We start from the raw sequence: 112,421 nt of genomic DNA, 5'->3' as shown, positions 1-112,421 counted from the left end.
AACAATGGGCGCATCGATGTCTTTTCCCCGCTCGCTGAGTGCTATCTCCAAGCGAGCATGACCGTGGCGGCACATCGCCAGCCGTCCACTTCTGCGCGGGAGCTAATCCACCCTCCTGATGCTTCCGCCCGTTCTTGTTGTCGGTTTTCGGCAAGACCTGTTCAGGTCCCACCCGCCGCGTGAAGCAAGGCACATTTACCGCCAGCAAATTCCGGGTCAACAACAAAAATAGACAATCTGCCGCGCTAACGTCTAAGACCAAGTCGCTGTGATCGAGCACCTGTTCTGAGACCTGCGTGCGCGCTCGAACGCCTATCCCTCGACGTCGTACTGCTTGCAGAGGTGATCGCCGATCTGGACGAGCATGGCAACGCACTCGGGGTAGCCCGGCCGATCCGAGGTGGCCCGATCTGCGCTGGCTCGAAACTCCCAGGAATTGCCGTCGCGGAGGATGGAAATTATCATTCCCTCGGGACAGTCGGCGTGGACCTTCAACTCGGCCTTCGCCATGGCGATGAGTTCGCTTTCAGTCTTCACGGGTCTGCTCATGAAGGTCATCCTCCATCTCGGTGTAGAACTTTAGTTGTAACGACCAAGCCCATCAAACAAGTCTTTCCGACAAAACCGTTCCCGGCATTGGGCTAGCGCAATCGGGCCCGATCCGCTCGAATTCCAAGGGAGGATTTTTCCCTTACGAGGCGTCGGGCAAAACACCCTGGTCAAGGCCTCGGCCCAAAAATATTCCACTTTCCCGAATTTCGGATTTGTGGCATACACCGCTCATCCCGGCCCTTGCCAAAGGGGCGCTTCGCGATCGTCACGAGATGCGGGCCGGGTGGCGGTGGACGCGGTAGCGCCGGCGCGACATGCCTGATGACAGGGCGGGCAACCGTGAGTCGTCAGGCGGCGCGATACGACCCGGCGCGGTCACAGCGGTCTCGTTGATGCCTGCGGGCGAGCACACGCGAGCCTTCAGGTCTTTCGGCGGAGCCGTCCGCGGACGGAGAAGTCGTGTGGTCCTGACGCCCGGGGTCTGTGCGTCAAGTCGTGCGGTGATGCGGCGGCCCGACCGGGTGCGCGCATCGATCATCCGCAAGGCGACGGGGGCAATAGTGCATCGCTCCCCGGGGAGAGCACGAAGGACACCGTTAAAACCAGCCGCGCAGGGAAGGCCGGGCGACCGGCATCACCTGTGGTCCACCCCGTGTGCATTTTCACAGCGCACGGACTTGCGGGTGCCGCCGGCGCCCGGCCTTCCCTGCGCCCTTTGGCCTCCAGAGAGCGCAAACGACCTGCAAAGCTCGGGCGAAAAATGCGCCGCGAGACCGTGAAGGCGTGTCTGCAATTACAAAAGCCGATTGAGTGCGATCTACTTGCCCCAGCCCGTCATTGCGAGCACAGCGAAGCAATCCAGAATCCCACCGCAGCGATACGGCAAGAGCGCGCCACGTCTCCATGACCTGGTCAGCCAAATTTCCCGGCGGCTACCGGTGGGAATCATTGACAAGCTCCAGCCCGCAGTGATGTGGTTCCATCGCTGAAAGGGGACGCAACCGGGTCACTAGCCGCCCGCATTGCTCGCATCCGTGGAAGGCTGGTTGAGATGTCGTTTGCGACGCTCGGTGCCCGGCCAAGAGGGCACTGGGAATGTCGCAGGGAGCGAGGTCTCCAAGCCAGGGCGTCAAACGCGGTCGGACCGCCATGGCGTCGTTGGCCGCACTAAGACTGTCCCTGGCGACACTGGCATGGACTGTAACGACACAAGCGCAGGCTCAAAGCTGGAACGGCGCCACCCCGGATTGGTTCACGGCCGGCAATTGGACGCCCGGTGGCGTCCCGACCAACGCCACCAACGCAACCATCGACACCAGTTCGCCCAACGCCGCCGTCATCTCGTCCGGCAACGCGCAGGCGCAGACCGTTATCATCGGCTTGTCCGCGACCGGAGGCCTGACCATCCAGAACGGGGCGACGCTGTCTGATTCGGTCGGGGCCCTCGGCCGCTTTCTCGGCGCGACCGGTACGGCTACGGTTGATGGCGCAGGCTCGTCCTGGAGCAACTCCGCCGATCTCTCCGTCGGCTATTCCGGCGCCGGCACGCTGACGATCCGGAACGGGGGCGCGGTGGGCAACCAGTCCGGGCATGTCGGCCGCGGTGCCGGCGCGACCGGCACCGCGACGGTCGACGGCGCGGGCTCAACCTGGACCAATCAGATCGCGCTCTATGTCGGCAATTCAGGCACGGGCACGCTGACGATCCAGAACGGCGGCACGGTGAGCAACGGCGCCGACGCGTTCATCGGTGTCAATTCCGGCGCAACCGGCAGCGTGACGGTCGACGGCGCGGGCTCAACCTGGACCGATACCGGCAATCTCTATGTCGGCCAAACCGGCACCGGCGTGCTGACGATCCGGAACGGCGGCGCGGTCAGCAACGGCGCCGACGGACATATCGGCGCCAATTCCGGAGCGACCGGCACGGTGACCGTCACAGGCGCCGGCTCATCCTGGACCAATTTCGGCACAGTCTCGATCGGGGAAGCCGGCAACGGTACGCTGACGATCGCCAGTGGCGGTGCGGTGAGCAACACGACCGCCACGATCGGCGCCAATGCCGGCGCGACCGGCACGGCGACGGTCACCGGCACGGGCTCGTCCTGGACCAATTCCGGCAGTCTCTCGGTCGGTCAGGACGGCACAGGTACGCTGACGATCGCAGGCGGCGGCGCGGTCAGCAACACGGTCGGCGCGATCGCCGCCAATGCCGGTTCGACCGGCAGCGTGACGGTCACCGGTGCCGGTTCGTCCTGGACCAATTCCAGCAATTTCTATGTCGGGCAAAACGGCACCGGCACGCTGACGATCGCGGACGGCGGCGCGGTGAGCAGCTTGATCGGGATCATCGGCGGCGCTTTGGGAACGACGGGCACCGTGACGGTCACCGGCGCCGGATCGTCCTGGACCACCTCATCGTACATTGATGTCGGACTGAACGGCACCGGCGCGCTGACGGTGGCCAATGGCGCCGTCGTCTCGGCGTCTTCCGTGACGCTTGGCAATTTGGCCTTTTCGGTGGGAACACTGAACATCGGTGCCGCGTCCGGCCAGACCGCAGTTGCGCCCGGCACGCTGAACACGCCGTTGGTCAGGTTCAGGACCGGCACCGGCTACATCGTGTTCAATCACACGACATCGAACTACACCTTCGCACCCGTCATCTCCGGCAGCTCCGGCACGGTGGCGGTCGAGGCTGGCACCACCATTTTCACCGCCGCCAGCAACTACACCGGCGCAACCACCGTCAATGGCGGCACGCTTGCGGTCAACGGCTCGATCGTGTCGAGCTCGACGGTGAACAGCGGCGGCACGCTGTCCGGCAGCGGCACGGTCGGATCGGTAACCGTGAACAGTGGCGGCTCGCTGGCGCCCGGCTTCAGCGGGGCCGGCTCGGTGCTGACCATTTCCGGCAGCCTCGCGATGCAGTCGGGCGCGCTTTATCTCGTACAGCTCGGATCGGTGACGGCCTCGCGCGCCGACGTCTCGGGCACCGCGACGCTCACCGGCGCGGGCGTGCAGGTGAGACTTGCTCCGGGAAGCACGGTTGCAAAACAGTCCACGATCCTGCACGCGGCCGGCGGCCTCGGCGGCACAACCTTCGCAGGCGCCAGCGCGACGAACTTCGTCGCCAGCCTGAGCTACACGCCGACGGATGTGCTGCTCAATCTCTCGGCCGCCCTCGGCGCCGGCACCGGCCTGAACGTGAACCAGCAGAACGTTGCCGATGTGCTCAACAACGCCTTCAACGGCGGCGGCGCGCTGCCGGCGAATTTCGCCGACGTATTCGGCCTCACTGGCAGCAATCTTCGCACCGCGCTGTCGCAGCTGTCCGGAGAGCCTGCTACCGGCGCGCAGCAGGGTGCATTCCAGTTCACGGGCCAGTTCCTGGACCTGATGCTCGACCCGTCCGCCGGCGGGCGTAACGGCGCCATTGGTGCCGGAAGCCAGGCAATCGGCTTCGCACCTGAGCGCGCGGCCTTGCCGGACGACATCGCCCTCGCCTATGCGAGAGCGACGAAAACGCCGCCAGACAAAGCTCAGCCGGCGTATGGGCCGCGCTGGAGCGTGTGGGGCAGCGGCTTCGGCGGCACCGGCAAGACCAATGGCGACGCGGTCATCGGCAGCCACGACGTCACCGCGCAAGTCGCGGGCGGCGCTGCAGGGCTCGATTATCACCTGACCCGCAACGCAATGGTGGGCTTCGCACTCGCCGGTGGCGGCACCCGATGGGATCTCATGCAAGGGCTCGGCGGCGGCAGGAGCGATGCCTTCCAGAGCGGCGTCTATGCGGCCGTCCGCTCCGGGCCGGCCTATGTCGCGGCCTCACTGGCGGCGGCCAACCACTGGATGTCGACCGACCGCTTCGCCGCCTTCGGCGACCATCTCACTGCCAGCTTCAATGCGCAGAGCTATGGCGGGCGCATCGAAGGCGGCTATCGCTTCGTGACGCCGCTCGTCGCGATCACGCCTTACGCGGCGCTGCAGGCGCAGGGCTTCCGCACACGGGCCTATAGCGAGACCGATCTCACCGGCGGCGGCTTTGGTCTCGCCTACAACGCCCGCAGCGCGACTGACACGCGCGGCGAAGTCGGCGCCCGCTTCGACCGCGCCATGCTGGTTGCACCCGGCACGGCATTGACGCTGCGCGGCCGCCTCGCCTTCGCGCATGACTGGGTCAGCGATCCCGCGCTGTCAGCGGTGTTCCAGACGCTGCCGACGGCGAGCTTCGTTGTCAACGGCGCGGCGCCCGCGAAAGACACCGCGCTCGTCTCCACCGGCGCCGATCTGCACCTGGCCCGCGGCATCACCCTGTCGGCCAAATTCGACGGCGCCTTCGCCGATCGCACGCAGACCTACACGGGCACCGGCACGCTGCGTTACCGCTGGTAGCCTGGCGGCTCGTGGGGTGCTGGGGATTCACACCCATGTCCCGTAAGATGGGTTGAGCCCTTGCGAAACCCATCAGTCTGCGCAGCAGCGGAAGAACGCCGCAGCGCGTCCGGGACACGAGGGTGAGCTGCGCCCTCCTCCGTTCGCACCGCTTTCCGCCCGCGCACCCAGCTGCTAGACTGGCGCCATTATTTTGGGGAATTTTGATGCGCGCGAGGATTTTCAATCGCGTTCTGGGTCTGGCCGCGCTGGCGCTGCTTGCTGTCGCTGCGGAGCCGGCATCGGCCGAGAAGCGCATCGCGCTGGTGGTCGGCAACTCCGCCTACAGGAACATCACACCGCTCGATAACCCGTCCAAGGATGCGAGCCTGATGGCGGAGACGCTCGGTGCGCTCGGCTTCACGCTGGTCGGCGGACGCGCCCAGCTCGATCTCGACAAGGGCGCGATGGACATCGCGGTGCAGAATTTTGGCCGGCAGGTCCAGGGCGCCGACGTCGCGCTGTTCTATTATGCCGGCCATGGCGTGCAGGTGGCCGGCTCCAACTATCTCGTGCCGGTCGGCGCCAATCCGACGCGCGAGGCCGACGTCGATTTCCAGATGACCGACGTCAATCTCGTGCTGCGCCAGATGCAGGGCTCCGGCACCCGCCTCAACCTCGTGATCCTGGACGCCTGCCGCAACAATCCGTTCGGCTCACGCGGCCTGCGATCATCGGATGGCGGACTTGCGCAGATGCGTGCGCCCGAGGGCACGCTGATCTCCTATGCGACCCAGCCCGGCAACGTCGCGCAGGACGGCAGCGACGGTCACAGCCCCTATACGAAGGCGCTGGCGACCACGATCCGCGTCGCGGGCCTCGACGTATTCCAGACCTTCAACCAGGTCGGCCTCGCCGTGAAGCGCGCCACCGCGGGCGCGCAGCAGCCCTGGGTGTCGTCCTCGCCGATCGACGGCACGTTCTACTTCGTGCCGCCCACGCAAGCTGCGCCGCCGCCGGTCGCGGCGATGCAACCCGATCCCTCGCCTGCCGGACGTTTGCGCGCCGATCCCGACCGCGTCCCCTTGCGCGATGCGGCGCTGCTCAGTGAGCTCAGCGAACGGCTCTACGAGCTCAATTTCGATCCTGACACGTCCGACGGCCTGACGCGCGCCATCACGAAGCTGCAACAGCGCATCGCCGTGGCGCCGACAGGCGAAGCCACCGAGGGCCTGCTGCTGCGGCTGCGCAAGATGGAGGATCTCAGGCCCTGGGGCTCAATCGTCTACGGGCCCGACAGCAGCAAATGGGGCATCTCGTGGAACCACGCCTCGCGGCGCGCGGCGGTAGCGGACGCCCGCGGCAATTGCGCAGGTGCCAAATGCCCGATCGAGCTTTCGTTCTACGGCAGAAGCTGCGGCGCGTTCGCGATCTCCGACAAGTCCTGGTCGCTGGTCCAGCGCGAGGGCGTGCAGCGCGCCCGGGACGCCGCGCTTGACGAATGCGGCAAGGCTGGCAGAGCTTGCCGCATTATCGGATCCGTCTGCGCGGACGGCTCCGGCCGTTGATCCCTTTTTCATTTTGGATTTTTTGATCATGCTCCATGCCGTCTCCCATCCAACCACCCTCATCGTCCTCCTCACCGCGGCCCTCGCCTCGCCTGCCGCCTTCGCGCAATCCGGCAGCGCCGGGGGATCGATCGGCAATGACGAGAAGTCGCTGTCCGGCTCGCGTTCGGACCGCTCGACGGAGCCCGCGCCCTCGGCGCGGCGAAGCAAGCCGGCCGCCGAGGAGCCGCGCTCGTCGTCGCGGCGCAGCGGCGGCGGAGGTGGCGGCGGCGGTGGCTTTGACGGCGCCTGGGTGGTGACCAGCGTCGGCTGCGGCGGCACCACGTCCGGCGCGGTCGTGGTCTCCTCGGGCAAGGTCATCGGCCAGGGCGTTACGGGCACCGTCAGCCCGAGCGGCGCGGTCAGCACGGTCGGTCAAGGCGACGGCGTGACCTTCACCAGCTCCGGACGCCTCGGCGCGCGCGGCGGTTCCGGAACCTGGCGCCGATCCGACGGCTGCGGCGGAACCTGGAGTTCGGCGAAACAATAACGGCGGCAAGACGCCCGATTTTCCGGCGGAACGAACGCCCCGCAGGCCCGATTCAAGCCACATCCTCTCCGGATTTGCGGCTCATTGCCACCCAAGTCTTTGATGACAAAGGGCTGGTTAAGAGTTGCGTCATGCGTAACCGGGAGACCAGGATGGGCAACCGCACCGCAAAATTCGTATCCGCGCTGGTCGGCAGCATTATTGCCGGCCTGCCACTGGCCGCCGTGTCGCAGAACGCGCCGAACGCATCGAGCACCGCCAATGCGGCCGCCGACTGCCTCGCCTCGCCGAAGGGCACCGCGCCACAGGGACAGCACTGGTACTATCGCCTCGACCGCACGACCAAGCGGCAATGCTGGTATTTGCGCGCCGCCGGCGACAAGGACAGCGCGAAGGCCGTGCAGACCGCGCAGGCCACCACGCAAGCCACCGCGGACACGCCACCGGATTCAACAGCGCCGCAACAGACCGTGCAGAACGCGCGTGCCGAATATGTAGGCTCGCGGAGTGGTGCGGCCGCCAAGGCGCCGAACGCAATCACGCCGGCCGCAACAACGCCGGCACAACAACCTGCGGACCAGGTTGACAACAGCGCGCAGCAAGCTCCCGCCGCCACGGCGTGGCCCGATGTCCCAGCGGCGGCCACCGCTCCAGCGCCGCAGCCCGCGCCGACCGCGGTCGCAGCAGCCGCGCAGCCGAGCGCAAAGCCGTCAAAATCCCCGGCTCCGGTCCCGGCCGCCGCAACGGACGGCACGACCGACAAGCCGGCCGGCTCGGTGCAGATGCTGCTGCTGGTGATCGGCGGCGCGCTAGCGCTCGCAGGGATCCTCGCCAGCCTCGTCTACCGCTTCGCCGGCGGAGGCGTCCGCGTCCGGGCCGCCAACCGCCGCAGGCATTGGGACGATACGCCGCAGAACCATGACGGAAGCCGCGCGCCATGGCTCGGTGCGACGCCGGCCGTCGCGCCGCGCACGCAGCCGAGCCCGGTCGACTTCGACGAAGCACGACCGCAGACCGCGCAGCTCGCAGCATTCACCAGGGAGATCTCCGTGATCGCCGCCCAATCCGCCTCCGTCCGCAGCAAGGCCGCAGAGCTCGACAAGGCCGACATCTTCCACGGAGCGTTCGCGATCGAAGCCGCGCCCCGGCTCGCGGCCAAGAAGACCGAGGACAAGAAGCCCGCTGCGCGCGACGAGGTCGATCGCAATGAAGATGTGCAGACCGAGGATGCCGTCGACGTCGACGTGATCACCGCGATGCTGGAACGGCTGGCGAAGCAAGGGCCGCGGTTGCGGGAGCCTAGCCCTGAAGCTGCCCTTGCAAACCTCGCACGAAACCAACGAGGCCAATCCGCCGCTCGCGCTTGAGGCGCTCGGCCTTCAGGATCGACTGCACCTCGGCGAAGGCCTCATCGACATCGTGGTTGATGACGATGTAGTCGTACTCGGCCCAGTGGCTCATCTCGTGGCTGGCGCGGCTCATGCGCTTGCGGATCACCTCGTCGGAATCCTGCGCGCGCGAATGCAGGCGCTTTTCGAGATCGGCCGCTGAGGGCGGCAGGATGAAGACGCGGACGACGTCGGAGCTGGCTTTCTGATGCAGTTGCTGTGTGCCCTGCCAGTCGATGTCGAACAGCACATCCTTTCCGGCAGACAGTGCCGCCTCCACCGGAGCACGCGGCGTGCCGTAGAGATTGTCGAACACGGTGGCCCATTCGAGCAACTCGTCGCCCTTTACCATCGCTTCGAAGCGCGACTTGTCCACGAAAAAGTAATCACGACCCTCGATCTCCCCGGGTCGCTTCGCGCGCGTGGTCGCCGACACCGACATCTTCAGGCCGGGCTCTCGGTCGAGCAACATCCGCGACAGCGTGGTCTTGCCCGCGCCCGAGGGTGAGGACAGCACGAACATCAAGCCGCGCCGCTCGACACCGTCAGTTCCGTGATCGCCCGTCGTCATCGATCACTCCAGATTCTGGACCTGCTCGCGGAACTGCTCGACCACGTTCTTCATGGCCAGTCCCGTATTGGTCAGCTCGATGTCGTTCGACTTCGAGCAGCAGGTGTTGACCTCGCGGTGAAACTCCTGCGCCAGGAAGTCGAGCTTGCGGCCGATCGGGCCGCCCTTGCCGATCAGCTCGCGCGCCTGGGCGATGTGGGATGCGATGCGGTCGAGCTCCTCGCGAATGTCGGCCTTGGTGGCGATCAGGATCGCCTCCTGCATCAGACGGTCGGAATCGAACCGGTCGGAGGTGTCGAGCAGCGCAGCGATCTGCTCGGCGAGCCTCGCCTTGATCGCCTCCGGCTTGCGACCGGGCGAAGCTTCGGCCTTCTTCGCCAGTTGCTCGATCTCGTCCACGCGCTGCGCCAGGATCTGCCCGAGCGACGTGCCCTCGCGCTTGCGCATCGCGACGAGCTCGTCGAGCGCCTTGTCGAAGGCCTCGGCGGCAGCGGCACGCGCGGCCTTGTCCTCCTCCTCGTCACCCTCGGGCTCGGCGACCTCGACGACGCCCTTGATGGCGAGCAGGCCATCGATGCTCGGCGCGACCGCGTCGACCTTGCCGGCGATCATGGCGGCCGCCTTCAGGACGGCGTTGAGCACGTCCTCGTTGACGCGGACCGAGGCGGCGGCGTTGGCGCGCTTGACGTTGAGATTGGCGTAGACGGTGCCGCGCGACAAAAGCTCGCCGGCGCGCTTCTTGGCGTGGGCCTCGAGCTCGTCGAAGCCCTGCGGCAGCCGCACCCTGAGGTCAAAGCCCTTGGCGTTGACGGACTTCAATTCCCACTCGAACGTGTACGGCCCGCTTGCGCCGTGGCATCTCGCAAAGCCGGTCATGGACGACAGCGCCATCAGGTCAGATTCTCCAGAAACACGGGATTCGCGCGGCATCAGGCCACGCGAATCTTAAGACTATCTTGCAGGAATGTGGAATCCGCAAAGTCCGCAGCAGCTGTGCGACGGACCTAGCGCTGGACCACCGGCGGCGACGGCTGCACCGCGCCCTGCCGCGCCGGTGCCGGAGCTGCCGGGCGTGCCGCCGGCGGCTTTTTCTGCTGATTGGGCCGCGCCGGCGTGGTCGCCGTCGGCGTATCGCCGGCCCCGGGCGCAGCGGCGGCGGGCGGCGATGCATCCTCGGCCGGCTCGACCGTGTCGTTCTGGATCTGCTTTTCCATCGCGCGCAGCTTGGCCACGTTCTTCTGGTGCGCGTCGTAGGTCTCGGTAAAGGCGTGCCCGCCGGTGCCGTCGGCGACGAAATAGAGGTCGCGGGTGCGGGCCGGATTGGCGGCGGCCTCCAGCGAGGCGCGGCCGGGGTTGGAGATCGGCCCCGGCGGCAGGCCCTCGATCACATAGGTGTTGTAGGGCGAGGGCTGCGTGATCTCGCTGCGCTTGATCGGGCGGCCCAGCGTGCCCTTGCCGCCGACCAGGCCGTAGATGATGGTCGGATCGGACTGCAGCTTGATCCGCTGCTTCAGGCGATTGACGAACACAGCGGCGACGCGGCTGCGCTCGTCGGGCTTACCGGTCTCCTTCTCCACGATCGAAGCCAGCGTCACCAGCTGCTCCGGCGTCTTGACCGGAATGTCCTGATTGCGACGCTCCCAGATCTCGGCGAGCACGCGCTTGTGCGCCTGCTGCATGCGCTGGACCACCTGCTCGCGCGGCGTGCCGCGCGGGAACTTGTAGGTCTCCGGCAGCAGCGTGCCTTCGCGCGGCAGCTCGCGCACGCTGCCGGTGAAGATGTCGTTGTCGGACAGTCGCGCCACGATCTGCTCGGAGGTCAGGCCCTCCGGAATCGTCACGGCATGCTGCACCACCTTGCCCTCGACGATGGTGGCAATGACGTCGCGGAGCGAAGCGTTCTTCTGGAACGAATATTCACCCGGCTTGAGGTCCGAACTCGCCTTCAACGCGGCAACGCTGGCGATGAACACCCAGGGATTGATGTCGGTCACGCCTTCCCGGTTCAGCGTCTCGGCGATATCGCGCTTGCCGGCGCGCTGCGGGATGTTGACGATCTTGTCGTCCTTCAGCGGCCCGGGCGCCTCGAGCACCTGCCGGCCGTAATAATAGACGCCGCCGGCGCCGAGCATGGCGATCAGCAGAAGGGTGATGATGGCGTTGCCGACCACCACGAAGGGATTGCGGGCGCGTTCCGATCGCTTCGGCGGCGGCGGGAGCTGCTCGGGCTCGAGTGCGGCCCGCGGACTCCGCGGCGAAATGGGCGGCCTTTCACTCATAGAAACAACCTGAATCCTACCGGTTCAATAGCGGCCCGACAATCGCTTGCCGGGCCAAATGCACGCCCACTTCCATGACTATCGCCGATTACGGCAAAACGGTGGATTCGTATCAAACGCAAACTAATCGGCCAAACGTCGGACGATCACCGACGCATTGGTACCGCCAAAACCAAACGAGTTCGACAAGGCGACATTGACCTCCCGCTTCTTCGCAATGTGCGGCACGAGGTCGATCGCGGTCTCCACCGACGGATTGTCGAGGTTGATCGTCGGCGGCACGACATTATCGCGAATCGCGAGGATGGCGAAGATCGCTTCGATCGCGCCGGCCGCGCCGAGCAGATGACCGGTCGACGATTTGGTCGAGGACATCGCGACCTTGGAGGCGGCATTGCCGAGCAGACGCTCGACGGCACCGAGCTCGATCTCGTCGCCGAGCGGCGTCGAGGTGCCGTGCGCGTTGATGTAGTCGAGATCGGATGCGGTCAGGCCGGCGCGCTTGAGCGCCGCCGCCATGCTGCGGAAACCGCCATCGCCGTCGGGCGACGGCGAGGTAATGTGATAGGCATCCCCCGACAGACCGTAGCCGATCACCTCGGCATAGATCTTCGCGCCGCGGCGCCTCGCATGCTCGAGCTCTTCCAGCACCAGGACGCCGGCGCCCTCGCCCATCACGAAGCCGTCGCGGTCCTTGTCGTAGGGACGCGAGGCCCTCGCGGGTGTCTCATTGAAGCCGGTCGAAAGCGCGCGCGCGGCGTTGAAGCCGGCGATACCGATGCGGCTGATCGGCGACTCGGCGCCGCCTGCGACCATCACATCGGCATCACCCAGCGCGATCAGGCGGGCGGCATCGCCGACCGCGTGCGCGCCGGTCGAGCAGGCCGTCACCACCGAATGGTTCGGCCCCTTCAGCCCGTGTGCGATCGAGACGTAGCCGGAGGCGAGATTGATCAGGCGGCCCGGAATGAAGAACGGCGACACCCGGCGCGGTCCGCGCTCCTTCAGGAGAATCGCAGTGTCGGCGATGCCGCTGAGGCCGCCGATGCCGGATCCGATCATGGTTCCGGTCGCGCACTTGTCCTCTTCCGACTCGGGGTGCCAGTTGGCGTCGTCGAGCGCTTGGCCGGCCGCGGCCATGCCGAAGATGATGAAGTCGTCGACCTTGCGCTGGTCCTTCGGCTCCATCCACTTGTCGGGATTGAAGGTGCCGTTGGTGCCGTCGCCGCGTACGACGGTGCAGGCGTATTTTGTCTGAAGATCGGAGACGTCGAAGCTCTCGATCAGGCGCGCGCCGCTTTCGCCGTTGAGGATGCGTTTCCAGGTCGGTTCGACGCCGCAGCCGAGCGGCGACACCATGCCGAGACCAGTAACGACAACCCGCCTCATGTCCGAAAACTCCGCATCGAAAGATTCACGGCCAATAACAAGAAACCGGCTGACCGCTGCGAAGCGGCCCGTCCGGTTTCAATGTTGTCCCCGCGAAAATGAAGAGCGTTAGCTCTTCGCGTTCTTCTCGAGAAACTTCGTGGCATCGCCGACGGTGAGAATCGTTTCCGCGGCGTCGTCCGGAATCTCGCAACCGAATTCCTCTTCGAACGCCATCACCAGCTCGACGGTGTCCAGACTGTCGGCGCCGAGGTCGTCGATGAAGCTCGCGTTGTCGACAACCTTCTCGGGTTCAACACCAAGGTGTTCGACCACGATCTTCTTAACCCGCTCGCCAATGTCACTCATTGCTTAACCTCGTGTTGTTCCCTGTAGACCCGACCCCCCGGGACGATACGAGCCGTCGTGGTCGTGTTACTTGCCTTCGCTTACGAACTTTGATTTGGCCCCATCCTAACCGATACAGGGCCCGGCGAACGACGGCCAAGGCTCCGCATCGCCAATATACAGGGTTTCAAAAACCTGCAATGGCGTTCTTTGCCCATCCGTTGAAGGTCCGGTTATCACACTTCAATTGCCTTGACTACAAGCCTCATTTCGCTCCGGAAACGGCCGTATGCCGCATCCCGCGCCGCCGATGCGGGCAGTGCGGAATGAAGGCCTCAGATCATGGCCATGCCGCCGTTGACGTGGATGGTCTGGCCGGTGACGTAGGCTGCTTCGTTCGAGCTCAGGTACACGGCGGCCGCCGCGATGTCCTCGGGCGTCCCCAGACGGGCAGCCGGAACCTTGGTCAGAATCGTTTCGCGCTGCTTGTCGTTGAGCGCGTCGGTCATCGGCGTCTTGATGAAGCCCGGCGCGATGCAGTTCGCGGTCACGCCGCGCTTGGCGTATTCGGCGCCCAGCGTCTTGATCATGCCGATCAGGCCCGCCTTCGAGGCGGTGTAGTTACCCTGTCCGGGATTGCCGGTGACGCCGACCACCGAGGTGATGGCGATGATGCGACCGAAGCGCTTGCGCATCATCAGCTTGGTGGCGGCACGCGCGAGGCGGAAGGTCGCGGTCAGATTGACGTTGATGACCTCCTCCCAATCCTCGTCACGGAGCTGCACGAAGAGATTGTCACGGGTGATGCCGGCATTGGCGATGAGGATGTCGACCTGGCCCATCGCGGCTTCCGCAGCGGGCACCAGCGCCTCGACCTCGTCGGCCTTGGAGAGATTGCAGGGCAATACAAAGACGCGCTCGCCGAGCTTGCCAGCAAGCTCATCCAGCACTTCCTTGCGCGTCCCTGAGATCGCGACGGTCGCGCCCTGCGCATGCAGGGCCTGCGCGATCGCGCCGCCGATGCCGCCGGTGGCGCCGGTGACGAGCGCCTTTTTGCCAGTCAGATCGAACATCGATAACTCCTCAACCCTGCTTGGCGGCGGCCAAGGCGTCCTTTAAGGCGTCCTTGGCGGCGGCAATGTCATTGGGACCGCCGACAGCAACGCCGACGGCACCGTCCGCGATGCGCTTGACGAGACCGGTCAGCACCTTGCCGGCGCCGATCTCGAAGAATCGGGTGACGCCCTGCCCTGCCATATAGGCGACCGACTCGCGCCAGCGCACCGTTCCGGTGACCTGCTCGACCAGGCGGCGGCGGATCTCGTCGGGATCGGTGATGGCGCTTGCCAGCACGTTCGACACCAGCGGCGCGGCCGGCGCCTTGATCGTGACTTTCGACAGCGCCTCCGCCATGGCATCGGCGGCGGGCTGCATCAGCTTGCAATGGAACGGGGCGGACACCGGCAGCAGCATCGCGCGCTTGGCACCCTTGGTCTTGGCGATCTCGACGGCGCGATCGACCGCGGCCTTGTCGCCTGAGACGACCACCTGCCCGCCGCCATTGTCGTTGGCAGCCTGGCAGACCTGCCCCTGCGCCGCCTCATTGGCCACCGCCATGGCGGCCTCGTAGTCGAGCCCGAGCAGCGCGGCCATTGCGCCGGCACCGACCGGGACGGCCTTTTGCATTGCGAGACCGCGGGTGCGCAGCAGGCGGGCGGTATCCGACACCGTCAGGCTGCCGGCCGCAGCGAGCGCCGAATATTCTCCCAGAGAGTGGCCGGCGACGAAGGCCGCGTCTCGTCCCACGGAAAATCCGGCCTCGGCCTCCAGCACGCGCAGGGTGGCGATGGACACCGCCATCAGCGCCGGCTGGGCGTTTTCGGTGAGCTGGAGGGTCTCGGCCGGACCATCCCAGATGATGGCCGTCAGCTTCTCGGAAAGCGCAGCATCGACCTCGTCGAACACGGCGCGCGCCGCCGGAAAGGCGTCGGCCAGGGCCTTGCCCATGCCGACCGCCTGGGACCCCTGCCCCGGAAATGTGAATGCTGCCGTCATCGGCGCTCCCTGCTTGTCGGACACGATCCCGCTTGAGAACCGGCAGCCGATTACGCGCGGCCTTGGGCCATGGTTCCGGATCTCGCTCCAAAGGGGGCCGTAGACACTGTCCGGGGCCGGACTGTCAAGCCGCGATGGGAACCCCGGCGGGCATTCAACTGGGGATACGCAGGCTCAGAACCCGCCGGCGGTCTGATTGGCATCGACCTTCGCGCCCGCCCGCGCACGGCGCGCGCTGTTCACCAGTTCGCCCCGGCGGTCATCCCGATCGGGCTTCGCCGTCGCCAGCCGCAGCACCGCGGCATAGCCCGGCTGCACCTCCATGCGGCCGGCATAACGGCTCGCGCTCAGCAGCCGATGCACCTTCGGCAGATTGTAGCAGGGCACGTAGAACAGCAGATGATGCTCGAGGTGATAGTTCACGTAGTACGGCGCGATGAACAGCCGCTCGAGAAAATTGGCATGCGTGGTGCGGGTGTTGCGCAAGGGATCGCTGCTGTCGGGGACGACGGCGTGCTCGGCGATGTTGCGGATTCGGGTGATGACCATCATCCAGGTCAGCAGCGGCACCAGCCATAACAGCGGATAGGCCCACCATACGCCGACCGCCGCGCACGCGGCAAACATCACTGCATTGACGATGCATTGCGGACCGAGCTTGTCCCAGAAATGCGCCAGGCGCTGACGCCACGGCCAGTCCTTCGCGCCGAGCGCGTTGAGCAACTGCGCCTTGCGCTGCTGGTAGCCAGTCTGTCCGGTGATGTCGCGCATGAACTTGCGGCGATAGCTAAGCTTCGTGATCGGAAACGGCGCCGACAGCACGAGATCGGGATCGTCCTCCTGCTGCGTGCGCGCATGGTGCTGGAGGTGGTAACGCCGGTAGCTGCGCGTCTCCGCAAACAGCGGATAAGCACACAACCACTGGCTCAGGGTCAGATTGGTCTTCTCGTCGGCGGACAGGCAGCCATGCGCGCCGTCGTGCATCAGGATCGCGAGGCCCAGCTGCCGCGAGCCGATGATCGCGACGGCGAGGACATAGGTGACCGGATTGGGCCACCATGCGACCAAGGCAATCGCGCCAACGATCAGCGCCCAGGCGTGCGCGATCAGCGCAACGCCTTTCCAGGTTACTCGCCGGCGCACGTCGGCAAGTTGGTCGTCGGTCAGGAAATCGCGGGCACGCATGCGAAGCGCGGTCATGGCCTAACCCTCCTCGTCCGGCGTGGTCGTTGCGTCACGCGCCTCGACAAGGCGCAGGCGCGCCGTGTCGGTGGATTTCGCCTGCTCGCCGAGCACCCGCAGCATCTCGGCGCAGAGCTCCTCGGGCGAGCGGCCCATCGCATAGCCTTCGAGAATGACGCCGATGGCGACGGCCCAGAAACGCCGCGAGCTTTCGTCGGGCGCCCGCAGCGAGCGCCAGCCGTGCCGTGCCACCTGGCTCGCATAGGCGCGCGCGCCTTCGCCGTGCAGGCGCTCGATGGTGCGCTCCACGAGCGGCGCGAGATCCTGGCGGCGCCGCGTCAATGTCAGCGCCTCGGCGAAGAAAGCGACGGAATCGCTCGCCGTCACGGTCTGCGCCAGCGCATGCGTGTAGTCTCGCGGCGTCCGCGCCTTCAGCGCCGCCTGCTCGGTCGCACGCGCCAGATACAGCAGCTCGCGGCAGGCGCATTCGACGAACAGCGCCTCCTTGGTGCGGAAGTAATAGGTGATCTGGCTCGGGAATGCGTCCGCCGCGGCCGCGATGTCGGTGATCGCCGTGCCCGACAGCCCGCGCTCCCGGAACAGCGGACTGGCCGCATCCAGCAGCAGCGAGCGCATCTTGCGGCCGGCCGATCGTGTGGCGCGCGCGGCGTGCTTCGGATCGCCCGCCGACGCTTCGAACGGAGCCTGAATCGATTCACCCGCCATCAATTCCTCCCGACCCGTTCTTTGTATGACATACAAACAAATACGTCAAGCCGGTACGGGAGGGTGGATGGGCCGCCCTGCCCACCGTCGCTTCGGCCGAAAGAGAGACGCTCAAACCTTGCCAAGTCGGCCAAAATCCGTATAAGGCGCGCATCCGCAGACCCCGGCCGGGAGCTGAACGGACGGTCTCAGCAAATCATTCGTGATTTTGGTGTGGCAGGGCCAGTCGGCCCGTCGTCCCGTGTTTCCGCCTTCTGAGCTTAATCCCAGAGTCCTTTCCGAAGGCCTCTTAAGGGCTTGACGCCGGGCGATGCGCCAACATGAGGAAAGGACCACCATGGCTCTTTATGAGCATGTTTTTCTCGCGCGTCAGGACGCGAGCACGCAGCAGGTCGAAGAGCTGACTGCGCAGATGACCGGGATCGTCGAGGGTCTCGGCGGCAAGGTCACCAAGACCGAGAATTGGGGCGTGCGCTCCCTCACCTACCGCATGAACAAGAACCGCAAGGCGCACTTCGTGCTGCTCAACATCGACGCGCCGTCCGCGGCGATCGCCGAGATCGAGCGCCAGGAGCGCATCAGCGAAGACGTGATCCGCTATCTCAGCGTCCGCGTCGAGGAGCTCGAGGAAGGCCCGTCCGCGATGATGCGCAAGGCCGACCGCGACCGCGAGCGTGACGACCGTGGCGGCGGCTTCCGCGGCGAGCGCGAAGGCGGCTTCCGTGGCGACCGCGAGGGCGGTTTCCGTGGCGGCGATCGCGACGGTGGTGGCTTCCGCGGCGACCGCGGCCCGCGCCGTCCGCGCGAAGAAGCTGAAACCACGACGGATGGGGAGTAAGAACAATGGCTGAAGCTGGTGCACGCCGTCCGTTTTTCCGTCGTCGCAAGAGCTGCCCGTTCACGGGCGCCAATGCTCCGAAGATCGACTACAAGGACTCCAAGCTCCTGATGCGTTACGTCTCCGAGCGCGGCAAGATCGTGCCGAGCCGCATCACGGCGGTGTCCGCGAAGAAGCAGCGTGAGCTCGCCCGCGCCATCAAGCGCGCGCGGTTCCTGGGCCTGCTGCCCTACGTCATTCGCTAAGACGACCAATTCGGCCGGCGGCCTGAGCCGCCGGTCGCAACTTTTCGATCTCATAAGGCTTCCGGGTCGTCCGGTCGCCGATGGTTGGGGCGAACTGCCTCTAACCGCTCGAAGGGAGCGGGACAGCTGATGATTGCATTTGTGCTGATAGCCCTGATCGCCGGCGCTGCGTCGGCCCTGATGTTCGCCTCGATCATTTCGGGCGCGCTGATCTCGCTCGTCCTGTTCTATCTCGCACCGCTCCCTTTGATGGTCGCCGCGATCGGCTGGGGACCGCTTTGCGCCAGTCTCGGCGGTATCGCTGCTGCGATCGGCCTCGGTGCCCTGTTCGGCCTGCCCTATTGCATTGCATTCGCCCTCACCGTCGCACTGCCGGCCTGGTGGCTCGGCCATCTCGCCCTGCTCAGCCGTCCCGTGGGAGCTGTCGCGCCGAACGCTGCCGCCGAACCAGCCGCCGCACCTGAGCTCGAATGGTATCCGGTCGGCCGCATCCTGCTGTGGCTCGCCGGCTTCGCCGCCCTGACCACGATGGCTGCCCTGCTCACGCTCGGGACCGATGCCGACACCATCCTCGGCACGCTGCGGCGCGGCCTGATGCGCCTCCTCCGCGCCACCGACCCGCAAAGCTCCGGCGAAGTCGGTCAGTTCGTCGACGCGCTGGTGCGCATCGCACCGGCCGGCGCCACCATCATCGCGATGATGACGCTGACCCTCAACCTCTGGCTCAGCGCCAAGATCACCGCGACGTCGGGCCGGCTGCGGCGCCCGTGGCCGGACATCAAGACGGCAGAGCTGCCGCCGATGACTCTGGTGGCGCTCTGCGTCGCACTCGCCTTCTGCTTCACCGGCGGGCTGCTCGCGATCGTCGCCCAGATCACCGCGGCGGCGCTGATGATGGGCTATGCGCTGACCGGCTTCGCCGTGCTGCACACCCTCACGCTGGCGCTGAAGAGCCGCACGTTCTGGCTCGGCTCGACCTACGCCGTCGTGGTCGTGTTCGGATGGCCCGTGATCGCGATGGTGATCCTCGGCCTTGCGGATGCCATGTTCGGCTTCCGCGAACGCTTCCTGCGCAGCCGGCAGCCGCCGCCGCTGCCGACCCCTTGAGTTCAACCCCGAAAATCGAAACCCAAGAGAGCACTTCAAAAGGAGAACGAATATGGAAGTCATTTTGCTGGAACGCGTCAACAAGCTCGGCCAGATGGGCGAAGTCGTGAAGGTTCGCGACGGCTACGCCCGCAATTTCCTGCTCAAGCGCGGCAAGGCGCTGCGTGCCACCGCCGACAACCGTGCCAAGTATGACGGCATGAAGGCCGAGCTCGAGGCCCGCAACCTCCAGGCCAAGGGCGAAGCCTCCAAGGTCGCCGAGAAGATCAAGGACAAGAACATCATCGTGATCCGCCAGGCTTCCGAAGCCGGCCAGCTGTTCGGCTCGGTCACGGTGCGCGACATCGTCATGGCGTTCGAGGCCGACGGCGTCCACCTCGACCGTCCGCAAGTGCAGCTCGACGCGCCGATCAAGACCATCGGCAAGCACACGGTCATCGTTGCCGTTCACCCCGAGGTCGAGGTCGAGATCACCGTCACGGTTGCGCGCAGCCAGGACGAGGCCGAGCGCATCAACCGCGGCGAGGACATCTCGACCCGCAACGAAGACCGCGACGCGGCCGCCGAGGCGATCGCCGCCGCCGGCGAATTCTTCGATCCGGAAGCCGAGCACGACGAGGTCGAGCCGGCACCGGCCGCGGAAGAGAAGTAAGCGAAGCATGTCGTTCCGGGGCGGTCCGCAGGACCGAACCCGGAACCTCGAGATTCCGGGCCTGGCGCTTGCGCGCCATCCCGGAATGACGAACAAGAAAGCCCGGCTGCCTCAGGCGGCCGGGCTTTTCGTTTTGGCGGCAACGTCCTCGCTCAACATCGCGATCGAGGCCAGCGCCGTTGCCGTGTGCTTCTCGACGCCGTCGCTGACGCAGAACACGTCGGCGGCAACAACCGACACCTGACGGCCCGGCTTGATCACCCGGGCACGGCAGATCAGCTTCTCGCCGACCGCGGGCGACAACAGGTTGAGCTTGTATTCCGCGGTCAGCGCCGGCTGGCCACGCGAGGTGGCGGCTGCAATCGTCGTGGCGTTGTCGACCAGGAAAGCGGTGACGCCGCCATGGAAGAAGCCGTGCTGCTGCAGCAGCTCCGGCCGGCGATCCACGGCAATCGTGCAGGTGCCGCGCGTCAATTCCGACAGCTCGGCGCCGACCAGGTTCATGAAGCCCTGCCGGCCGACATTGGCATGGATGTGCTCGGCAATTGGAGCGAATTCCGGATCTGCTTCGGCGCGCATGCAGTCTCTCCTTATTGCTTGGTGACGCGATCGAGCGGCCGTAGCGCACGGATGGCGCAGGCGATCAGCGTGTCGGCCTCGACGCGCGGATCGGCGCGGTCGCGTCCCGACAGGAAGGCGCGGCAGAAAATCTGCGCCGGACCGATGAGCTGGCTGACGAACATCGCCGGCGTCATCGGCAGGAGCTCGCCGTTGGCAACCAGCGGCGCGCGCCAGCGCTCGATGCCGTCGCCAAGGCGCGCATTCTGCGCGCGCTGAGCGTCGCGGACGTCCTCGCCCCACTCGCTGCGCGAAATCTCAAACAGGTAGCGCGCCTCGCGCCGGCTGGTCACGACCCAGTCAAGATGTGCACGGATCAGCCGATCGATGCCCTGCTCCGCATCGGGCACAGGATCGAGCGCGGCCAGCACCGCGGCGTGATAGTGCCGCAAGACCTCCAGGAACAGCGCACCGGCAAGCTCCTTCTTCGAGCCGAAGGCGTGAAAGAAGCTGCCGTTGGAGGCGCGCGCGCGGGCGCGGATCGCGGCCACGGTCGCAGCTTCGAAGCCGACGCGGTCGAACACGGCCAGCCCGGCTGCCAACAGGTCGTCTCGCACGCTCGCCGTCATCGACGCCTCCTGGAGTATAACTCTAGAGTAGTGCTCTAAACAGGTCAATACAAGGCAAAGGCCGCGACGAACGCGGCCTCGGCATGTGGAGCGAAGCGGGCTGGCTTAGCGCGAGATCGGTGGCGCTGGTGGGCCGGACGACTCGGCCGGCGCGGCAGGCGGGGCTGCGGCGGTCGCGGGCGGGGCCGGCTCCTGCGGCTTGGCCGCCGGTTCAGAGCTCGCAGCCGGCGCGGCAGGCTTGGGAGCTGCCTCTTCCGCCGCCGGTTTGGGCTCGGCAGGCTTCGCGGCCGCCGGTGCTGCGGGCGTTATCGGCGGGACCGGATCGGGCCGCAGCGCCGGGGTCTCGCTGCCGCGGGGTTCGACCTTGGCGCTGTCAGGCTTGGCCGCGTCGAGCTTGGTCTCCGGCTTGGTCTCCGGCTTGGGCTCGCTCTTCTCTTCAGTGGCTGGCGCGCCGGCGTCGACCTTCGGCGTCGCCTCGGGACCGGGCTTGCCGCGGCGCTTGCCCTTGCGTCCCTCGGGCGCAGCCTGTTCCTCCGGCTTCGAGCCGTCCTCGGCCGGCCGCGCCGCACGCTTCTGGCGGGCGCCCTCGGCCGCTGGCGCAGCCTCGCCGTCCGGCCGGGCGGCGTCCTGGGCGCGCGGGCGACGCCCCTGAGGCTCCGGATTGGTGCTCGCGTCCTTCTCCTTGGCGCCGTCCTTCTTGCCGTCCTTGGCCTGGTAGCGCGTGTCGGTGGCGCCGTTGGAGACGAGATAGGAGGCGAGAATGCCCGCCATGTCCGAGCTCGTGGTGTAGTGCTGGCGCAGGAAGCCCGGCAGCGAACCCGGCGCGACGGACTTCAGAAGCCCGCGTGGGCTCTTGTGGCACGCATTGCAGGTCTGGGCGAAAAGCTGGGACGGGGTTTTGCCGGCCTCGAGGTTCGTCGCCTGCGCAAAGACGGCATCGGTCGCGCCGAAGCCGATCAGAAGCAGTACCGTCGCGAGGCTGAGCGCTCGGCTCGACATTCCCATCATCTCCATTGAATTTCCGAGAGGTGCAGCCGGCCTCCGGCGCGGCGGCGGGGTCACCTTTTATCCGATTGAGCCGCGAATGGAAGCAGGCTCGGCGCGCAAGGACGTGATTAAGCCCTTTTGGAATATCGGCTGTGAATACAGCGCAATAGCGCAGCCGGCCCGCCCTCCCTAGATTTGGATGCAAACGCATAGGAACCAGAGCGGGACCTGAGCGTCCGATATGAAGCCGGGTTAGTCGCGTCTCTTGGGGTTCGCTCGAGAGGAAGGTGGCGATGGACCGATTGTTGCGTAGTTTCCTGTCTCAATTCATCCGCCGCGGGTCGATGACGGTGACCGGCTCCAGTGGATCGAAATTCACCGTCGGCGACGGCACCGGCGAGCCGGTGGCGGTGCGCTTCGTCACTGCCGAGGCGGAGCGGAAGATCCTCATCAATCCCGAGCTCGGGCTTGGCGAGGCCTATATGGACGGCGAGTTCGTCGTCGAACGCGGCACCATAGCTGACGCCCTCGCGATCCTGCTCGATCAACCCGACCTATTGCCACGCTGGGCAAGACCCTGGTGGCATCTACGCTACCTGACGCGGCACCTGAAGCAGTTCAATCCGCCCTCGCGCGCCCGCCGGAACGTCGCGCATCACTACGATCTCGACGCCCGACTGTATTCGCTCTTTCTGGACGCCGACAAGCAATACAGCTGTGCCTATTTCGAGACGCCGGAGGCGACGCTCGACGACGCGCAGCTCGCCAAGAAGCGGCACATCGCCGCCAAGCTGCTCGTCAGGCCCGGCCAGCGCGTGCTCGACATCGGCTCCGGCTGGGGCGGGCTCGGGCTTTATCTCGCCGAGACCACCGGCGCCGATGTCACCGGCGTGACGCTGTCGACCGAGCAATTGCAGATCGCCAATACGCGCGCGGCCGAAAAGGGGCTGTCCGGCTCGGCCAGATTTCTGCTCCAGGACTATCGCGACGCCGAAGGCCCGTTCGACCGCATCGTCTCGGTCGGCATGTTCGAGCATGTCGGCGCCGGCTTCTACGACACCTATTTCCAGCGCTGCTCCGAGCTGCTCAGCGAGAACGGCATCATGCTGCTGCATTCGATCGGCCGCTCGCAGGGCCCGGACTCGACCAACCCCTGGATCGCCAAATACATCTTCCCCGGCGGCTACATCCCGGCCTTGTCGGAAGTGCTGCCGGCGATCGAGCGCGCCGGCCTGCTGGTCTGCGATATCGAGATCCTGCGTCTGCACTACGCGGAAACGCTGAAAGCCTGGCGGGAACGTTTCATGGCGCGGCGGGAGGAAGCCGTGCAGCTCTACGACGAGCGCTTCGCGCTGATGTGGGAATTCTATCTGGCGGCCTGCGAGATGACGTTCCGCAAGCAAGCCATGATGAATTTCCAGATCCAGCTCACGCGCCGCCAGGGCGTGGTGCCGATGACCCGCGACTACTTGCCGCGCGAAGAAGCCCGGCTGCGGGCGCGCGAAGGTGTGGCCGGGCCGAGGCTCAAATTGGCTGGTGAATAGATCCTAGTGACGCAGGGTCGAAATTGGGGCGAACCGGACCAGGGCCGTTAACGCCAATTGTGCCCGCAGGTCGAGCAGGATTTCGGGGGCGACCGGCTGGCGACGCACGTCGGGCCGCTCAGCGTGCTCCATGGCCGCAATCAGCCCCGACAGCCAAAGCCGGCTGCCCGCCTCGCTCCGCCAAGTCTGGGACTGCCAAGTGTTGGGCTGCCGTTCTGGCCGCATCGCTTGCCTCGTTCCCTGTTGACGGACCGCGGGAGACAATTCCCGTCCCGTCCGCCTGTTCCGGTCCTACCCCCGAAAGAATCCGGGGAGATGTGATCCACTTCACATAAGTCTGGTCGGGCCTGGCCTAGACCGTCGCCATGAGCAAAGAGACTCAAACCTCGCTTGACGTGCAGGACGACCTCCGCACCGATTACGCCCTGATCGCGACCGGCGTCGGGGCGGCTCTGGTTGCGCTGGTCTACCTCCTGCTGGTCTGAAGCCGAGCCGACAGCGCGTCGGCATGCGCCTTTTCGCGCATCTCTTGGTTACGTCTGCGCGCCAATCCATAAAGTTCATGGTTTCAGGATTTTTCCGTGGCGCGGTCGCAGCCGCGTCAGGCGGAGCCGGTTCCGCAAAAATCCGTCAAGCGCGGCGCGTGCCGCGACTGCTAATCATCCACCACTTTCACTGAGCGGTTGATAGCGGCCAGCTTTCGCTTCCGCTTTGCACCGAGGCGGCGCTTTATCCCGGCCCCGCATCCGCCCAAGAAAATTGCTAAGCACGTCCGACCATGGCCCTGACTGATTCGAACGTTCTCAAACTCGCGCCCGATGCCGGAACTCCCGCCTATCGGAGCGCGCCGCATAATATCGAGGCGGAACAGAGCCTTCTGGGCGCGATCCTGGTCAACAACGATGCCTTCTACCGCGTCTCCGACTTCCTGGAGGCGAAGCATTTCTTCGAGCCGCTGCACCAGACCATCTTCGAGACCGCCGGCAGCCTGATCCGGATGGGCAAGATCGCGACGCCCGTCACGCTGAAGACGTTCCTGCCCGCCGACACCGATGTCGGCGGCATGACCATCGGGCAATATCTTGCGCGGCTTGCCGCCGAAGCGACCACCATCATCAACGCCCAGGATTACGGCCGCACCGTCTACGACCTGTCGCTCCGGCGCGACCTGATCGGCATCGGCGAAGACATGGTCAACGTCGCCTATGACGCGCCGGTCGACTTCCAGCCGCGGGCGCAGATCGAGGACGCCGAGCGCAAGCTTTACGAACTCGCCGAATCCGGCCGCTATGACGGCGGCTTTCAGAAATTCTCGCAGGCGCTGACGGTCGCGGTCGATCTCGCGGCCAAGGCATTCCAGCGCGACGGCAAGCTGTCGGGCATCTCCACGGGCCTGCGCGACCTCGACACCAAGATGGGCGGCCTGCAGCACTCCGACCTCATCATCGTGGCGGGGCGTCCCGGCATGGGCAAGACGTCGCTGGCCACCAACATCGCCTACAACGTCGCCAAGGCCTATGTGCCGGAGCTTCAGGCCGACGGCACCATGAAGGCCGCCAACGGCGGCGTGATCGGCTTCTTCTCCTGCGAAATGTCGGCCGACCAGCTCGCCACGCGTATCGTCGCCGAGCGCACCGGCATCCCCTCTTCCCACATCCGCCGCGGCGGCATCACGGAAGCCGATTTCGAGAAGATCCGCCAGGTCTCGATCGAGCTGCAGTCGCTGCCCTTCTATGTCGACGCCACCGGCGGCCTGTCGATCGCGCAGCTGATGGCGCGCGCGCGCCGGCTGAAGCGCCAGAAGGGCCTCGATCTGCTCGTGATCGACTACATCCAGCTGCTCTCGGGTTCAGGCAAGCGAAGCGATAATCGCGTGCAGGAAATCACGGAGATCACGACCAGCCTGAAGGCGCTGGCCAAGGAGCTCAACGTCCCCGTCATCGCGCTGTCGCAGCTCTCGCGTCAGGTCGAATCGCGCGACGACAAGCGGCCGCAGCTGTCGGACCTGCGTGAATCCGGTTCGATCGAGCAGGACGCCGACGTCGTGCTGTTCGTGTTCCGCGAGGAATATTACCTTGCCATGAAGGAGCCCCGCCCCGGCACCGAGGAACACGCCAAATGGCAGGCCGACATGGAGCGCACGGTCGGCCGCGCCGAAGTCATCATCGGCAAGCAGCGTCACGGTCCGACCGGCACGGTCGAGCTGCACTTCGACGCCTCGGTCACCCGCTTCGGCGACCTCGCGCATGACGGTCAATTGCCCGACCGCAGCAGCGACTACTAGGTTCCTTGGGTTGAACCGCGCGGGTCTCTTGCGTAAAACGGCACCATGACAATGGCGTCCGACCCGAAAACCCATCCGCAATCCGGCCTTCTCTCTGCCGAGGCCAACCAGGCTGCCGCGCTCGCCGCCTATGGCGGCGTCTTGACCGTCGATCTCGACGCCGTCATTGCCAACTGGCGCAAGCTCGAGAAGACGGCGGTGCCGGCCGAATGCTCGGCGGTGATCAAGGCCGACGCCTATGGCTGCGGCGCCGAGCAGGTCGCGCGTGCCCTGAACAAGGCCGGCTGCAAGACCTTCTTCGTCGCCACCATCGAGGAAGCGCGCAAGGTGCGCGCGGCCGTTCCCGAGCCCACCATCTACGTGCTCGGCGGCTATTTCCAGAACACCGGCGAGCACTACGCCAAGATCAATTGCCGCCCGGTGATCGGTGATCTCAACGAGCTCGCCGAATGGGACGTGTTCTGCCGCCGCACCGGCTGGAACGGAGGGGCTGCAATCCACATCGACACCGGCATGAACCGGCTCGGCCTGACGCTGTCCGAAGCGCAGGCCATCATCCCCCGCATCAACGCCGGCGATCACGGCATCACGCTGGTGATGAGCCATCTGGTCTCGGCCGAGCAGCTCAACAGCCCGGTGAATGCCAGGCAGCTCGCCGCCTTCCGCAGCATCGCCAGCGAATTCGCCGGCGTGCCGGCCGCGCTCGCCAATTCCTCCGGTATCTTCCTGGGCGCGCCCTTCCAGTTCGACCTGGTGCGGCCGGGGGCTGCCCTCTACGGCGTCAACCCGACGCCGGAGGCCGACAATCCGATGCAGCAGGTGGTCGACCTCAAGGCGCGCATCGTGCAGACCCGCACCATCGAGCGCGGCGAGAGCGTCGGCTATGGCGGCACCTGGACCGCGCGGCGGCCGACCAAGCTCGCGATCATCGCAGTCGGTTATGCCGACGGCTATTTCCGCGCCGCCAGCTCCAATGACGGCACCCGCGGCGCTGAGGTCATCGTCGCCGGCAAGCGCTGCCCGGTCGCGGGACGCATCTCCATGGATCTCATCGCGATCGACATCACCGATCTGCCGCCGAACGCGGCGCGGCGGGGCCATATGGTGACGCTGCTCGGCGAGGGCATCACCGTCGACGAGCTCGCGCATCATTTCGGCACCATCGGCTATGAGGTGCTGACCAGCCTCGGCCACCGCTATGCCCGCATCTACAAGGGCGGCAATGTCGAGGAGCCGCTGGTGAAGCCGGAGCCCGCGTCGAACGCCGGGCAGCCGCCTACCCCGCCGCCGATCGAGCAGCCGCCGGCGTTGCCGCCGCTGCCGAGTTAGGCGACGCTCTCGTGCCCCGGACGCAGTGCAGCGCTCCTTCAGCGATGCGCTGCAGAGCCGGGGCCCATCTCTCAACAGTGTACCGTATCGCCCTCAGGGTCCCGGCTCGCGCTCCGCGCGTCCGGGACACGAGGATTATTTCTTCTTTCTGCTGTCCAGCGCCGTCTTGCAGGTGGCGCTGAGCTGGTCGCGCTTGGCGTTGAGACAGGCGACGATGCCGCTGCCCGGCGCGATGCCGGCGCAGAATTTGTCGTAGTCCGCCTTGCACGCGCCGCGCGTTTCGGCTGACTGTGCCGCGACCCCGGAGAACGCGACGACGAAGGCGATGGCGGCAAAGCTCAACTTGGACATTGTGTCTCCGGGTACGGAAGGCAGGAGCCGGTAGCTCTACATGAAGATCGCGACATTCAACATCAACAACGTCAACCGCCGCCTGCCCAACCTGTTGGCATGGCTGCGCGCGGCAAAGCCCGATGTCGTCGCGCTTCAGGAATTGAAGGCAAGTGATGGCGAATTTCCGGCGGCCGCGATCGAAAAAGCCGGGTACGGCGCGGTGTGGCGCGGACAAAAAACCTGGAACGGGGTCGCCATCCTCGCCCGCGGCACTGGTCCCATTCTCACCCGCGACCGCCTGCCGGGAAAGCCCGGGGATCACGAAGCCCGCTACATCGAAGCCGCCGTGCGCGGCATCATCGTCACCAGCATCTATCTGCCCAACGGCAATCCGCAGCCGGGACCGAAATTCGACTACAAGCTCGACTGGTTCGCGCGGCTGAGGCGTCACGCCAACACTTTCATCAAGCAGGATCTGCCCGTCGTGCTCGCCGGCGACTACAACGTCGCGCCGACCGAGATCGACATCTATCCGACGCGCTCATGGGACAAGGATGCGCTGGTCCAGCCCAAGAGCCGCGCGGCCTTTGCGTCGCTGGTCGAACAAGGCTGGTGCGACGCGGTGCGCGAGCTGCACCCGGGCCAGCGCATCTACACGTTCTGGGACTACAAGCGGAACCGCTGGCCGCGCGATGCGGGCCTGCGGCTCGATCATCTCCTGCTCAGCCCTGCCCTGGCTTCACGGTTGGCGAAGGCTGGTGTCGACAAGAAGATCCGCGGCGAGGAAGGTGCCAGCGATCACGCACCGGCATGGGTGGTGCTGCGGTGACCTTCACCGCAAGTTCCTTCCGTCGATGACGTCTACAGGCACCGCATCCCGATCGAAAGCGTCGAGCAAGCGCGCATTGGCGGCGTCGCCAGCAGCGAGAGCTGTTCAGACTGCCCCTTCATCCGGAATGTTGAGAAGAGTTCCACAGGCCTTGCAATGCACCGCATCGGCGTCATGCCTCTGGAGCCCGCAAGCCGGACACGGAAATCGCACCTTGTTGGGACTGAGGAGCGCGCGGGCGAGATTGAAGAACAGCGTTACGCCGAAAATCATGATCACGACGGTTATCAAACGACCGACCGTGCCCGACAGGGTAATGTCGCCAAAGCCGGTCGTCGTCAGTGCCGTGACGGTGAAATACAGGGCGTCGGCATAGTTCCGGATCTCGTCGTTGCGAAATTTCTGAGTCTCGTAAACGATCCCGGTCATGACGAATATGAAGACTGCCAGGTTCGTAACGGCGAAGATGACGTCTTCGTTGCGACGAAAGAACGGAGAATCGATGCGCAACCTCACCAGCATCTGGTAGTCACGAAGCAGCCCCAAGGTTCGCAGGATCCGGAGAAAACCGCCCGCCTCGCCGGCAAGCGGCGCCAGGAAGGATACGATCGCAACCATGTCGGCCCACGTTGCGATTTCAGCGAATTTTCGAAACGGATGCCGATCGACGAGGAGCCGAGCCGAGAAGTCGGCAAGTAGCATGACGCCGAACAGGACATCGAGCGTTTCAATGATCTCACTGGGCTGCAGGAATGAGGTTGCGATGATGAACAGCACCGTCACGATGTCGAAGACGAGCAGGGCATAGCGGAAGCGAACGCCGCTCGACGTTGCACCCTCGTAAAGGCGGCGGACGTTGCATCTGAGAGACGTGAGGGTCACGGCATCATGATCGCGGTTTGCATGGATGATGGCAACTCGCACAGCGCGCCGCAAGATCAGACCGAAATTCAGCCACTCCATCGCCGAAGAGACCCAAATTGATCTCGGGCACCTTCGTCTGGAATCTCGCGCCCTTTCCGGAGAGGATGACCCGTGAATGGCGACGGAGCTCATCAGCCTCACCGGCAACACCTTTGTCGGCGGCGTTTGCGGCCATGCTCCGTGACGGCGTGTCGCCGCAACGCGCAATTGTCGCTGCGGAGCCGCTTGCATCGAACGCCTCGGAGCCGGAGCTCACACCGGCATGCGCAGCACAGGTTCCCTCGCCCGGCGCGGATCGCCGGTATCGCTGCCAGGGGCTAAACTCTCCCGATTCGTGGAGACCGTGTTGGCCTTTCTCTTCGTCCTCAGCGTCGGGCTCGTCGCCGGCACCATCTCAGGCATCGTCGGCACCGGCTCGTCGATCATGCTGATGCCGGTGCTGGTCTATGCCTATGGGCCGAAGGAGGCGGTGCCGATCATGGCGGTGGCGTCCGTGATGGCGAACTTCTCGCGCATCCTGGCCTGGTGGCGCGAAGTCGATTGGCGGGCTTGCGCGGCCTATTCGGCCACGGGCATTCCGGCCGCCGTGCTCGGCGCGCGGACCTTGTTGGCGCTGCCCGCACATGCCGTGGACCTGGCCATCGGCGTCTTCCTGATCGCGATGGTGCCGGTCCGGCACTTCCTGGCGCGGCACGATTTGAAGGCCAATCTCTGGCATCTGGCGATCGGCGGCGCGGTCATCGGCTATCTCACCGGCATCGTGGTCTCGACCGGCCCGCTCAGCGTGCCGCTGTTCCTGTTCTACGGCCTGTCCAAAGGCGCCTTCCTCGCCACCGAAGCCGCCTCCTCGCTCGGTCTCTATTTCGCGAAGTCGGTGACCTTCGAACGTTTCGGCGCGCTGACCGGCGAGGTCTTCATGAAGGGCCTGATCGCGGGCGCCTCGCTGATGTCGGGCGCCTTCATCGCCAAGCGCTTCGTGCTGCACCTGAGGCCGGACATGTTCCGCCTGCTGATGGACGCGATCATGATCGCGGCCGGGCTCTCCATGCTGTGGAACGCGACGCAGACGTAGCGACCCGCGCTCAGGCGAATTCGGGCGCGATCGAGGGGCTGTCGGCGAGGATTCGGCTCTCGGCCGCCGGCTGCGTCTTTAGCCATCGCAGCACGGCGTCGAGCGGTTGCGGCCGCTGATACAAATAGCCCTGCCCGAACCTCACCCCCATCTCGCGCATGGCCTCGGCCTGTTCGGCGCGCTCGATGCCCTCGGCGACCAGCGTGAGTCCCAGGGTGCCGGCGAGCGATGCGATCACGCCGACGATGGCCTTGTCTTCGGCGCTATCGGGAATCTCGCTGATGAACGCCTTGTCGATCTTGACCTTGTCGAGCGGGAAGCGCCTGAGATGCGCGAGCGAGCTGTAGCCGGTGCCGAAATCGTCGAGCGCGATCGTGGCACCCAAGCGGCGCAGCCGATGCAGCGTCTCGGCGGCGCTGGCGATGTTGTTGATCAGCGAGCCCTCGGTGATCTCGAGCTCCAGCAGCGAGGCGGCAACATCGAAGCGTGCACATGTCGCGCGCAGCGCGGCGGCGAGCGAATGGTCGGCGAGCTCGGACGGCGGCAGATTGATCGCGATCCGGATCTGCGGCCGGCCGGCGGCGGCCAGGCGTTGCAGCGCCCAGCAGGCGTCGGTCAGCACGTAGCGGGTCAGCCGCCCATTGTTGCCGCTGCGCTCGATCAGCGGCAGGAATTCGGCCGGACCGATCACGCCATGGTCGGGATGACGCCAGCGGATCAGGGCTTCCAGGCCGACGACCTCGTGGCTTTCGAGGTCGACCTGGCTCTGGTACCAGACCTCGAACTGTCCCTCGGCAAAGCCGGCGGGAATGGCGAGCTCGAGATCCCTGCGGCGGCGGTAGTCGCGCTGAAGCGCTTCATCCAGCACGGCGACCGTGCCCGGCGCCTTGCTCTTGGCATGATAGAGCGCGATGTCGGCCAGCGTCGGCAGATGCGACAGCTCCGGATCGTCGGCGTGGCGCACGGCAAGGCCGATGCTGGCGCGCGGCACCACCTGCTTGTCGTGGAGCCGGATCGGCTCGGAAATGGCGGCCAGCACCTGCTGTGCGAATGCGTGCGCCGAGGCCTCGTTGCTCACCTCGGGGCGGATGACGACGAATTCGTCGCCGCCGAGCCGGGCGACCCAATCCTGCGCTTCGACCGCGCTCCGAAGACGCTGGGAAATCTGAACCAGGAGCTTGTCACCGGCCTCATGGCCGAAGGTGTCGTTGATGCCCTTGAAGTCGTCGAGATCGATGAAGCAGAACGCGACCAGCGCGTCCGCTCTGCCGCGATGGCGGCTCGCGACGGCCAGACGCTCGGTCAGGGAGCGCCGGTTGGGCAGCCCGGTGAGCGGATCGTGCGCGGCCATGTGTCCGAGCCGGTCGAGCGCGCCTGACGTGGTATGCTGCATGGCGTTGAAGGCGCGCGCGAGCTGACCGAATTCGTTCGAGGATGTGACGTCCGCCGGATAGGCCCGGCCATCCTGCTTGCTGCGCTGGATCGCCGACATCATGGCGGCCAGCGGCCTGCCGATGAAGATGTTGGCGGAGATCCGCATGGCGATCAGCGTCGCAAAGGTCGCGAGCAAGCCGACGACCAGCAGCAGCACCAGCCGGCTGCCTGCGTCCGCGTAGAGCGCCGCATTGGAATAGGCGATCGCGATGCGACCGGCCTCAACGGCCATGTTGCCGTTGCTGTAGTGGATCGGACGCGAGACCTCCGCGACCGCCCGGCCCTCGGGGCGCGCCGCCACGCGGGCAATCGCCGCGCCCGTATCGTCATAGACGGCCGCCGCCGCGATGGTCTCGTCGTGCATGATCTCGTTGAGCACGCCAGTGACCTGATCGTAGCGCATCTTCCAGAGCGGCTCGGCGATCAGCTCGGCCCGGCTCTCGGCGACGCGGGCCATGCGGGCGTCGAGCTGCCTGATCTGCGACCAGAAGCTCGAAGCCTCGACGCCGGCGGAAGCGAGCAATTGCACCAGCAGCAGAACGGGCACGGTGGCCCAGATCATGGCGCGAACGACCGACCGCAAGCGCGGCGGCGCGGCCGGCTCGTTGCTTTCAACGTCGCCCATCACTTCATCCTTGCGCATCAGTCGGCGGCGCCTTCGGGAAGCGGCAGGGACGAAATCAGCGCATCGAGGGAGAAGTCGTAATGACCGCAGCGTCCCGCCTTCGCCCGGAACCGCGCGAAGTCGATCCGGTCGAACGCACGCGTCTTGATGAGGTCACCGACCGAGCCGAGATTCTGCCGGGTGATCGCGGAGGTCTTGACCTCGACCCGGGGCGAGACCGACGCGAAATCGCAGCCATCGGCATAATCGCGCAGCAGGACGATCGACCAGCCGCCGAGCAGGAAATGCCCGCCGTCGGTCAGCAGCAGGCGGCCTGCCCTGATCTCGCGCAGCGCATCCTCCGACCAGTTGAGGCCGACCAGCTGGATGTCGCGGCCGGGCACGAGGCCGGCGGCGACCACCGCGCGCAGCGCGCCGAGCGCCATCGGATCGTTTCCGGCCCAGATGCCGGCGGGGCGGATCTCCTTGCGCGAGGCCCAGCCCAGATAGTTCGTGGTGACCCGCTCGGCCTCCGACTGCGTCCAGTTGGCGAACAGCAGCCGGTCCACCACGACGTCAGGGGCGGCATCCACCGCCAGCTTGAGACCGGCGTTGCGCGCGATCGAAGCGGGCGTGATCTCGTCGCCGCCGATGCCGAGAATATGGATCCTGCCGTCCGCGCTCTGCCATTTCTCGGCACGCGCCGCCGCGATCAGGGCGTTGGCCATCCGCGCGCCCGCGGTCTGAAGATCGGTCGTGATGTCGCCGAGCCAGGTCTTGAGCTTCTGCCGCGGCGGTCCAAGACGCGCCGCATCCTCGCCGATCAGCGTGTTCGAGAGCAGCAGGGTCTTGACGCCCGCAGCCTCGGCCGCCTCCAGGATCGGAACGGCGGCGGATTCCTCGTTCGACAGGATGAGGAAATCGGGCTTGTCCTGACGTGCCAGCACGCCGAGGCCGAGCTCCTGCATAGTGCGATAATTGCGTTCGCTGGTCAGCACCTCGACCTGCGCGTCGAGCTTGCGGCCGGCGGCCTGCATGCTCTGCGCCACCATGTCCCAGAAGACCTCGCCGGTCTTGCCGGGATTGACGAAGACGATCTCGAGGGGTTTGGCAAAGCTGGGGCCGGCGGACGCGAAAACGCCGCAGGCCATGCCCGCAGCGAGCAATATTCGCAGGAATCTCGTCATGTCTCGTCGCCGCCCCCCGATGGTTCCGAGCGTGGACCCGCGTCCGCTAACACTTCGCAAAATCCACCCGGCCACGGCGGTACAGGGCTAATGAAAGGTATATCTGGCGTGCGCGCTGAGATCATCGAAGCGCGGCGATTGCCCCGCCATTCCGTGCTATCAGCAAGCCGAAACCTCGACTCACCCGACCCATGGCCAAGAACACGCTTTCCTTCGTCTGCCAGAACTGCGGCGCGGCCTATAACCGCTGGCAGGGCAAGTGCGAGTCCTGCGGCGAATGGAATACGCTCGCCGAGGAGGACACCAGCGGCAGCGTGCCGGTCTCGATCCGCTCCAGGCGCAAGGGCCGGACGTTCGCGCTGGAGAGCCTTTCCGGCAAGAGCCCGGACGCGCCGCGCCTGTCCTCAGGGATGACCGAGCTCGACCGCGTCACCGGCGGCGGCTTCGTCCGCGGCTCGGTGCTGCTGGTCGGCGGCGATCCCGGCATCGGCAAATCGACGCTGCTGACGCAGGCGACCAGCCTGCTGGCACGCGCCGGCCACCGCGTCGTCTACATCTCCGGCGAAGAGGCGGTCGCGCAGGTGCGCCTGCGCGCGGAACGGCTCGGGCTGTCGGACGCTCCGGTGCAGCTCGCCGCCGAGACCTCGGTCGAGGATATCGTCTCGACGCTGTCGGAGGGCGCGGTGCCCCGCCTGATCGTGATCGACTCGATCCAGACCATGTGGACCGACACGGTGGAATCGGCGCCCGGCACCGTGACCCAGGTGCGGGCCTCGGCGCAGGCGCTGATCCGTTTTGCCAAGAAAACCGGCGCCGCCATCATCCTGGTCGGCCATGTCACCAAGGATGGCCAGATCGCCGGTCCCCGCGTGGTCGAGCACATGGTCGATGCCGTGATGTCGTTCGAGGGCGAAGGCTCGCAGCAATTCCGCATCCTGCGCGCGGTGAAGAACCGCTTCGGCCCGACCGACGAGATCGGGGTGTTCGAAATGACGGGCCTCGGCCTGCGCGAGGTCACCAACCCCTCTGAGTTGTTCCTGTCCGAGCGCGATCTCGGCACGCCCGGCACCGCAGTCTTCGCGGGTATCGAGGGCACGCGGCCCGTTCTGGTCGAATTGCAGGCGCTGGTGGCGCCGACCTCGCTCGGCACGCCGCGGCGCGCGGTGGTCGGCTGGGATCCGAGCCGGCTCTCGATGGTGCTGGCGGTGCTGGAGGCGCATTGCGGGGTCAAGCTGTCCGGTCACGACGTCTATCTGAACGTCGCCGGCGGCCTGCGCATCCACGAGCCCGCAGCCGACCTCGCCGCCGCCGCGGCGCTGGTATCGTCCCTGGTTAATGCACAATTGCCCACCGATGCCGTTTATTTCGGCGAGATCTCGCTGTCCGGCGTGGTGCGTCCCGTGGCGCAGACCCCGGCCCGGCTGAAGGAGGCGGCAAAACTCGGCTTCCAGCGCGCCGTGCTGCCCGAATCGGCACGCGGCGAGAGCGGCGGCGATGCCGGATTGTCGCTGAACGCGGTCAACAGCCTGACGACATTGGTGGCCGAGATCGCCGCCCGCGGCTCTCGCCGGGGCGAATCGAACGCGCCGGCCGAGAAAAATGCCACACCGGCAAGATTCCGCCGTGGAGAGGGTTAGGTGGAGGTGACGCCGGAGGCGCCCGCCGCTATACAGCCGTCACAAAAGCAGCATGGGATTGCGTGGTTGCGGCCTTGCCGGGAACGCCGTCTGCCCCTCTTTTAAGGCAGCGGCCAAACACCGATTCGCTAGAGCACCTTTGAAGTACGAGCGGACCAGACCAGCCGATGCCAGTTACCATCCTCGACCTGATCCTGCTCGGTGTGATGCTGATCTCGGGCCTGCTCGCCATGGTCCGCGGCTTCATGCGCGAAATCCTGTCGATCGCGGCCTGGGGCGCGGCGGCGATCGTGACGCTCTATTCGTTCTCGAAGCTGCTGCCGACCGCCAAGACCTATTTCAACAACGACACGGTGGCGAGCGTCGTCGTGGTCGCGGGCGTGTTCATCGGCACCCTGGTCGTGGTCTCCGTGATTACGGTCCGGATCTCCGATATGATCCTGGATTCGCGCATCGGCGCGCTGGACCGCACCCTCGGCTTCCTGTTCGGGCTGGCTCGCGGGCTTTTGATCGTCGTGGTCGCCTTCCTGTTCTTCACCTGGCTGGTGCCGGACAAGCAGCGCCCGGACTGGGTCACGGGGGCGAAATCCCGCGTGGTGCTGCAGGGAACCGGGGATTGGCTGATGGCCCTCTTGCCCGACGACCCCGAGAACACCATCTTGAAGAGATTCAAGAAAAACAAACCAGATGATGATCAAGCTGATGCCGAGCAGCCGCCTTCGGGCAGTGGCGACGGATACAGTAAACCTGCTCGTGACAGTTTGAAGAAACTGATCGAGAAACCTGCGGCGCGTTGATTGCCCTTAAAGAGAGGCGCGGACGAGATGCGACACCCTGACCAGGACGCCCAATTCGATCTCGATCCAAACGCCGGCCCGGGCCCGGCCGCGCTAGAGGTTCAGGACGATCTGGAGGGAGATACGCTGCGCGAGGAATGCGGCGTCTTCGGCATCTACGGCCACCCCGACGCCGCCGCCATCACCGCGCTCGGCCTGCATGCGCTTCAACACCGCGGCCAGGAGGCCGCCGGCATCGTCTCCTACGATGGCGGGCGTTTTCACAGTGAGCGCCGGCTTGGCCTCGTCGGCGACACCTTCTCCCGCCGCGAGGTGATCGACCGCCTGCCCGGCAACATGGCGGTCGGCCATGTCCGCTATTCCACCACCGGCGCCACCATCCTGCGCAACGTGCAGCCGCTGTTCGCCGAGCTCAATGCCGGCGGCCTTGCGGTCGCCCACAACGGCAACCTCACCAACGGCCTGACGCTGCGCCGCGAGCTCGTCAAGAGCGGCGCGATGATGCAGTCGACCACCGACACCGAGGTGATCCTGCACCTGGTCGCGCGCTCCCGGCGCAGCCGCTTCATCGAGCGCTATATCGACGCGCTGCGCGAGATCGAGGGCGCCTATGCGCTGGTCTCGCTCACCAACAAGAAGCTGGTCGGCGCGCGCGATCCGCGCGGCATCCGCCCGCTGGTGCTCGGCGAGCTCGACGGCTGCCCGATCCTGACCTCGGAGACCTGCGCGCTCGACATCATCGGCGCGCGCTTCATTCGCGACATCGAGCCGGGCGAGGTCATCGTGTTCGACGAGAACGGCCAGGACATCCACAAGCCGTTCCCGCCGATGGCGCCGCGCCCCTGCATCTTCGAGTACATCTACTTCTCCCGTCCGGATTCCATCGTCCACGGCCGCTCGGTCTACGAGGTCCGCAAGGCCTTCGGTGCCCAGCTCGCGCGCGAGAGCCACGTGCCGATCGATGTCGTCGTGCCGGTGCCGGATTCCGGCGTGCCCGCCGCGGTCGGTTACAGCCAGCATTCCGGCGTGCCGTTCGAGCTCGGCATCATCCGCAACCATTATGTCGGCCGCACCTTCATCCAGCCGACCCAGGCGATCCGCGAATCCGGCGTGCGCATGAAGCATTCGGCCAACCGCGCCGCGATCGAAGGCAAGCGCATCATCCTGATCGACGACTCGCTGGTGCGCGGCACCACCTCGAAGAAGATCGTGCGCATGATGCGCGATGCCGGCGCCAAGGAAGTGCACTTCCGCCTCGCCTCGCCCCCGATCCTGTATCCCGATTATTACGGCATCGACCTGCCCGACCGCGGCGGTCTTCTGGCGGCGACGCATTCGCTGGAGGAGATGCGCGAGATCATCGGCGCGGACTCGCTCGCGTTCCTGTCGATCGACGGCATGTACCGTGCCATGGGCGAGCCCGGCCGCGACCCCGCCAATCCGAAATTCTCGGATCATTGCTTTACCGGCGCCTATCCGACCCACCTCACCGACCAGACCCAGACCGAGCAGCAGCCGCGGCAATTGTCGCTGCTGGCGGAGGCGAGCTGACGAAGGGGGCGTCCCGGGGAGCTCGTCAGAGGCTGCCTTTTTCGTCATGGCCGGGCTTGTCCCGGCCATCCTCGTCTGTAATACCCGCCGCAAAGAACGTGGATGCCCGGGACGAGCCCGGGCATGACGGAAGTATTCGACGATGACACAACCCCTCGCCAACCGCATCGCTCTCGTCACCGGCGCCTCGCGCGGCATCGGCTATGCCACGGCCATCGCTCTGGCCAAGGCCGGCGCGCATATCGTTGCCGCCGCACGCACGCAGGGCGGGCTGGAAGAGCTCGACGACGAGATCCGTAAACTCGGCGGCAGCGCCACCCTGGTGCCGCTCAACCTCACCGATTCCGACGGGATCGCGCGCCTCGGCGCCGGCTTGCACGAGCGCTACGGCAAGCTAGACATCCTCGTCGGCAATGCCGGCGTGCTCGGCCCCTCCTCGCCGATCGGCCATATCGAGCTGAAGACCTTCAACGACGTGATGGCCGTCAACGTCTCCGCCAATTTCCAGCTGATCCGCTGCATGGAGCCGCTGCTGAGGCAGTCCGATGCCGGCCGCGCCGTGTTCATCACCTCGGGCGCCGCCAACAAGGCGACCGCCTATGTCAGCCCCTATGCCGCCTCCAAGGCCGCGCTGGAAACATTGGCGCGCGCCTGGGCGCAGGAGACCGCGAACACCAAGCTGCGCGTCAACCTGTTCAACCCCGGCCCGGTCCGCACCCGCATGCGCGCCACCCTGATGCCGGGCGAGGATCCGGCGACGCTCGACACGCCTGAGCAGGTCGCCGAATTCATCGTGCCGATGTGCGCGCCTGACTGGACCGAGACCGGCAAGTTTTACGACTACAAGACCCGCACGCTGATGAGCTTCCGCGCGCCCGCCTGAATCAATTCGATTGCTCCCCGCAAAGCGCTGATCGAGACGAGGGGTAATGCCTATACCGCCGGAGCCGATGCCGGAAAGCGCGTCCAGGAATTCAAGCCGACATCGAACGCGCTGGAATAGCGTCTCAACGCATTTTGATCAAAAGTTAACCGCCGGATGACGCTACGACGCAGCAGCATCAGGCTTTAGATGCATTGCCGCGGGACGTGGGACAGGCTACAGCCATCAGCCGGAACGAAGGCTCCGTCCAAGAGAGCCGTCCGCATATTTGACAATGGAGGAAACCTTTTATGACGACAACGTTCGCCCGCCGCTCCGCGGCCCTTCTGGCCTGTGCCGCCTTCGGTTTTGCAACATCCGCTTTCGCGCAGGACAAGACCGTCAAGATCGGCGTGCTCAACGACATGTCGAGCCTCTATGCCGACATCGGCGGCCCGAACTCGGTCGCGGCGGTGAAGATGGCGGTCGAGGATTCCGGCCTGAAGGCCAAGGGCTGGACCATTGAGGTCCTCTCCGGCGATCACCAGAACAAGCCCGACATCGGCGTCAACATCGCCCGGCAGTGGATCGATGCCGACAAGGTCGATGCCATCGCCGACACGCCGAGCTCGGGCGTTGCGCTCGCGGTGAGCAACCTCGTCAAGGAAAAGAACTCGGTGCTGCTCAACTCGGGTGCGGCCACCGCCGATCTTACCGGCAAGGCCTGCACGCCCAACACCGTTTCCTTCACCTACGACACCTACATGCTCGCCAACGGCACCGGCAAGGCGCTGACCAAGGCGGGCGGCGACAGCTGGTTCTTCCTCACCGCCGATTATGCCTTCGGCCATGCGCTGGAGCGCGACACCGGCGCGGTCGTCACCGCCACCGGCGGCAAGGTGCTCGGCGGCGTCAAGCACCCGCTGAACACGGCGGACTTCTCCTCGTTCCTGCTCCAGGCGCAGTCCTCCAAGGCCAAGATCATCGGCCTCGCCAACGCGGGTGGCGACACCACCAACGCGATCAAGCAGGCCGCCGAGTTCGGCATCGTCCAGGGCGGTCAGAAGCTCGCCGCGCTGCTGCTGTTCATCAACGACGTGCACTCGCTCGGCCTGAAGACCGCGCAGGGCCTGACCTTCACCGAGTCCTTCTATTGGGATCTCAACGACCAGACCCGCGAATGGTCGAAGCGGTTCCAGAAGGTCTCGCCCAAGGGCTCGATGCCCTCGATGACGGTCGCGGGCCTCTACGCCGAGATCCTGCATTATTTGAAGGCGATGGAAGCGCTCGGCAGCAATCCGCATGACGGCGCCAAGGTCGTCGCCAAGATGAAGGAGCTGCCGACCGACGATCCGCTGTTCGGCAAGGGCCCGCTGCGCCAGGACGGACGCCGCCTCATCCCGGCCTATCTGTTCGAGGTGAAGAAGCCCGAGGAGTCGAAGGGAGCGTGGGACTATTACAAGCTGGTTGCCACCATCGCGCCCGAAGACGCGGCCAAGCCGCTCAAGGACAGCGATTGTCCGCTGGTGAAGAAGTAACCGTGTAGCTGCCGTGCAAGGTCTTGACGGCGTCATGCCCGGGCTTGTCCCGGGCATCCACGTTTCAGACCAGAGAGAAAGCACGTGGATGGCCGGGACAAGCCCGGCCATGACGGACAATCAGGCTGTCTTCGTTCCCGCCAGCGTCCGCACGGCGATCGCCACGCACAGCACCATCAGCATTGCCGCAAGCAGGAACGGCGCGCCGGGTAGATGCAGGGGCGCGCTCGCACCGATGAAATAGGAAAAGGTCAGCGTGAACAGGAACGGGCCGACGAGCTGCGAGACGCTCTGCACGCTCGCGGTCGCACCCTGAAGCTGGCCCTGCTGATCGGACGCCACGAGCCGCGTCATCAGGGATTGCGAGGCGGCACCCGAGATGCCCCACAGCGCCAGAATGGGAATCCCGAGCCAGGACAGCGGCCCGGTCGGCGCCGCGCCCAGGACCGCGAAGCCGAGCGCGCCACAGCACAGGCCGAGCAGCAGCGCGTTCCGCTCGCCCAGCACACGCACGATCGGGCCGATCGCGAGCCCCTGCACCACCATGGCGCAGATGCCGACCATCGCCAGCGTCAATCCCACGGTCTTGGAATCCCAGCCGTAGCGATAGGTCGCATAGAGCACGAAGGTCGAGGGCAGCACGACATGCGCGACCTGCGCGATGAAATTCACGACCGACAAGGCGGCCAACACCGCATTGGATCGCAACAGATGCAGTGCCCCGACCGGACTGGCACTCCTCCAGCGGAACGGCGCGCGCTTGTCGGGCGCCAGCGATTCCGGCAGGACGAACAGCCCATAGAGCGCATTGGCGAAGCTCAGGGCCGCCGAGGCCCAGAACGGCAGGCGCGGATCGATGTCGCCGAGCAGGCCGCCGAGCGCCGGCCCCAAGATGAAGCCGGCCCCGAAGGCAGCGCCGATCCGGCCGAACACCGCCGCGCGCCGCTCCGGCGGCGTGATGTCCGCGATATAGGCGAAGGCCGTCGAGATGCTGGCCGACGTGATGCCGGAGACGACGCGGCCGATGAACAGCCAGAGCAGAGACGGGGCCAGTGCCATCAACACGTAGTCGGCGGCGAGGCCGAAATTCGACAGCAGCACCACCGGCCGCCGCCCGAAACGATCCGACAGCGCGCCGAGCAGCGGCGAGAACACGAATTGCATCAAGGCCCAGGCGGTGCCGAACAGGCCGAAGATGCGGGCCGCGTGCGCGGTGTCGTTGTCGACGAAGCTCTCGATCAGCTTCGGCAGGATCGGCATGATCACGCCGAGCGCGAGCATGTCGAGCAGGATGGTGACGAAGATGAAAGCGACCGCGCCGCCCCTCGCCGGCACGGCGCCTTGCGCCGTCGCCTCTCCGGCACCGTCGCTCACGACGGGCGCTTGCGCTTGTGCGCGAACGGATTGGCCTTTTCGCGCAGGGTGATGCGCACCGGCGTGCCCGGCAGATCGAAGGTCTCGCGCATGGAATTGGTGAGGTAGCGCAAATAGGATTGCGGCACCGCGTCGGCGCGCGAGCAGAACAGCACGAAGCTCGGCGGGCGCGCCTTGTTCTGCGTGATGTAGTTCAGCTTCAGCCTGCGGCCCGACACGGCCGGCGGCGGATTGGCCTGGACCGCCTGCTCGAACCAGCGATTGAGCGCCGAGGTCGGCACGCGCCTGTTCCAGACCGCATAGGCGTCCTGAATGGCCTGCATCAAGCGGTCGATGCCTTCCCCCATCAGGCCCGACACGGCGACAACAGGCACGCCCTTGACCTGCGGCAGCCAGTGATCGGCATCACGGCGCAGACCCGAGATCGCGCCGCCGCCCTTGGTCTCCATCAGGTCCCATTTGTTGACGGCGAGCACGATGGCGCGGCCCTCGCGCTCGATCAGATCGGCGATACGCAGGTCCTGCTCCTCGAAGCGGTTTTGCGTATCCATCATCAGCACGACGACTTCGGCGAAGCGCACCGCGCGCAGTGCGTCGGCGACCGAGAGCTTTTCCAGCTTCTCCTCGATGCGCGAACGCCGGCGCAGGCCGGCGGTGTCGAAGACGCGGAAATCGCGGCCCTTCCAGTTGATCTCGACCGCGATGGAATCGCGCGTGGTGCCGGCCTCCGGGCTCGTCAGCAGCCGCTCCTCGCCGAGCAGATGGTTGATCAGCGTCGACTTGCCGGCATTGGGCCGGCCGACGATGGCGACCCGGATCGGGCGGGTCGCGGCCTCTTCCTCGGAGAGCGGCGCGTCGTCCTCGATCTCGTCTTCGTCGACGGGCTCCGGCATCAACTTGGCGAGCGCGTCGTAGAGCTCGCCCATGCCCTCGCCGTGCTCGGCCGAGATCTGAATGGGATCGCCAAGGCCGAGCGCGAAGGCTTCCATCGCGCCGGCATCGCCGTGCTTGCCCTCGCTCTTGTTGGCGATCAGCAGCACCGGCTTGTTGGCCTTGCGGGCGAAATCGGCGAAGGCGCGATCGGTGGGCGTGAGGCCGATGCGGGCATCGACGACGAAGAACAGCGCGTCGGCTTGCGCGATCGCCGCCTCGGTCTGCTCCTGCATGCGCGCGGTCAGCGAGCCCTTGGCGCCCTCGTCGAGGCCGGCGGTGTCGATAATGGTGAAGTGGAGATCGCCAAGCCTGGCCTCGCCCTCGCGGCGGTCGCGGGTGACGCCCGGCAGATCATCGACGAGCGCGAGCTTCTGTCCCACCAGGCGGTTGAACAGCGTCGATTTGCCGACATTGGGCCGGCCGATGATGGCGATCGTGAAGGACATCGGTCATTCGTGCGCTGCCGGGGCTGCGCGTGTCAATGAAATGAATGATCAGCGCGAGAAGCTGCCGCTCGGCAGCGGCGCCGGGAAACCGCCCTGCGATTGCTGCTGCGTGGTCTGGGTCGGTTGCGCCTGCTGGACCGGCTGATCCGGCGGCGGCGCGGTGGTGCGCTTGCGGACGATCTTGTGCTTGGGCGGCGGAGCGGCCGTGGGCGGCGCCGCCTCCGGCTGGGCCTCGCCGTCGACCTCGCCGGCAGGCGCTTCAGCCGGCCCAACCGCTGCGGCCGCCGGTTGCCTCGTCTGCTTCGCCTTGGCGCCCTTCGCCGGCTTGGCCGACCCGGGCGGCGGCTCCGCAGGCAAGGCCGCCACGGCGGGCGCGTTCGGATCGGGCTGCTGCTGCGCGCCCTTGTACAAATCCTTCGGCACGCCCTGCTCGAGGCCCGGCACACCTTCCGGGAAGACCGGCTTGCGGTCGCCGGGCAGCTTCTTCTTGGTGTCGAGGAAGTCGAGCAAGTCGCTTGGATCGAAGCTGGAGCAGCCGCCCAGGACGCCGGTGAAGGCGATCAGGACGGCGGCTGCGATCAAGCGTGGCGTACGGCGCATCTTGTGTCTCGTTTACGTCAGAGGGCCCGTCAGTTGTCAGCTCTTGGTCAGCTTTTGGCGACGGGCGGCAACAGGGCCTGGAGCGCCTCGGCGCGCGAGCGCAGGCCGGGTGGGGTTTCACCGTCCTCGGCAATCGCGTCGAGCCATTTGCGGGCTGCGGTCATGTCGTTGTTGCGCCAAGCCGACAGCGCCAGCATCTCGCGGGCGCTGTGGCGGAAGGTCGCCTTGGGAGCAGCGGACGGCTCCAGCCGCTGCAGCATGTCGGCATAGCTGGCGCTGTCGAGCACCAGGCCGGCGGCGCGGATCTTCGCCAGATCCTGCCACTCACCGCCGACGCTGCGGTCGGCAGCAAGATCGTCATACATCTTCGCGGCGGCCTTGGGATCGCGCGCGGCAGCCTCGGCGGCGGCGCGCAGCCGTGCCAGGGTGCGATAGCCCGACGGCGCCTTGGCGGCGAGCTCGGTGAAGGCGGCCTCAGCCTCGGCGTGCTTGTCCTGCTCGGACAGCTCGACGGCCTTCTCGAAGGCGCCGCCGGCCTCAGCGGCCTTCTTGGCCTCCAGGTACCTATAACCCTGCCAGCCGGCGGCCGCGGCCACGACCAGCACCATCAGGGCGATGAAGTAGATCGAATACTTGTCCCACAGTCTCTTGAACTGTTCGCGACGTACTTCCTCGTCGACTTCGTCAAATAATTCAGACACTTATGCTAATCCCATGCCCATCCGGGTGCGCGCGCCGAAGCGTCCGCGTCAGGAATCCCGTCCCCCGTGTGGCGGCGAGGTACCCTAACGATATGGCGGTGGCAAGGCAAAGCGAGCCCGATCAAGGCGTTAACCACCCGGGACAGTCCGGATGCCTAGGCCCGACTCAAGCTCCGAGCAGCTCCCGCAGCTGCCGCTTCAATACCTTGCCGTTGGCGTTGCGCGGCAACGGGTCGGCCGTGATCGCCATGGTCTCGGGAACCTTGTAGTCGGACAGTCGCTCCGCGCACCAGGCCCGCAAGTCGCCGGCCGCCACCGGCACCCGCGTCACCACCACGGCATGGACGCGCTCGCCCAGCACCGGGCAGGCCCTGGCGACGATCGCGCTCTCGACCACTGCGGGATGGCCGGCCAGCACGGATTCGACCTCGGCCGAATAGATCTTCAGGCCGCCACGATTGATCATGTCCTTCTGCCGATCGAACACGCGGACGAACCCGTCTGCGTCGATCGAACCGAGATCGCCGGAATGCCAGAATCCGCCCGTGAAGCTCTCGGCGGTCGCCTTCGGATTGTTCCAGTAGCCCTTGATGACGGAGGTGCTCTGGATCCAGAGCTCGCCGATCTCGCCGCGCGGCAGTTCGCGCCCATCCGGATCCATCGCCGCGATTCGTGCGCCGGGGCACGGCAGGCCGACGCTGTCGATATGGCTCTCGGTCAGTTCGCCCGGCATGATCGTCGAAGGTGACGTCGTCTCGGTCGCGCCGTAGCAATTCATCAGCTTCAGGCCCGGAATCTTCGCCTTGAGCTTCTCGATGGTCGCGACCGGCATCGGCGCGCCGCCAAAACCGCCGATGCGCCAGCTCGACAGGTCGTAGCCGTCGAAATCGGGCTGCAGCAGGCAGAGATTATACATCGCCGGCACCATCACCGTGTAGGTGACGCGCTCGCGCGCGGCGAGCTTGAGGTAATCGGCGGCTTTGAACTCGGGCATGATGATCAGCGCGCCGCCGCAGCGGATCATGGTGGTGATGTTGGCGACGACGCCGGTGACGTGGCCGAGCGGCACCGCGGCGATCGAGCGGTCCGCTTGCGTCAATTGCAGGCAGGACACGAACACCATCGAGGAATGCACGATGTTGCAATGGGCCAGCATCGCACCCTTTGGCTTGCCGGTCGTGCCCGAGGTGTAGAGGATCATCGCCGTGTCCTCTTCACTCACCTCGACCGGCGCCGATGCCGGCGCGTTGTCGGCGAGCAAGGCGAAACGCGATCGGGCCGGCTCCTCGTCGATGGCGATACGGTGGATCAGATCGGGCACATCCTGCGCGTCGGGCAGCCGTTCGGCGAGCGAGGCTTCGTGGATCAGGATCTTCGCGCCGCAATCGGCGAGCACATAGGCAATCTCCGGCTTCTGCTGGCGCGTACTGAGCAGCACCGTCACCAGCCCCTCATGCGCGGCGGCAAACAGCAGCAGCGGAAATTCGATGCGGTTGCCGAGCAGGATCGCGACGCGGTCGCCGCGCTGCAAGCCCAGCTTGCGAAAACCCGCCGCGATCCGCGTCGCCTGCTCGACGGCCTGGCGCCAGCTCAGCCGGACATTGCCTGCGATCAAAGCCTCGCCATTGGCATTGCGGGCGCAGGCATCCGCGATCATCGCCCACAGGCTCGCCGGCCGGTCGCAGAAGGCCGGCACCAGCCGATCGCCAAACCGCGCCTCGAGCCGCATCGGCGGGATCTGAGATTGCGACCAATCCATCGGAACGTCCTCGGCTTGTTGCTTTTGTCACGTTCCGCGCACGGCTGCGCGGAATGGTCTTGCGCTGAGCGGCTGCGCTACACCCCCACGACCGGCACGCCGATCACCACCGGATGGAACGCGAACGCCAGGGCCAGATAGGCGACGAGGCCGACCCCGACCGCGATCAGATCGTTGGTGACGCCGCCGACCGGAATTGGCGGGCCGCCGGCGTCGGTGCGATGCTTCAGCGAAATGCGGTCATAGACAGCCCAGCCCAGGAACGAGCCGAACAGGATGATGGAGCCGAGATCGCCGTTGGCCAAAAGATGCGCCGCAGCCCACAGCTTGAGACCGGCCAGCATCGGATGCTTCAGCGTCGCGTAGATGCGACCGCGCAGATAAGAGGCGACCACCAGGATCACCGCGGGCAGCATCAGCGCGACCGCGATGTGCTTCATCGCCTTCGGCGGATACCAGACGTCGATCCAGCCGGAGCTGCGGTAATGGCCAAAGCCCCAGACGATCAGCACGAGCCCCGCGAGCGAGACCAGCGTGTAGAGGATCTTGTAGGTCCCCTCGCCCAGCCGCGCGATTGCCTGCGCACGCGCCTTACGTTTCGTCGTGAAAACATGGGTGGCGAAGAACAGCACCAGCCCCAGGATCATGACCAGCAGACCCATGACATCCTCCCCTTTTGGCCACAGCCCCCGCCTCTGAGGTATCATCGATTGGCTCGCGGTCGCAACTCTTCCTCCTCATGGTGAGGAGGCGCGTCAGCGCCGTCTCGAACCATGCAGTCCCGGCTGTTGCGACAGCGGGGCCTTTCATCCTTCGAGACGCGCGCGGTGCGCGCTCCCAGCGACAACGGCTTCGCCGTTGCGCAAGGGATGAGGAGACAGAGCGGTGCTACTTCGCAAGCTCGCGATTGTCGACATAACGGATGGCGATCGGCCGGCCTGCCAGCGCGCCGCCGAGACCGCCGGTGAATTTCAGCGGCAGGCAGGCTTTCAGCGAGGAATTGACCGCGTTGAGATAGGTGGTTCGGGTCTCTGCGGGCACGCCGGGGGTTGCATATGTGAGGCGCGGCGGGCCGATCAGGCCTCCGGCCTTGTTGAAGCTGAAGCGCACCGACATCTGCATGCCCGCGCGCGCATTGTCCGATGGCGGCGACCAGCAACTGCGCAACGCGGCGAAGAGGTCGCCGATCGTGTCGAGATCATGATCGGGCTTCTGGTACTTGGCGCGGTCCGCTTCCGATGGAACGCTCTGGATGGTGAGCTGGAGGTTCTGGCCGTAGGGGTAGTCAATCTCGGGAATGCAGGGGCCCGGCTCGAGCGGGCTGCAATAGGACGGCGTGCAGGGCCGGTCGTCGAGCACGCTACACGGCTCATGCGCAAACGGAATCGGATTGATCTGGCGCGGCCGCGCGTCGGCGGCGGTCGATATCGACAGCAGGAGAAGTACGGGGATGCCGCGCCACATGCAGTTAACTCGCGGGATGACGTGGTGAACGTGGCATTGCCGCCGACAAGGTCAAGCCCGTTCCGCATTCACATGCTCGCGTTCAGGCACTCAGTCGTCGCCCGGCTTGACCGGGCGACCCAGTACGCCGTGACGGCAGTGATTGAATCGATGAGCGGCGGCGTACTGGATGCCCCGGTCAAGCCGGGGCATGACAGTGGAGTATGCGGGTGCTCTGCAGAGGACAGAACGGCCGCGCGCTACCCCTTCTTCTTGACGTCCTTGACGTTGGTGAACTCGATGCCCTCGGCGCGTTCCTTGGTGTAGCCGAGATAGAACTCGTTCCGGGCGAGATAGACGGGATCGCCGTCGACGTCGTCGGCGATGCTGGAGGTGTTGGCGGCAATGAAGGTGTCGAGCTTCTTGCGGTCCTCCGAGGAGACCCAACGCGCCAGCTGGAATTCGCTGACCTCGAACTCGACCGGCAATGAATATTCCGCCTCGAGCCGCGCCTTCAGCACGTCGAGCTGCAGCGCGCCGACGACGCCGACCAGCGCCGGCGCGCCGTCGCGCGGACGGAACACCTGCACCACGCCCTCTTCCGACATCTGCTGCAGCGCTTCCTTCAGCTTCTTCGCCTTCATCGCGTCGGTGAGCCGCACCCGACGGACGATTTCCGGCGCGAAGCTCGGCACGCCGACGAAGTTGAAATCCTCGCCCTCGGTCAGGGTGTCGCCGATGCGCAGCGTGCCGTGATTGGGAATGCCGACGACGTCGCCGGCGAAGGCTTCGTCCGCGACCGAGCGGTCCTGGGCGAAGAAGAATTGCGGGCTCGACAGCGGCATGCTCTTGCCGGTGCGCACCAGCTTGGCCTTCATGCCGCGGCTGAGCTTGCCCGAGCAGAGGCGCGCGAAGGCGATGCGATCGCGGTGGTTCGGATCCATGTTGGCCTGGATCTTGAACACGAAGGCGCTCATGCGCGGATCGGTGGCCTCGACCCTGCGCTGGTCGCTGTCCTGCGCGCGCGGCTCGGGCGCGAACTTGCCGAGACCTTCCAGAAGGTCGCCGACGCCGAAATTGCGCAATGCGCTGCCGAAATAGACCGGGGTCAGATGGCCTTCGCGGAACGCCTCGAGCTCGAACGGTTTCGAGGCCTCGGTGACGAGCTCGAGCTCGTCCTTCACCGCAGCCACGTCGAGATTGGCGTTGAGCTTGGCCAGTTCCTCGATCTCGATCTGCTGCGCCGCGCCGGTCTTGGCGCCGCCGCCTTCGAGCAGGCGCACGCCGCCATTGACGACGTCGTAGGTGCCGAGGAAGTCGCGGCCGCGGCCGACCGGCCAGGTCATCGGCGTGGTGTCGAGCGCCAGCGTCTTCTCGATCTCGTCGAGCAGCTCGAACACGTCGCGGCTCTCGCGGTCCATCTTGTTGATGAAGGTGATGATCGGGATGTCACGCAGGCGGCACACTTCGAACAGCTTGCGGGTGCGCGCCTCGATGCCCTTGGCGGCGTCGATCACCATGACGGCGGAATCGACCGCGGTGAGCGTGCGATAGGTGTCTTCCGAAAAGTCCTCGTGGCCCGGCGTGTCCAGCAGGTTGAAGACGAGGCCCTCGAACTCGAAGGTCATGACCGAGGTCACGACCGAGATGCCGCGCTCGCGCTCGATCTTCATCCAGTCCGAGCGCGTGTTGCGCCGCTCGCCCTTGGCCTTGACCTGACCGGCCAGGTTGATGGCGCCGCCGAACAGCAGCAGCTTCTCGGTCAGCGTGGTCTTGCCGGCGTCAGGATGCGAGATGATCGCAAAGGTGCGCCGCCGCGCGACTTCCGCGGCAAGCGGGGAACGGGCCGGCGATTCGGCATTGGTGGTGGCGATGTCGGACATGGCCGCAGCGTTTGGCAGGGAAAATGGGCCTGATCAAGCCTCAATTGGCGATTGCGGAGCCCTTCGGCCAGCCCCATATCGGCTTGACCATCGATCTTGGGGAAGGACGGCCTTCCCGCTCGTCAGCATATCAGCCCGCGGGGACGACCCTGCCTTGAATGGAGGGTCGCCATGGCCTGGAGCATCCTGTTCGTCGCCGGGCTTCTCGAGATCACCTGGGCAATCGGCCTGAAATACACCGAGGGCTTTAGCAGGCTTGTTCCGTCAATCGTCACGCTGGCGGCCATGGCCGGCAGCGTCATCCTGCTCGGCCTCGCGCTCAAGTCGCTGCCCGTCGGAACCGCCTATGCGGTGTGGACCGGGATCGGCGCGGTCGGCACCGCGACGCTGGGCATCGTCCTGTTCGGCGAGCCGGCCACGGCCCTGCGTCTTGCCAGCATCGGCCTGATCGTCGCCGGGATCGTCGGTCTGAAGCTCGTCACTTGACGAAGATCTGGACCGCCCACCACGTCAGCGCCGCGACGATGGCCGAGGCCGGAATCGTGATCACCCAAGCATAGACGATCGAGCTTGCCACGTTCCAGCGCACCGCCGAGACGCGGCGGGCCGCGCCGACGCCGACGATGGCGCCGGTGATGGTGTGCGTGGTCGAGACGGGAACGCCGAGGAAGGTCGCCATGAACAGGGTCGCCGCGCCTCCCGTCTCGGCGCAGAAGCCCTGCATCGGCGTCAATTTCGTGATGCGCAGGCCCATGGTGCGGACGATGCGCCAGCCGCCCATCAAGGTGCCCAGCGCCATCGCCGCCTGGCAGGACAGCACCACCCAGAACGGCACGGAAAACTCGCTGCCGAGATGGCCCTGCGAATACAGCAGCACCGCGATGATGCCCATGGTCTTCTGCGCGTCGTTGCCGCCATGGCCGAGCGAATAGAGCGAGGCGGAGACGAATTGCAGAATGCGGAAGGCGCGATCGACCGCGAACGGCGTCGAGCGCACCGAGGCCCACGACACGATCGCCACCAGCATCATCGCGAGCAGGAAGCCGACCAGTGGCGACAGCACGATTGCCAGCACCGTCTTGGTCAATCCGCTCCATACCGCGGCCGAGATCCCGGCCTTGGCCATGCCGCCGCCGATGAGCCCACCGATCAGCGCGTGCGAGGACGAGGACGGGATGCCGAGCGCCCAGGTCACCAGGTTCCAGACGATGGCGCCGACCAGGGCGGCGAAGATCACCTGGGCGTCGACGATCGCGGGATCGATGATACCGGTGCCGATGGTCTGGGCGACGTGCAGGCCGAACACCATGAAGGCAATGAAATTGAAGAACGCGGCCCAGAACACCGCATATTGCGGCCGCAACACGCGGGTCGAGACGATGGTCGCGATCGAATTGGCGGCGTCGTGCAGGCCGTTCAGGAAGTCGAACAGCAGAGCGACGGCGATCAAGCCGACCAGGATGGGAAGACCCAACGCTGCATCCACGGCCCTAGACCTGCTCGATGACGATGCTGTTGATCTCGTTCGCGACGTCGTCGAAACGATCGGCCACCTTCTCAAGGTGGTCGTAGATCTCGACGCCGACGATGAAGTCCATCGCATTGCCGTCGCGATGCTTCAGGAACAGCTCCTTCAGCCCGATGTCGTGGAGATCGTCGACGCGGCCCTCCAGCTTGCCCAGCTCTTCCGTGATCGCGGTGAGCATGGCCACGTTCGGGCCGATCGATTGCATCAGCGGCAGCGCACGGCCGACCAGATTGGCGCATTCGATCAGGAGCCCGCCGATCTCGCGCATCGGCGGCTCGAAGGTACGGACCTCGAACAGCATCACGGCCTTGGCCGTCTGCTGCATCTGGTCGATGGCGTCGTCCAGCGATGTGATCAGGTTCTTGATGTCGCCACGGTCGAACGGGGTGATGAAGGTGCGGCGCACCGCCGTCAGCACCTCGCGGGTGATGTTATCGGCATCGTTCTCGAACTGGTTGACGCGCTGGCAGTAGACCGGCGTCTCCTCGCCTCCATTGAGCATGCCCTGGAGCGCGATCGCGCCCTGGATCACTGTCTGGGCATGCCGGTCGAACAGGTCGAAGAACCGCTCTTCCTTGGGCAGGAATGCACGAAACCATCGCATCATGGGGATAGGCTACCGGTTGGAAAATGCGCCGGCCCGAAGGGCCGTCATGAAACTGTCATAGACCATTTTCGAGCCGCGCGCGTGTCATCTCGCGCCTGCGATGCCGGATCATCCACCGGATTATCGCACCAATAAAATTGGTGCGATATCAATCGTTTAGAGCGATCTCCGGAAGTAATGCGCGATTTCACCGACGACGCCGCGGCGGAAGGTGAGCACGCAAACCACGAAGATCGCGCCCTGGATCACCGTCACCCACTGGCCGAAACCCGCCAGATATTGCTGCATGGCGATGATCACGAAGGCGCCGACCACGGGGCCGAAGATGGTGCCGAGGCCGCCGACCAGCGTCATCAGCACGACCTCGCCGGACATCGACCAATGGACGTCGGTGAGCGAGGCGTTCTGCGCCACGAACACTTTCAGCGCACCGGCAAAACCGGCCAGCGTGCCTGAAAGCACGAAGGCCAGGAACTTGTACTGGTCGGTCCGGTAGCCGAGCGAGATCGCCCGCGGCTCGTTCTCGCGGATCGCCTTCAGCACCTCGCCGAACGGCGAGTTGATGATGCGGAAGATCAGGAGGAAGCCGGCGAGGAACCCGACCAGCACGACGTAATACAGCACCGTCGGCTTGGACAGATCGAAGATGCCGAACATGTGTCCCTGCGGGATGCCCTGGATGCCGTCCTCACCGTGGGTAAACGGGGCCTGGAGGTAGATGAAGTACAAGAGCTGCGACAGCGCCAGCGTGATCATCGAGAAGTAGATGCCCTGGCGGCGGATCGAGATGTAGCCCGTGACGAGCGAGAGCACGAAAGCCGCGGCGATGCCGACGAGGATGCCGAGCTCGGGCGGCAAGGCCCAGACCTTCAACGCATGCGCGCTGCAATAGCCGGCGGTGCCCAGGAACATCGCGTGGCCGAACGACAACAGCCCGCCATAGCCGACCAGCAGGTTGAAGGCACAGGCGAGCAGCGCAAAGCACAGCGCCTGCATGACGAAGAACGGATAGACGCCCGTGAACGGCACCGCCGCGAGCAGCAGCGCCATCATCACGAAAACGATCATCTCGTCGCGCATCGCGCGAGGGGTCACCGGCAGCGTGTCGTCCGTCAGGGTTGTCATATCAGGCCGCCCTTCCCGTCAATCCCGTTGGCTTCACCAGGAGCACCAGCACCATCAGCACGAACACGACGGTGTTGGAGGCCTCGGGGTAGAAATATTTGGTCAGACCCTCGATCACCCCGAGCGCGAAGCCGGTGATGATGGAGCCCATGATCGATCCCATGCCGCCGATCACGACCACCGCGAACACGACGATGATGAGGTCGGCGCCCATCAGCGGCCGCACCTGGTTGATCGGCGCCGAGAGCACGCCGGCGAGCGCGGCGAGGCCGACGCCGAGACCGTAAGTGAGCGTGATCATGCGCGGCACGTTGATGCCGAAGGCGCGCACCAGCGTCGGATTTTCAGTGGCGGCGCGCAGGTATGCGCCGAGCTGGGTCTTCTCGATCAGGAACCAGGTCGCAAGGCACACGACCAGCGAGAACACGACCACCCAGCCGCGATAGACGGGCAAGAACATGAAGCCGAGATTCATGCCGCCCTTGAGCTGGTCCGGAATGGCGTAAGGCAGGCCGGACGAGCCGAAATAGTTCTGGAACACGCCCTGCACGATCAGCGCGATGCCGAAGGTCAGGAGCAGTCCGTAGAGATGATCGAGCCCGGTCAGCCATTGCAGCATGGTCCGCTCGAGGATCATGCCGAAGATGCCGACGATGATGGGCGCAAGCAGCAACGCCCACCAATAGTTGATGCCGCCGATATTCAGCAGGAAATAGGCGACGAAGGCGCCCATCATGTAGAGCGCGCCATGGGCGAAATTGATGATGTTGAGCATGCCGAAGATCACGGCAAGCCCGAGACTGAGCAGCGCGTAGAACGAGCCGTTGATCAGTCCCACCAGTAGCTGAGCGTATAGAGCCTGCATCGATCAATCTCGTACCCGGTCTCGTTATGCCATTTCATTCTGCCGCGCCCGCGGGCGCGGCCAACTCACTTCTTCACCAGGGGACAGGCGCTTTCCGACAGCGGCCGGAAGGCCTGCTCGCCGGGGGTCGTGCCGATCAGCTTGTAATAGTCCCACGGTCCCTTGGATTCCTCGGGCTTCTTCACCTCGAAGAGATAGGCCGGATGCAGCTTGCGGCCGTCAGCGCGGATCGTGCCCTTGCCGAACAGCGCGTCGTCCGTCGGCATCTCCTTCATCTTGGCGACGACCTTGGCGCCGTCATGCGGATTGCCGCCCATGGCCTCCAGCGCCTTGAAATAGTGCAGCAGGCCCGAATAGACGCCGGCCTGCACCATCGAAGGCATCGCCTTGTTCTTCATGCGCTCGGAGAAGCGCTTGGAGAACGCGCGTGTCCCGTCGTTCATGTCCCAGTAGAAGGTCTCGGTGAAGTTCAGGCCCTGCGCCACCTTCAGCCCGAGCGCGTGCACGTCTGTGATGAAGAGAAGCAGACCCGCAAGCTTCTGGCCGCCCGAGACGACGCCGAACTCCGCCGCCTGCTTGATCGTGTTGGTGGTGTCGCCGCCGGCATTCGCCATGCCGATGATCTTGGCCTTGGAGGCCTGCGCCTGAAGCAGGAACGACGAGAAGTCGGCGGTGTTCAGGGGATGCTTGACGTTGCCGATCACCTTGCCGCCCGATTTCACCACGACCGCGGCAGTGTCGCGCTCGAGGGCATGGCCGAAGGCGTAGTCCGCGGTCAAGAAGTACCAGGTGTCGCCGCCCGCCTTCACCAGCGCCTGCCCCGTGCTGTTGGCCAGCATGTAGGTGTCGTAGACCCAGTGGACCGTGTTCGGCGAGCATTGCGCGTTGGTGAGATCCGACGTCGCTGCACCGGTGTCGATCAGGATGGAATTCTTCTCCTTGACGATGTTGTTCACCGCCAGCGCAACGCCGGAGTTCAGGACATCCATGAAGATGTCGACCTTCTCGACGTCGATCCATTGCCGGGCAATCGTGGAGCCGATGTCGGGTTTGTTCTGATGGTCCGCGGAGATCAGGTCGAGCTTCCAGCCCTTGGTCGCGAGCCCGGAATCCTCGATCGCCATCTGCGCGGCGACGGTCGAGCCAGGGCCGCCGAGGTCGGCATAGAGTCCGGAATTGTCGGTCAGGACGCCGATCTTGATGTTCTTGTCCTGCGCGACCGCGGCGCCTGCCGCACCGAAGGCCAGGGCTGTGCCGAGCAACATCGCCGAAATGCCGTGCTTCATAATCCGCTCCCAGTATTGCTTTGACAGTTACTCTCGATGGTCCGGCCTAGCACCGCTACACGCCGAGATAGGTGTGGAGCTTGTCCATGTTGGCGGCAAGCTCGGCATTGGAAAATCCGTCAATGATCTTGCCATGCTCGACCACGTAGTAGCGGTCGGCGACGGTGGACGCGAAGCGGAAATTCTGCTCGACCAGGAGGATCGTGAAGCCCTCCTTCTTGAGCCGCGCAATGGTGTGGCCGATCTGCTGGATGATGACGGGCGCGAGCCCCTCGGTCGGCTCGTCCAGCATCAGGAAGCTCGCGCCGGTGCGCAGGATGCGCGCAATCGCCAGCATCTGCTGCTCACCTCCGGACAGCTTGGTGCCCTGGCTGTTGAGCCGTTCCTTCAGATTCGGAAAAAGTTCGAAGATCTGATCGAGCGGCAATCCGCCTTCACGGACCACCGGCGGCAGCATCAAGTTCTCGCGCACGTCGAGACTGGCGAATATGCCCCGCTCTTCCGGGCAGAATGCGATGCCCATGCGCGCGATCTTGTCGGAGGTCGCGCGAATGATCTCCTCGTTGTTGAACTTCACCGAGCCGGTACGCTTGCCGATGATGCCCATGATCGACTTCAGCGTGGTCGTCTTGCCGGCGCCGTTGCGCCCGAGCAGGGTGACGACCTCGCCCGCGTTCACGTCGAAGTTGATCCCGTGCAGGATGTGGGACTCGCCGTACCAGGCTTCGAGGTTGCGGACTTGAAGGAGGTTTCCGCCGGTCGCAACCTTGGCCGGAGCCTCGGCAATCGCAGTGTCAGGCATGCCCGGCTCCCAGGTAAGCTTCCTTGACGCGCTCGTCCTTGGTGAGCTCGCTGTAATGACCTTGCGCGAGCACCTGCCCGCGCGTCAGCACGGTGATGATGTCGGAGAGGTTGGCCACGACGCTCAAGTTATGCTCGACCATCAGGATGGTATATTTCGCGGAGATGCGCTTGATCAGCGCCGCGATCTTGTCGATGTCCTCGTGGCCCATGCCGGCCATCGGCTCGTCCAGCAGCATCATCTCCGGGTCGAGCGCGAGCGTGGTTGCAATTTCGAGTGCGCGCTTGCGTCCATAGGGCATCTCGACCGCGGGCGTGTTGGCAAACTCGCTGAGACCGACATCGTTGAGGAGCTCGCGGGCGCGATCGTTGAAACGGTTGAGGACCGACTTGGAGCGCCAGAAATCGAACGAAGATCCGTGCTGGCGCTGAAGCGCGACACGCACGTTCTCCTGCGCGGTGAGATGCGGAAACACCGCCGAAATCTGGAACGAACGAACAAGCCCCAGGCGGGCCACGTCGGCCGGCGCCATCGCGGTGATGTCCTGCCCCTTGTACAGGATTTTTCCGGCAGACGGTTTGAGGAACTTGGTCAGAAGATTGAAGCAGGTCGTCTTACCGGCCCCGTTCGGGCCGATCAACGCGTGAATGCTCCCACGGCGAACCTTGAGCGCAACGTCGCGGACGGCGAAGAAGCCCGCGAACTCCTTGGTCAAGCCTTCCGTTTCGAGAATGAACTCATCGGCCAAACAGATTTCCCCCTGCCCGCGCGTCGCGCGTGGCTATCCTTGTTGCTTCGGCTTTCCGGAGGCCTTGGAGCCTATCCTTGAAGCCCCTCCGGAACGCCGCCTTCGGGCGCGGAATATGCCGGAGGTGACGGGGGTTAGGCAAGGCGGAAAGCTGAGCAGATCAGGTCTCCGGCCGGGATACAAATGCTCCCTTAGTCGGAGGTGTGCGATGGCGCGCCTGCCCGGCCTCCCGGTTCGCAAGACACCGGTCGTCAAGCCGTCGTTAACGGTCTTTCGTTCCGGGCGCCAGCCTTCATCAAAAATTTTCCCGCACGTGGCATCGTGCGCGGGTTTTTGATGGTCTGGAATATTGTCTTGGATTTCGCCAGCGCCGCTCCTTCCGTCGTCAAGTCGATCAGACAGCGTGATCTCCTGAACACGTGGCTGCGACTTTATGCGCGCCAGCAGATCGCGCCGGCGGTCTGGGAATATCAGCCTGCGCGGCTCGAGGAAGAGCTGTCCGATCTCATCTATTATACGGTGGATACTTCCACGCCGGCCCCGCGCCTGACCATCCAGAGCGCAAACACGCGCATCTCGCGCGCCTATGGACATACCGGCAAGGGCGTTCTGCTCGAGGAGTATCTCGGGCCGCGGCTCGCGCCCTTCGTGATGCCGATCTATCACGAATGCGTGGCGCGCGGGCTGCCGGTCTACAGCGTTGCCGACGTCGACGACATCTACGGGCACATCGTCGCTTATGAACGGCTGCTGCTGCCATTCCAGACCGACGGCAACGTCTGTCACGTCATCGCATCGGTCAAGACCTTCTGCGAGGACGGCGGCTTCGAGATCAAGAATCTGATGCGCGGAAATGACGCGCTGCCGCGTCCGAAACTGCGCGCCCTGATCGACCGCGAACTCTTCCATCGGGCGCCCGGCCGCATCGCGACGGCCGAATTGGTCGAGTTCGCGGACCAGCCGGCTCCGGGCGTCGCCAACGAGATCATCGAGCTGAACTAGAACGCGGAACGCGTTTGCGCGGAGACCATGCTCAAACGACAAGCCAAGGCGCGATGATGCTCTCAGCGCGATTTGGCGTCAGCGCGATTTGGCGCCGACTTCCTTGGCATAGATCTCCGGCTTGAAGCCGACCAGCACCTTGCCGCCGGTTTCCAGCACCGGCCGCTTGATCATCGATGGTTGCGCTAGCATCAAGGCCTGCGCCTTCTTCTCGGAGAGGCCTTCCTTGTCGGACTCGGGGAGCTTCTTGAACGTCGTCCCGGCGCGATTGAGCAGCATCTCCCAGCCGACCTTGTCGCTCCACTGCTTGAGCTTGTCCTTCTCCACGCCCGCCGTCTTGTAGTCGTGAAACGTGTAAGGCACGCCATGGGCGTCGAGCCAGGCGCGCGCCTTCTTCATGGTGTCGCAGTTCTTGATGCCGTAGATGATGTTGGGCAAGACGTTCCTCGCGCATGACGTATCGTGATGGACGCGGCGTTGTACGAAACTCCGTCTCGCGCGACAATATTGCCAACGACGCCATCTCGCCGAACGGACATCCCATGCACGTCACTCACGATCCCGCGGCCGCCGCCACGCCGATCATCGACTTCAACAGCTTCCTCGCCGTCGATATCCGCGTCGGCACCATCGTCGACGCCAAGCCGTTTCCCGAGGCGCGCAAGCCGGCGTTTCGGCTCTGGATCGACTTCGGACCCGCCATCGGCGTGCGCAAGAGCTCGGCCCAGATCACCGAAAACCATCCGCTCGAGACGCTGGTAGGCCAGCAGGTCGCGGCCGTGGTCAATTTCCCGCCGCGCCAGATCGGACCTGTCATCTCGGAGGTGCTGACGCTCGGCTTCCCCGATGCCGACGGCAAGGTCGTGCTGGTGCAGCCGAGCCAGCCGGTGCCGAACGGCGGACGGCTGTTCTAGCCGCGCGGTCCAAGGCTGCCGCGTCGCTTGCGCCGCGCACTTGCAGCGAATCCTTTTCTCTTCGGCCGGTCCGGACTTGACCAGATCCGTATTCGCTTTTAACAATGACTGACTGATCGTTTTTTTTATTGTAACCAGTCTCTTTCGCCCAAATCGGCCTCCAGCCGAAAATGATCAATCTGTCAGTTATTTGAGGCCGCTGGATGCCCAAGATCAGCGACAAGCAACGCGAAAGCCGGCGGCAGCAGATTCTCGAAGCGGCCCTCGCCTGCTTCTCCGAAGACGGTTTTCACCAGACCGGCATGGCCGACATCGTGAAGCGATCCGGACTGAGCCATGGCGCGGTCTATCTCTACTTCCAGAGCAAGGACGACCTGATCGAGGCGCTCGCCGACGACCGGCACCGCCGCGAAGCCGTGCTCAATTCGGTCGCGCAAGGATCCGGCGACCCGATCGAAGGACTTCACGCACTGATCCGCGTCTACGCGCAATGGCTGACCGATCCCGCCGGCGAAGCCCGCCGCCGTGTCGGCATCCACGGCTGGGCCGAAGCCCTGCGCAACCGCCGCGTCCGCACCGGCGTCGTCGAAGGCATCGACATGCCGCGCGCTCTGATCGTGGTGCTGGTCGAACGCGGCCAGCATGATGGCCTCATCCGCCGCGACCTCGGTGCGGACGCGATCGCGCGCATGCTGATCGCGATCTTCCAGGGGTTTGTCCTGCAAAAATGCTGGAGCGACGAATTTGACGTCGACGCCTGCATGGCGGCCGTGGCCGGCATGATCGACGGCTTGCGCACGAGCAGGTCCGAGACCAGGCGACGGACCCGGACGTAGCCGATGTCGTCAGCCGGCGAGCGCGTTGCAGGACACCAAGCGCAGCGCTTGCGGCATGATGCCGTCGCTTACGGCAGATTGTCCCGCAGAAAAATATCGATGCGGATACGCTCCTGATCGGGGCTGATGGGCTCCCCCGAACAATGCGCGAGCAGGACCCGCGCCGCAGACCGCGCCTCGTGGCCAGGATCCTGGTTGATGATGGCATCGAGCGTGCCGCGCACCAGGAAACGCCGTGTATAGTGGGTGAGCTCGTGGGTGATCCAGACCACCTCGCGCGCGCGGCCAGAGGCTTCGAGCGCATCGGCGATGCCACGATTTCCGGCGCCGCAGCAATATATGCCGCGGAGATCGGCATGGCGCGCGAGCAGCGCGGCGGTAAGCTCCCGCGTGCGTGCGCTGTCGTCGCGGCCCTCGATGACCGGTAGCGCGCGCAAGTTCGGATACTCGCTGGACAGGATCTGGTGGAAGCCGAACTGCCGCTCGGTATGATCGCGCAGCGACAACGACCCGGCGATCACGGCGACGGCCCCCTCGCGGCCGGCGAGGAAGCGTCCCAACAGCGTTGCGGCCGTTCGTCCCGCGGCCGGGTTGTCGATTCCGACATAATGCAGGCGGCGCGAGCTCGGCGCGTCCGATACGAGGGTCACCACGGCGACCCCGCGCGCGGTGAGTTCGTCGATCGCGGCGCGCACCCTTGGATGGTCGAGCGCAATGACGGCGACGCCCTGATAGGCCGGCGACAAATCCTCCAGCGTGCCGGCCAGCACATCGGGATCGAACACATCGACATGGAGGATATCGATGAAGCCGCGCTGGCCGGCAAGCCAGTCTGCGGTGCGCTGGACCTGCTCGGCCAGGTTGGTCATAAAGCTGTTGCTGCCGGACGGCAGCACGAAAGCGAAGCGAAAACTCTGCCCGCGTGCGAGCCGCGCCGCCGCAACGTCGGCGCGGTAGCCGAGCTTGGCGACGGCGGCTTCGACACGCGCGACGGTCTTGGCGCGCACGCCCTCGCGCCGGTTGACGACGCGGTCGACGGTCGCGAGCGAAACGCCCGCCGCACGCGCGACGTCTTCCAGGGTAGCGCGAACCGGCGGCTGCGTCGCGCCAGCGTTCATTCGCGCGCCGCCCACAGCATCCCGCGGGTCATCAAGGTTCGGATCTCCGGAACGTCGAGCTCGTAGGCGCGGTGGCCGAGCGAGGAATAGAACACCCTGCCCGCGCCGTATCGTTTCTTCCAGACCACGGGCATCACCACGCCCTCGATCCAGGATGCGTGCTCGCCGGTAAAGGTCGTCGTCGCCAGCACCTCGTTGGCGGGGTCAACATGCATGTAGTACTGCTCGGAACGATGCTCGAAACTTTTCAGGCCCTTCATGATGGGGTCGTCCGGCTTCGTCAAGTCGACTTTGTAGTCGATGATGTTGCCGGGATGAGCAACCCATTGCCCACCGCACAGGAATTGGTAGTCGACGGACTCGCGGAATGCATCGCACATGCCGCCATGATGGCCGGCCAGGCCGACACCTCCGCGCACCGCAGCGCAGAGATTCAGTGCGTCCGCCTTCTCGATCTTCGACATGGTGTAGATCGGGATGATCAACGAGAGATCATGGATTGCCGGATCGCCGAACGCTTCCGTCGTCGTTTCGATCCGGACCTCAAAACCTTCCGCTCTGAGCCAGCCGCGGATCATCGAGGCACATAGATCCGGATCGTGTCCCGGCCAACCACCCCAAACAATCATTGCCTTGCGCATGTTTCCGTCCTCAGTCGATCTGTCCAGTTTCACGTCCGGCCGGCAGCATCGCCGGCCGCTCGACGCGGCTCTCGATCTTGACGCGGCGTCCCTCGTCGGCGGACGTCTGGAACGCCTCCACCACCTCCAGCACGTGGAAGGCGAGCGCGCCGCTGGCGCGATGCGGCCGGTTGTTGAGAATCGCGGAGGCCATATCGGCGACACCGATGGAACGGAACTCGCCCTCGACATGACCGTGCGTCAACGGCACCGTCTCCCATTCGCCGCCGGTCTTGGCGACCTGCACCTCGCCGCCGAAGCGGTTCGGGTCCGGCACCAGCATGCTGCCGCTGTCGCCATAGATCTCGATCGGCGCATGCCGGTGCTTCGGCACGTCGAAGCTCATCGCGATCGAGACGACTGCCCCACTCTCGAATTCGAGCGTGCCTGCGACATGGGTCGAAACCTCGACCGGGATCAAGCTGCCGTTCATCGGCTGGCTGGTGACCAGACGCTCGGATTTCGGGCGCGCGGTCGAGCCCATCACGGCTGCGACCGGACCGAGCAGCTGCACGAGGTCGGTGATGTAGTACGGGCCCATGTCGAGCATCGGGCCGCCACCGCGCAGGTAGTAGAACCCCGGCGCCGGATGCCAGCGCTCATGGCCCGGGCAACCGAAGAAAGCACTGCCCGCCACGGGCGTGCCGATCGCGCCGTCGTCGATCAGCTTGCGCGCGGTCTGGTGTCCGCCGCCGAGGAACGTGTCGGGCGCGCAGCCGACGCGAAGGCTCTTCTGCGCGGCGAGATCCATCACCTTGCGGGCCTCCGCGACGTTGATACCGAGCGGCTTCTCGGAGTGGACGTGCTTGCCGGCATTCAGCACCGCCAGACTGACGTCGGTGTGGGCAAGCGGCACGGTGAGATTGATGACGATTTCGACGTCGTCACGCTTGAGCAGTTGATCGACCCGCATCGCCGGCAGCCCGAAGGCCGCGCCCTGACGCTCTGCCATATCGCTGCGCATGTCGGCCAACGCTCTCACCTCCATGACCGGGAAGCGCTGCGCTGCCTTGAGGTAGGCGGTGCTGATCACACCGCAGCCGATGATTCCGATGCCGACTTTTCTCATTATGATCTCCGTGAGGTACCGCTCATCCCTTGACCGCGCCTGCGGTGAGGCCGGCGACGATGTGCTTTTGCGCGATAAGGAAGAGAATGATCGTCGGCAGGATGGTCAGCGTGATAAAGGCCAGGATCAGGTGCCATTCGGACGAATACTCGCCCTGATACACCATGATGCCGAGCGGCCAGGGATAGAGCGCATCGGTGTTGAGCATCACGAGCGGCAGCAGATAGGCGTTCCAGCTGTTGACGAAGGTGATGGTGCCGACCGTCGCCAGGATCGGCCGAGACAGCGGCAGCGTCACGTAGCGGAAGAATTTGACATAGCTGCAGCCGTCGACCAGCGCCGCTTCGAGTAGCTCGTGGGGAATATCCTTGAAGAAGCGCCGCAGCAGCAGCACACTCATGGCGAGGCCGAAGGCCACCTGCGGCAGCGCGACGCCGAAATAGGTATCGAGCAGTCCGAGATCGCGCACCTTGATAAACAACGGAAGCACGGCGGTCGCCGCAGGAAACAGCAGACCGAGAGTGAGGTAGCTCAGCAGCATCGAGCTGCCGTAGAACTTGACATGGGCGAAAGCGAAAGCCGCCATCGATGCGACGATCAGGGTCAACGTCACCGTGAGCGTCGAGATGATCAGCGAGTTGCGCAGGAGCTGCCAGTAGCGCGCTGAGAACAGGATATCGGCATAATTCTGCCACTCCCAGTGCGCGGGCCAGCCGAACGGATTGACGCGCAATTCGCCGAGCGACTTGAAGCCCCCGAGCAGGGTCGCGAGCAGCGGCACCAGCACGAAGACGGCGACGACGGCGAGGAACACCGTCCTGAGCGGCACGGCAGGATCGAACGGCGCGCGGGCGGTTTCGGCACTACTCATCGCGCATGAACCATCGCTTGTAGGTGAAGGCAAAGGTCACGCAGATCACGAACAGGATCACGCCGATGGCGCTGCCGTAGCCGACCCGCATGCGCGAGATGCCATTGTTGTAGAGAAAGCTCACCATCGTGTTGGAGGAATCCGCAGGGCCTCCGCGCGTCAGCGGCATGACCAGGTCGAACAGCTGCAGCGAGCCGACGATGGCGAAGAACACCGAGAGCCGGATCGTCGGATAGAGCAAGGGGATGACGACGTGACGCAGGGCTTGCGAGCGCGTTGCACCGTCGATTCTCGCCGCCTCGACCAGGCTCTTGTCGAGGCCCTGGAGCGCGGCGATGAACAGCATCATGTGGAAGCCGAAATACTTCCAGACGATCACGATCAGCACCGCCAGCATCGCCGTGTCGGTCGAGGCCAGGAGATGCGGCGGTTCGGCGCCGAAGGTGCGCCAGATCGAGGCGACCAGGCCATAATCGCCGTCATAAACGAACGAGAAGATCAGCCCGGTCGCGATCTCGGCCAGGATGTAGGGCATGAAGAACAGCATGCGCAGCGCCACGGCTCCCCGAAAGCGCTCGGCGAGCATCAGGGCCAGGGTCAGCGCGAGCGGCAGCTGGATCGCGAGCGAGACCGCGATGATCAGCCCGTTGTTGCGCAGCGCGAGCCAGAAGGCGCGCGTCTCCAGCACGAAACGGTAATTGTCGAATCCGATCCAGTTGGTCGGCCTGCCGAACCCGTTCCAGTTGAAGGCCGAGTACCAGGCGGCCTCGCCGATCGGCAACACCACGAACAAAGTGAACAGCAGCAGCGCGGGCGGCAGGAACAGGATCAGGACCGTGAAGCGGCCGTCCCAGCTCGGGCCGCGAACCGCGGCCCGCGGGGCGGTCTCGCCGGCAACGTTCATCGCCGGCGCGATCGCGATCCGCCGCGCCACCTCAATTGCCCTGCTTCCACGCCGCCTCGATGGCTTTCGCAGCGTCCTGCGGGTTCATGCTGCCGCCGGCGATTTCCGCGGTGACATCATTGACGACGCGGCCGACGGAGGGGCCGAGGCTCTGGTCATAGAAGTTCTGGTGATAGTTGGACTTCGCCAGATTGGCCGCGATCTGCTTCATGAAGGCGCTGTTGAGGCCGGCCTCGCCGCCCTTGACGACGGGAACGATGAAGTTGCCGGCGGCAAGCCGCGCCTGCACGTCCTTGGAGATAAAGAATTTCAGGAAGTCGGTGGCTTCCTTGGGCGCCCCTTTGGTGATCAACCAGCCGGTGATGCCGCCGAGCGTATCTGACGGCTCACCCTTGCCGCCGGGTACGACCGGAAAATCGAACCAGCCAAGCTTGTCGTCGCCGAGACCGACTTTGTCGGCGGCGAGTGCGCGCTGGGTGTGATAGAAGGACGAGATGGCCAGGATCATCGCGACCTTTCCGTCACCGAAATAGCCGACGGCCTGCGGGTTCTTGAAGCCGAGGAAGCCATTCTGGTACGGCTGTAGATCGACCAGCTGCTTGAACAGCTCGCCGGATCTCTGGAAGGTCTCCCCGGCGAAGCCACCATTCTCACCCTTCAGCGCTGCATCGAAGGCCGGCTTGCCGCCGACGCGCACTGCGAGATGCGTCCAGTAGAAATGCAGCGGCCATTTATCGGCACCGCCAACCACAATCGGCGTAACACCCGCGGTCTTCAGCGTTTTCACCGCGCCGAGCAGATCGTCCCATGTCTTGATCTTACTTGCATCGACATTACCCTTGGCCATCAAATCCTTGTTGTAGAGGAAGCCGACCTGCGATAGCGCGATCGGAAGTCCAAAGACGCGGCCGTTCTGGGTGAAGGCGGCGAGCGCCGCCGGTGCGATCGTGTCGCTGTAGCCGCCGCTCCTCACGGAGTCGGTGATGTCTTCCAGCACGCCCGCCTCGACCTGCGCCTTCAGCACTCCGCCGGCCCAACTATAGATGATGTGCGGCCTGTCCTTCGATTGCAGGATGGTCGGCAGCTTGGCCTTGTAAGCCTCGTTCTCGAGGAACTGCATCTCGACCTTCACACCGGGGTGCGACGCCTCATAGCTGCGTGCGACCTCCTCCCAGATCTTCACCTGGGCCGGGTTGACCTCGATGTGCAGCCATTTGATCGTGGTGTCGGCTGCCGCGGAATTGGCCCAAAGCAGACATGCGGCAGCGGCGAGTCCCAGTTTCCCGAGCGATCTCATCACATCCTCCCAACTGGCTCTTATTCTTTGATCGCAATCCTGCCTTCGATTTTTGAGGTACGCAACTAAAATTCTGATCTATGCACCTCACCGCTGAAATGGCTAAGGTTTAGAAAAAGGTTCGGTGGCGGCCCGCCGCACCGGCCGCAACAAACCGAGGTGCCCATGGCTGCCATCTATTCCGACCTCGCCGGCAAGGTCGTGCTCGTCACCGGAGGTGCAGCGGGAATCGGCGCTGCGATCGTGCGACGCTTCGCGGAGCAGAAATCCAAGGTGGTGTTCTTCGACATCAAGGTCGACGAGGGACAGCGACTGGCGCGTGAGCTGTCCGACCAGGGCATGGCCGCGCATTTCCAGCACATCGACCTCACCGACATCCCCGCGCTCCGTGGCGGCGTCGTCGAGGCACGCAAGGCGCATGGGCCTATCAATATCCTGATCAACAATGCCGCGCATGACGAACGGCACAACACCGAGGAGATGACTCCGGACTATTGGGACGACCGCATCGCAGTGAACCTGAAGCACCAGTTCTTTGCGTCACAGGCCGTGTTGCCGGACATGAAGGCGGCGAATGCCGGCGCCATCGTCAATTTCGGCTCGGTGTCGTGGATCGCCGGACAGGGCGGCATGGCGGCGTACACCGCCAGCAAATCAGGCGTGATTGGGCTGACGCGCTCGCTGGCGCGCGACTACGGCCCTCACAACATCCGCGTCAACGCGATCGCGCCGGGCTGGATCATGACCGAGCGGCAGCTCGAGAAATGGATGACGCCGGCCGGCGAGATCGAGTTGCAGCAGCGACAATGCCTGAAGCGCAGGCTCATGCCGGATGAAGTTGCCAAATTCACCGTCTTTCTCGCGTCCGACGAGGCCTCCGCCTGCACCGCTCAGCACTACATCGTGGATGGCGGCTGGGTGTGAGATGCCGAGGACGGCGGGTGCATCGAGGCACAGCCCGGTCGGCGCTTGCACTGCAAAACAACTTGCGCCGCAACATTCAAAAATGAGACTGCCCGTCAAACCGGACGAGGCGCTCACGCAGGCACCCGCATTCGACTTCGGCTAGCTTCCCTCCAAAGCCGCGGGCCGTTCGAGAGCCACGGGCGTCCCGCGGCAATAAAGCGGTGACACAGGGAGGAGCACAATGTCGAAATGCAGTGTGGGACTGCTCGCGCTGAGCAGCTTGTTTCTTTCGGGCGCGGCGATCGCCCAGGAAAAGATCAAGGTCGGCGTCACCGCGACCCTCGAAGGCACCTACACGGTGCTCGGCGAGGACGGCATCCGCGGCCACCAGACCGCGCTCAACGTGCTGGGCAAGAAGGTCGGCGACAAGGAACTCGAATTCATCATCGCCTCCACGGACGCGACGCCCGACTCAGCGGTTCGTGCCGTGCGAAAGCTGATCGAGCAGGACAAGGTGCAGATCCTGCTGTCTCCGCTGTCTGGTGACGAAGGCATCGCCGTCAAGAATTTCGCAAAGACCCATCCGGAGCTGACTTTCATCAACGCCGCTTCGGGCGCCCAGGAAACGACCTATGTCGATCCCGCCCCGAACTTCTTCCGTTACAACATGGACGGTGCGCAGTGGCAGGTGGGCCTCGGCAAATACGCCTATGACGAGAAGAAGTATCGCAAGATCGCGACCGTCGGCGAGGACTATTCCTTCATCTACACCCAGGTGTTCGGCCTCGTGCTCGAATTCTGCGGCGCCGGCGGACAGGTCACCAACCGGCAATGGGTGCCGCTCGGCACCAAGGACTTTGCCTCGGTCATCGCGGCGCTGCCCGACGATGTCGATGCGATCTATCTGGGCCTCGGCGGCGCCGACGCCGTCAACTTCCTCAACCAGTATCAGCAGGCCGGCGGCAAGGCGCATCTGATGGGCGGTTCCATCATGATCGACCAGACCATCCTGTCGTCCAAGGGCAACGCCAAGAACGCTCTGATCGGCACCATCGCGGCGAGCGGACAGGCCGACACCTGGGAGGATCCGGGCTGGCAGAAATTCGTGAAGGCCTATCAGGACGCCTTCCCGCCCAACAAGCGCTTCCCGAGCCCGTCATTGCTCGCCACCAACTATTACGACTCGACCATGGCGCTGATCCTGGCGCTGCGGCAGGTCAATGGCGATCTCTCCAACAACCAGGCCAAGTACAAGGAAGCCCTCGCCAAGATCGAGATCGACGCGCCTAACGGCAAGATCAAGCTCGACTCCAACCGACAGGCGATCGGCACAAACTTCGTCACCGAAGTCGTCGACGACGGCAAGGGCGCACTGTTCTCGAAGGTCGTGAAGGTGATCCCCAACGTCAACCAGACGCTGGGCTATGACCCTGCAGTGTTCGCAAAGATCGGTTTGCCAAGCCGTACAGTACCGGAATGTAAGAAGTACTGACGTAGTCCCATTGCGGACGATGACTGACCGGGGAGAGATTTGTAAAGGGCGCGACGTGTGCGCACTTGCATTCTCTCCCCGGTTGTTGAACGCTATCGGAAAAAAGAAGAGCTTCTGGGAGGGAAGGCATGAGCCGGGCGCTCGCCGTCTTCCACGGCCGATTCGGCCGGGCGACGGTCTATCAGTTGAACCGCCCTTTCAACATCCACGCGCATCGCGAAGGTCATTTGATCTTCCATGTCGGGGGGCGTCCCGCGTGCATCGATGTCAGCGATGGACGTTACGACCTCACCGAAGGTTCCGTCGTCGCAGTCAATCCATGGGAACCGCATAATTTTCTGCCGTCCGACCTCGAAGGCGGCGCCGTTTTCTTCGTGCTCTATGTCAATGCGGAGTGGTTTGCCCCCGACGCGCCCGGCACAGACCGATTGCGCTTCGGCCGCACCCAGTTCACGAGGTCGGTCGCGCTGGACAAGCATATCAGGCACGCAGCCGCCCTCGTGTGCGGCGCACCCTCGCTCAATAGCCTCGATGGCGAGCTGAGAAGGCTGATCGACATCTGCTACGACGAGAGCTGGCAACAGGCGGAGACCGCGCGCGATCCGCGCGCGAACGGCTCCGTTACCGATTTTCGCGTGCGCAAGTGCATCAAGATGATGTCGGAAAGTCCCGGCGCCGAGATCGAGCTCGACACCATCGCGCGCGAATCCGGCCTGTCGCGACCGCACTTCTACCGGCTGTTCCGCACCCAGACCGGCGTCACGCCGCACCTCTATCTCAACACGCTGATGATGGAGCAGGCGCTGGAGGCGCTGGTGGCGAGCGAGGCGCCGATCGCCGATATCGGCTTCGATCTCGGCTTCTCCTCGCAAAGCGGTTTCACGCGTTTTTTCGCCGCCAATGTCGGCATGGCCCCGACCGATTATCGCCGCGCCGCCAAGGTTTTGCGCGCCTGACGGGCGCGCGAAAAGATACTCACGATCAAATGCGCCCCCGTCAGCCCCACTAGGATGTGCGGAACGCGGTCCCGACAAGAGGATCGCGGTCGACAGGGAGCACACGTTCATGGCAGGGCTTGCAGCCGGTGACGGTCTGCGCGCCCCCTCACCTCGCTTGCAGGGAGAGGGTTGGATTGACGTGGAGACGGAGCGGCGATCATGAGCCGCTTCGTCGAGCGCCATCCCGCCTGGGCATTGATCGTCATCATCGCGGTCGCGGTGGCACTGTGGCTGATCTTCGCGGTGTGGCCGCCGGGCCTCGAAGAGGCTGTCGGCCGCAAGCGGGTGTTCCTCAACGCGCTCTTCAACGGCATCACGCTGGGAGGTCTGTATTTCCTCGTCGCCAGCGGCTTCACGCTGATCTTCGGCCTGATGCGCAACGTCAATCTCGCGCACGGCTCGCTCTATTTGTTTGGCGGCTATGTCGGCTACGCCATCAGCGCCTCCACCGGCTCCTGGGTCCTGTCGTTCATCGTCGCCTTCGTCCTGACCGCGCTGGTCGGCGTGCTGCTCCAGGTTCTCGTGTTCCGCCGCATGGAGGGCCAGGATCTGCGCCAGACCATGGTGACGATCGGGCTCTCGATCGTGTTCGCCGACCTGATGCTGTGGGCCTGCGGCGGCGACTTCTACCAGATCCAGACCCCGAACTGGCTGATCGGCCCGATCGAGCTGCCGCTGCTCACCGCGGTGAAATCCTCGGGGGAGCCGGTCTACCTGCGCTATCCGCTGGTCCGGCTCGTGATCTTCCTGGCCTCCGTCGTCATCGGCATCGCGATGTGGCTCGCGCTCAACCGCACCCGGATCGGCATGATCATCCGCGCCGGCGTCGACGACCGCGACATCCTCGCCGCGACCGGCGTCCGCATCCAGGTCGTCTTCGTGCTCGTCTTCGCGCTCGGCGCCGGCCTTGCCGGCATCGCCGGCGTGGTCGGCGGCACTTTCCAGTCGCTCTCGCCCGGTGAGGACATCCGCTTCCTGCTCGCCTCCCTCGTCGTCGTGATCGTGGGTGGCATGGGCTCGATTCCCGGCGCCGCGCTCGGCGCGCTGATCATCGGCCTCGCCGAGCAGCTCGGCTCGGTCTACATCCCCACCTACGCCATCGTCGTAACCTTCCTGATCATGGTGCTGGTGCTGGCGCTTCGGCCGCAGGGCCTGCTGGCGAGGCGCTGAGATGTCCGTTACTCACGACGCCAGCGTTCAGGTTCACAGGCCCGCGTCAACGGTGGAACGACCGGCTGCACGCGGCTGGCCCGATATCAACAATCCCGCGGCCTGGATCGTAGCGGCCATCCTGCTGATCATGCCGCTGATCGCCAACGGCTTCTTCCTGATCGAGATCTTTGCGACCACCTTGATCCTCGGCACCGTCGCGCTCAGCCTGATGTTCCTGGCCGGATATGGCGGCATGGTCAGCCTGATGCAGCTCAGCATCGCGGGCTTTTGCGCTTACATGGTCGCGGTGTTCGGCGTCAGCGGCAACGCCAGTATCAGCCTCGGCTGGCCGTGGTGGCTGGCGGTGCCGATGGCGCTGACGCTCGCAATCGTCTTCGGCACGCTCGGCGGCGCGCTGGCGGTGCGCACCGAAGGCATCTACACCATCATGATCACGCTGGCGATCGGCGCCGCGTTCTATTACTTCACCAACCAGAACTGGGCGATCTTCAACGGCCACACCGGCATCAACAACGTCGCGACGCCGCGTTTCTGGGGTGTCGACTGGCGGGCGGACATTCCCTACTACTATGTCGTGCTCGCGACGGCCGGGCTCTGCTATTTTGCGGTCGACTACATTTCCCGTGCGCCATTCGGTCTCGCCCTCCAGGGCGTGCGCGACAATCCGCGCCGCATGTCCGCGCTGGGCTTCAACGTCAATGCCCACCGCGTCGCGGCTTATGCGGTGGCGTCCTTCATCGCGGGCCTAGCCGGTGTGCTCCAGGTCTGGAACTACCGCCAGATCTCGCCCGGTTCGGTCAGCGTCGGCGCCTGCATCGACATCCTCATCATCGCCGTCGTCGGCGGCATCACCCGCCCGGTCGGTCCCTATATCGGCGCGCTGGTCTTCGTGCTGCTGCGCACCTTCGCGCTCGACTTCCTCGTCAAGATCGGGCTCGACGGCAACCGTTTCCGCCTGCTGATCGGCCTCGGCTTTCTCGCCATCGTGTTCTGGTCGTCGGACGGCGTGATCGGTCTCTGGCAGCGCTGGCGCCAAAGCCAGCATCGCGAGGTGAACCGCCAAGGCGGAGGGCGCGGCCATGGATAGCGTCGCCCAGCGCCTCTCCGCTGTCGGCGCCGGCGCAGCGCTGGAACTGCGCGGCGTGACGCGGCTATTCGGGGCGCTGGCGGCCTTGACTGACGTCACCATCACCGTGCGTCCCGGCGAACGCCGCGCGGTTCTTGGCTCCAACGGCGCCGGCAAGACCACGCTGTTCAACTGCATCACCGGCGACTTCCCGCCGACATCAGGCACGATCCGCTTCTTCGGCGAAGACGTCACGCATTTCCCGCCCTACGAGCGCATCCGCCGGGGGCTGCGGCGCACCTATCAGATCTCCGCGCTGTTTCCCGGCCTCACCGTGCAGGACAACGTCTACCTCGCCTGCCGCGGCGTCTCGCGCGGACGGTTCTCGTTCCTGCGCCCCGGCCCGAACGACGCGCTGATGCACGCCGCCGACAATCTGGTGCAGGCCGTGCATCTGACTGCGGTCAAGGACCAGCGCGTCGCCGAGCTCGCGCATGGGCAGCAGCGCCAGCTCGAGATCGCACTGGCGCTCGCCGGCGCCCCGCGCTTCGTGCTGTTCGACGAGCCGGCCGCTGGCCTCTCGCCCACCGAGCGCGCCGAGCTGATCGAGATCCTGACCTCGCTGCCGGCCCATATCGGCTACATCATCATCGAGCACGACATGGACGTGGCGCTGCGCGTCGTCGAGAGCGTGACGATGATGCACAACGGCCGCATCTTCAAGGAAGGCCTGCCGGAAGAGATTCAGTCCGATCCCGAAGTGCAGGAGCTATATCTCGGAGGCGGCCATGAATGAGGCCCGCCGCACCTCCGCTGCGCTCGAGGTCCGGGGCCTCGACGTCTATTACGGCCACTCGCATGCGCTCCAAGGCGTCGATCTCACGCTGGAGAGCGGCGTGTTCTCCGTCGTCGGCCGCAACGGCATGGGCAAGACCACGCTGTGCAAGGCCATCATGGGCCTCGTACCGGTCAGCGGCGGCTCGATCCGGGTCCGCGGCGAGGACATCACGCGGCGCCCGCCGGCTCATATCGCGCGTCTCGGCGTCGGCTATGTGCCGCAGGGCCGCCGGCTCTGGCGCTCGCTCAGCGTGGACGAGCATCTCCGTCTTGCCGGCGGGATGCGGTCCGGCGCCTGGACCGTCGAGCGCATCTACGACACCTTTCCGCGCCTCGCCGAGCGCAAGGACCATGGCGGCGGCCAGCTCTCCGGCGGCGAGCAGCAGATGCTGGCGATCGCGCGCGCGCTGCTGACCAACCCGCAATTGCTGGTCATGGACGAACCGACCGAAGGACTCGCGCCCGTCATCGTCGCTCAGGTCGAGGAGATGCTGCTGCGGTTGGGTGAGGACGGCGACATGTCCGTGCTCGTGATCGAGCAGAACATCGGCGTGGCGACCGCGATCTCGCGCAATGTCGCGATCATGGTCAACGGCCGCATCAACCGCATCATCGACTCAGCGCGGCTCGCCGCCGACCGCGAGTTGCAGCAGCGTCTGCTCGGCGTCGGCTTGCATGCCGAGCTTACGCCGGATCTCGACGTGCCGGCGGCAGGCTCAGAGGCGAAGTCGGCGCCGCAGGCCACCCGGCCGAGCGGCCCGATCCGGATCTACATCTCCAACCCGACACCGCCGACACGCTGGTCCCAACCGGCGCCGATCGCACGGATCGAAGCGGCGGCACGCACGCTTTCGACGCAGGTATCGCGCCTCGACGAGACGGCGCGGCGCAAGCGCGAGCCGGCGACGTCCCAGTCGTCAGGGCCGCCGGTCGTGCTGGTCGTCGGCACGCTCGACACCAAGGGGACGGAGCTCCGCTTCATCCGCGACATCGTCGCCGAGAGCGGCCTGCGCACCCGGCTGGTCGACGTCTCCACCAGCGGCAAGCACTCCAGCTGCGATGTCTCCGCGCAGGAGATCGCGCTGAACCATGGCCGCGGCGGGGCTGCGGTGTTCGGCGCCGACCGCGGCGCGGCCGTGACGGCGATGGCGGACGCGTTCGCCAACTGGCTGCGGCGCCAGGGCAATGTCGCCGGCGTGATCTCCGCCGGCGGCTCGGGCGCGGCCTCGCTGGTTGCCCCGGGCATGCGCACCCTGCCGGTCGGCGTGCCCAAACTGATCGTTTCATCCGTCGCCTCTGGCGATGTCGGACCCTATGTCGGCCCCGCCGACATCACCATGATGCACTCGGTCACCGACATTCAGGGACTGAACTCGATCTCGCGTGCAGTGCTGTCGAACGGCGCCAACGCGATCGCAGGCATGGTCAAGGCGCGCCTCGATCAGCGCGAGGCCAGGCAGCGCGCCCCCAGCGCAGGACTACCTGCAGTCGGCATCACCATGTTCGGCGTGACGACCCCGGCGGTCCAGAAGATCGCCGCAGATCTAGGCGAGGACTTCGAATGTCTCGTCTTCCACGCCACGGGCGTCGGCGGCCGCTCGATGGAGAAGCTCGTCGAATCCGGCCAGCTCGCGGGTGTCATCGATATTACGACAACCGAAATCTGCGATTTGCTGATGGGCGGCGTGTTTCCCGCCACCGAGGATCGCTTCGGCGCGATCATCCGCGCCCGGCTGCCCTATGTCGGCTCGGTCGGCGCGCTCGACATGGTCAATTTCGGCGCGCCCGACACCATCCCGGAGCGGTATCGCGGCCGCAAATTCCACGTCCATAATCCGCAGGTAACGCTGATGCGGACGACAGTCGAAGAGAATGAGCGCATGGGCCGCTGGATCGCCGAGCGGCTCAACCAGATGGATGGTCCGGTGCGCTTCTTCCTGCCCGAGGGCGGCGTCTCCGCACTCGATGCGCGGGGCCAGCCATTCTGGGATCCGGACGCCGACACCGCCCTGTTTCGCGCGCTGGAGCGCGATGTGCGGCAGACCGGCAACCGCCGGCTCATCCGCATCCCCAAGAACATCAACGATCCCGATTTCGCCGCCGCCATCGTCAGTGCATTCCGAACCCTGTTCGGCCGCACCGGGGCGCGGCGGAGACTAGCGAGGTGACCGATGGCCCGGTTTGAACGCGCTGCACTCCTGAAACGATTCCGCGAGATGGCGAGCCGCGGCGAGCCGATCGTCGGCGGCGGCGCCGGCACCGGCCTGTCGGCCAAGTGCGAGGAGGCCGGCGGCGTCGACCTCATCGTCATCTACAATTCCGGCCGCTATCGCATGGCCGGTCGCGGCTCGCTGGCGGGGCTGATGGCTTACGGCGATGCCAACGCCATCGTGCTGGAGATGGCCAGCGAAGTACTGCCCGTGGTCAGCAAGACGCCGGTGCTCGCCGGCGTCAACGGCACCGACCCGTTCCGCGACATGGACGTCTTTCTCGACCAGTTAAAGACGCTCGGCTTTGCCGGCGTGCAGAATTTTCCGACAGTCGGTCTGATCGACGGCGTCTTTCGCGCCAACCTCGAAGAGACCGGCATGTCCTACGCGCTGGAGATCGACATGATCGCCAAGGCGCGCGAGAAGGACCTCCTGACGACGCCTTACGTCTTCAGCGAGAAGGAAGCCGCCGCGATGGCGATCGCCGGCGCCGATATCATCGTCTGCCATCTCGGGCTCACGACCGGCGGCACGATCGGCGCGCAGACCGCAGCAAAGCTGAAGGACTGCCCGGCGCGCATCGACATCTGGGCCTCCGCCGCACTCAGCGTCAATCCCGATATTCTGGTGCTCGCTCATGGCGGTCCGATCGCGGATCCCGAGGATGCCGATTTCATCATGAAGAACACCCGCTACTGCCACGGCTTCTACGGCGCCTCTTCGATGGAGCGGCTGCCGGTCGAGCGAGCCTTGACGGACCAGGTACGCAAATTCAAGGCGATCGGCGCGCGATAACGCCGGAACGATCGAGGGAGAGAAACATGTCAGGGATCCTGGTCGGCGAGCTCATCCTCTGGCTGATCGTCGCAGTCGTCGTCATCGTGGTCGGCGTCTACATCGTCAACTGGCTCTACCACCGCTCATCCAAGGAGGTGTCGTTCGTCCGGACCGGCTTCCTCGGCGAGCGCGTCGTGATCAACGGCGGCGCCTTCGTGCTGCCCTTCATCCACGACTACACCTCCGTCAACATGAACGTGCTGCCGATGGGCATCGTGCGTTCAAAGCAGGATGCGGTCATCACCCGCGATCGCATGCGGGTCGACATCGAGGCCGACTTCTACGTCCGCGTCCGGGCGACCCGTGAAGCCGTCTCGATCGCGGCTGCGACGCTCGGCCGCCGCACCATGGAGCCGGAGCAGTTGCACGCGCTGCTGGCCGGCAAGTTCATCTCTGCGATCCGCTCGGTCGCTTCGGAAATGACCCTCGAGGAGATGCATGAGCGGCGCGGCGACTATGTCGAGCGGGTCAAGACCAATGCGGCAGAAGCCCTCGCCCAGAACGGTCTCGAGCTGGAATCGGTCGCCATCACCGATCTCGACCAGACCGACCTCGAATTCTTCAACCCGTCGAACCGGTTCGACGCCGAAGGCTTGACCCGCCTGATGGAGGACATCGAGGCCCGGCGCAAGCTGCGCAACGACATCGAGCAGGACTCGATGATCAAGATCCGCACCCGCAATCTGGAGGCCGAACGTCAGGCGCTCGACATCGAGCGCGAGAGCGAGACCGCGCGGCTGGAGCAGGAACGCGACATCGAAATGCGCCGCGCGCTCCAGCGCACGGAAGTCGCCCGCGAGCGCGCGCTGCGCGAGACCGAGGCCGAGCAGGCCCACATCTCGGCGCGCGAGGCGATCGAACGTGCGCGGATCGCCAATGAGCAGGCGATCGCGGAGGCCCGCATCGCCTCCGAGCGCGAGACCCGCCAGAAGGAGATTGAGCGCACCCGCACCATCGAGGAGAAGGAGCTGCTGGCGCGCGAGGAGATCGAGAAGACCCGGATCACCAACCAGCGCGCGATCGATACGACGCGGATTGCGTCGGAACGCGAAGTCCGCCAGCGCGAGATCGAGCGGATGCGCACCGTGGAGGAAGCCGAGATCGCCGCCCGCGAGGCGATCGAGAAAGCCCGCATCCAGCAGGATCGTGTCGTCACCGATGCCCGCATCGCCAACGAGGAGGAGACAAGGCGCCGCGAGATCGAACGCACCCGTGCCGTCGACGAGGCCGAGATCGCCGCCCGCGAGGCCACCGAAAAGGCACGCATCGCCCAGACCTTGATCGTCAACGTCGAGCGCATCTCCTCCGACGAGCGTACCCGCGCGCTGGAGATCCACCAGGTGCGCACCATCCAGGAGGCCGAAATCGAGGCGCAGCGCGCCGTCGAAGCCGCCCGCATCGCCCGCGAACGGACGCTCGCCGCCGAGCGCATCGCCGCCGAGCAGAATACCCGGCAGCTGGAGATCGAGCGCAACCAGGCCCTCGAAGTCGCCGGCATCGCCGCGCGCGAGACCACCGAGGCCTCGCGCATCGCCCAGGAGGAGCGCGTGCGCTCGCTGGAGATCGCCCGCAACCGGGCCGTCGAGGAAGCCGACATCGCCTCCCGCGAGGCGATCGAGGCGGCGCGCATCGCCCAGGAGAAGGCGGTCGCGGCCGAGCGCATCCAGGCCGAGCGCGACACGCGCTCGCTCGAAATCGAGCGCACCGGCGTGCTGGAGGCCGCCGAGCTGAAGCGGCGCGATGCCATCGAGCGCCAACGCATTACGGTCGATCTCGCGCTCGAAGCCGAGCGCATCAACTCGTCCAAGAAGCGCGAGGTGCTCAACATCGAGCAGAAGAAGGCGATCGAGATCGCCGACGAAGACCGCGTCATCGCACTCTCCGCGAAAAAATCGGAGCGGATCGATGCCGATCGCCAGGTCCGGCAGGCCGAGATCGTTGCCCGCAAGGAGGTCGAGACCACGGACGTCTCGCGCGAGCAGGCGCTGGAAGCCGCGCGCCTCGAGCGCCGCCGCGCCATCGAGCAGCTCGAGGTCGCCCGCGTCCAGTCGCTGCAGGAGGCCGAGATCGCCTCCCGCGAAGAGGTCGAGCGCGCCCGCATCGCGTCCGACCGCGGCCTCGACGAGGCTCGCGTCGGTCGCGAGCGCGAGCTGCGCAAGCTCGAGGTCAACCGCGAAAAGGAGGTCGAGACGGTCCTGATGGAGAAGGCGATCGCCATCCACCAGAAGTCGCTGGAAGAATCCGCGGCCAAGGCGATGGCCGAGGAGGCGCGGATGCGGGCGACGGAAGCAACCGAGCGCGTCATTACCGCCCGCGAGAGCGAAATCGCAAAACGCCGCAAGACCGTCGAGGTGATGCTCGCCGAGAAACAGGCCGAGGAGACCCGCATCGCCGCGGAGGCCGAGCGCGTACGCGCGGCCGTCGAAGCCGAGGCGCAGCGGATGCTCAACGAGGCCGAGAACGTGCTCACCGACCAGGCGCGCTACTCTCTGTTCCGCAGAAAGCTGCTCGACCGGATCGAAGGCATCGTACGCGAAAGCGTCAAGCCGATGGAGAAGATCGAGGGCATCCGCATCCTCCAGGTCGACGGCCTCAACGGCCACGGAAACGGCAATGGCGGCCGCAGCGCCACCGACGAGGTCATCGATTCCGCGCTGCGCTATCGCGTCCAGGCGCCCCTGATCGACTCCATCCTGTCCGACATCGGCGTCGAGGGCGGCAGTCTTTCGAAAATGCCGGGCCTGATCCGCGAGGCCCGCGACATGCAGGGAATCAAGGAGTCCGCACGCAAGAGCGCCGGTGGCGGCGACAAGCCGGCCGCCTCCCCGCCTGCGGCCGAGGGTGGCGAACCGCCGACCGAGCGCGGGCCGAGGAAGAAGAGCTGAGGTCGCGCCCATGGCCCGCGTCTATGTCTCCACCGTCGTCAACGCCCGCAACGACCGCGTCTGGGCGCGGGTGCGCGATTTCAACGGTCTGCCGAACTGGCATCCGGCCATCGCCGAAAGCCGCATCGAAGGCGGGGAGCCCTCGGACAAAATCGGTTGCGTCAGAGATTTCCGCCTGCGCAACGGCGACCGCATCCGCGAGAAGCTCTTGGGCCTCTCCGACTACGACATGTTCTGCACCTATTCGATCCTGGAATCCCCGATGGGCGTCGAGAACTACGTCGCGACGCTGCGGCTGACCCCCGTCACCGACGGCGACCAGACCTTTGTGGAATGGACCGCCGAGTTCGACTGCGCGCCGGAGCGCGAGGCCGAACTCGTCGGCAATATCGGCGGCGGCGTGTTCCAGGGCGGGTTCGACGCGCTGAAGCGCGTGTTCGGAGGCTGACGTGACCAGACCACCTGTTTCGATCAAGGCTCACTGCGCCCCCTCGCCCCGCTTGCGGGGAGAGGTGAAGAAAACGACAAAGGGCTAGCCGTGCCGCATATCGTCAAGAGCACGATTTTGGACGCGCCGACCGATGCGGCGTGGGCCATGCTGCGCGATTTCAACGGGCACGATCGCTGGCATCCCGCGGTCGCGACCTCCTCCATCGAGCGTGCGCAGTCCTCCGACAAGATCGGCTGCGTCAGGCGTTTCAAGCTCAAGGACGGCTCCGAGCTGCGCGAGCAGCTGCTGGCGCTGTCCGACCTCGAACAGAGCTTCAGCTATTGCCTGCTCGATACCCCGATCCCGATGTTCAATTACGTCGCCCATGTCCGCTTGCTGCCCGTCACCGACGGTGACCGCACCTTCTGGCATTGGGAGTCCCGCTTCACCACGAAGCCCGAGGACAAGGACCGCATCACCCATATGGTCGCTGAAGACATCTATCAAGCCGGTTTCGATGCGATCCGCCGACACCTAAAGGAGGCCGCATAATCATGGCCGTGACGGTCAAGACCTTTACAAGCGCCAGCGAAGCGGCCGGAGCCCTGTCGTCGGATCGCAGCGCGCGCTATCTCGGCGGCGGCACGCTGGTGATGCGCGCGTTGAACGAGGGCGACGTGTCGATCTCGACCGTCGTCCGCGCGCAGGATCAGGCCCTCACCCGGATCGACGCATCGGGTCCGCGCATCACGTTGGGGGCCGGCGTCACCTTCGCCCGCATCCTCGCCGAACGCGACCTCGCCTTCCTGCATGCTCCTGCCCGCTCGATCGGCGGTCCAGCCGTGCGCAACATGGGTACCGTCGGCGGCAACCTCTTTGCGCCAACTCCCTATGGCGATTTCACCGTCGCGCTGCTGGCGCTCGATGCCACCGTGGCCGTGCAAGGCGGCTTTGGCGCGCGCGACATTCCGATCGAGGAGTTCCTGCAGGCGCGCGACCGGCAGGCCGGGACACTCGTGCTGTCGGTGTCCTGCACCCGGCCAGGCAGCGCCGAGACGTTCCGCTATCGCAAGATCGCCCGCATCAAGCCGAAGGGCGGCTCGGTCATCACGCTGGCCGCGTATCTGCCGATCAGCGGCGGCCGGATCGCGGGCGCTCGCATCGCGCTGGGATCGATGGCGCCGACGCAGATCCGCGCCCGTGCCGCCGAGCGGGCGCTGGAGGGCCGCTCGCTGGATGCCGCCACCATCGCGGCCGCTGCATCCGCAGCGACCGAAGGAACGTCGCCATCCGACAATGCGCTCGGCAGCGCCTGGTATCGCCGCGAAATCGTCGGCGTCCACCTGCGGCGCCTGCTGTCGGGACAGGACTAGAGCCCCATGTCGAAAATCCCGCTTCAATTTCGTCACAACGGCCGCGACATCGCGATCTTCGTCGAGGGTGGCACCAATCTGCTGGTCGCGTTGCGCGAGCTGATCGGCGACATGACGCCGAAATTCGGCTGCGGCCAGGGCGGCTGCGGCACCTGCAGCGTGCTGGTCGACGGCGAGCTGCACCTGTCCTGCCTGACGCTCGCCGAGACGGTCGCCGGCCGCTCGATCGAAACGCTCGACGGCATGAAGCAGGGACCGAACCTGCATCCGCTCCAGCGTGCCTTTGCCGACCATTTTGCCGCCCAGTGCGGCTATTGCACGCCGGGCATGCTGATGGCCGCAAAGGCCCTGCTCGACCGCAATCCCTCGCCGAGCCGCGACGAGGTCGTGGAGGCCATCTCCGGCAACATCTGCCGCTGCACCGGCTATGAGCCGATCATCAATGCCATTCTCGCCGCCGCAGGCGGCCGGGTCAGCGCCTGAAGGACGCCGCGCCATGCTGGAACTGCGCAAGGACATCTTCGCCGACGAGCGCGACGATAATCTCAAGGAAATCGGCAAGGGCACCCAGCGCCAGGACATGCTCGGGCACATCACGGGCACCTCGAGCTATTTCAATGACCATCAACTGCAAGGCATGTTGCACCTGAAGGTCGTGCGCTCGACACAGGCCCATGCGCGGCTGCGCCGCATCGATACCACGGACGCAGAACGCTCGGCCGGCGTCCGCCGGATCATTCGCGGCGCCGACGTTCCGGTCAATCTCAACACGCTTCTCAGCCTGATCAATTTCGGCAAGGACGACGAGCCCTCGCTGGCGGTCAACAAGGTGCGCTACAAGGGCGAGCCGATCCTCGCCATCGTCGCCGACAGCGAGCGCGAGGCGTTCGAGGCGATCGCAAAGGTCAGGATCGACTATGAGCCTCTGCCGACCGTGTTCGACGTCGAGGACGCGCTGAAACCCGGCGCCCCCGTGGTCAACGAGACCTATCCGAAGAACGCCTTCATCTATCACGACGCCTACGACCATCAGCGCCTGCGCTTCGGCGATGCGGACGCGGCGCTTGCGACCGCCGACCACGTGCTGGAACAGCGCTACCAGATGTCGCCGATCGAGCACGCGCCGACCGAGACCAACGGCGCCATTGCCGCGCCCGACACCAACGGACGCTACGTCGTCTACACCTCGACCCAGGCGCTGTTCTTCTCGGTCGACACCTGCGCCAAGATCCTGGATGTGCCCTCCAACACCTTCCACTTCATCGGCGGCACCGTCGGCGGCGGCTTTGGCGGCAAGGTCGATACCTTGACCGAGCCGCTCGCCATTCTCGGCGCAATGCTGACCGGGCGACCGGTGCGCTACGTGTTCGGGCGCGAGGAGGAGATGCAGTATGGCCCGCCGCGCGGCGCCGAGCGCATCTACATCAAGGACGGCGTCATGCGCGACGGCCGCATCGTCGCGCGCAAGATCCGGGCCTATTTCGACAGCGGCGCCTATACAAGGCTGTCCAGCTACGCCGCCGTGAAATGCGCCGCGCATCTGCCGGGCCCCTACACCATCCCCAACGTCTACGGCGATGTCTATTGCGTCTTCACCAACCGCACGCCGGCGACCGCGATGCGCGGCTTCGGCGTCACCGCGATGGATTTTGCCATCGAGTGCCAGATGGACAAGCTCGCAAATCTCGTCGGCATGGACCCGATGGAGTTTCGCATTCTCAACGCCTATCGCGACGGCGACATGAAGGCACATCGACGTGAGGCGAAGAACACGGCTCTCATCGAATGCGTGCAGGTCGCGGCCGAAAAGGCCAAATGGCCGATCCGCGACGAGTTCAAGCGCGCCTCCTCGCGCAAGGACGGCGGCGGCAGCCGCGCCGTGGTCCCGCCGACGCCGACGGATTCCTCGCGCGCGAGGCCGACGCCGGTCCAGCAGCGCACCAGCTATGACCGCGCGCCCGTGACCGCGACACGGCAGCCGCCGCGCGATCCACCGCCGCCGGCGCCGCCGCCTCCCCCGCCGCGCCCGGCCGCGCCGTCGCACGGCGCCACGCGGTTCTCATCCGTGTTCGGGACTAGGAGACGCTGACATGACCCGGCATCGCGGACGCGGCATGGCGTCGATCAACTATCCCATCGGCATGAACCTCGGCGGCGATCCGAGCCAGGCCCTGGTCCACTCCAATCCCAGCGGCAAGTTCACGGTCGCGTTGTCCTCGATCGACCTCGGCCAGGGCATGAAGTCGGTGACGCGGCAGATCTGCGCCGAAACGCTCGGCGTTCCCGTCGAGGACGTCTATGTCGACACCGCCGATTCCGACACCGGCCCGCACTGCATGGGCTCGTTCGCCTCGCGCGGCACCCACCGTGTCGGCAATGCGGTGATGGCCGCGGCCCGCGAGGCGCGCGGGGTGATGATGGAAGCGGCGGCCGAGGAGCTGGAGGTCAACGCCGCCGACCTCGAGACCGACGGGCGCGGCAACATCCACGTCAAGGGCGCGCCGCACCGCTCGATCTCGACCAAGGACGTCGCGATTGCCGCGCAGTTCAGGCAGGGCAAGACCATCTCGGGCCGCGGCATCTTTCTGGTCCCGCTCTCCGATGTCGATCCGGAGACCGGCGAGATGTCGCCGGCGACCTGTTACGCCCATGCCTGTCTCGTCGCAGAAGTCGAGGTCGATGACGAGACCGGCGAGGTCGCGATGGTCCGGATGGATTCCGCCTATGAGCTCGGCCGCGCGCTCAACCCGCGTCTGGTCGAACAGCAACTGGTCGGCGGCGCCTGGATGGGGGTCAGCCATGCGCTCTACGAGACCCCGGAGCCCTATTATCCCGATCCCGTTCATGGGCCCCGCGACTTCGTCGAATATTTGATGCCCGGCCCCGGCGACATCTGCCCGCACGATATCGCGGTACTGGAGCGTCCGGCGCCCGATGGCCCCTTCGGGGCCAAGGGACCTGGTGAGATGTGCGCCAATCCGGTGCTGCCGGCCGTCGCGAACGCGATCTTCAACGCCGTCGGCGTCCGCATCGACGACCTGCCGATCACGCCCGAAAAAGTGCTGCGCGCGATCAAGGCCCAAGGTGGCGCGCGGCCGCAGGCGCGGCGTTAGAGGATCGGCCGTGGCGGTCCGCAGCAACATCGTCGGTATCGACAGCCCGGAGGCGCTGGAGAAAGCGCTGCGCGCGGCCTATTACCTCGCCGACGAGGGACTTGCGACCGCCGCCTATCTCGGCCTCGCACTCGGCAAGCCGCTGCTGCTGGAGGGCGCGCCGGGCGTCGGCAAGACAGAAGCCGCAAAAGCGATCGCTGCCGTGCTCGGCCGCCGCCTGATCCGCCTGCAATGCTACGAGGGCATCGACGCGTCTGCCGCACTCTATGAGTGGAACTATCCGCGCCAGATGCTGGCGATCCGCCAGGCTGGGGACGAGAGCATCGATATCTATGGCGAGGCTTTCCTGATCGAACGTCCCATGCTGGCCGTGCTTCGCGCTCCCGATTCGACTGTGCTCCTGATCGACGAAATCGACCGCGCCGACCAGGAGTTCGAGGCGTTCCTGCTGGAATTCCTCTCGGACTTCCAGATCTCGATTCCCGAGCGCGGCACCGTGCGCGCCGCCGAGCGGCCCGTCGTCGTGCTGACCTCGAACCGGACGCGCGATCTTCATGAAGCCCTGCGGCGTCGCTGCGTCTATCACTGGATCGACTATCCGACCGCGGAGCGCGAGGCACGGATCATCATGATGCGCGCCTCCAGCGTCGCCGAGGCCACAGCCCGCGCCGTCGTCGCCGCCGTGGAAAGATTGCGGCGCGAGCCCCTGAGCAAGGCGCCCGGCATCGCCGAGGCTGTCGACTGGGCCGAAGCCGCGACGCTCCTCAACAAGGGCGGCGCGCGCTGGCCCGACGCCTTCAAGCGGTCGATCGGCGTGGCATTGAAGGATGAGGAGGATTTGCACTTCATCTCGCCCCGGCTCGACGCCATGCTCGCGGAGGCAACCGCATGAGTACCGAGCCCCGGCTTCCGCGCGCCGCCCGCGTCTTCGTCTCCTTCGTTGCGCTGCTGCGTGCCAACAATTTTGCCGTCGCGCCGGAACAGACCACCGCGTTCCTCGCCGCGATCGAGCTGCTCGGCCCGCGTGACCTCAAGGATATCAGGCAGGCGGCGCTCGCCACCCTCGCCCCGCCGCCCGAGCGCCGCACCACTTTCGACCGGCTGTTCGATCTGCACTTCCGCGGCAGCGAGGCGATCGAGCGCGCCGACGACGGCGAAGAGGACGAAACCGTCCGGCTTCAGGAAGAAGGCCGCGGCGACGAGGAGCCAATGCTGTCCGATGACGCCAATGAATCCGGCCTGACTGCCACACGTACCGAGGCGCTCGTCGAGCGCCGCTTCGCGCAAATCTCCACGACCGACGCACTGCGCCGCCTGGCGCGCGAGGCTCCACGACGCCTGCCGCGGCGGCGCGGTCACCGTCGCATGCGGACCCGCCGCGGTCCGTTTGCCGATCTCCGCCGCACCTTGCGTGACAGCGTTCGCAGCGACGGCGAGATCCTGCGGCTCGGCCACATGAAGCGGCGTCAGCGCCCGCGCAAGATGCTGCTGCTGATCGACGTCTCCGGTTCGATGAAGAGCCGCACCGAGGAGAATATGAAGCTCGCGCATGCGCTGGTGCAGGCTGCGCCCAATGTCGAGGTGTTCACCTTCGGCACGCGGCTCACCCGCGTCACCCGTCCGTTGCGCCTGAAGCGCCGCGAGCAGGCACTGAACGCGGCCGCGCATCTGGTCAGCGACTGGGACGGCGGCACGCGCATCGGCGACGCGCTCCAGGCCTTCCTCGCCGTGCCCCGCTTCGGCGGCTATGCCCGCGGCGCCGCTGTCGTAATCGTCTCGGACGGATTGGAGCGCGGCGAACCCGATGCGCTGCGCGATGCGGTCGCAAAGCTGTCACGGCGGGCCTGGCGGGTGAGCTGGCTGACGCCACTGGCGACAAGCCCCGGCTTCCGGCCTCAAACCGAAGCGCTCATGGCCATCGAGCGCTTCGTCGACGACCTCGTCGACGGCGGCTCGAGCGCGTCGATCGTCGCACACCTTCTGGCATTGGGACGAAGGAGAGCAGCGTGACCGATATGATCGACGGGCATCACCACATCTGGCGCCAGACCGACCTGCCCTGGCTGGTCGGCCCGATGCAGCCCCGCATCTTCGGACCCTACGAGCCAATCCGGCGCGATTATCCGATCCAGGAATATCTCGACGACCTCAAAGGCACCGGCGTCACCCGCTCGGTCTACGTCCAGACCAACTGGGCCAACGACCGTTTCGAGGACGAAGCCGCCTGGGTCCAGCAAACCGCCGACGCGCATGGCTGGCCCCATGCCATTGTCGCCTACGCCAATTTCGCCGTGGACGACGTGCGCCCGCAGCTCGACCGCCTGAAGCGCTATTCCCTGGTGCGCGGCGTCCGGATGCAGCTGCACTGGCACGAGAACCCGCTCTATCGCTTTGCAGCCCGCGCCGATCTCTGCGCCGATCCGATGATCCAGCGCAACATTGCGCACCTTGCCGACTATGGCTGGAGCTTCGATTTGCAGGTGTTCACGCCGCAAATGCCGCAGGCCGCTGCGCTCGCAGAAGCCTGCCCCAACGTGACCTTCATCCTCGAGCATGCCGGCATGCTCGAGGACCTCTCGCCCGCCGGCCGCGCAGCCTGGCGCGCCGGCGTCGCGCGGCTGGCAGCCTGTCCGAACGTGGTCTCGAAGCTGTCGGGGCTCGGCACCTTCATCCATCGCAACGACCCCGCGCATATTGCCGCCGTCGTCACTGACACGGTCGCGATCTTCGGCGCCGAACGCTGCCTGTTCGGCTCCAATTTTCCGATCGAGAAATTATGGACCAGCTATCGCGAGCTCGTCGATGCGTTTCGCGCAGCCGCTGCGCCGCTGAGCGCCGAGCAGAAGGACGCGATCTTCAAGACGACGGCAATGCGCGTCTACCGGCTTTGACAGGCAAGGGACAGGACAGGGAGAGCAACGAATGGCGCTGGAGATCAAGATCCTGGACTATGGCGATATCGAGCTGGAATCGAGCTTTCTGGTTCTCGGCCGCGATTGCGGTCGCACCCGCCGCGTCCTCACCCTCGGCTTCCTGATCCTCGGCGGGAAATACCCGGTCGTGGTCGACACCGGCTACCGCTCCAACCAGATCATGGAAACGCTGGGCATGCGCGGGCTTCAGTACCACGAGAACATGATCGAGAACCAGCTGGCGCGCCACGGCGTGCGCATGGGCGACGTCCGCTTCGTCTGCCACACCCATCTGCACATCGACCATGCCGGCAAGGACGATCTGTTTCCGATGAACACGACCGTGGTGCTCAACCGCAAGGAGCTGGAATATTCCGTCTCCGGCCTGATGCATCCGCAATACCCGGCGCCCGACATCAAGCACCTGATCGACCGCCTGCATACCAAGAGCGCGCTGCGTTTCCTTGATCTCGAGATCACCGGCCCGATCGAGCTGATGCCCGGCGTCTATTGCGACGCCGCCAATGCGCATACGGAGGGATCGATGAACGTCATCGTCGAGACCGCCGACGGCATCGCGACCATCTGCGGCGACGTGATCTACGACTTCAACGACCAGATCGTCACGCCCTTCAACGAGATCCACGACTGGGAGCCGCGCACCACCGGCAACCACGGCACCAGCAAGCGGGCGGAGAAGGCCTCGATCAAGAAGCTGCTCAGCAGTTCGCGCTATCTGCTGCCCGTGCACGACCGTCCCGCCAAGATCGAAGGCGGCAACGTCGTCGGGCGCCTGCACGATCAGGTCCCCGGACCGATCGTGCAATCGCTGCCGGCACGCAACTGGTTTCCGGCGTAACGTGACTTGAGGATCGAGCGATGACCCACGTCACCTTGCGAAGCGAATTCGAGACCCTGATCGACCCCTACGCGCCGGTCGCGCAGGTCGGCACTGGCTTCGACTTCACCGAGGGACCGGTCTGGCATCCGATCGATCACTATCTGCTGTTCTCGGACATGCCTGGTGACGTGCGGCGGCGCTGGGACCCGCGGCGCGGCGTCACCGAGGTCAAGCGCCCGTCGAACAAATGCAACGGCATGACCTATGACGCCGAGCTCAACCTGATCGTCTGCGAGCACGCGACCTCGCAGCTCATCCGCGAGCGACCGGACGGCCGGCGCGAGGTGCTCGCCTCGCACTTTCAGGGTCAGGAGCTGAACAGCCCGAACGACGTCTGCGTGCACTCCTCCGGCGCGATCTATTTCTCGGACCCGTGGTACGGCCGCATGCCGGTCTATGGCGTCGAGCGACCGCGGCAACTCGGGTTCCAGGGCGTCTATCGCGTCGTGCCCGGCGGCGAGCCGAAGCTCGTGGTGGACCGCACCCTGTTCGACCAGCCGAACGGATTGTGCTTCGCGCCGGACGAGAAGCTGCTCTATGTCAACGACACCGTCCAGGCGCTGATCCGCGTGTTCGAGGTCGCTGGCGACGGCTCGCTGTCCAATGCGCGCGTGTTCGCCAGCGGCATCCGCTCCGAGCTCGAGCCCGGACTGCCCGACGGCATGAAGTGCGACCAGCACGGCAATGTCTGGGTCACCGCGCCGGGCGGCGTCTGGGTTTATTCGCCGCGCGGCGAATTGCTCGGCAAGGTCCGCCTTCCCGAGCTGGTCGCCAACCTCGCCTGGGGCGGCCCGGATTTCCGCACGCTGTATCTGACCTCGACGCACTCGGTCTACGCTATCCCGACCAAGGTCGGCCCACGCCATGAGCCATATATGAACGCCAGACCTGCAAGTGGCACCGCGGCTGCCGGCTCCGCACCTGCTGCCCCCATCCTGGCCGACGGCGAGATGCATCTCGACCCGCAGCGCTGTGCCATGATCATCCAGGATCTTCAGAATGACGTCATCATGGCCGGCGGCGCGTTTGCCGAGTCCGGAGCGCCGGAGCATGCGCGGCAGCAGCACGTTGTCGAGAACGTTCGCCGTCTTGCCGAGACCGCGCGGGCCCGCGGCGTCGTCATCATCCATGTCTGGTTCGTCGTCGAGCCGGGCGCGCCCGGGGTAACGCTGAACGCCCCGCTGTTCGAAGGCCTGGTCGACAGCAAGGCGATGGTGCGCGGCAGCTGGGGCGCGGCGCCCGTGTCGGGTCTCGAGCCAAGGCCCGGCGATTTCGTGGTCGAGAAGATGCGGATGAGCGCCTGGGAGGGCACGCGGCTGGAGACGATCCTGAAGGCGACCGGCCGCGACATGATCATCAACACCGGCGCCTGGACCAACATGTCGATCGAGCACACCGCCCGCACCGGCGCCGACAAGGGCTATTTCATCATCGTGCCCGAGGATTGCTGCTCGACCATGAATGCCGATTGGCACAACGCCTCGATCAACTTCGCCATGCAGAACGTCGCGATCGTCACCCGGGCGGACGCCGTCATCCGGGCGTTGGGATGACCGGTGGCCAAGCTCCTGCATCTGTCCTGCTCGCCCCGCCCCGACTCCGAGTCGAGCGCCGGCGCGCGCGTCTTCCTTGACGGGTTTCGGCAAGCGCGGCCCGACTGGGACATCGACGTGATGGACCTCTGGCGCGAGCGGTTGCCGGAATTCGTCGGTCCCATCGTCGAGGCCAAATATGCGCGAATGAAGTCGCAGCCGTTCGACGACGCGCAGCGCCGCAGCTTTTCCGAGGCGGAGCGGATCGCGTTGCGCTTTTCGCTGGCAGATCGCGTGCTGATCTCGACGCCGATGTGGAATTTCGGCATCCCCTACAAGCTGAAGCAATGGTTCGACATCGTCATCCAGCCCGGCCTGACATTCCGGTTCGATCCAGCGCAGGGCTATCTTCCCCTGCTCAAGGACCGACCAACCATCGTCATCCTGGCCTCCGGCGGCGATTTTGTCACCGGCATGAATCGCGGCCGCATCGACATGGCGACGCCCTATCTGCGCGAGGCGCTTCGCTTCATCGGCATCAGCGACGTGCGCTTCGTGCCGATCGGACCGACGACGGGGCCGACCGAGCCAATCCACGCTGCGCGCGAGGCGGCGTATCGGCGACTGGGGACGATGGCTGCGCGGTTTTGATCAGCGCGTACGCATCCGGTGCGACAACGGCAGCTTCACCCGCCCAGCCTGTATCGAAGTGGATTTTGGTGGCGATCTTCCGCGACGAGATGTTCGCGGACTTCACTGCGACGTGGCTGCTGATCCATGCAACGCGTCGCGAACGGGGACTTACGGAAGTCTGGATGGCATCTACGCCAATCCGTTCGAACAGCAGGTGACACAACACTTCTCAACCGGAACGAAGCGTACCGCCGTAGCTGGTACATTTCTGCACCCGAATGAGACATTTCTCGTAGCCATCGTCGTTTGGAGGCATTCGGATCTTTTCTCGCTGATCTCGGCCGCGTCAGCCTTACCGGCAAAGCGACTGAAGAATCCCCAACGAATTCGCGAACGCAAAGAGCGCGCCCGCGATGCCGCCGCCGGCGTGCCCGAGAGCTGCTCAACAAGTCCGTTATACTCATCTAGCGAAGTGAGTATAAATGGGCTGGACGCCAGGTTCCTCGCCTATTACGGCTCGATCGGTAGCCTCCGGTCGTCACGTCGCCGCTGCGTTGGCCGCAAAACGTGAGCGCTATATCTACGCAACATGGGTTCTGCCCTCCGAGCGGGCGCCCGCCGTTCGAAGCTGCTTGCCAGCCATACGCTCTGTCCTGGACATCTCCGCAATCAGAAGCGCCAGCTCAAGGGCCTGGTTGGCGTTCAATCGCGGGTCGACTGCGCTCTGGTACCGCCGCGACAACGACTCATCCGTGATGGACCCGGCACCGCCCGTGCATTCGGTAACGTCCTCGCCAGTCATCTCGAAATGCACGCCGCCCGGATGGGTGCCCTCGGCCCGATGCACGTCGAAAAAATCAAACACTTCCGACGCAATTCGATCGAACGATCGCGTCTTGTAGCCCGACCGCGAGGTGACGGTATTGCCATGCATCGGGTCGCAGACCCAGACGACGACCCTGCCTGCATCACGGACCCGGCGAAGCAGCGGCGGGAGCTTTTGCCTCACCTTGTCGGCTCCCATGCGGACAATCAGCGTCAGGCGGCCGGGCTCGTTGTTGGGATTGAGGACGTCGATCAACCGCATCAGGTCGTCGGGTTCAAGGGAGGGCCCGCACTTGAGGCCCAGCGGATTCTTCACCCCGCGCAAGAACTCGACATGCGCTCCATCTATCTGGCGCGTGCGGTCTCCGATCCAAAGCAGATGGCCGGACACGTCGTACCAATCGCCGGTGTCACTGTCGATCCGGGTCAAAGCCTGCTCATACGGCAGCAGCAGGGCCTCGTGACTAGTGAAAAATTCTGTCAGACGAAACGCCGACGTGGTCTCCCCTGCGGCGCTACAGGCCGCCGCGAACTCCAACGCTTCGTCGAGCCGACTGGCGAAGTTCTGGTAGCGCTCGGCCCACGGCAATCGGTCAATCAAACGAAGGTTCCACTGGCGTACCTTGTCCAGATTGACATAACTTCCCTGGGAGAAGGCGCGCAGCAGATTCAGGGTTGCGGCCGATTGGTTGTAGGCTTGGACCATGCGGGCCGGGTTGGGCATGCGCGCCGCCTCGTCGAAATCGGGAGCATTGACAATGTCACCACGATAGGACGGCAGCGAAACGCCTTCGATGACCTCCAGCTCGGCAGAGCGTGGCTTGGCAAACTGTCCGGCCACGCGGCCGACTTTCACAACCGGCAGGCCACAGCCGAAAGTCAGAATAACCGCCATCTGCAGCAGCACGCGGTACGTGTCTCGAATCTTGTCCGGATGAAACTCGGCGAAGCTTTCGGCGCAGTCGCCGCCCTGCAGAAGAAACGCCTTACCCTCAGCGACGCGTGCGAGCGCCACCTTGAGCGACCGCGCCTCGCCGGCAGAAACCAACGGCGGATAATTGCGCAGGATCTGCTCCACCGCGACCAGCATTCCCGGGTCGCGGTATTGTGGCATCTGCCTCGCAGGCTTCTCGCGCCAGGACCTTGGGGTCCAACCATGCGAGGGAGCAGCCTCGTCTGAAGCCGGCAGGTCGGTCGCGCGAACATACTGAAAATGATCCGAGACCGGGACCTTCAACCACACGTCGTTCATCCGCGGGCTCCTTCCGGAATACAGCCTTACAAGTCTTGTCGACAGATCGAGAGATGGAGCTTCTTCACGTAGCGACGCACAAGCATGTCGACACAGGCCAACGCGTCGGCTTCCGTGGAGCGGGTTCACGCCGCTTCTGCAGATCGCGGGAAAGCCGACCGGTCCGTTGGAACAGGAACCAGCAATCGCAGACGCTCTTCCCCTTCCTGGAGAATGACGTCAGGTCCTCCCGCCCGATCCGACATGACGATCTCTGCCGTCGCGGGCAACCTGACGCTCTCGTATCGCGCGAGCCCGTCTGCCGGATCACGGCAGTAGGCAAGCTCTCTTGCCAGTACTTCGGCGTCGAGGATCGCCTGTCCGGCGCCGTTGGATCCGAGAGGCACCAGCGGATGGGCCGCATCGCCGAGAAGCGTCACCCGGCCGAAACTCCACCGCGGCAGCGGGTCTCGATCCATCATTGGGAATTGCAGGATCGTCTGCGCGTTGCGGATCAGTTCGGGGACGTCCAACCAATCGAAGCGCCAGTCCGCGAAGACCTCGACGAAGTCCTTCGCATCCCCCGGACAGTTCCAATCCCGCTTGCTGCAGAAATTCCCCGGGTCGGGGACTTCGACTTCAGCGACCCAGTTGATGAGCTGCGTCCCGTCGTCGTAATCGCGAATGGGATAGATCACCATCTTGCCGACCGCAGGCAGCCCGACGCGCACCATCGTGGCGCCATCGAGAAATTTGGAGCGGCGTGTCACCCCACGCCACATGAAAACTCCGGAATAGCGAGGGGCACCTTCATTGGGATAAAATTGTCGGCGCACCCTCGAGTGAATCCCGTCGCAGGCAACGACGATTCCCGCACGCTGCGGTTCGAGTTTTTGACCGGTGCGACGATCCCTGAAGTTCACACATGCCTCGTCGTCCTGCTCGGACGAAACGCCGGTGCACTCCCAACCGGTTCTTATTTGGTGGGACCCGAGACGTTCGCGCACCGCGTCAAGCATAACCGCCTGCAATTCTGCGCGATGGATCGAGAGTTGCGGCCAGATTTCGCCGGCGAAGTGCCCGACGGGCATCTGATGCAGCGAGCGACCGCAGCGATCGAAATAGGCACTCGACCGGGTGGGGATCGCGCGCTTCTCCAGTTCCTTTTCAAGTCCCAAGGCCGCCAGCACGCGCATCGCATAAGGCAGCACATTGATGCCGACACCGACTTGTTGAATGACCGGCGTCGCCTCGTAGATCGTCGAGGCAATACCCACGCTCTCGAGCGCCAAGGCAAGTGAGAGGCCGCCGATTCCGCCACCAACGATGATTACGTCACTCATTCTCGTCTCCCGCTCTCGCAACAACCCTCTGATCAAACCATCGGTGTCGCCCACCGATGGACGCTCGAATCATTGATCCGCGTGGGCGGCCATCAAACTGCCGCGCGAAGGGAATGGTGACGCGGGTGGTCGCCGTGTTCAGGCTGGCGAGCCTTGCTCTCCTGTCGGGGCGCGTCCGGCTCGTCCGCCGCATAGAAATACAAATCGGTGTTGGCGGAGAGGACGAATCCTGAGTAGATCTCCTGGATCGCGGCCTTGGTGAAGTTCTGCGCCTCGCGCTTGGTGGCCACGAGAAGCGGGATGTAGCGGTCGATCTCCCGCTCCTTCCACGCGACTTCCTCAGCCAGCACAGGCCACGCACTGAGAAGCTGCTCGGCCGTCAGATCCTCGGGGCGAGCGGCTTCCAGGCCGTACTGCGCCTTGTAGACAAAACGCTTGGCCTGAACATATTCGACATGGATCGAGGCCAGCAGCTGGCGCGGATCCTCCATGTCGCTCGACCGGAGGCTATTTGCCAGTGCGACCACCTCGCGCCATTCGGGGAGCGAGCCGGTCAATGTCCGCCACGCGAGCTCGATACGCGTACGCGCGGCTGCATACGCGATGTTCTTGACATAGCCGCGAAAGGTTGCATCCGCTCTGTACAGATCCTGCAGCTCGCCGACGTCGCGCACCGCCAGCAGGCCCGCGCCGATCAGTTCGTGGCGTACGCCGCTCAGCATCAGGGCCCGCGTCCAGGGGATCGCGCGAATGGCATCGGGCCGGGATTCCAGATCTTGCAGGTCGAAGGCTCGCGACGGAGGGCGGGTGCTCTTGCTGTTGGCGCGCACGATGTCAAAGCGCGCAATGCCACGCAGCAGCGCCGGCAGCACCGGATGTTCGAAGAAGCGCTGCTTGTAGAGGCGGACGATTGCGATCCAGTCGACTCGGGAAACGTCATCCGGTCCGGCGCCCCGCGACGGCTTCGCAATGCCAAACGGCGAGCGTCGCATTGCGCTCGCAAGAAGCAGATCCCGCAGGCACTGGTGCGCCATCACGGGCGTCAGCAGATGACTGCGCATCTCCAGAATGCCGGAGAGCATGTATCGCACGTCGCGGCCGGTGAATGCGTCAAAACGCTCGAGGTTCTCGGCGATCGGTCCGTTCGAGCGCGCATGCTCGTACCCGATCACGATGCTGGGTACGACCTCTATGCCGAAGCGGCCGGCGATCGCCCGATGGCGCTTGGCGATCTGCATGTTCGCGATGTGCATCGCCTTGCCGCCCTGCTTGCCGGTGTCGCTGGGCCCGAACGTGATGAATTGCCGACGTCCGCGCAGCTCCAGATGCTCCCGATAGACCGGATTGGCGTAGAGATCCTCGATCTGCTGCAGCATGGCTTCTGCGCCCGCGAGATCCTCGGGCTGCAGCGCGATATCGACACCGTTGCGGTGACCGGCGGCCGCAAGCAGGAACAGCAGCGCCAACGGCTCGTCGATGCTGCCGGCTTCCGCAATTCCGTGAATCGTAATCCGGTCGCTATATCTCTTCAGCAGCTTGAGCGTATTCAGCGTATTGAGGGCGTTCAGGACGCGAATGTGCTCGCGATCAACATTGTAGATGTCGATGTAGTCCCTGCCCTGGTAGTGAGCTGCCTTGTCATGGAAGGCCTGGCCGTTGGCGTCCCAGAAGCGCCGCCACAGCTCCTCAGGCATATCCTGATGCTGACCCTTGCGCCCATGCAGCTGCGAGAGAAGCTCGACCCTTTCGGCCGTCGACAGTTGAGCATAGCGGGAAGGTCGGCCTGGGCCGAGCGTCCCCGCGATCAGGCCGGGCGGAATGATGCTGTCCACCACCTCGGTGAACATGGCTGCGTTCTGACGGAATTCGATCTTGAGATAGTGGAAACCGAAGACGCCGATGCGCAGCATCAGCGCGCGCACGCGCTCGTCAGCGCAAAGGCCGCTGACCTCCAGCTCCGCCAGAAGCTGCGATGACGAAGTCACGGCTTCGGGGTGAGTGGTATCGAGTCTGTCCGCGAGCTTCCGGAAAATGTCCGAAGCCGGGTGGCCTTCGGCGATCTCGGCAAGGTCGCGCTGATAATTGGCGCGGACGCCTTTCTCGAGCGCGACAATCAGCCTTTCGGTGTGCGCGTCCGTATCGTGCGGACGCCCGTCGCGATCACCGTAGAGCCAGGTGTAGGGCCTGAGGCAGGTCTCCAGACCCGCAGGATCAATTCCCTGCCGAGAGAGCAGGCTGCTCGCCTCGCCCAGCGCCTGCGGCAGCGCCGCGTACATGCTGTCCGCGTAGAGCAGCTGCATTGCGATGAGGTCCACATCCTCATCGGACCAGATCGCATCCCACAAGCCCTGGAGCGCATCGTGGACCGCGCACTCCAGAGAGTCATCGTTCGGAAGCTGATCCAGCACCCGTTCCAGAACTTGCACCAGCCCACGCAGGCCATTGACAACCTTGGCGCGCAGGAATTCCGTCTCCTGGCAATGCAGGCCGAGCTCCATGCGCAGAGGCGCGCTGTCGCAGCGCGATGGCCGGCATTCGTTTTGGTCGAAGATGGCCACATCGCGTCGCTGGCGGTTGAGACAAGCCTGCAACGACGCGTTGATCAGGAGCTGCCGCATCAATGCGACGCGGAGCGTTCTCATCTCGTGTGGATCGAGAGAGCGCTCCTTGACGCGATTGGCTGCGCCTTGCGCGATCGAACGGATCGATTGGGGCTCGCCGTAGATCTCATCAAGATCGGCTTCGGAGACGACGACGGCATCGCCATCCGAGAGGATATCTTCCCTCAAGATACTGATGAACACGTTCCAAGTTTGCTCAAAAATCTGCTGCGATGTTGCGATGCGGGACGCGACGCCATCTCGCATCGATGGAGATATTCTTCTATATTTGCCGTCAGTCTCAGACTTTTTTGCTTCGGAAATTGCCTCGTGCGAGTACATAACCTAGCTCCTTCCGACTGTACGAGATCAGACCAGCGGTCTTGACGGAATCACTTCGAGATTTATTCGATAGTTGTGTTCCGTGATCTCTCAGGGATATCATTTTTACTTATTATTACTTCATTCCCTTAGATCATTGGCCTGCGCTAGAAGCCCGCGCATCCTGCGTCAGCTTCGCTCTCGTCGTGATGAAACGATACCAAATATTGGCGACGCGTCAATTGAATGCGCTGCACAAATCTCGGTTTGGTTGCACTTATTGCGGGCGCCACCCTGCGTGTGTCTTGCGCATCGTCAGGAGGCTGACAGGCTTGGCCGCGCGATCGTCCGGCGACGGCAGCGTGTTCCGCCCTCGATCAGAGAGTCATGGAAGGACGAAACCATTTGATTGTGCGAGAGCCCGAGCCCACGAAGATCGTCGGCCGCGCGTACGATCCGACGCGTGGGCGATGCGTTCTGCGCGCGAGACTAAACCTGCGAGGCCGGGAACACGGCTGACAGACCTCAGCGCAGCCGGTGGTGCTGCGCCGCCGCCGAAACGACAATCGTCGCAATCACTGTTCGGTTGCCTTATGCAGGTAGGCGATCAGGTCGTCGCGGTCACTCTTCTCGGACATGCCTGCAAACGGCATGCGGTTGCCGGGCACAAGCGCCTGGGGGTCAGTCAGGAAGCTATCCAGCGTTGCATCGTCCCAGACGAGACTGCTGCGGCGCATGGCCGGCGAATAACGAAACTGCTCCAGGCTGCCGGCCTTTCGGCCGAAGATCCCCACGAGAGACGGTCCGAGGGTTACCCCCTCCTGTTTGATGGCATGACAGGCATGGCATTTCTCATACAGGCTTTCGCCTTTCGTCGGGTCCACGGCCTGGACGGCATTCGCGTCGGCGAGGACGAACACACATGCGACGGACCATTGGCGCACCAGACTCTTCATGGTGTTGTCCCGATCAGATGTGCAGGAGCGGACCGGGATCCTTCAGATATTTCGTCCGGATCGCGTCAGCCGCCCAGTAGGTCAGAGCTCCGACGGCCCCCGTCGGGTTGTAGCCCGAATTGTGCGGAAAGGCGCTGGCGCCCATGACAAAGACGTTGGGAACGTCCCAGCTCTGCAGGTACCGATTGAGCGCGCTCTTGCCGGGATCGTGTCCGGCAATCGCGCCTCCGGTGTTGTGCGTGCTTTGATAAGGGACGATCGAATAAGGAGCGCGACGAGGCATCTTGGGGCCGAGATGAGTCGGCCCCATCGCGCGGCCGATGTCATGCGCGACGGTCGTCAGGTGGGCCGAAAGCTTCTCGTCATTGTCCGTGAAGTTATAGGTCATCCGCATCAGCGGCAAACCGAAGGCGTTGCGATAGGTTGGATCGAGATCGAGATAGTTGTAGCGACTGGCCATGTTCGAGCCTTGCACCGACATTTGCAGCGTGCGGCTGTACCAGTGCGCTGTCGCCTTCTTCCATTCCGCTCCCCAACGAGGGGTGCCCGGCGGAACGGCACGCTGATTGATCGGGCGCCCTCCCAGCGAAGCGCTGTAGATCGAGGCTCCGCCGATGTAACCCACCGGCCCGTGATCGAAGTTGTCGCCGTTGAAATCGTCGATGACGACGCCCAGCGACCCCGCCCCCATGAAGGGATTGAAAATCCTGTCATCGAAGAACGCCTGCACGACCGTGGCCACCTGGTAGCAATAGCCCTTCCCCACCGTGCCGGCATCGCTGACCGGATCGTAGGGCTTGCCGATGCCGGACAACAGCATCAGGTGCACATTGCCGAAACCGTAGGCGCACAGGATGACGAGGTTGGCGGGCTGCTCAAACTCCTCCCCCGTCAGCACGCTGGTGTAAGAGACTCCGGTTGCCCGCTTGCCATCCGGAGTGAGGTTGACACGCGTGACCCAGGCATGCGGCCTCAGGGAGAAGTTCTTGTTGCGAAGCGCCGCCGGAATGACCGTGATGTGCGGGCTTGCCTTGGCATTGGCCTCACACCCGAAGTTCTCGCAGAAACCGCAATATTGGCACTCGCCGAGCTTGATGCCGTCCGGATTGGTGTAGGGCCGGCTCATATTGGCCGCCGGTCGCGGGAAAGGATGATAGCCAAGCTTCTTCGTCGTCTCCGTGAACATTTCGCTGGCAAGGCTCGGCTTGAGGGGAGGATTCGGATACTCGCGCGCACGCGGCCCCTCGAAAGGATTGCCTCCCTCCTGAATTCGCCCGGCGATGTTGCCTGCTTTTCCGGAGATACCAGCCATATACTCGAACTTGTCGTAGAAGGGTTCGAGTTCGGCATAACTCATTGGCCAGTCGGCCAGTTGCATGTCCCGCGGGATGAAGGATTTGCCGTATCGCTCCTCCACGCGGGAGCGTAGCCCATGGTCGTGCGGAGAAAAGCGGTAGGTCTGTCCATTCCAGTGGACGCCGGCGCCCCCCACGCCTTCGCCCGGCAGGAACGAGCCGAGTCTCCGCATCGGCAGCGCCCGTTGGTCCGGCTTGTTCCTGAAGGTGAGCGTATCGCGGCTTACGTCCATGAACAGCTCGTTGCGGACTGCATAGCGCAGTTCGTCACGGATCATCGGCACCGAGAAACCGGCGTCCGAGCGCGGAGCGCCTCGCTCCAATCCGACCACGGTCAAGCCCGCATCCGACAGCTCCTTGGCCATGATACCGCCGGTCCAGCCCATGCCGACGATGACGACGTCGACCTCCTTGAGTTTCGTCGGCATCGAATCGTCCTCACGAGAGATCGGCAATGCCGAGCGGTTCAACCGGATACGGCTTGCCGCGGAAACGCTCGATGTTCTCGGCATGCGCAGCCATGACACCGGGAAATCCGACCAGCCTCCAGCCACGCTTGTCCTTGTTGCCGCCATAGATTGGATCGGCGAACAGACCTTCCATGACATTGGCGTAGGCCATGTCGAAAAATACCCGCGCCGGAATCTCCTGCAGAGGCAGGCTTCCGTCGGAGAGCGCCTGTACGATTTTCTGGCGCTGCGCGGGTTGAAGCCTGTCGAAACTGCCGCCGTGGACGGTCTCGCAATGCGCTTCCACGGCTCGGATGGCGCAGCGGTAAAGATCGGCGGGAGCAAGCGGCAGCTGGTAGCCCTGCTGCGATGTGCCGGCAGCCCAGGGACCGAGCAGATACATACGCGCGCCGCGGCCCCAGGCACCGGCGAGCTGCCTGTCGATATAGATGGTGATGCCAAGCTCCGTGCCCGAGGGCGAGAGCTCGTCGGCCGGAACCAGATGATCGACGAAAGCCTCGATGAACGCCGCCTCGTTGAGATCGAAGAACTGATAGGATCGCGCCGGCGCGCTCGTAGCTGGACTGCCCTGGACCTTGTCCTTCGGCAGCGCCTCCGCAGCAGCGGGTGACACGGGAATCGCGACCCCGACCCCCACTGCTCCCGCCATCGTCAACATATCACGTCGAGCTATGTCCGCCATCTCGATCTCCCCTGGTCCGCTCTTCATGCGGCCAAATGTGCGGTGCCTTGTCGTCGCGGGTGTCAGGATGCGTGGAGCGAGACATCACCCGCGACAAGCGACCAAATCTCTTTCTTCAATTCGCCCCATGCAGCAGACAGCTGAACATCGATATTGCGCGGCCGCTCGAGGTCGTTGGTGATGACAGCCCTGATCTGGCCGGGATGGGGCGACATCACGACGATCCGATCGGACGTGATCAATGCCTCGTCGATGTTGTGCGTGACGAGCACGACGGTCTTGAGGCTCTCCCGCTGAATGCGGCTCAGCTCCTCCTGGAGAACATGGCGCGTCATGGCGTCGAGTGCCGCAAACGGCTCGTCCATCAAGAGCACCTCCGGATCGGCCGCCAGACTGCGAGCGAGTGTCACGCGCTGCTGCATACCCCCGGACAACTCGGCCGGATAATGGTCGGCGAAGCCTCGCAGCCCGACCATCTCGATGAACCGCCCGGCGATGCTCCGGCACTCATTGGCGGGAAGGCCTTTCATGCGAGGTCCGAATTCGACGTTCTTGCGAACCGTCTGCCACGGAAACAGCGCATAGGATTGAAACACCATGCCGCAGCGCGGATCGATGCCGGTTATCGGGCTCGATCGCAGCAGGATGTCTCCCTGCGACGGAGGCGTGAAGCCCGCGAACATATTCAGCAAGGTCGACTTGCCGCAACCCGATGCGCCGAGAAGGCACAGAAACTCGTGCTCGTACACATCGAGGTTCACATCGCGCAGCGCCAGAACATCCTCGTTCTGACGCACGGAAAACGACTTGCTGACGTGTTGCGCGGAGAGAATGACGGACATCGAAACCTCCTTTGTCGCGGAAGCCAGGGGGTCAGCTCTGGGATCAGCTCTGGCGCCTGTGGCGCTCCCAGGGCAGCAGAGCGCGCTCCAGCCTGTTGGCCAGGAGATCGGCGACCAGCACCGTCGCGGAGATGCTGACCATGCCGACCAGCACCAGCGCGAGATTGCTCCAGTCCTTCGCCGACCAGATCAGGGCGCCGAGCCCATTCTGGGCCGCGACCATTTCGGCCGACAGGACGCAGGACCAAGCGATGGCGAGACTGACCTTGAGACCGGACAGAATGCCCGGGAGGGCACCGGGAAGAACGACCTCCCTCATGACGGCGAACTCGGAAGCGCCGAGGTTTCTCGCGGCTTTGATCAGGATGGGATCCACCCGCTTGGTGCTCTCCACCGTGTAGAGCAGGACGTAGATCCAGGACCCCATGAACACGATGGCGACCTTCTGAGCCTCGCCTATGCCGAGCCACAGCATCGTGAGCGGAATCCAGGTGATGGAGGGCAGCGGACGCAGCAGCGAGATCAGCGGATCGAGCAGCGCCTTTGCCGGCCACCAGCTCCCCATCAGCACGCCGAGCGGGATCGCGACGGCCGCGGCAAGAGCGAAGCCGAGAAAGACCCGCAGCGATGACGCAGCAATGGCCCACCACAGCTCGTGAGTGGCGGCGACGCCGGCGGCTTCGCTTGCGACCTTGAACGGAGATGGAAGAAACAGCGGAGAAACCCATCCCCGCTCGGTCACCAGCGCCCAGGTGATGCAGAAGGCGAACACCCCGAGGATGTTCAGCAGGATGATCGGGCGGTCGCGAAGACTCGAACCGTGCTTCCGCTTCGTCCGATCGGGCGGAGCCACGAGATTGCTGGCGATATCGCGTGCCGACGTCATGTCACTTGTCTTTCCGTCAAAATGAGCCGCGGGGAATGCTGCTCCGCCTTGCGGGATCAGCGAAACTTCACAGATCGGGAACGAACGACGTGTTTTCCCATTGCTTGACGTCGGGAGCGCTCTCGATCTTCTTGTTCCGATGGAGCCAGGACGCGAGAAACTGCATCTGCTCGGTGTGTCTTTTCATGTGCTCTCTCCAGCCTTTCGAGCCGTAGTATTTGAAGTTCTTGATGCCCGCGAGCACGACATCGGTTGGCTGCCGGAAAAGGGGCGCGACGGCGACGGCCGCGGCTTCGGGATTCTGGTTTACATAATCGGCCCCGCGCATGATCGCGACCGCGAGCCGGCGCGCCTGATCGGGATGTTCCTCCACGACCTTCCGGGAGATGATCAGGATGTCCGGTGAGGACATCGTGCCGAAACGCTTGTAGGTCTCGGTGTCGGCGTCGGTGCCGAGAAGCTTTCCATCCGGTGCGGCCTTCTTGAGGTTGTCGAGCAGCGGTTGCCAGACACAGGCTGCATCGACATCGCCGCGTCCGAGAGCAAGCGCCATCTCATTGGGCGACAGATTGATGAACTGAACGTCCCGCACGCTCATGCCGGCGTTCTGGAGCAGGCCGTCCATCGTCACTTCGGCCGACGTGTTGGCGGCGACTTTCTTGCCCTTGAGATCGAGAAATGACTGGAAGCCGGCCCGCGCCCAGCATCCTTCGCTGCCGGGAGAATCGTCGACATTGGCAAAATAGAAAAAGCTGTTATTGCCGCGCGACATTTCGCTGATCACCGTCGAGCGGCCGAGATTGCTGAACGCGACGGAGCCCGCGGTCACGGCCCGGATACGGTCGCTCGAACTCAAGATCACCTTGACGTTGACGTCCAAGCCTTCGTCTTTGAAGAAACCCTTCTCGATGGCAACGAGAATGGGGACCTGGCCCAACCAGGTGACGGAGCCGGCGAAATCGAGCTTGGGCATCGGTTCTGCGGCCGCAGGTCTCAAGGCGTTCTGCAGCGCAAAGATCGCCCCGATCGCTGCCGCCCAACCGAAAATCCTGGTCGATTTTCGCATCATCCGTCCTCCAGACCACACCAGCCTTCCTCTTCCAAGCAAATCGCAGGCCAATTATGAAACGGTTCCAAATAGACATTCGAAATTGCCGATGGGCCGGATCTCGGCGCATTTTCGCGGCGAGACGTTGCTTTCGGCTCTGCCGAGCGGATGGCCTTCCCACTGCGACGCCACCGATCGCTTAATCTCTGCGCATCGTTGCAGCGATTGTCATCACGAACGCCGGCGCCGCAGCGGGCTCGTTCGTTTGTTGAAGGCTCATGCGTGCTCTGTCACGCGCCACACCGAGCGCATGATCGTTCCGCCTATGCAGGCTTGCCAGTTCTTCAGGGATGAAGATCATCGCGATGAAACGAGATCCGGCGACGCTTGGCGGCCTGTGCGCGCGCAAGTGTTGTGATCGACGACACGCTCGATGCGCGGCCCCGATCAAACGGCGCTTCGACAAGCGGGCGCATGACGCCGATCCGGATCCGGCCTCGCCCGGCACGGCTCGTGGGATCAGTTCGCGGCGTGTCGGTGGATCTCGCGTTGGGAAGCGCTGGGAATACGTCCCCAGCGGCGTTCGTTCCAGAGGTCGACGCGATCCATCCATCTGCGCTGCAGCGCCGCTGCGCCGGCGATAGCTTTGGCGCCCATCGGCCAGCGCGGGCCGTCCTGCGGGCCGACGACGGGGAAGGCAAGCTCTCGGTAATGCGCTCCGGCGCACAGGCGCGCGAGGTCGCGGCCAAGCAACGGGCCGAGAGCAAGGCCGCGCCCGCTGAGGCCGAGCCCGACCATGATGCCTGGCGCCGCCTCGATGATGCGCGGGTACTGGTCCGGCGCCATATCGATCCAACCGCTCCAGCTCGATTGCCAGGTCACGCGCCCGAGGTGCGGAAAAAGTCCGGCAATGCGCGCAGACGCGTGCTCGATATTGCCACCGCCGCTTGAAAACAAAGGCCCCTCGATGGTCACCACAAGACGTCCGTCCCTGGTGAGACGAACTCCGGACGGCAGGCGGCGCGTATCCGTCAGGGCTCGTCCGCCCGGAAGGATCGTGCTTGTGATCTCGGCGCGGAGCGGCTCGCTCGCCACTTGGTGTACGCGGATCGGAAGGACGTGAGCGCCGACGCCGGGCGCCAGATCGTTTCGATAAGCGTTTGTGCAGACCAATATCTTGTCGGCAATCAATGTACCGGAGCCGGTCTTCAACTCCCAACTGCTCGCATCATGTCGACGGATCGCTTTCGCCGGCGAGCGGCAGAACAGGTCGACACCGTTCGCTGCCGCGGCCCGCGCGAGACCGACGGTGAACGCGAAGGAGTTCAGTGTACCGCCGCGGTGATCAAGCAGCGCGCCCGGATAATCCCCGCCGCCGATCGCCTGTGAAGTCTCGTCCCGATCGAGAATGTCGACGGTCAATCCACGCTTCCGCCAAAAGGCCGCCCGTTGCTTCAGGCGTTCGAGACCTTCGGAGGAATGAGCCGCGAAAATCAGCCCGCCTTGCACCGCCTCGCAGGCGATCTGATAAGTCTTGATCAACTCGAAGACGAAATCAGGGCCGCTGGCGGCTGCCGTCACCAGCCGCTCGCCCAGAGTTTCGCCGAACAGTTTCAGTGCATGCCCAGGTTCATGCTTCAGGTAGGGAACAACCTGGCCGAAGCTTCGCCCGCTTGCGCCGGTGCCGATCCCATTGGCTTCCACGACAGCAACCTTCATCCCAAGTCTCGCGGCATGGAGCGCCGCCGACAAGCCGGTGAGCCCTGCACCGACGACCGCCACGTCGGCACGCTCGCATCCCGTCAGGACTCGGGTCGGGAGATCGTCGACACCCGCCGTATATACCTGAGGCAGCGAAGTTTCATTGTCATGCAACAACCCATCTCGCACGACGCTCTCCTTCTCCAGAAACATCACATCAGGCTCCCGGGTGGCAGAGCCTGCTGTCGATTGGCCAGGGCACGATCAAGCATGAGCAACAGCGGTGGAGCTGCCCAGGTCATCGCCAGAGCCAGCAAGGCGACAGCATCCATTCCGACGAGCTGCCCATCCGGCGCGATACCGAGCAGGAACGGCGCGCTGGCTGCTCCCGCGGCTTGCGCAAGATTGGTGATCGCCGCGATGAGGGATTGAAATGCTGCGCGCTCGGCGACAGCCGGCACCCTGGTCACCCAGGCCTGGTTGACCGTGCTGCGAACCAGTTGAAACGCGATGACAAGGGCAAACAATGGAATCGCAGGCAAGTCGATCACGCCACGGTCGATGAAGACCACCCCCAGCAGGCCTGTGGTCACGACGGCGACGGCAATCGAGACCGCCGTCGCGCCGAAGCTGTCGACAAGACGGCCTGTGAGCGGCATCACCAGCACGCTCAAGATGCCACCCAGCAGATAGACATCAGCCAGGCGCGCAGGTGACAGGCCGGCATTATGGACTGCGAAGATGGCCAAGTTCGGGGAGATCAGCAGGGCCGCAAAGGATGCACTTGCGATCAGCATGAACGCGAGGACGCTGGCGCGCGCGGTGACGAGCTCAATCATGGCCGCATATTGCTCGGACCAATTCCACCTGCGCAATTCGGCCAGGTGCCGGCGTTGTGCGCCGATTTGCCAGCTGACGATTCCAGCCAGAACGAGGCCGATGACAGCAATGCCGACGAAGTTCATCTGCCAGCCCATGTCGGAGGCCGCGACCATGACGCCGATGGGCAGCCCGGCGATCAATGCCAGGCCGTAGGCGCCGATCAATGTCCCGACCGCGGTACCGCGCCGTTCCGGCGGCACATTGTCCGATGCGATCGCGATCAGCAGGCCCCACAAAGGACCGGCGAACAACCCGGCGAGAGCCCGCATGAGAACGAGGCCGACGAAGCTCGTCGCCGTCGGACAGAGGGCTGTCGCGGCGACGAAACCGAGCGCACAGGCAAGCAGCGCGGTGCGGCGGTCAAATCTGTCGAGGAAGCCGGCCGATACGAAGCCGCCGACGGCAGCGGCGATCGAATAGCTGCTGCCGAGGAAACCGACTTGGTGAGGTGAAAAGCCGAGGCTGTCCGCAAGGAAAGGGCCCAGCGGAAAAATGATAATGGAATTCAAGGCGACCACGAACGCGACCGTGCTGAGCAGGACGATGGTCTGCCGCTGCTCCGAAAGCCGGGGCCGATCGGTCACGGCCATGCCTCGCGCCGAACCGATCAGACGGCCCTCCTGCGAATGGTCATAAAGACCCACCGGGGACTCCTTGTTGTTTGGCGTCGACGGCTTCGCGGGACCGAGAGGTGCCGGCCGCGCTCGAGCAGACAATGCGGCATCGACAACCGGACCGGTCAGGCCATGGCAGCCACGTCGATACGTTCAAGCTCGGCGCAGGCCGCGGTGATCCGCTCCAGCCCCTGTTCCAGCCGCTGATTGGACGCCGCATAGGACAACCGGAAATGTCCAGGCATGCCGAACGCGGTGCCGTGCACGAGGCCGACGCCGGCCCGATCCAGCAGATACAGTACGAAATCCTCGTCGCCGGCGATGACGCCTCCATCCGGACGCCGTGCCCCGGTGAACGCCGCACACGACGGAAAGACATAGAAGGCCCCCTCCGGCTTGTGGCAGACGATTCCATCGATTGCGTTGAAGCCCTCGACAATCATGTCGCGCCGCTTTTCGAATGCAGAGACGTGTCCGGTAATGAAATCCTGGGAGCCGGTGAGAGCCGACAGAGCGGCAGCCTGACTGACCGACGACGGATTCGTCGTCGAGTGGGACTGAATGGCCGCCATGGCCTTGATGAGAGGGCGCGGCCCGGCGCCGTAACCGATGCGCCAGCCGGTCATGCAATATGTCTTCGACACACCGTTCATCGTCAGGGTGCGATCGTAGAGCTTGGGCTCGACCTGAGCGGGGGTCACAAATTCGAAGTCGCCGTAAGTCAGATGCTCGTAAATGTCGTCGGTGAGCACCCATACTTGCGGGTGACGGACGAGGACTTCGGTGAGCGCCTTGAGCTCCGACCTCGTATAGGCGGCGCCTGACGGATTGGACGGAGAATTGAGAATCACCCAGCGCGTCCTGGGCGTGATCGCCGCCTCGAGGTCCGCAGCAGCGAGCTTGAAGCCCCGCTCCGCCGAGCACGGCACGATCACGGGCGTTCCCTCGGCGAGCAACACGATTTCCGGATAGGACACCCAGTACGGAGCCGGAATGACGACCTCGTCTCCCGGGCTCACGCTTGCGATCAAGGCGTTGTAGACGACCTGCTTTCCCCCGGTGCTGACGACGACCTGATCACGCTCATAGCTCAATCCATTCTCGCGCCGGAATTTGCTGGCGACCGCGTCCTTCAGCGCGGGCGTGCCATCGACCGCCGTGTATTTGGTCTCCCCACGCGCGATCGCGTCGCACGCGGCCGCCTTGATGTGGTCCGGAGTGTCGAAATCGGGCTCCCCGGCAACCAGGCTGAGAACATCCCGGCCGGTTGCAGCGAGAGCCGCCACACGGGCCGAGAGAGTGACCGTCGGCGAGGGCTTGACGCGCGTGAGGCGCTGAGCGACTTGGAACAAGTTCATCTCCCAAAATGCCAGAGTGGCGCTGATTATCACCGCTTTCGCGAGCGTGTCAATGAACCGTTTCCAAAGGACCCGAGGACCTCGTCATCTAGTTCGCATGACCCGTTCATTTCCGTGTTAATGGGCGCGACAGCGCCCTGGGGCGCACGCGAGACTGCCAGAGGGGAGATCCGGCCGATGGGAAAGGCAACGAAACGCACCGTCACCATTCGCGATGTCGCAGCCGCAGCCGACGTCGCCGTCGGAACGGTTTCCCGAGTCTTGAACGATCATCACTCGGTCACCAAGCAAGTGCGGGAACGCGTCCAGAAAACGATTCTCACACTGGGCTATCAGCGAAACGCCATCGCTCAGAGCATGCGCAGCTCACGAACCAAGATGGTTGCCTGTGCCATACGTGACTTCGATATCCCGGCATTCGCCAGCTATGTGAAGGCAGCGGAAGCAACCTTCCGGAGCGCCGGCTACACCTTCATTCTTGCAAGCACCGCCAACGCCAAGGACGTCGAACTCTCCCTGCTGCAGACATTCAGCCAGCGCCGCGTCGACGGCGTCATGATGACGATGAGCGACGAGACCGACCCCGATCTCGTCAATGCAATCACCCACGGAGCCATGCCGATTGTGCTGATTGATCGCGAACTCGTCCAATCCGTGGATAGCGTTTCGGCAGATCACCGGGCCGGCGCCCGTCAAGCCACAGAGTATCTGCTGTCACTTGGCCATCGCCGCATTGCGCTTCTGGTCGGTGATCCGAAGGCCTATCCTTCCCGTAGCCGCATCGAAGGCTATACGGAAGCTCATCGTTCTTTCGGGGTTCCGGTCGATTCGTACCTCATTCGCGATCGCCTGCTCTCAAACGAGGCGACGTTTCGCGAAACCGCTGCCCTGCTGGGCCGCAGCGAACGACCGACGGCGATCTATGCCGCAGGTCTCGACACGCTGCCCGGCCCCCTGCGCGCAGTGCGCACGGCGGGCTTGGTGGTAGGACAGGACATCTCCATCATCAGCGGAAACGATTCCGATCTCGCCGAGCTCAACACGCCGCCGATCACCGCGCTGCGCTGGGACCGATCGGAAATGGGCCGTCATGCCGCCGAAATACTACTCGACAGGATTGACCACGGAAGGCAGTCGCCGCCCCGCCGCATCCGGCTTCCCGTATCCCTTGTCGTCCGCGGCTCTTGCAGACCGGTTTGACTCTCACGACACCCATCGATCCGTATCCTCCAGAGTTAAGGCAAGCATTGTCGTCGCAGGTGATACCTGCCGCACGACCACCGCCCCCTCGACTGTCGTGAAATTGCAGCGCCGGACCAGTTGGCTGTCTTGAGCGCGAGCTGCTTGGCACGATCGCGCTCGTCGGGCCCCAGCTTCTCTAAATCTGGAGCCCGCACCAATGCCGGACGTGGGATTGAGATCGGTCGAAAAATTTGATGAAACGGTTCATTGACACCGCTGGGCCGAGCTGCAAAGATTGCTCATGTTCAGGGTCCTTTTGGAGCATCGGATGCAGCATCCCAGAATCGGTTTTGTTGGTTTTGGAGAAGCCGCGCAGTGCTTTGCCTCGCACCTGACGGCGCAGGCCGTGGGACCGATCATGGCCTATTGCCACGGGAACGTGAATCGACCGCCCTATTCCGAGGCGTTCGTCGCCCAGGCCGCCCGATGCGGCGTGACGTTGGTCGACACGCTCGAGAGCCTCTCCGACATGGACGTCATCTTCTCGGCCGTGGTCGTCGCCGTCGCCGGGACGACAGGGGAAGCGATCGCGAAAATCATCAGACCGGACACGCTAGTCGTCGACATCAATGCCTCGACGCCCACCACCAAGAAGCGCGTGGCAGAAGCCGTCGAAGCGCGCGGCGGCTTGTTCGCCGACGCCAATCTGATGGGCGCGGTCAGCCTCTATAAGGCGGCCGTCCCACTCTACACCTCGGGCAGCGGTGCTGCGCAGTTCGCCGGCACATTTGCGCCGCTTGGCTTCACAATCGACGTCGCAGGCCCGGACGCGGGCACGGCGGCCGCGGTCAAGATGCTGCGCAGCGTCGTGACCAAAGGAATTGAAGCGCTGGTGGTGGAGGCGCTGACGGCGGCTTCATTGGCGGGTGTCCGGCAGGAAGCCCTGCGCGGCATCTGCGACACGATGGATGCGACGACTTTCAGCAAGTTCGTGGACATGTGCATCCGCACGGATGTCCTGCACGCCGAACGTCGGGCAATCGAAATGGAAGGCGCGCGCGACGGCCTGCAGGAACTCGGCTTGGAGCCTGTCATGACCGAGGCGGTTGTAAAGCGGCTTCGCTTGTCGTCGGATTCGGCACTACGGAGCAACTTCGCTGCGCGCCAGAGCTACAGTGCCGACGATGTACTCGACGCATACCGTCAGAAGATTGCGTTATAGCTCTGGCGAGTGTGACGCTTGTGGCCGCCCATGACCATGATGCTGGTCCAGCAATCGGGTTCGTGAGGATTGATGGCTTCGACCAAGGGGCGCTCGCTGGCTTATGTCCGCCCGCGCTTCGGCATCGCTCTTCCGCACCTGTCTTCCGTATCCACGGTCATCTGCTTCGCGCCAGCCGCACTCGGCCAAAACGCATCACCCCGCCGGCGGGTGAAGTGCACCTTATGCAATTGATACGGAGTCACCGTATCGCTAGAGCAGCATTGGTCCACGGAGACATCCAATGCTCGGAACGGACAAACGCGACCCCCGCGCCCCCGGGGATCGGCGGATGTACCTTTACTTCAATTATTCAGAATCTGGCTTGCTGCGCTGGTACGTGAAGGTTAGCCGCAAGCTGGACCGACCCCAAAATGCCCGCCCACTACATCGCGCAGGCGAATCGAGAGAAGCTTGGCATCAGTGGAATGGAGAAGATCGTGACGTTCGATCAGAGCCAGTCACTCGACGACTGGCTGGCAGTGCCGCGTGCGAACAGTACGCGAACGCCGCGCCGGAACGGAGTGGTAACATTCCCGGGTAATACCCAGAAAAAAGCCTAATCATTTCAATTGGAAATGTGGGTTTATGGTGCGCTCGGAGGGACTCGAACCCCCACGATTTTACTCACTGCCACCTCAAGGCAGCGCGTCTACCAGTTCCGCCACGAGCGCTTTGGGGATGCCGGCTTGAGGCTTGAAGGCCGGCCGGATCAACGGCGCCGATCTAACAAATCCATCAAAGGGGTACAAGCCTGCAAAGGCCCTGAATTCCACAAGCTTTGCACGAAAGTTCGGGCCCCTCGCCGAATCGGCCCTTTCCCCCGCTGCCCAGGCCGCTGCTGCGTGCCCACGCTGCTACCGCATGCCCGGGCCCGCTACCGGGTGCCCGGTGAACGCGGCAACATCTGTTTGACCTCAACCGCGATTCGGTTGCGGTCCACCAGCACGACGCCGGAGGCGACCGGCAGGTTGTTGGCCAAAACCTTGACCTCGTCGGCCTCGGTTGCGTCCAGCTCGATGATGGCGCCGCGGGAAAGACGTAATACCTGATGGATCGGCATCGTGGTCGTCCCGAGGACGACCATGAGATCCACGGTGACTTTATCAAGGGTGGGCACTGTCAGGACCGCCGCAACTTGGGACTTGGGACTTGGGACTTGGAATGTGGGACCGACCAAGGGACTTGGACTTAGACTTGGCATTTGCCCCCGAGATGATCACCACGTTATGGTTAGCCAATGGTTAATTCACTGCAGAACCCTCGCCAAAACCAGCGTGAAGAGCTCGATTTGACGCGGTTTTCCGCTACAGGCGGCGAGCCGGTCGAGTGGCGAATCTCGGACGCGCCGGTGCCCTATCCGGAGGCGGTGGCCGCGATGGAAGCCCGGGTTGCGGCCATCGCGGCGGGCGAAGCCGGGGAGCTGGTCTGGCTGCTCGAACACCCCCCGCTCTACACCTCCGGCACCTCGGGCAGGGACACCGACCTGCGCGATCCCCGATTCCCGGTCTTTGCCACGGGGCGCGGCGGCCAGCTCACCTATCACGGGCCCGGCCAGCGGGTGGCCTACATCATGCTCGATCTCAAGCGCCGCCGGCCGGACGTCCGGGCCTATGTCGCGAGCCTGGAGGAGCTGATCCTGCGCACGCTCGCCGCCTTCAACGTCCGCGGCGAGCGCCGCGAAGACCGGGTCGGCGTCTGGGTCAAGCGGCCCGACAAGGGCGCGGACCACGAGGACAAGATCGCGGCGATCGGCGTGCGATTGAAGCGCTGGGTCTCGTTCCACGGCATAGCCATCAACATCGAGCCGGAGCTGTCGCATTTCGCCGGCATCGTGCCGTGTGGCGTCGTCGATCCCCGCTACGGCGTCACCTCGCTGGTCGATCTCGGCCAGCTCGTGACCATGGCCGACGTCGATATCGCGCTACGCCAGGCGTTCGAACAGCTGTTCGGACCGACCCGCGCGCTGCTGCCGGAAGCGGCGGCCTGACCTTTCCCGTTGGACGCGGTGCCTCCGCGTTCTCCGCCGCCGCCGAATCGGCTATGTCTCGGCGCGGCCACGCCCACGCCTCCCCCCTCCGCTGGGAAAGCAGACCTCATGCCGGGCGATGAGATCATCGGACCGACTGTTCGAGCGCCAGGCATAAGGAGGGATTGCGATCATGCTCGCAATGGGAGGTTTTGACGATGAAGCTGTCTGCGCCGATCTATCATCTGAAGCGAAAAGCAAAACGCCTGTCCCGCGAGAAAAACATTCCGCTGCACGACGCGCTTGACCGCATCGCCACGACGGAAGGGTTTTCCGCCTGGAGCATGCTCGCAGCGAAAGCCGCCGCGCTGACGCCCGCGAACAGGCTGTTCCCGCAGTTCCGGCCGGGCGATCTGGTGCTGGTCGGCGCGCGGCCGGGTCAGGGCAAGACCTTGATGAGCCTCGAGCTTGCCGTGGAGGCCATGCGGTCGGGCCATCGCGCCGCGTTCTTCTCGCTCGAATATACCGAGAAGGATGTGTTGGATCGCTTGCGTGCGATCGGCGTGGAGCCCGCGCAATTCGACAAGCTCTTCGAGGTCGATTGCTCCGACGCCATCAGCGCCGATTACGTCGTCAAGCACATGGCCGCGGCGCCCCGCGGCACAGTCGTGGTGATCGACTATCTGCAACTGCTCGACCAGAGACGCGAAAACCCCGACCTCAATGTTCAGGTGCGCGCGCTGAAATCGTTCGCACGCGATCAGGGGCTGATCGTCGTCTTCATCTCGCAGATCGACCGATCCTATGATCCCTCGGTCAAGCCCTGCCCCGGCCTCGACGATATCAGGCTGCCCAACCCGCTCGACCTGACGCTGTTCGACAAGACGTGCTTCCTGAACAATTCCGAAGTCCAGTTCCGGGCGGCGAGCTGACGATCAGGCCGCCGGGTGAGACCGCTCACCCGGCGGTCTGCAGCCTTACGCCGCCTTCAGCGCCACATCGAGCTTGCCGGCGATGTAGCGCCGCTCCTGAGTGAGGCCGCCAAAGCCGTAGGCGTCGCCCCTGACCTCGTCGACATGCAGATAGGTCTCGGGATGCAGCGGGCCCAAAATCTCGGCCATGCGCTTGAACATGGCGGCGAGATAGGCCGCCTTTTCGTCCTTGGTGTTGGTGCCTTCGCTGACATGGATGTCGAGCCAATAGCTTGCAAGCTTCTGCTCGGCCAGCGACTTGCCGCCGGCGAACCAGTCATCGGCATCCACCGACTTGACGATGATGGCGGTCACCTTGGGATCCTTGTGCAGGATCTCGGCGGTGAGCTCGGACACGGCGTTCGCGATGTCGGCCTTCAGGGACGGCGACTGGCGGGAGGTGGTGTAGGACACGGTGATCAGGGGCATTGTGGCTCTCCTCGAGATGCTGCGCCGCTCAGGCGGCGTTGGTGAGAAGCTAGACCTCCGCTCGTCATTTTGGTATCTTATCTATGTTGATATCAATGATAAGAATTTATAATGACACCAACGCTCGACATCGCCACGGTCCAGGCCTTCCTGCTGGTCGCCGACCTCCGGAGCTTTACGCGCACCGCCGAAGCGCTCGGCACGACGCAAGCGGCGGTCAGCCTGAAGCTGCAGCGGCTGGAGATGCTGCTGGGAAAACGTCTCGTCGAGCGCTCGCCGCGCGCGGTCCGGCTCACCGCCGACGGCGCCAGCTTCCTCGAACGTGCCCGTGTGCTGATCGCGGCGCATGACCGCGCACTGTCGGATGAGGCACCGGCCGCGCAATCGCTCTCGCTCGGCATCTCCGATCATGCGGCAGGCCCCGAACTGGTGCCGCTGCTCGAACGGCTGCACGCAATGTCCTCAAACCTCACCCTCGCCGTCACCATCGGCTTCTCGCGCGAGATGCAGGATGCTTACGACGCAGGCGAGCTCGATGCGGTGATCGTCCGCCAGGAAGGCAGCCGCCGCGGCGGCGAGAAGCTGACCGAGGACGAGTTCGGCTGGTTCGCCGCACGGCGCTTCACCCTGGCGAAAGGCGAGCCGCTGCCGCTGGCGACCCTGGCCCCGCCCTGCGGCGTCCGCGCCGTCGCCGTGCGCGCGCTCGACAAGGCCGGCCTCGCCTGGCGCGAACGCTTTGTCGGCGGCGGCGTCACGGCGGTGGTCGCGGCGACGCTCGCCGGCCTTGCCATCGCACCGCTGGCGCGGCGGATCGCGCCTCCCGGCCTGGTCGACATCGGCCCTCCGCACAAGCTGCCCAGGCTCGGCAGCTCGAAAGTGATGCTGCATTCGAAGGTCAGTGACCCCGCGAAGCTTGCTGCGCTGCGTACGGTGGCGGCGACGTTCCGAAGCGTGGCGGCCTGACGATATGGGCGTTTTGGCGACCCCTTAACGGGCCCGCTGCCCAAAAATGTCCCACCCTTAGGGAACCATCCCTTGCCTGCGGCGTTTGTTCCGGTCGAGGCGGGGTCCCGGGAATGGTCGAAAAGTTCAGTCAACAGAGAGACTTGTTCGAGAGCGAACGCAGTTTCCGGCTGTTGGTTGAGGGAGTCGCGGACTACGCCCTCTATATGCTCGATCCCAAGGGGATCATCACCAGCTGGAACATCGGCGGTGAGCGCATCAAGGGCTATTCACCCGAGGAAATCCTCGGCCAGCATTTCTCCCGCTTCTACACCGAGACCGACCGCGCCAACGGCAAGCCGGCCCGTGCGCTCGGCATCGCCAGGGAAAAGGGCCGCTATGAGGAGGAAGGCTGGCGCGTCCGCAAGGACGGCACCTTCTTCTGGGCCAGCGTCGTGATCGATCCGATCTACGAGGACGGCGAACTGGTCGGATTCGCCAAGATCACGCGCGACGTCACCGAACGCCGCAATGCCCAGATCAGGCTCGACGCGATGCAGAAGCAGCTCGCCGAGTCCCAGAA

Annotated in this window: 103 protein-coding genes and 1 tRNA gene (1 of these 104 only partly in view); 50 read left to right on the top strand and 54 right to left on the bottom strand. The window is 64.9% G+C overall.

Features of this window, described 5'->3' with window-relative positions:
• Positions 1-312: 312 nt before the first annotated feature.
• Positions 313-549, bottom strand: a complete 237-nt coding sequence (locus D6B98_RS18085) for a hypothetical protein (RefSeq protein WP_126258283.1) — start codon at positions 547-549, stop codon at positions 313-315.
• Positions 550-1,701: 1,152 nt separating this feature from the next.
• Here D6B98_RS18085 and D6B98_RS18075 point away from each other — a divergent pair.
• The 4 genes from D6B98_RS18075 to D6B98_RS18060 all read left to right on the top strand — a co-directional run bounded on the left by D6B98_RS18075 (position 1,702) and on the right by D6B98_RS18060 (position 8,390).
• A complete protein-coding gene (locus tag D6B98_RS18075) occupies positions 1,702-4,947 on the top strand; it encodes an autotransporter domain-containing protein (RefSeq protein ID WP_164718687.1) in 3,246 nt (1,081 codons plus the stop codon).
• Positions 4,948-5,153: 206 nt separating this feature from the next.
• Complete coding sequence (locus tag D6B98_RS18070) at positions 5,154-6,494, top strand: caspase family protein (RefSeq protein ID WP_126258281.1); 1,341 nt, start codon at positions 5,154-5,156, stop codon at positions 6,492-6,494.
• 28 nt (positions 6,495-6,522) lie between these two features.
• Positions 6,523-7,023, top strand: a complete 501-nt coding sequence (locus D6B98_RS18065; protein ID WP_126258319.1) for a hypothetical protein — start codon at positions 6,523-6,525, stop codon at positions 7,021-7,023.
• Between the two features lie 152 nt (positions 7,024-7,175).
• On the top strand, positions 7,176-8,390 hold the full coding sequence (locus D6B98_RS18060) for a hypothetical protein (protein ID WP_164718696.1): 1,215 nt from the start codon (positions 7,176-7,178) through the stop codon (positions 8,388-8,390).
• Here the strand turns inward: D6B98_RS18060 and gmk are convergent.
• The 9 genes from gmk to D6B98_RS18015 form a co-directional block, all read right to left on the bottom strand.
• On the bottom strand, positions 8,323-8,982 hold the full coding sequence (gene gmk, locus D6B98_RS18055; RefSeq protein WP_126258279.1) for a guanylate kinase: 660 nt from the start codon (positions 8,980-8,982) through the stop codon (positions 8,323-8,325). The genes D6B98_RS18060 and gmk overlap by 68 nt on opposite strands.
• Positions 8,983-8,985: 3 nt before the next feature.
• Positions 8,986-9,873, bottom strand: coding sequence for a YicC/YloC family endoribonuclease (locus D6B98_RS18050; RefSeq protein ID WP_126258278.1), 888 nt, complete (start codon positions 9,871-9,873; stop codon positions 8,986-8,988).
• Between the two features lie 113 nt (positions 9,874-9,986).
• Positions 9,987-11,261, bottom strand: coding sequence for an endolytic transglycosylase MltG (gene mltG / locus D6B98_RS18045; RefSeq protein ID WP_126258277.1), 1,275 nt, complete (start codon positions 11,259-11,261; stop codon positions 9,987-9,989).
• Between the two features lie 123 nt (positions 11,262-11,384).
• Positions 11,385-12,650 carry a beta-ketoacyl-ACP synthase II gene (fabF, locus tag D6B98_RS18040; protein WP_126258276.1) on the bottom strand — a complete coding sequence of 422 codons (1,266 nt, stop codon included), beginning with the start codon at positions 12,648-12,650 and terminating at the stop codon, positions 11,385-11,387.
• A 108-nt stretch (positions 12,651-12,758) separates the two neighbouring features.
• A complete protein-coding gene (locus tag D6B98_RS18035; protein ID WP_008551805.1) occupies positions 12,759-12,998 on the bottom strand; it encodes an acyl carrier protein in 240 nt (79 codons plus the stop codon).
• Between the two features lie 314 nt (positions 12,999-13,312).
• Positions 13,313-14,050 carry a 3-oxoacyl-[acyl-carrier-protein] reductase gene (gene fabG / locus D6B98_RS18030; RefSeq protein WP_126258275.1) on the bottom strand — a complete coding sequence of 246 codons (738 nt, stop codon included), beginning with the start codon at positions 14,048-14,050 and terminating at the stop codon, positions 13,313-13,315.
• A 10-nt stretch (positions 14,051-14,060) separates the two neighbouring features.
• Complete coding sequence (gene fabD, locus D6B98_RS18025) at positions 14,061-15,032, bottom strand: ACP S-malonyltransferase (RefSeq protein ID WP_126258274.1); 972 nt, start codon at positions 15,030-15,032, stop codon at positions 14,061-14,063.
• Positions 15,033-15,206: 174 nt separating this feature from the next.
• On the bottom strand, positions 15,207-16,232 hold the full coding sequence (locus D6B98_RS18020) for a fatty acid desaturase family protein (RefSeq protein ID WP_126258273.1): 1,026 nt from the start codon (positions 16,230-16,232) through the stop codon (positions 15,207-15,209).
• Between the two features lie 3 nt (positions 16,233-16,235).
• The gene (locus D6B98_RS18015) at positions 16,236-16,940 is read right to left on the bottom strand and encodes a TetR/AcrR family transcriptional regulator C-terminal domain-containing protein (protein ID WP_126258272.1); all 705 of its coding nucleotides are present in this window, start codon (positions 16,938-16,940) and stop codon (positions 16,236-16,238) included.
• A 337-nt stretch (positions 16,941-17,277) separates the two neighbouring features.
• Between D6B98_RS18015 and rpsF the strand changes: the two genes are divergently transcribed.
• The 4 genes from rpsF (at position 17,278) to rplI (ending at position 19,782) form a co-directional block, all read left to right on the top strand.
• Positions 17,278-17,778 carry a 30S ribosomal protein S6 gene (rpsF, locus tag D6B98_RS18010; RefSeq protein WP_126258271.1) on the top strand — a complete coding sequence of 167 codons (501 nt, stop codon included), beginning with the start codon at positions 17,278-17,280 and terminating at the stop codon, positions 17,776-17,778.
• Between the two features lie 5 nt (positions 17,779-17,783).
• Entirely contained in the window at positions 17,784-18,023 is a 240-nt protein-coding gene (gene rpsR / locus D6B98_RS18005; protein WP_007592020.1) for a 30S ribosomal protein S18, read from the top strand.
• A 129-nt stretch (positions 18,024-18,152) separates the two neighbouring features.
• Positions 18,153-19,130 (top strand): YybS family protein, encoded by a 978-nt coding sequence (locus tag D6B98_RS18000; RefSeq protein ID WP_126258270.1) that lies wholly within the window; start codon positions 18,153-18,155, stop codon positions 19,128-19,130.
• Between the two features lie 52 nt (positions 19,131-19,182).
• Entirely contained in the window at positions 19,183-19,782 is a 600-nt protein-coding gene (gene rplI / locus D6B98_RS17995; RefSeq protein WP_126258269.1) for a 50S ribosomal protein L9, read from the top strand.
• 111 nt (positions 19,783-19,893) lie between these two features.
• On the opposite strand, the gene D6B98_RS17990 is transcribed toward rplI, so the two are convergent.
• From D6B98_RS17990 to D6B98_RS17980, 3 genes are all read right to left on the bottom strand, one after another.
• Positions 19,894-20,361 (bottom strand): PaaI family thioesterase, encoded by a 468-nt coding sequence (locus tag D6B98_RS17990; protein ID WP_126258268.1) that lies wholly within the window; start codon positions 20,359-20,361, stop codon positions 19,894-19,896.
• Positions 20,362-20,372: 11 nt separating this feature from the next.
• Complete coding sequence (locus D6B98_RS17985) at positions 20,373-20,969, bottom strand: TetR/AcrR family transcriptional regulator (protein WP_126258267.1); 597 nt, start codon at positions 20,967-20,969, stop codon at positions 20,373-20,375.
• Positions 20,970-21,074: 105 nt separating this feature from the next.
• Positions 21,075-21,968, bottom strand: a complete 894-nt coding sequence (locus D6B98_RS17980) for a prolipoprotein diacylglyceryl transferase (RefSeq protein ID WP_164718686.1) — start codon at positions 21,966-21,968, stop codon at positions 21,075-21,077.
• A 281-nt stretch (positions 21,969-22,249) separates the two neighbouring features.
• Here D6B98_RS17980 and D6B98_RS17975 point away from each other — a divergent pair, with 281 nt between their 5' ends.
• The 3 genes from D6B98_RS17975 (at position 22,250) to alr (ending at position 27,113) form a co-directional block, all read left to right on the top strand.
• Complete coding sequence (locus D6B98_RS17975; RefSeq protein WP_164718685.1) at positions 22,250-23,500, top strand: cyclopropane fatty acid synthase; 1,251 nt, start codon at positions 22,250-22,252, stop codon at positions 23,498-23,500.
• A gap of 778 nt (positions 23,501-24,278) precedes the next feature.
• Entirely contained in the window at positions 24,279-25,784 is a 1,506-nt protein-coding gene (locus tag D6B98_RS17965) for a replicative DNA helicase (protein WP_028136855.1), read from the top strand.
• A 51-nt stretch (positions 25,785-25,835) separates the two neighbouring features.
• Positions 25,836-27,113, top strand: a complete 1,278-nt coding sequence (alr, locus tag D6B98_RS17960) for an alanine racemase (protein ID WP_164718695.1) — start codon at positions 25,836-25,838, stop codon at positions 27,111-27,113.
• Between the two features lie 135 nt (positions 27,114-27,248).
• On the opposite strand, the gene D6B98_RS17950 is transcribed toward alr, so the two are convergent.
• The gene (locus D6B98_RS17950) at positions 27,249-27,464 is read right to left on the bottom strand and encodes a cysteine rich repeat-containing protein (protein ID WP_126258263.1); all 216 of its coding nucleotides are present in this window, start codon (positions 27,462-27,464) and stop codon (positions 27,249-27,251) included.
• Positions 27,465-27,504: 40 nt separating this feature from the next.
• On the opposite strand from D6B98_RS17950, the gene D6B98_RS17945 reads away from it, so the two are divergent.
• Entirely contained in the window at positions 27,505-28,275 is a 771-nt protein-coding gene (locus D6B98_RS17945; RefSeq protein ID WP_126258262.1) for an exodeoxyribonuclease III, read from the top strand.
• A 105-nt stretch (positions 28,276-28,380) separates the two neighbouring features.
• On the opposite strand, the gene D6B98_RS17940 is transcribed toward D6B98_RS17945, so the two are convergent.
• The gene (locus tag D6B98_RS17940) at positions 28,381-29,157 is read right to left on the bottom strand and encodes a potassium channel family protein (protein ID WP_126258317.1); all 777 of its coding nucleotides are present in this window, start codon (positions 29,155-29,157) and stop codon (positions 28,381-28,383) included.
• Positions 29,158-29,545: 388 nt separating this feature from the next.
• On the opposite strand from D6B98_RS17940, the gene D6B98_RS17935 reads away from it, so the two are divergent.
• The gene (locus D6B98_RS17935) at positions 29,546-30,271 is read left to right on the top strand and encodes a sulfite exporter TauE/SafE family protein (protein WP_126258261.1); all 726 of its coding nucleotides are present in this window, start codon (positions 29,546-29,548) and stop codon (positions 30,269-30,271) included.
• Positions 30,272-30,281: 10 nt separating this feature from the next.
• On the opposite strand, the gene D6B98_RS17930 is transcribed toward D6B98_RS17935, so the two are convergent.
• Both D6B98_RS17930 and D6B98_RS17925 read right to left on the bottom strand, forming a co-directional pair.
• On the bottom strand, positions 30,282-32,330 hold the full coding sequence (locus tag D6B98_RS17930; RefSeq protein WP_205680493.1) for a putative bifunctional diguanylate cyclase/phosphodiesterase: 2,049 nt from the start codon (positions 32,328-32,330) through the stop codon (positions 30,282-30,284).
• A gap of 17 nt (positions 32,331-32,347) precedes the next feature.
• Entirely contained in the window at positions 32,348-33,496 is a 1,149-nt protein-coding gene (locus D6B98_RS17925) for an ABC transporter substrate-binding protein (protein ID WP_126258259.1), read from the bottom strand.
• Between the two features lie 191 nt (positions 33,497-33,687).
• Between D6B98_RS17925 and radA the strand changes: the two genes are divergently transcribed.
• The 5 genes from radA (at position 33,688) to D6B98_RS17900 (ending at position 39,881) form a co-directional block, all read left to right on the top strand.
• Complete coding sequence (gene radA, locus D6B98_RS17920) at positions 33,688-35,133, top strand: DNA repair protein RadA (protein WP_126258258.1); 1,446 nt, start codon at positions 33,688-33,690, stop codon at positions 35,131-35,133.
• A gap of 167 nt (positions 35,134-35,300) precedes the next feature.
• Positions 35,301-35,930 carry a CvpA family protein gene (locus D6B98_RS17915; RefSeq protein ID WP_126258257.1) on the top strand — a complete coding sequence of 210 codons (630 nt, stop codon included), beginning with the start codon at positions 35,301-35,303 and terminating at the stop codon, positions 35,928-35,930.
• A 27-nt stretch (positions 35,931-35,957) separates the two neighbouring features.
• Positions 35,958-37,481, top strand: a complete 1,524-nt coding sequence (gene purF / locus D6B98_RS17910) for an amidophosphoribosyltransferase (RefSeq protein WP_126258256.1) — start codon at positions 35,958-35,960, stop codon at positions 37,479-37,481.
• 142 nt (positions 37,482-37,623) lie between these two features.
• Positions 37,624-38,364: an SDR family NAD(P)-dependent oxidoreductase gene (locus tag D6B98_RS17905; protein WP_126258255.1), complete on the top strand. Its 741-nt coding sequence runs from the start codon at positions 37,624-37,626 to the stop codon at positions 38,362-38,364.
• Between the two features lie 290 nt (positions 38,365-38,654).
• The gene (locus D6B98_RS17900) at positions 38,655-39,881 is read left to right on the top strand and encodes an ABC transporter substrate-binding protein (RefSeq protein ID WP_126258254.1); all 1,227 of its coding nucleotides are present in this window, start codon (positions 38,655-38,657) and stop codon (positions 39,879-39,881) included.
• A 120-nt stretch (positions 39,882-40,001) separates the two neighbouring features.
• Here D6B98_RS17900 and D6B98_RS17895 read toward each other — a convergent pair whose 3' ends face one another.
• The 8 genes from D6B98_RS17895 to D6B98_RS17860 form a co-directional block, all read right to left on the bottom strand.
• Positions 40,002-41,255: a TCR/Tet family MFS transporter gene (locus D6B98_RS17895; RefSeq protein ID WP_126258253.1), complete on the bottom strand. Its 1,254-nt coding sequence runs from the start codon at positions 41,253-41,255 to the stop codon at positions 40,002-40,004.
• Entirely contained in the window at positions 41,252-42,634 is a 1,383-nt protein-coding gene (gene der / locus D6B98_RS17890) for a ribosome biogenesis GTPase Der (protein WP_126258252.1), read from the bottom strand. The genes D6B98_RS17895 and der overlap by 4 nt, the downstream gene beginning before the upstream one ends.
• Before the next feature lie 48 nt (positions 42,635-42,682).
• Entirely contained in the window at positions 42,683-43,234 is a 552-nt protein-coding gene (locus D6B98_RS17885) for a hypothetical protein (RefSeq protein WP_126258251.1), read from the bottom strand.
• A gap of 47 nt (positions 43,235-43,281) precedes the next feature.
• Positions 43,282-43,935: a tetratricopeptide repeat protein gene (locus D6B98_RS17880; protein WP_126258250.1), complete on the bottom strand. Its 654-nt coding sequence runs from the start codon at positions 43,933-43,935 to the stop codon at positions 43,282-43,284.
• Positions 43,936-44,101: 166 nt separating this feature from the next.
• On the bottom strand, positions 44,102-45,694 hold the full coding sequence (locus D6B98_RS17875; protein ID WP_126258249.1) for a class I adenylate-forming enzyme family protein: 1,593 nt from the start codon (positions 45,692-45,694) through the stop codon (positions 44,102-44,104).
• Positions 45,695-45,771: 77 nt separating this feature from the next.
• On the bottom strand, positions 45,772-46,356 hold the full coding sequence (locus D6B98_RS17870) for an NnrU family protein (RefSeq protein ID WP_126258248.1): 585 nt from the start codon (positions 46,354-46,356) through the stop codon (positions 45,772-45,774).
• A gap of 226 nt (positions 46,357-46,582) precedes the next feature.
• Positions 46,583-47,158: a UCP034077 family protein gene (locus D6B98_RS17865; protein WP_126258247.1), complete on the bottom strand. Its 576-nt coding sequence runs from the start codon at positions 47,156-47,158 to the stop codon at positions 46,583-46,585.
• 239 nt (positions 47,159-47,397) lie between these two features.
• The gene (locus tag D6B98_RS17860) at positions 47,398-49,020 is read right to left on the bottom strand and encodes a peptide chain release factor 3 (RefSeq protein WP_126258246.1); all 1,623 of its coding nucleotides are present in this window, start codon (positions 49,018-49,020) and stop codon (positions 47,398-47,400) included.
• Between the two features lie 171 nt (positions 49,021-49,191).
• Here D6B98_RS17860 and sugE point away from each other — a divergent pair, with 171 nt between their 5' ends.
• Positions 49,192-49,506 (top strand): quaternary ammonium compound efflux SMR transporter SugE, encoded by a 315-nt coding sequence (sugE, locus tag D6B98_RS17855; RefSeq protein WP_126258245.1) that lies wholly within the window; start codon positions 49,192-49,194, stop codon positions 49,504-49,506.
• On the opposite strand, the gene D6B98_RS17850 is transcribed toward sugE, so the two are convergent.
• The 7 genes from D6B98_RS17850 to D6B98_RS17820 all read right to left on the bottom strand — a co-directional run bounded on the left by D6B98_RS17850 (position 49,499) and on the right by D6B98_RS17820 (position 55,981).
• Positions 49,499-50,506 (bottom strand): inorganic phosphate transporter, encoded by a 1,008-nt coding sequence (locus D6B98_RS17850; protein WP_126258244.1) that lies wholly within the window; start codon positions 50,504-50,506, stop codon positions 49,499-49,501. The genes sugE and D6B98_RS17850 overlap by 8 nt on opposite strands.
• A gap of 4 nt (positions 50,507-50,510) precedes the next feature.
• Positions 50,511-51,155: a DUF47 domain-containing protein gene (locus D6B98_RS17845; RefSeq protein ID WP_008551979.1), complete on the bottom strand. Its 645-nt coding sequence runs from the start codon at positions 51,153-51,155 to the stop codon at positions 50,511-50,513.
• 156 nt (positions 51,156-51,311) lie between these two features.
• Positions 51,312-52,280: a branched-chain amino acid ABC transporter permease gene (locus tag D6B98_RS17840; protein ID WP_126258243.1), complete on the bottom strand. Its 969-nt coding sequence runs from the start codon at positions 52,278-52,280 to the stop codon at positions 51,312-51,314.
• A 1-nt stretch (position 52,281) separates the two neighbouring features.
• Positions 52,282-53,145 carry a branched-chain amino acid ABC transporter permease gene (locus tag D6B98_RS17835; RefSeq protein ID WP_126258242.1) on the bottom strand — a complete coding sequence of 288 codons (864 nt, stop codon included), beginning with the start codon at positions 53,143-53,145 and terminating at the stop codon, positions 52,282-52,284.
• 65 nt (positions 53,146-53,210) lie between these two features.
• Positions 53,211-54,431 (bottom strand): ABC transporter substrate-binding protein, encoded by a 1,221-nt coding sequence (locus D6B98_RS17830; RefSeq protein ID WP_126258241.1) that lies wholly within the window; start codon positions 54,429-54,431, stop codon positions 53,211-53,213.
• 55 nt (positions 54,432-54,486) lie between these two features.
• Positions 54,487-55,233 carry an ABC transporter ATP-binding protein gene (locus tag D6B98_RS17825; protein ID WP_126258240.1) on the bottom strand — a complete coding sequence of 249 codons (747 nt, stop codon included), beginning with the start codon at positions 55,231-55,233 and terminating at the stop codon, positions 54,487-54,489.
• Entirely contained in the window at positions 55,226-55,981 is a 756-nt protein-coding gene (locus tag D6B98_RS17820; RefSeq protein WP_028136885.1) for an ABC transporter ATP-binding protein, read from the bottom strand. Before D6B98_RS17820 ends, D6B98_RS17825 begins: the two co-directional genes overlap by 8 nt.
• Before the next feature lie 336 nt (positions 55,982-56,317).
• Between D6B98_RS17820 and D6B98_RS17815 the strand changes: the two genes are divergently transcribed.
• Positions 56,318-56,983 (top strand): PAS domain-containing protein, encoded by a 666-nt coding sequence (locus D6B98_RS17815; RefSeq protein WP_126258239.1) that lies wholly within the window; start codon positions 56,318-56,320, stop codon positions 56,981-56,983.
• 78 nt (positions 56,984-57,061) lie between these two features.
• Here D6B98_RS17815 and D6B98_RS17810 read toward each other — a convergent pair whose 3' ends face one another.
• Positions 57,062-57,421: an ArsC family reductase gene (locus D6B98_RS17810; protein WP_126258238.1), complete on the bottom strand. Its 360-nt coding sequence runs from the start codon at positions 57,419-57,421 to the stop codon at positions 57,062-57,064.
• Between the two features lie 104 nt (positions 57,422-57,525).
• Between D6B98_RS17810 and D6B98_RS17805 the strand changes: the two genes are divergently transcribed.
• Positions 57,526-57,897: a tRNA-binding protein gene (locus D6B98_RS17805; protein ID WP_126258316.1), complete on the top strand. Its 372-nt coding sequence runs from the start codon at positions 57,526-57,528 to the stop codon at positions 57,895-57,897.
• Between the two features lie 203 nt (positions 57,898-58,100).
• Positions 58,101-58,733 (top strand): TetR/AcrR family transcriptional regulator, encoded by a 633-nt coding sequence (locus D6B98_RS17800; RefSeq protein WP_126258237.1) that lies wholly within the window; start codon positions 58,101-58,103, stop codon positions 58,731-58,733.
• A gap of 68 nt (positions 58,734-58,801) precedes the next feature.
• Here D6B98_RS17800 and D6B98_RS17795 read toward each other — a convergent pair whose 3' ends face one another.
• From D6B98_RS17795 to D6B98_RS17770, 6 genes are read right to left on the bottom strand one after another with little or no spacing between them, the layout of a single operon-like run.
• Entirely contained in the window at positions 58,802-59,851 is a 1,050-nt protein-coding gene (locus tag D6B98_RS17795; RefSeq protein WP_126258236.1) for a LacI family DNA-binding transcriptional regulator, read from the bottom strand.
• Entirely contained in the window at positions 59,848-60,492 is a 645-nt protein-coding gene (locus tag D6B98_RS17790; RefSeq protein WP_126258235.1) for a ThuA domain-containing protein, read from the bottom strand. Before D6B98_RS17790 ends, D6B98_RS17795 begins: the two co-directional genes overlap by 4 nt.
• Before the next feature lie 10 nt (positions 60,493-60,502).
• The gene (locus D6B98_RS17785) at positions 60,503-61,600 is read right to left on the bottom strand and encodes a Gfo/Idh/MocA family protein (RefSeq protein WP_126258234.1); all 1,098 of its coding nucleotides are present in this window, start codon (positions 61,598-61,600) and stop codon (positions 60,503-60,505) included.
• 22 nt (positions 61,601-61,622) lie between these two features.
• On the bottom strand, positions 61,623-62,471 hold the full coding sequence (locus tag D6B98_RS17780; RefSeq protein WP_126258233.1) for a carbohydrate ABC transporter permease: 849 nt from the start codon (positions 62,469-62,471) through the stop codon (positions 61,623-61,625).
• A complete protein-coding gene (locus D6B98_RS17775; RefSeq protein WP_126258232.1) occupies positions 62,464-63,405 on the bottom strand; it encodes a carbohydrate ABC transporter permease in 942 nt (313 codons plus the stop codon). Before D6B98_RS17775 ends, D6B98_RS17780 begins: the two co-directional genes overlap by 8 nt.
• Before the next feature lies 1 nt (position 63,406).
• A complete protein-coding gene (locus tag D6B98_RS17770) occupies positions 63,407-64,672 on the bottom strand; it encodes an extracellular solute-binding protein (RefSeq protein WP_126258231.1) in 1,266 nt (421 codons plus the stop codon).
• 165 nt (positions 64,673-64,837) lie between these two features.
• Here D6B98_RS17770 and D6B98_RS17765 point away from each other — a divergent pair, with 165 nt between their 5' ends.
• From D6B98_RS17765 to D6B98_RS17665, 21 genes are all read left to right on the top strand, one after another.
• Positions 64,838-65,596, top strand: coding sequence for an SDR family NAD(P)-dependent oxidoreductase (locus D6B98_RS17765; protein ID WP_126258230.1), 759 nt, complete (start codon positions 64,838-64,840; stop codon positions 65,594-65,596).
• A gap of 223 nt (positions 65,597-65,819) precedes the next feature.
• Entirely contained in the window at positions 65,820-67,070 is a 1,251-nt protein-coding gene (locus D6B98_RS17760; protein WP_126258229.1) for an ABC transporter substrate-binding protein, read from the top strand.
• Between the two features lie 128 nt (positions 67,071-67,198).
• Positions 67,199-68,026, top strand: coding sequence for a helix-turn-helix transcriptional regulator (locus D6B98_RS17755; RefSeq protein WP_126258228.1), 828 nt, complete (start codon positions 67,199-67,201; stop codon positions 68,024-68,026).
• Positions 68,027-68,227: 201 nt separating this feature from the next.
• Positions 68,228-69,238, top strand: coding sequence for a branched-chain amino acid ABC transporter permease (locus tag D6B98_RS17750; RefSeq protein ID WP_126258227.1), 1,011 nt, complete (start codon positions 68,228-68,230; stop codon positions 69,236-69,238).
• Position 69,239: 1 nt separating this feature from the next.
• Positions 69,240-70,328 carry a branched-chain amino acid ABC transporter permease gene (locus D6B98_RS17745; protein WP_126258226.1) on the top strand — a complete coding sequence of 363 codons (1,089 nt, stop codon included), beginning with the start codon at positions 69,240-69,242 and terminating at the stop codon, positions 70,326-70,328.
• Complete coding sequence (locus D6B98_RS17740; RefSeq protein WP_126258225.1) at positions 70,321-71,103, top strand: ABC transporter ATP-binding protein; 783 nt, start codon at positions 70,321-70,323, stop codon at positions 71,101-71,103. Before D6B98_RS17745 ends, D6B98_RS17740 begins: the two co-directional genes overlap by 8 nt.
• A complete protein-coding gene (locus D6B98_RS17735; protein WP_126258224.1) occupies positions 71,096-73,312 on the top strand; it encodes an ABC transporter permease in 2,217 nt (738 codons plus the stop codon). The genes D6B98_RS17740 and D6B98_RS17735 overlap by 8 nt, the downstream gene beginning before the upstream one ends.
• 3 nt (positions 73,313-73,315) lie before the next feature.
• Positions 73,316-74,149 (top strand): phosphoenolpyruvate hydrolase family protein, encoded by an 834-nt coding sequence (locus D6B98_RS17730; protein ID WP_126258223.1) that lies wholly within the window; start codon positions 73,316-73,318, stop codon positions 74,147-74,149.
• 26 nt (positions 74,150-74,175) lie between these two features.
• Entirely contained in the window at positions 74,176-77,076 is a 2,901-nt protein-coding gene (locus D6B98_RS17725) for a flotillin family protein (protein WP_126258222.1), read from the top strand.
• 10 nt (positions 77,077-77,086) lie between these two features.
• Positions 77,087-77,524 (top strand): SRPBCC family protein, encoded by a 438-nt coding sequence (locus D6B98_RS17720; RefSeq protein ID WP_126258221.1) that lies wholly within the window; start codon positions 77,087-77,089, stop codon positions 77,522-77,524.
• 90 nt (positions 77,525-77,614) lie between these two features.
• On the top strand, positions 77,615-78,058 hold the full coding sequence (locus tag D6B98_RS17715; RefSeq protein ID WP_126258220.1) for an SRPBCC family protein: 444 nt from the start codon (positions 77,615-77,617) through the stop codon (positions 78,056-78,058).
• 2 nt (positions 78,059-78,060) lie between these two features.
• Positions 78,061-78,879, top strand: a complete 819-nt coding sequence (locus D6B98_RS17710) for an FAD binding domain-containing protein (RefSeq protein ID WP_126258219.1) — start codon at positions 78,061-78,063, stop codon at positions 78,877-78,879.
• 6 nt (positions 78,880-78,885) lie between these two features.
• Positions 78,886-79,362 (top strand): (2Fe-2S)-binding protein, encoded by a 477-nt coding sequence (locus D6B98_RS17705; RefSeq protein WP_126258218.1) that lies wholly within the window; start codon positions 78,886-78,888, stop codon positions 79,360-79,362.
• Positions 79,363-79,375: 13 nt separating this feature from the next.
• Positions 79,376-80,968: a xanthine dehydrogenase family protein molybdopterin-binding subunit gene (locus D6B98_RS17700; protein WP_126258217.1), complete on the top strand. Its 1,593-nt coding sequence runs from the start codon at positions 79,376-79,378 to the stop codon at positions 80,966-80,968.
• 1 nt (position 80,969) lies between these two features.
• Positions 80,970-81,992, top strand: a complete 1,023-nt coding sequence (locus D6B98_RS17695) for a xanthine dehydrogenase family protein molybdopterin-binding subunit (protein ID WP_126258216.1) — start codon at positions 80,970-80,972, stop codon at positions 81,990-81,992.
• Positions 81,993-82,002: 10 nt separating this feature from the next.
• A complete protein-coding gene (locus tag D6B98_RS17690; RefSeq protein WP_126258215.1) occupies positions 82,003-82,884 on the top strand; it encodes an AAA family ATPase in 882 nt (293 codons plus the stop codon).
• Complete coding sequence (locus tag D6B98_RS17685; RefSeq protein WP_126258214.1) at positions 82,881-84,002, top strand: vWA domain-containing protein; 1,122 nt, start codon at positions 82,881-82,883, stop codon at positions 84,000-84,002. Before D6B98_RS17690 ends, D6B98_RS17685 begins: the two co-directional genes overlap by 4 nt.
• Positions 83,999-84,883, top strand: coding sequence for an amidohydrolase family protein (locus tag D6B98_RS17680; protein ID WP_126258213.1), 885 nt, complete (start codon positions 83,999-84,001; stop codon positions 84,881-84,883). The genes D6B98_RS17685 and D6B98_RS17680 overlap by 4 nt, the downstream gene beginning before the upstream one ends.
• A gap of 31 nt (positions 84,884-84,914) precedes the next feature.
• A complete protein-coding gene (locus D6B98_RS17675) occupies positions 84,915-85,763 on the top strand; it encodes an N-acyl homoserine lactonase family protein (RefSeq protein ID WP_126258212.1) in 849 nt (282 codons plus the stop codon).
• 20 nt (positions 85,764-85,783) lie between these two features.
• Positions 85,784-87,358: an isochorismatase family protein gene (locus tag D6B98_RS17670; RefSeq protein WP_126258211.1), complete on the top strand. Its 1,575-nt coding sequence runs from the start codon at positions 85,784-85,786 to the stop codon at positions 87,356-87,358.
• Between the two features lie 3 nt (positions 87,359-87,361).
• Complete coding sequence (locus tag D6B98_RS17665) at positions 87,362-87,988, top strand: FMN-dependent NADH-azoreductase (protein WP_126258210.1); 627 nt, start codon at positions 87,362-87,364, stop codon at positions 87,986-87,988.
• A gap of 562 nt (positions 87,989-88,550) precedes the next feature.
• On the opposite strand, the gene D6B98_RS17660 is transcribed toward D6B98_RS17665, so the two are convergent.
• The 9 genes from D6B98_RS17660 to D6B98_RS17620 all read right to left on the bottom strand — a co-directional run bounded on the left by D6B98_RS17660 (position 88,551) and on the right by D6B98_RS17620 (position 100,454).
• Entirely contained in the window at positions 88,551-90,047 is a 1,497-nt protein-coding gene (locus D6B98_RS17660; RefSeq protein ID WP_126258209.1) for a class II 3-deoxy-7-phosphoheptulonate synthase, read from the bottom strand.
• Positions 90,048-90,172: 125 nt separating this feature from the next.
• Complete coding sequence (locus D6B98_RS17655; protein ID WP_126258208.1) at positions 90,173-91,369, bottom strand: FAD-dependent monooxygenase; 1,197 nt, start codon at positions 91,367-91,369, stop codon at positions 90,173-90,175.
• Between the two features lie 92 nt (positions 91,370-91,461).
• On the bottom strand, positions 91,462-94,311 hold the full coding sequence (locus D6B98_RS17650; protein ID WP_126258207.1) for a phosphoenolpyruvate carboxylase: 2,850 nt from the start codon (positions 94,309-94,311) through the stop codon (positions 91,462-91,464).
• A gap of 554 nt (positions 94,312-94,865) precedes the next feature.
• Positions 94,866-95,246, bottom strand: a complete 381-nt coding sequence (locus tag D6B98_RS17645) for a c-type cytochrome (RefSeq protein ID WP_126258206.1) — start codon at positions 95,244-95,246, stop codon at positions 94,866-94,868.
• Positions 95,247-95,259: 13 nt separating this feature from the next.
• Positions 95,260-97,029 (bottom strand): GMC family oxidoreductase, encoded by a 1,770-nt coding sequence (locus D6B98_RS17640; protein WP_126258205.1) that lies wholly within the window; start codon positions 97,027-97,029, stop codon positions 95,260-95,262.
• A gap of 10 nt (positions 97,030-97,039) precedes the next feature.
• On the bottom strand, positions 97,040-97,720 hold the full coding sequence (locus tag D6B98_RS17635; RefSeq protein ID WP_164718684.1) for a gluconate 2-dehydrogenase subunit 3 family protein: 681 nt from the start codon (positions 97,718-97,720) through the stop codon (positions 97,040-97,042).
• Positions 97,721-97,815: 95 nt separating this feature from the next.
• Positions 97,816-98,595, bottom strand: coding sequence for an ABC transporter ATP-binding protein (locus D6B98_RS17630; RefSeq protein ID WP_126258203.1), 780 nt, complete (start codon positions 98,593-98,595; stop codon positions 97,816-97,818).
• Between the two features lie 43 nt (positions 98,596-98,638).
• Positions 98,639-99,481 carry an ABC transporter permease gene (locus tag D6B98_RS17625; RefSeq protein WP_126258202.1) on the bottom strand — a complete coding sequence of 281 codons (843 nt, stop codon included), beginning with the start codon at positions 99,479-99,481 and terminating at the stop codon, positions 98,639-98,641.
• A gap of 67 nt (positions 99,482-99,548) precedes the next feature.
• A complete protein-coding gene (locus tag D6B98_RS17620) occupies positions 99,549-100,454 on the bottom strand; it encodes an ABC transporter substrate-binding protein (protein ID WP_245481412.1) in 906 nt (301 codons plus the stop codon).
• Here D6B98_RS17620 and D6B98_RS39960 point away from each other — a divergent pair.
• Entirely contained in the window at positions 100,447-100,947 is a 501-nt protein-coding gene (locus D6B98_RS39960) for a hypothetical protein (RefSeq protein ID WP_164718636.1), read from the top strand. The genes D6B98_RS17620 and D6B98_RS39960 overlap by 8 nt on opposite strands.
• A gap of 101 nt (positions 100,948-101,048) precedes the next feature.
• On the opposite strand, the gene D6B98_RS17615 is transcribed toward D6B98_RS39960, so the two are convergent.
• The 3 genes from D6B98_RS17615 to D6B98_RS17605 all read right to left on the bottom strand — a co-directional run bounded on the left by D6B98_RS17615 (position 101,049) and on the right by D6B98_RS17605 (position 105,084).
• Positions 101,049-102,443, bottom strand: coding sequence for an NAD(P)/FAD-dependent oxidoreductase (locus D6B98_RS17615; RefSeq protein ID WP_126258200.1), 1,395 nt, complete (start codon positions 102,441-102,443; stop codon positions 101,049-101,051).
• Entirely contained in the window at positions 102,443-103,702 is a 1,260-nt protein-coding gene (locus D6B98_RS17610) for an MFS transporter (protein ID WP_126258199.1), read from the bottom strand. The genes D6B98_RS17615 and D6B98_RS17610 overlap by 1 nt, the downstream gene beginning before the upstream one ends.
• 149 nt (positions 103,703-103,851) lie before the next feature.
• Positions 103,852-105,084 carry a pyridoxal phosphate-dependent aminotransferase gene (locus D6B98_RS17605; RefSeq protein WP_502699897.1) on the bottom strand — a complete coding sequence of 411 codons (1,233 nt, stop codon included), beginning with the start codon at positions 105,082-105,084 and terminating at the stop codon, positions 103,852-103,854.
• A 177-nt stretch (positions 105,085-105,261) separates the two neighbouring features.
• Between D6B98_RS17605 and D6B98_RS17600 the strand changes: the two genes are divergently transcribed.
• On the top strand, positions 105,262-106,284 hold the full coding sequence (locus D6B98_RS17600; protein WP_126258197.1) for a LacI family DNA-binding transcriptional regulator: 1,023 nt from the start codon (positions 105,262-105,264) through the stop codon (positions 106,282-106,284).
• Between the two features lie 310 nt (positions 106,285-106,594).
• Positions 106,595-107,488 (top strand): NAD(P)-dependent oxidoreductase, encoded by an 894-nt coding sequence (locus D6B98_RS17595; RefSeq protein ID WP_126258196.1) that lies wholly within the window; start codon positions 106,595-106,597, stop codon positions 107,486-107,488.
• 628 nt (positions 107,489-108,116) lie between these two features.
• Here D6B98_RS17595 and D6B98_RS17590 read toward each other — a convergent pair.
• Positions 108,117-108,201: transfer RNA gene (locus D6B98_RS17590), tRNA-Leu, on the bottom strand.
• Positions 108,202-108,404: 203 nt separating this feature from the next.
• Entirely contained in the window at positions 108,405-108,647 is a 243-nt protein-coding gene (locus D6B98_RS17585) for a FliM/FliN family flagellar motor switch protein (protein ID WP_018647371.1), read from the bottom strand.
• Positions 108,648-108,767: 120 nt separating this feature from the next.
• On the opposite strand from D6B98_RS17585, the gene lipB reads away from it, so the two are divergent.
• Together lipB and D6B98_RS17575 are read left to right on the top strand one after the other, a co-directional pair.
• Positions 108,768-109,517, top strand: coding sequence for a lipoyl(octanoyl) transferase LipB (lipB, locus tag D6B98_RS17580; protein ID WP_126258195.1), 750 nt, complete (start codon positions 108,768-108,770; stop codon positions 109,515-109,517).
• 197 nt (positions 109,518-109,714) lie between these two features.
• Positions 109,715-110,428: a DNA helicase gene (locus tag D6B98_RS17575; protein WP_164718683.1), complete on the top strand. Its 714-nt coding sequence runs from the start codon at positions 109,715-109,717 to the stop codon at positions 110,426-110,428.
• Between the two features lie 45 nt (positions 110,429-110,473).
• Here the strand turns inward: D6B98_RS17575 and D6B98_RS17570 are convergent, their stop codons facing one another.
• Positions 110,474-110,896: a tautomerase family protein gene (locus D6B98_RS17570; RefSeq protein ID WP_126258194.1), complete on the bottom strand. Its 423-nt coding sequence runs from the start codon at positions 110,894-110,896 to the stop codon at positions 110,474-110,476.
• 111 nt (positions 110,897-111,007) lie between these two features.
• On the opposite strand from D6B98_RS17570, the gene D6B98_RS17565 reads away from it, so the two are divergent.
• A complete protein-coding gene (locus D6B98_RS17565; RefSeq protein ID WP_126258193.1) occupies positions 111,008-111,859 on the top strand; it encodes a LysR substrate-binding domain-containing protein in 852 nt (283 codons plus the stop codon).
• Positions 111,860-111,972: 113 nt separating this feature from the next.
• On the top strand, positions 111,973-112,421 hold the 5' portion of the coding sequence (locus D6B98_RS17560) for a PAS domain-containing hybrid sensor histidine kinase/response regulator family protein (RefSeq protein ID WP_126258192.1). 1,072 nt of this gene lie beyond the right edge of the window; 449 of the gene's 1,521 nt are visible here — the first part of the coding sequence; it begins with the start codon at positions 111,973-111,975; its stop codon lies beyond the right edge, outside the window.

It is taken from the genome of Bradyrhizobium sp. LVM 105, assembly GCF_003957705.1.
Taxonomy (GTDB): Bacteria; Pseudomonadota; Alphaproteobacteria; order Rhizobiales; family Xanthobacteraceae; genus Bradyrhizobium; species Bradyrhizobium frederickii.
The sequence above is the reverse complement of the archived record's forward strand: the minus strand, read 5'-3'. Positions and strand labels throughout refer to the sequence as shown.

What these genes read in the sequence shown, in the direction of transcription:
- D6B98_RS17845 (WP_008551979.1), bottom strand. Translation starts at nt 51,155, where the DNA reads ATGATGCGATGGTTTCGTGCATTCCTGCCCAAGGAAGAGCGGTTCTTC.
- D6B98_RS17830 (WP_126258241.1), bottom strand. Translation starts at nt 54,431, where the DNA reads ATGAAGCACGGCATTTCGGCGATGTTGCTCGGCACAGCCCTGGCCTTC.
- D6B98_RS18000 (WP_126258270.1), top strand. Translation starts at nt 18,153, where the DNA reads ATGATTGCATTTGTGCTGATAGCCCTGATCGCCGGCGCTGCGTCGGCC.
- D6B98_RS17695 (WP_126258216.1), top strand. Translation starts at nt 80,970, where the DNA reads ATGACCCGGCATCGCGGACGCGGCATGGCGTCGATCAACTATCCCATC.
- D6B98_RS17950 (WP_126258263.1), bottom strand. Translation starts at nt 27,464, where the DNA reads ATGTCCAAGTTGAGCTTTGCCGCCATCGCCTTCGTCGTCGCGTTCTCC.
- D6B98_RS17655 (WP_126258208.1), bottom strand. Translation starts at nt 91,369, where the DNA reads ATGAGTGACGTAATCATCGTTGGTGGCGGAATCGGCGGCCTCTCACTT.
- D6B98_RS17980 (WP_164718686.1), bottom strand. Translation starts at nt 21,968, where the DNA reads ATGTCGAGCCGAGCGCTCAGCCTCGCGACGGTACTGCTTCTGATCGGC.
- D6B98_RS18075 (WP_164718687.1), top strand. Translation starts at nt 1,702, where the DNA reads ATGGCGTCGTTGGCCGCACTAAGACTGTCCCTGGCGACACTGGCATGG.
- lipB (WP_126258195.1), top strand. Translation starts at nt 108,768, where the DNA reads ATGGTTAATTCACTGCAGAACCCTCGCCAAAACCAGCGTGAAGAGCTC.
- D6B98_RS17685 (WP_126258214.1), top strand. Translation starts at nt 82,881, where the DNA reads ATGAGTACCGAGCCCCGGCTTCCGCGCGCCGCCCGCGTCTTCGTCTCC.
- D6B98_RS17730 (WP_126258223.1), top strand. Translation starts at nt 73,316, where the DNA reads ATGGCCCGGTTTGAACGCGCTGCACTCCTGAAACGATTCCGCGAGATG.
- D6B98_RS17945 (WP_126258262.1), top strand. Translation starts at nt 27,505, where the DNA reads ATGAAGATCGCGACATTCAACATCAACAACGTCAACCGCCGCCTGCCC.
- D6B98_RS17565 (WP_126258193.1), top strand. Translation starts at nt 111,008, where the DNA reads ATGACACCAACGCTCGACATCGCCACGGTCCAGGCCTTCCTGCTGGTC.
- D6B98_RS17805 (WP_126258316.1), top strand. Translation starts at nt 57,526, where the DNA reads ATGCACGTCACTCACGATCCCGCGGCCGCCGCCACGCCGATCATCGAC.
- D6B98_RS17675 (WP_126258212.1), top strand. Translation starts at nt 84,915, where the DNA reads ATGGCGCTGGAGATCAAGATCCTGGACTATGGCGATATCGAGCTGGAA.
- mltG (WP_126258277.1), bottom strand. Translation starts at nt 11,261, where the DNA reads ATGAGTGAAAGGCCGCCCATTTCGCCGCGGAGTCCGCGGGCCGCACTC.
- D6B98_RS17660 (WP_126258209.1), bottom strand. Translation starts at nt 90,047, where the DNA reads ATGAACGACGTGTGGTTGAAGGTCCCGGTCTCGGATCATTTTCAGTAT.
- D6B98_RS17965 (WP_028136855.1), top strand. Translation starts at nt 24,279, where the DNA reads ATGGCCCTGACTGATTCGAACGTTCTCAAACTCGCGCCCGATGCCGGA.
- D6B98_RS18085 (WP_126258283.1), bottom strand. Translation starts at nt 549, where the DNA reads ATGAGCAGACCCGTGAAGACTGAAAGCGAACTCATCGCCATGGCGAAG.
- der (WP_126258252.1), bottom strand. Translation starts at nt 42,634, where the DNA reads ATGTCCTTCACGATCGCCATCATCGGCCGGCCCAATGTCGGCAAATCG.
- D6B98_RS17800 (WP_126258237.1), top strand. Translation starts at nt 58,101, where the DNA reads ATGCCCAAGATCAGCGACAAGCAACGCGAAAGCCGGCGGCAGCAGATT.
- D6B98_RS17930 (WP_205680493.1), bottom strand. Translation starts at nt 32,330, where the DNA reads ATGGGCGACGTTGAAAGCAACGAGCCGGCCGCGCCGCCGCGCTTGCGG.
- D6B98_RS17905 (WP_126258255.1), top strand. Translation starts at nt 37,624, where the DNA reads ATGACACAACCCCTCGCCAACCGCATCGCTCTCGTCACCGGCGCCTCG.
- D6B98_RS17785 (WP_126258234.1), bottom strand. Translation starts at nt 61,600, where the DNA reads ATGAGAAAAGTCGGCATCGGAATCATCGGCTGCGGTGTGATCAGCACC.
- D6B98_RS17605 (WP_502699897.1), bottom strand. Translation starts at nt 105,084, where the DNA reads ATGAACTTGTTCCAAGTCGCTCAGCGCCTCACGCGCGTCAAGCCCTCG.
- D6B98_RS17670 (WP_126258211.1), top strand. Translation starts at nt 85,784, where the DNA reads ATGACCCACGTCACCTTGCGAAGCGAATTCGAGACCCTGATCGACCCC.
- D6B98_RS17760 (WP_126258229.1), top strand. Translation starts at nt 65,820, where the DNA reads ATGTCGAAATGCAGTGTGGGACTGCTCGCGCTGAGCAGCTTGTTTCTT.
- D6B98_RS17985 (WP_126258267.1), bottom strand. Translation starts at nt 20,969, where the DNA reads ATGACGGCGAGCGTGCGAGACGACCTGTTGGCAGCCGGGCTGGCCGTG.
- rpsF (WP_126258271.1), top strand. Translation starts at nt 17,278, where the DNA reads ATGGCTCTTTATGAGCATGTTTTTCTCGCGCGTCAGGACGCGAGCACG.
- D6B98_RS18060 (WP_164718696.1), top strand. Translation starts at nt 7,176, where the DNA reads ATGGGCAACCGCACCGCAAAATTCGTATCCGCGCTGGTCGGCAGCATT.
- gmk (WP_126258279.1), bottom strand. Translation starts at nt 8,982, where the DNA reads ATGACGACGGGCGATCACGGAACTGACGGTGTCGAGCGGCGCGGCTTG.
- D6B98_RS17740 (WP_126258225.1), top strand. Translation starts at nt 70,321, where the DNA reads ATGGATAGCGTCGCCCAGCGCCTCTCCGCTGTCGGCGCCGGCGCAGCG.
- D6B98_RS17825 (WP_126258240.1), bottom strand. Translation starts at nt 55,233, where the DNA reads ATGCCTGACACTGCGATTGCCGAGGCTCCGGCCAAGGTTGCGACCGGC.
- D6B98_RS17735 (WP_126258224.1), top strand. Translation starts at nt 71,096, where the DNA reads ATGAATGAGGCCCGCCGCACCTCCGCTGCGCTCGAGGTCCGGGGCCTC.
- fabG (WP_126258275.1), bottom strand. Translation starts at nt 14,050, where the DNA reads ATGTTCGATCTGACTGGCAAAAAGGCGCTCGTCACCGGCGCCACCGGC.
- D6B98_RS17595 (WP_126258196.1), top strand. Translation starts at nt 106,595, where the DNA reads ATGCAGCATCCCAGAATCGGTTTTGTTGGTTTTGGAGAAGCCGCGCAG.
- D6B98_RS17575 (WP_164718683.1), top strand. Translation starts at nt 109,715, where the DNA reads ATGAAGCTGTCTGCGCCGATCTATCATCTGAAGCGAAAAGCAAAACGC.
- D6B98_RS17625 (WP_126258202.1), bottom strand. Translation starts at nt 99,481, where the DNA reads ATGACGTCGGCACGCGATATCGCCAGCAATCTCGTGGCTCCGCCCGAT.
- D6B98_RS17720 (WP_126258221.1), top strand. Translation starts at nt 77,087, where the DNA reads ATGGCCCGCGTCTATGTCTCCACCGTCGTCAACGCCCGCAACGACCGC.
- purF (WP_126258256.1), top strand. Translation starts at nt 35,958, where the DNA reads ATGCGACACCCTGACCAGGACGCCCAATTCGATCTCGATCCAAACGCC.
- D6B98_RS17705 (WP_126258218.1), top strand. Translation starts at nt 78,886, where the DNA reads ATGTCGAAAATCCCGCTTCAATTTCGTCACAACGGCCGCGACATCGCG.
- rplI (WP_126258269.1), top strand. Translation starts at nt 19,183, where the DNA reads ATGGAAGTCATTTTGCTGGAACGCGTCAACAAGCTCGGCCAGATGGGC.
- D6B98_RS17700 (WP_126258217.1), top strand. Translation starts at nt 79,376, where the DNA reads ATGCTGGAACTGCGCAAGGACATCTTCGCCGACGAGCGCGACGATAAT.
- D6B98_RS17600 (WP_126258197.1), top strand. Translation starts at nt 105,262, where the DNA reads ATGGGAAAGGCAACGAAACGCACCGTCACCATTCGCGATGTCGCAGCC.
- radA (WP_126258258.1), top strand. Translation starts at nt 33,688, where the DNA reads ATGGCCAAGAACACGCTTTCCTTCGTCTGCCAGAACTGCGGCGCGGCC.
- D6B98_RS17865 (WP_126258247.1), bottom strand. Translation starts at nt 47,158, where the DNA reads ATGTGGCGCGGCATCCCCGTACTTCTCCTGCTGTCGATATCGACCGCC.
- D6B98_RS17765 (WP_126258230.1), top strand. Translation starts at nt 64,838, where the DNA reads ATGGCTGCCATCTATTCCGACCTCGCCGGCAAGGTCGTGCTCGTCACC.
- D6B98_RS17755 (WP_126258228.1), top strand. Translation starts at nt 67,199, where the DNA reads ATGAGCCGGGCGCTCGCCGTCTTCCACGGCCGATTCGGCCGGGCGACG.
- D6B98_RS17610 (WP_126258199.1), bottom strand. Translation starts at nt 103,702, where the DNA reads ATGGCCGTGACCGATCGGCCCCGGCTTTCGGAGCAGCGGCAGACCATC.
- D6B98_RS17795 (WP_126258236.1), bottom strand. Translation starts at nt 59,851, where the DNA reads ATGAACGCTGGCGCGACGCAGCCGCCGGTTCGCGCTACCCTGGAAGAC.
- fabD (WP_126258274.1), bottom strand. Translation starts at nt 15,032, where the DNA reads ATGACGGCAGCATTCACATTTCCGGGGCAGGGGTCCCAGGCGGTCGGC.
- D6B98_RS17640 (WP_126258205.1), bottom strand. Translation starts at nt 97,029, where the DNA reads ATGCCGACGAAACTCAAGGAGGTCGACGTCGTCATCGTCGGCATGGGC.
- D6B98_RS17620 (WP_245481412.1), bottom strand. Translation starts at nt 100,454, where the DNA reads ATGCCCAAGCTCGATTTCGCCGGCTCCGTCACCTGGTTGGGCCAGGTC.
- D6B98_RS17925 (WP_126258259.1), bottom strand. Translation starts at nt 33,496, where the DNA reads ATGACGAGATTCCTGCGAATATTGCTCGCTGCGGGCATGGCCTGCGGC.
- D6B98_RS17770 (WP_126258231.1), bottom strand. Translation starts at nt 64,672, where the DNA reads ATGAGATCGCTCGGGAAACTGGGACTCGCCGCTGCCGCATGTCTGCTT.
- D6B98_RS17870 (WP_126258248.1), bottom strand. Translation starts at nt 46,356, where the DNA reads ATGGGTCTGCTGGTCATGATCCTGGGGCTGGTGCTGTTCTTCGCCACC.
- D6B98_RS17750 (WP_126258227.1), top strand. Translation starts at nt 68,228, where the DNA reads ATGAGCCGCTTCGTCGAGCGCCATCCCGCCTGGGCATTGATCGTCATC.
- D6B98_RS18015 (WP_126258272.1), bottom strand. Translation starts at nt 16,940, where the DNA reads ATGGCGGGTGAATCGATTCAGGCTCCGTTCGAAGCGTCGGCGGGCGAT.
- D6B98_RS17630 (WP_126258203.1), bottom strand. Translation starts at nt 98,595, where the DNA reads ATGTCCGTCATTCTCTCCGCGCAACACGTCAGCAAGTCGTTTTCCGTG.
- D6B98_RS17990 (WP_126258268.1), bottom strand. Translation starts at nt 20,361, where the DNA reads ATGCGCGCCGAAGCAGATCCGGAATTCGCTCCAATTGCCGAGCACATC.
- fabF (WP_126258276.1), bottom strand. Translation starts at nt 12,650, where the DNA reads ATGAGGCGGGTTGTCGTTACTGGTCTCGGCATGGTGTCGCCGCTCGGC.
- D6B98_RS18020 (WP_126258273.1), bottom strand. Translation starts at nt 16,232, where the DNA reads ATGACCGCGCTTCGCATGCGTGCCCGCGATTTCCTGACCGACGACCAA.
- D6B98_RS17780 (WP_126258233.1), bottom strand. Translation starts at nt 62,471, where the DNA reads ATGAGTAGTGCCGAAACCGCCCGCGCGCCGTTCGATCCTGCCGTGCCG.
- D6B98_RS17725 (WP_126258222.1), top strand. Translation starts at nt 74,176, where the DNA reads ATGTCAGGGATCCTGGTCGGCGAGCTCATCCTCTGGCTGATCGTCGCA.
- D6B98_RS17790 (WP_126258235.1), bottom strand. Translation starts at nt 60,492, where the DNA reads ATGCGCAAGGCAATGATTGTTTGGGGTGGTTGGCCGGGACACGATCCG.
- D6B98_RS17975 (WP_164718685.1), top strand. Translation starts at nt 22,250, where the DNA reads ATGGACCGATTGTTGCGTAGTTTCCTGTCTCAATTCATCCGCCGCGGG.
- D6B98_RS18070 (WP_126258281.1), top strand. Translation starts at nt 5,154, where the DNA reads ATGCGCGCGAGGATTTTCAATCGCGTTCTGGGTCTGGCCGCGCTGGCG.
- D6B98_RS17835 (WP_126258242.1), bottom strand. Translation starts at nt 53,145, where the DNA reads ATGCAGGCTCTATACGCTCAGCTACTGGTGGGACTGATCAACGGCTCG.
- D6B98_RS17615 (WP_126258200.1), bottom strand. Translation starts at nt 102,443, where the DNA reads ATGTTTCTGGAGAAGGAGAGCGTCGTGCGAGATGGGTTGTTGCATGAC.
- D6B98_RS17840 (WP_126258243.1), bottom strand. Translation starts at nt 52,280, where the DNA reads ATGACAACCCTGACGGACGACACGCTGCCGGTGACCCCTCGCGCGATG.
- D6B98_RS17875 (WP_126258249.1), bottom strand. Translation starts at nt 45,694, where the DNA reads ATGGATTGGTCGCAATCTCAGATCCCGCCGATGCGGCTCGAGGCGCGG.
- D6B98_RS17645 (WP_126258206.1), bottom strand. Translation starts at nt 95,246, where the DNA reads ATGAAGAGTCTGGTGCGCCAATGGTCCGTCGCATGTGTGTTCGTCCTC.
- D6B98_RS17745 (WP_126258226.1), top strand. Translation starts at nt 69,240, where the DNA reads ATGTCCGTTACTCACGACGCCAGCGTTCAGGTTCACAGGCCCGCGTCA.
- D6B98_RS17860 (WP_126258246.1), bottom strand. Translation starts at nt 49,020, where the DNA reads ATGTCCGACATCGCCACCACCAATGCCGAATCGCCGGCCCGTTCCCCG.
- D6B98_RS17885 (WP_126258251.1), bottom strand. Translation starts at nt 43,234, where the DNA reads ATGCGCCGTACGCCACGCTTGATCGCAGCCGCCGTCCTGATCGCCTTC.
- D6B98_RS17815 (WP_126258239.1), top strand. Translation starts at nt 56,318, where the DNA reads ATGGTCTGGAATATTGTCTTGGATTTCGCCAGCGCCGCTCCTTCCGTC.
- D6B98_RS17900 (WP_126258254.1), top strand. Translation starts at nt 38,655, where the DNA reads ATGACGACAACGTTCGCCCGCCGCTCCGCGGCCCTTCTGGCCTGTGCC.
- D6B98_RS18050 (WP_126258278.1), bottom strand. Translation starts at nt 9,873, where the DNA reads ATGGCGCTGTCGTCCATGACCGGCTTTGCGAGATGCCACGGCGCAAGC.
- rpsR (WP_007592020.1), top strand. Translation starts at nt 17,784, where the DNA reads ATGGCTGAAGCTGGTGCACGCCGTCCGTTTTTCCGTCGTCGCAAGAGC.
- D6B98_RS18065 (WP_126258319.1), top strand. Translation starts at nt 6,523, where the DNA reads ATGCTCCATGCCGTCTCCCATCCAACCACCCTCATCGTCCTCCTCACC.
- D6B98_RS17650 (WP_126258207.1), bottom strand. Translation starts at nt 94,311, where the DNA reads ATGTACTCGCACGAGGCAATTTCCGAAGCAAAAAAGTCTGAGACTGAC.
- alr (WP_164718695.1), top strand. Translation starts at nt 25,836, where the DNA reads ATGGCGTCCGACCCGAAAACCCATCCGCAATCCGGCCTTCTCTCTGCC.
- D6B98_RS17635 (WP_164718684.1), bottom strand. Translation starts at nt 97,720, where the DNA reads ATGGCGGGAGCAGTGGGGGTCGGGGTCGCGATTCCCGTGTCACCCGCT.
- D6B98_RS17710 (WP_126258219.1), top strand. Translation starts at nt 78,061, where the DNA reads ATGGCCGTGACGGTCAAGACCTTTACAAGCGCCAGCGAAGCGGCCGGA.
- sugE (WP_126258245.1), top strand. Translation starts at nt 49,192, where the DNA reads ATGGCCTGGAGCATCCTGTTCGTCGCCGGGCTTCTCGAGATCACCTGG.
- D6B98_RS17915 (WP_126258257.1), top strand. Translation starts at nt 35,301, where the DNA reads ATGCCAGTTACCATCCTCGACCTGATCCTGCTCGGTGTGATGCTGATC.
- D6B98_RS18035 (WP_008551805.1), bottom strand. Translation starts at nt 12,998, where the DNA reads ATGAGTGACATTGGCGAGCGGGTTAAGAAGATCGTGGTCGAACACCTT.
- D6B98_RS17570 (WP_126258194.1), bottom strand. Translation starts at nt 110,896, where the DNA reads ATGCCCCTGATCACCGTGTCCTACACCACCTCCCGCCAGTCGCCGTCC.